The sequence below is a fragment of the Acidobacteriota bacterium genome (assembly GCA_018001935.1).
GTDB lineage: Bacteria > Acidobacteriota > JAAYUB01 > JAAYUB01 > JAAYUB01 > JAGNHB01.
Genome location: JAGNHB010000006.1, coordinates 57672 through 147265 on the forward strand (window position 1 = coordinate 57672; position 89594 = coordinate 147265).

The following is an 89594-nucleotide window of genomic DNA, read 5'->3' on the forward strand; positions in this document are numbered from 1 at the left end:
CTTGCGGAGTTTTTCCTCCAGGTCGTCGGCCAGCGCCTGGACGTGGCGCTGGTTGGCCCCGGTGCAGATGATGAAGTGGTCGGTGAAGGTGGCGACCCTGGAAACGTCGAGCACCCGGGTGAGGATGCCCTTCTTCTCGTCCAGGAGGTCGAAGGCGGCGTGCAGGATTTCGTTCATCGGTTCGTGTATACCCTCGTCTTTTGGATGTAGCGCATCACGGCCCCGGGAAGTCCCGGCGGGGCTGCGACACCGCATTGTAGCATGTTCCGGAGCGCCGTGGAAGAGACCTCCGGCAGGTCGGCGTCCAGCAGGCAGGCCCCGCTCCGGGGGAGATCGGCGCTCGAGGCGCCGCGAAGGTCCAGGACCGCGCGGCCGCCCGGCAGCGTGAGGCCTTCGGGGGGGACCTCGACGCCCTTGCGGACGAAGAACGCGAACCGTTCCCGTTCGGCCAGGGTCTGCCCGTCCTTCCAGAGGTGAAAATCCCGGAGGGAGTCGCCCCCCGCCAGGAAGACCGCCCCGTCCGGGGGAAGCTTGTGGGCCGAGCGGAAACGGGGGAGGGAGTCCACGGTGTAGCAGGGGCCGGCCACCTCCAGGTCCAGGGGGTCGGGGACGAACTCCGGCCGGTCCGCCGTGGCCAGGGCCACCATGGCGAACCGGTGGGCGGGGGACGTCCGGACCCGGCCTTCCTTGTGGGGCGGCAGGGGGGCGACGAGGAAGTGGACCCGCTCGAGGCCCAGCCGGTTCATGGCTGCGGACGCCAAGGCCAGGTGCCCCGCGTGGACGGGGTCGAAGGTCCCGCCCAGGACGCCGACGAGGCCGCTCACGGCGCCATCCCCAGCATCCCGCCCAGGCGGCGCACCAGTTCCTCGAGCCCTTCGCCCGAAACGGCGGAGATGGCAATGAACGGCAGGTGATGGCGACGGCAGAACCGCCGGAGGGCGTCGAGTTGGGAGCGGTCCGTCAGGGCGTCCAGCTTGGTGGCGGCCACGAGCATGGGCTTGTCGAGCAGGGTGGGGTTGAACAGCCCGAGTTCGCGGTGGATGGCCCGCACGCGCTCCCCGGGCTTACGCGGCTCCATGCCGGAGACGTCCACCAGGTGGACGAGGACCCGGGTCCGTTCGATGTGGCGCAGGAAGCGGTCGCCCAGCCCCGCCCCCGCGTGGGCGCCCTCGATGAGCCCGGGAATGTCGGCCACCACGAACCCCCGGAAATCGTCGAATCGCACCACCCCGAGGTGCGGCGCCAGGGTGGTGAAGGGGTAGTCGGCGATCTTCGGGCGTGCGGCGGAGATACGGGAGATCAGCGTCGACTTCCCGGCGTTGGGGTAACCCACCAGGCCCACGTCGGAGAGGACCTTGAGTTCCAGCACCAGTTCCCGCGTCTCCCCCGGGAAACCGTACTCGAAGCGGCGGGGCGCCTGGTTGGTTGAGGTGGCGAAGCAGGCGTTGCCCCGGCCCCCGCGGCCTCCCCGGGCGGCGACGAAGCGCTCGCCGGCCCGGGTGAAGTCGTACAGGACCGCGTCAGTGTCCTTCTCCCGGACCACGGTCCCGACCGGGACGGGGATCACCGCGTCCTCCCCCTTCCGTCCGTGCCGGTCGCTTCCCTGGCCGTGGGTCCCTCGCGGGGCCCGGAACTCGCGCTTGTACCGGAAGTCCAACAGGGTGTTGAGATGGGGGTCCGCCTCCAGGACGACGCTGCCGCCGTGGCCGCCGTTGCCGCCGCTGGGCCCGCCGCGGGGCACGTACTTCTCCCGCCGGAAGGCCAGGCAGCCGTCGCCCCCGTTCCCCCCGGACACGATGATGGTGGCGTAGTCGATGAACACTGTTGGCTCCACACCGGCGTCGACAGCCGATCCCCTGCTTTCGGAAAACGGTGAGGGTTCGACTTTCTCTGCCTCACGCAAAGTCACCAGGGCGCCCGGTTCCGCAGCGGGAAATCAGAACCTGCTCATCCCGATCCCCTTGCGAGGTTTGACGCCTTTGCGGCCTTGCGTGAGGTCTTCCCGCATAAAAAAACGCAGGAACGGCGGCGTTCCTGCATTCTGGTTTCCAAAGGGAATCGGAGCGTCAAATCTGCTGCGGGACGATGTGGACGTAACGGCCCATGCGGCCGCGGTCGTGGAACTTCACCACGCCGTCCACGAGGGCGAAGAGGGTGTCGTCCTTGCCGCGGCCCACGTTGAGCCCGGGCTTGATGGGTGTCCCGCGCTGGCGGACGATGATGGTGCCGCCATTCACGAGCTGGCCGCCGAAGCGCTTGATGCCCAGTCGCTGGGAATGGGAGTCCCGGCCGTTGCGGGAACTGCCGACGCCTTTCTTGTGTGCCATGTTCCTCTCTCCTTATTCCGGGAGGGTGATGCTCTCGACCTTCACTTCCGTGAAGACCTGGCGGTGCCCCTTGGTGCGGCGGTACTGTTTGCGCTTCTTCTTCTTGAAGACCAGCACCTTGTCGCCCTTCCCGTGACGGGTCACGACGCCCTTGACCGCGGCGTTGTCGATGACCGGCCGCCCGATGACGGTCTTCTCGGGGGTTTCCACCAGGAGAACGTCCTGGAAGACCACGCCTTCGCCCTCGGGGGTCGGCAGGGACTCCACGCGGAACGTCTGCCCTTCCGTAACCTTGTACTGTTTTCCACCTGTCTTGATCACCGCGATCACGAGTGTGTACCTCCATTCAAAGCTCAAGCCGGTGAATTTTAGTGAAGGGAACCCGCGATGTCAAATGAAAAATGCGGGGCGGATACAATTTGTCCGCAAGTGCAAGCCTTACGAAACCCTCAGAAAAGGAGGGCGGCCTTGAGGTCCTTCTTGCGGGCCTCCAGCCAGCGGCCGAATTCGTCGTTCACGCGGATCTCCTCGAGGATCTGACGGATCCGCTCCCGGTTCTGTTCGAGTTCCTCCCGCCGGTCCTCGTTGACCGGGCCGTTGAGGACCTCCTTCTCGAAGTAGTTCCGGATGTCGTCCTGGGAGACGTAGACGAAGGGGCGGAACCGGTTCCGGACGAACTCGTCGAGGAGGGCCGTCCGCAGCACGAAGGTGTTCCACTCATCGTCCTCGATGGCGAGGCTGGCCCGGATGAAACGGAGGGAGGCCTCCCCCCCGGCCTGGAGGGTGAGGGTCTGCCGGAGGTTCTCCAGGGGCAGGGAAATCGACAGCCCCTCGGTCCCGGCGGCCATCTCCTTGAGGATGATCTCCTGCTCGACGAGTCGCAGGGCCGTCTCGCGGAGCAGTTCGTCCTCGCCCGGGCCGACGACCCGGCCCCGGGTGAGCGAGGCCGTCACCACCACTTGTCGCAGGGTCACGGGGGTCCCCCCCACCACGGCCGCCACCCGGTCCGCCAGCGTCCAGCCACCCTCCGGGCCCACCCCGGCCAAGCCGGCGGCGCCGGGGTTGCCCGCCCGCGGCAGGACAGGGGGCAGGGCCGCCAGGAGGAGCAGGGTCGCGACGCACCGGCGCAGGGCACGCGGCGGCCGGGAACCGCCGGGGGGCGTGGGCCGGCCCAACGGGGTGGAGACGATCGACGAGTGGCGGGGCGTCATCATGCCGGCTCCTCAGAAGGGGTTCCCGAAGGTGATGAACCAGTGGACGCGGTCGGTGTGGGGCATCTCCCTCAGGTTGTACCCGACGTCGAAGCGGATGGGGCCGAGCGGCGTCCGGACGCGGACCCCGATCCCCACGGTGTGGGAGAAGTCGGCCAGGGACATCCCGGACAGGTCCCTGAACACGTTGCCCGTGTCGTAGAAGGCGGCCCCGTCGAAGATGGAGCGGATGGGGAATCGGAGTTCCACGTTTCCGATCAGCAGGGCGCTCCCTCCCACGGGGTCGAGGGTGACCGGGTCGAGGGGGCCCGCCTCGTCCTGGCTGAACCCCCGGAGGGAGTAAGAGCCGCCGGCGAAGAAACGTTCGCTGATGGGGACGTCCCCGGTGTTGAGCTTCCGGATCCCGCCGAAGCGGAAGGACGCCGCCAGGACCACCGGCTTGACCAGGGTCCGGAAGTACTGTTCCTGGAAGAAGAACTTCAGGTAGCCCGCATCGTCCCCGCCCACGCGGGGGGCGGCGGTGAACTCGGCGGTCAGGAGGCTGCCGCGGGTCGGGTCCATGTAGTTGTCCCGCGTGTCGCGAAGCCAGGTGGTCGTGAGCGTGGCGAGGGTGACGGGAACCTCGTCCCGGGGCAGGGGATCCAGGTTGCCCGTGATGTCGTAGTTGGTGATCTTCTCGAAGGCGGCCCGGAAGAAGAGGCTGGTCTTCGGGCTGAGCCGGCGGATGGTCTTGGCGGCCACGCTGACCCGCTGGGACTTGTAGGAAATCCGGTCCTGCCGGTCGAAGTAGGCGGATAGGTCCAGGGGGTACTTCCCGAAGAGGAGGCGGTCGTCGTGGAAGGAGAACTGCACGAGGATTTTCTTCGCGCTCCCCCGGAGCAGGACCCCCACCGTTTCCGCCCGCCCCAGGAAGTTGGTGTTCTCGAACTGGACCATGCCGCGGGGCCCCTCCCACTCCTGGTAGCCGAACCCGTAGTGCAGGGTGTAGCGCGGAGCCTCGCGGAGCCGGAAGACCAGGTTGGAGCCCTTGGGGTCGCCGTACACGGGGAGGGTGGAGACGTTGACGGAGTCCATGATCCCCGAGGAGAGCAGGTTCCCCTCGGCCTGGTAGACCGCGGCAGCGTCCAGGGGGGTGTTCGGGCGCAGGCCCAGCAGGCGGGAGAGGACCTTGGGTTTGGTCCGGAACTCGCCGAGGAGCACGAGGTTGCGCAGGCGCTGGGGCCCCGAGATCACGGCCTCGAACACGCAGTCCACGGTGGCTTCCCCCACGGTTTCCACGGGTTTGAGCGCGTCGATCGTCCAGCCCCGGGCCGTCAGGAAGTCGCTGATTTCCGCCCGGACGTCCCGCACCAGTTCGGCGGTGAAGACCTGACCCTTCCGAACCTCGAGCCGCGGCCGGAGGGGCGAGAGGTCCACGGGGCGGTCGGTCTCGACGGAGAACTCCCCCGCCGTGAAACAGGGTCCCTCGGTGACCTTGAGATCGAGAACGTAGGTCCACGCCTTGCGGCCGTCTTCAGGGGGGGCGACGGTTGCGGCGCAGTCGGCCCGCAGGTAGCCGCGCTCGCGGTAGAAAGCTCTCAACGCCTCGGCGACGGCGGCGGGTTGCCGGGCCGCCAGGGTCCGCCGCTCCTCCAGCCCGAGCGCGGCCAGGATCTCCGGGCGCTGGAAGGCGACATTCCCCTCCAGGCGGATCCGGAACCCGGTGTAGGGCCCCCGGACGTCCGCCCGGAAGACGATTTCCACCTCGCGCCCGTCCCGGGACTCCTGCCGTCCCGATTCGACGTTGCGAACATCGAATCCTTTGGAAATCAGGAGGTCCCGGAGGTCGTCCCGGCTCAGTTCCTCCGCGAAGGGGGAGAGGGTCGAGAGGCGGTAGATCCCCAGGTTACGTTCCAGTTCCTCGGCGGAGACGGCGGCCCCCTCGACCCGGATCATGAGCCTGGGTCCGGTCCGGACAAGGAAGACGGGCGTCAGGCGGTCCCGGGCCGAAGCCGGTTCGGTGGCGGCCCTCACTTCCACCTCGGGGAACCCGGCCCGGCGGTACGCGGCCTGGAGGTCGCGGCCCGCCTTCTCGAGACGGTCCCGGTTGCAGAAATGCCCCTGGAGCCCCTGGACGACTTTCCCGACCGCGGGGGGCGGGGGCGTCCCCTCCGCCACCCGGATGTCCGGGCCGAGATACCGGGACCGGGGCCCTTCCCGAACCTTGAGGAGAAGGTCCAGGTCCCCGTCGTGGTCCTTTTCCCCGAGGGAGCAGTCGGCGGAGAAATAGCCGCGGTCCTCGTAGAGGTCTCGGACCTTTCCGAGCCACTCGGACAGGCGGTCCCGGTCGGCCGGGTCCCCTCTCCGGAGGGTGAGGAGCTTCAGGATGTCCTTGCGCTTGAGCGTTCGGTTTCCCTCCACCCCGACCATTCCGATTTTCGGGAAGGGTTCCAGGCGGAATTCGAAGGCCGTTCCGCCGGGGACCGGCCGGCGCCAGACTTCCACCTGCCGGAACACCCCCAGGGCGTACAGGTTCCGGATGGCGTTCTGGATCGCCAGCGGGGTCGCGGGGGTCCCTTCCCCCACGCCGGCGACGTCGCGGACGGCCTTCTCGGTGATGTAACCGGGGTTTGACGGCACGAAGCGGAAAATTACGCTCCGGACGAGGGCCTCGTCGGCCCGGGCGGGGGCCAGGCCGAGCCCCGCGAGCAAAAGGAGGGAGAGGACGGCGCGGCCCATCAGCGGAACCTCTTCTTGAAACGGAAGTCCACCCCCACGTAACCGTCCTCGTCCCGGGTCCCGATGATCATGAGGTTCGGGGAGATCCGGTACTCCATGTAGATCAGGTCCTCGTTCTCGCTGTTCATGCTGCGGGTGTAGGTGACGAAGAGGTCGCGGGAAACCTGCTTCCCGAGGGTGACCTGAGCCTTGGCGGCGGTGCTGGGGTCGGCCGAATAGGCGCTGAGGGCGAAGGTGTCGATCCCCACCACGCGCTTGAGGCGGCGCCCGACGGTCTCCGACAGCACCTGACCCAGGAGTCCCGCCGTCTCGTCGGGGCGGTAGGTTTCCGAGGCCGAGCGCTCCGTGACCGACGGGAGCATGCCGGTGCTGATCAGGCGGACCACGTCCAGCGAGGAGAGGCTGGGGACGGAGACGAAGCGGGCCCGGACTTTCGATAAGGAGCCTTCCAGGATGATGGAGACGCGGTAGTCCTTGATCTCCGACGTGAGTTGGAAGGAGATTTCGGGGTCGAGCCCGTTGGCCCGGTTGAAGAGGAGGAGCCCCCGCTCCACGGTGAAGCGGTTGGACCCGAACTTGAGGTCCCCGCTGTTCACCGAGATGTTCCCCCGGACCGCGGGGGACCCGACGTCACCCTTCACCTGGAGGTCGGCGCTGGCGGTGAAGGTCAGGGATGGGGAACTCACGGCGAGGGTGCGGTCGCCGTGGATGTTGATGTTGAGCTTGACCCGCTTCACCATCTCGCCCGTCTCGCCGGTGCCGACCCCTGCGGAGGCGGCCGCCGACAGCGCCCGGACCAGTTCGATGACGTCCGTGTCCCGGGTCGGGGCGAACCGCTCGATCCGGACGTCCCCGCCCACCAGCGAATTCTCGGGGGTGCCCAGGATCTTCAGGTCCACGGACAGGTCGGAAACGAAACCCTCCACCAGGCGGAGGAACAGGTGTTCGGAACGAACCTGGAAATTCCAACGGACGGGCTTGAACCGTTCGAGGACGCATTCCCCGTCGATGACGCCCCTCCCGCCGGGAGTGCTGAACTCCAGGCCCTGCAGCCGGATGGACCTCCGGGTCAGCTCCAGGTGGCCCCGGATCCTGTCCAGCACGATCGGCGTGGTGCGGAAGCGGACCGAGGCGTCGCTGATGTCCGCCTGGCCGGAGAAGGTAGGGTCGAGGGGGTCCCCCTGCAGGGTGAAGGCGAACCGGACCTGTCCGTTGGCCCGGATCTCCGGGAAGAGCGCCTTGAAGACCTGGAGGCGGGTGTCGCCCTCCACGTGCAGGATCATGGCGTCCTTCCGGAAGACGGGGTAGTCGCCCTCGAGGGACAGCGGGGCGTCGTTGAGGAGGAACCGCGCCTTCGCCAGGCGGAGGACCCCCTTGTCCAGGCCCAGTTCCACGGGTTCCGCGTTCCGGAAAGCGTATTCGTCCTTCCTCAGCGAAAAATCCGATACCTTGGCCTTGAGCGACAGTTTCGTCAGGTCGTTCAGTGGAACGGCGAAGTGGACATCCCCCGAGATTTCGCCGGTGATCCCCTGCCCGGGCAGCAGGCCGGCCTGGTGGAGGAAGGGGGAGATCCGCGTGCGGTCCAGGCGGACCTGGCAGTCCAGCAGGTACTCGGGGCCGAGGCGGAGCGTTCCCCCCGCCTGGTAGGCGTTGTCCTGGTAACGGGTCCGCAGGTCGAAGCGGACGCGGTCGCCATCGGACTCGCCCTTCAGCTGGAGGTTCCCGAAGGGCTCGCCGTGAAAGCTCACCTCGCGGGCGTTCAGGTCGAACGAGACCTTCGGCCGGGGGAGTTGTCCCCTCAGCCGGGCCTCGCCCCGGAGGACCCCGCCGAGCTTGAACCCGGCGATGACGGGGATCTCGCCGAGGGGTAAGCCGTCGGTGTCGCACCGGAGGTCCACCGTGCCGGAGGCCGCGTCGAGCGTCCCCTTCCCGCTGAGACGGTACCGGGTGCTCCGGAGGGCGAGGCGGTCGAAACTGAGGCTGGAGCCGGCCAGGGAGCCGGCCAGGGAGAGCGTCCCGAACGAGTGCCCCGGGTTCCTCAGCCCGTCCACGGTCAGGTCGAACCCGCCCTGCCAGGGCTTGTCCTCGGGGAGGGACAGGGACAGTCTCCCGCGGAGGGTGCCGTCCCACCCCCGGGCTTCCTCGATCTTCGGGGGGGAGAGGTCGAAGTGCTCCATGAGCTTCTCGAGCCATCGGAATTCCCCCCCCGCGAGGTCCAGGTCGATGGACGCCAGCCGGGTCCGGGGTTCGAGGAGCAGGAGGAGGTCGATCTCGAGGGCCCGGGGGCCGTCGAGGATATGCCCCCCGGTGACGCGGACCTTCCCGCGGTCCAACAGGACGGCGCCGGTGAAACGCCCCATGTCCGTCCCGTCGATGGCGACCCCGCCGGCGTCAAACGTGCCCTCCACGTCGGGGAAGGTGCCCAGGAGGTGAAGCTTCCCCGAGAACCCCAGCGGCCCCCGGAAGGCCGTGTGGTCGATCCGGTCCCTCAGTTTCGGGCTGAATTTCACGATTCGGACGAGGAGGCGGCGGGCGTCGTCACCTTGGGGCGCCGAGACGGAGAGGGTGTCCAGCCAGAGTTCGTCGCCCTGGTAACGTCCCCGGGATGCGGCGGTGACGCCTTCTCCCCGGATGCTCTCCACGTCGAAGCGGAAGGTGCCGGCGGTGTACTCCACTTTCGCCCGGAGCGATTCACCCCGGAAAGGGGCGGTGTCGTTGGGGAGGGGGATCACCGGCCTCGCGGCCGTCCCCTCGAAGCGAAACGCCGGTGAGCCGGTGAAGGGGACGTCCATCTCGACCCGCCCGGCCACGAGCCCGCCCAGGAACGTTTCCCGGCCGTTGCTCTTCAGGAGGGGGCCCAGGTCGAGGCTCTCGACAGTGGCCCCGACCCGGATTTTCCCCTCGTCCGGGAGGAGCAGGATGTCCCCGCCGAGCGTCCCGCCCGGGGAGAGGTCCAGGCGGACCCCGGAGAGGGCCACCCGGCCGTTCTCGGTGGTGACGATCCGGCAGTCGAAGTCCCGGACCCCGACCCGGTTCACCCGGACATTGGCCGCGTGCAGGGTGCCGTCGGCGGTGGGAAAGCCCTCGCGGTCGCCGTGAAAATGGACGTCGAGGGAGAGGGTTCCCTCCGGTTCCAGCGGGAGGGCCGGAACCAGGGCGCGGGCGTGGGCGAGGTCCACCGTGCCCCGCCCTTCCATCCGGAACGGCAGGGTCCCGGTGGTGCCCACGCGGCCGGTCCCTTCCCACCGGAGGACCGGGGAGTCCAGGCGGCACTCCCGGAGGTCGAGGGTTCCGTCCGGGCCCAGGACCGCCCGCACGGCAATGGAGCGGAAGTCGAGCGAACGCGGGCCCATGCGCGTGCGACCGTCGACGATGCGCAGCGCGAGGGTCGGGGTCTTGCCCGGGAGGTCGGACCAGTCGAGGTCGAAACTCCCGGCGTCGAGGCCCAGGGGGATTTCCAGGGATCGCAGACGAACGCGGCTGTCGGACAGCTTCAGGTTTCGGATGCGAATCCCGACCTTGCCCTCCCGGGCCTGCTCGGGCTGGAGTAGGGGGCTTGGCAGGCCGAGGCTGACGTCGGCGCCGGCCACCTCCACGGCGTCGAACTCCGGCTCCCCCCGCAGGACCGACAGGAGCGACCCGTGAACCTTCAGTGCGGCGACACGGGTGAAGACCGTCCGACCGCCGCCGAGCAGGTAGAGGTTCCTCGCCCGGATCGAGCCGTCGAGAAGGGAGAAATCCCACTCCTCCACGCTCAGGGTGACCCCGTGCCGGTCGTGGAGCCAGGCCGAGACCCGGCTGAACAGGAAGCGCTTGAAGGGGTGAGAGTGCACGAGGAGAACCAGGGACAGGCCGAGGAGCGTCAGCAAGGCGAGAAGGCGGAGGACGCGCGGAAGTCGCCCCCGGTTGGCGGTCCCCGGCGTCGTGCCCGGGCGGGGGTTGCCGGTTTCCGGGCTCTCCGGGGCCCCGGCCGGTACGACCGGTCCGGGGGAGACGTTGGGGTCCTCGGGGTGGTGAGTCACGGCCAGCGGTCCGCGGTCAGTAGCTTTCGGGCGTCAGGACGACCTTGCCCCGGAACGCGCGGTGGATGAAGATGGTGTAGGCGATGACCAGGGGCATCCCGATCAGCGCGATGACCAGCATTACCCCCAGGGTGTAGGGGGACGAGCAGGCGTTGTAGACCGTCAGGCTCGTCTCCGGGGCGAAGGGGCGCGAAGGGACCAGGTAGGGATACATCCCGGCCGCGGCCAGGCCGACCATCAGCCCGATGGTGGCCGACGAGGCGGCGAAGGCGGCTCCGAAGCGCCCGGCGGCCGACAGGTAGGGGATGGCGAAGAGGCACACGCCGAGGAGGGCCGTGAAGGCCCACATGAGCGGCGAAGCGGCCAGCCGTTCGAAGAGGTGCGGCGACACGGCCGCGGCCGCGACGGACGTTCCCACGTAGAGCAGGGCGAAGGCCAGCCAGGCGTGGCGGAGAAGGGTCGCCATGGACCGGCGGTGCTCCCCTTCCGTCTTGAGGGTCAGGTAGGCGGCGCCGTGCATCACGCACAGGGTGAGGGAGAGGACCCCCACGAGGAGGGAGAAGGGGTTGAGCAGGCCGAGGAACCCGCCCGTGTAGTCGCGGTCGGCGTTCAGGGTCAACCCGCGGACGATGTTGCCCGTGGCCACCCCGAAGAGTACGGCGGGAAGGAGGCTTCCCAGGGCAAAGGTCACGTCCCACGCGCGTTTCCACCGGGGGTGGTCCACCTTGCCCCGGAACTCCAGGCTGACCGCCCGGGCGATCAGGGCCGCCAGCAGCAGGAACAGTGCAAGGTAGAAACCGCTGAAGACCGTGGCGTACACCGCGGGGAACGCGGCGAACAGGGCGCCGCCGCCCGTGAGCAACCAGACTTCGTTCCCGTCCCAGACGGGGCCGATGGCGTTGAGGTTGACGCGCCGGCGGGCCTCGTCGCGGGTGAAGAGGTGGATGACGCCGACCCCGAGGTCGTAGCCGTCCAGCATGGCGTACCCGGCGATGAGGACGGCGAAGAGGGCGTACCAGATGGTGTTCAGGTCCATGTTCCAGGTCCTCCGGGGGAAGGGTCAGGGGGCGTCCGGCGTCGGGGTTTCCTCGAGACCCCCGCGGACCTTTCGAACCAGCAGGAAGACGTACAGGGAGCCGAGGAGCAGGTAGATCACCGACAGCAGGGCGAGCGAGAAGAGCAGTTCCCCGGCCGTCACCGTCACCGACACCGCGTCGGCCGTCTTCATCATGCGGTAGACGATCCAGGGCTGGCGCCCGACTTCCGCCGTGACCCACCCGATCTGGCAGGCCAGGAGGGGAAGGGGAGCGCACCAGACCAGGACCTTCAGGAGACGGGGGCTGCTCTCCAGCCGCTTTTTCCAGCATTTCCACGCGGCGACGGCCATCAGGAGGATGAAGAGCATGCCCAGCCCCACCATGGTGTGGAAGGAGATGAACGTCAGCGCCAGGGGCGGGATCTCGTCGGGCGGGAACTCATTGATTCCCTGGATTTTCGCGTTGAAGTCCCCGAAGGCCATCCAGCTCAGGAGCCCCTTGATCTCCAGCACCGCGTGCAGTTTCGGGGGTCTCTCCCGCGGCACGGCGAACATCACCAGGGGCGCCTGGGCCTGCGTCTCGTAGAGCCCCTCGATGGCGGCGAACTTCTCGGGTTGGGTCCGGGCCACCTGCCGGGCGTGTTCGTGGCCGGTGGGGAACAGGACCACGAGGGCGGACACCAGACCCACCCCGACCCCCAGCTTCAGGGCTTTCAGGGAGGCGGCCCCCCCCCGCTTGCGCAGGACCATCCAGGCGGTGATCCCCACCCAGAAGAAGGCGCCGGACAGGATGGCCGCGAAGATCGTGTGGGTGAAGCGGACCAGGGTGGAGGGGTTGAACACCGCCGCCCAGAAGTCGACCAGTTCCGCCCGGCCGTTCCGGAGCACGTATCCCGCCGGGGTCTGCTGCCAGGAGTTGGCGACCAGGATCCAGAAGGCGGAGAGCGTGGACCCCGCCGCCACCATCAGGCAGCTGAACCAGTGGGCCCCTTTCGAGATCCTCCGGCGCCCGAACAGGTACAGCCCGAGGAATCCCGACTCCAGGAAAAAGGCGAAGACCCCTTCAGCCGCCAGGGGCGCGCCGAAGATGTCCCCGACGAAGCGGGAGTAGCGGGACCAGTTGGTGCCGAACTGGAATTCCATGACGATCCCCGTGGCGACGCCCACGGCGAAGGTCAGGCCGAGGACCTTGGCGAAGAACTTGCCGATGCGGGCCCAGTCCTCGTCACCGCGCCTCCACCCCTTCCACTCCGCGATCACCAGCAGCCACGCCAGACCGATGGTGATGGGGGGGAAGAGGAAGTGGAAACCGATGGTGACGGCGAACTGGATGCGGGCCAGGAGGATCGGGTCCATCGAACGCACTCCTTTCGGTCGAAGAACATCGGGGGCCCTGCCCCGTCGTGAATCCCCATGATACCCGAACCGCCGGGGTATTGCACCAGAAAACCGGGGCCGCGTCGAATCGGGCGCCCCGTGGCGGTCCGGTTCATCCCGGAACCGGGATCGAGAAATATGTTCCATCCCATCTCGAATCCCGCTATAATGAAAATCAGCGGGTTCGTTGAAGATCGCGCAACCCGTGAACGACGCAAAAAACGTGAATCGGAGATCACCCATATATTGAAAGACTGTTACCTGCGTTTTCGCGTCACGGGCGTGATTCGCAGGAGCGGGTTCTTTCGCAAGGTACGCGGGACCCTCAAACCGAAGAAAACACCTGAAGAGGAGTTGGGCATGGATATCGAAAATGCGTTGAAGCTGTCTGTCGAGTACGAGACCCGGGTTCGCGACGTGTACGTCGAGGCTCTCAAGCGTGTCGGGGACGCCAAGGGGAAGGCGATTTTCCAGGTGCTCGCCGACGAGGAGCAGGGCCACGTGGATTTCCTCGAGGCCCTCCTGAAGGAGTGGCGCGAAACGGGCGCCATCCACCCCGCGGACATCGAAACCCGCATCCCGCCCCGGGACCGGATCGAGGCGGGCGTCCGGAAAATCGAGGCGGGCATGGCCGACCTTGACCCCGACAACGACCTCCAGATGCTGAGCAAGGCCCTCGACCTGGAGATCGAGACCAGCCGCTTCTACAAGAAAATGGTCCACGAGGTCCCCGCCGAGGGGCGGGCCATGTTCACCCGTTTCATCACGGTGGAGGAGGGTCACGTGGCCATCGTCAAGGCCGAGATGGACCACCTCATCCGCACCGGCTACTGGTTCGACTTCATGGAGATCGACCTCAACGGCGTCTGAGGCCGCCCCGGGGGAGGCCGCGGCGCCGGAGGGTGAAGGGGGGCGGGAGGCCTTCCGTTCGAAAACAGCCGGGGCGGGGCCCGGCGGGAGGAAGGGAGAAGGATGAGCACGACACCGACGTGCCCGGAACGGGTGGAAAGCGACGTCCCGAAGATGGAGGCCGTGGTCCTGGTGGTTTCGCCGGACGACCGCCTCCTGAAGTGGCTCGACATCTGCTGGGCCGATTTCACCCTCCACCTGCTGCACGCGGCTTCCTGCGAGGAGGCCGAGAAACTGGTCCAGGTCGGGGACCCCGACCTGGTCTTCGTCCACGGCGACCCCTGCCCCAACGTCGCGGTCTCGGCCTGTGAGTCCCTGCGGAAACTCTCGCCGCAGTGCTCGGTTTTCCTGGTCCGCTCGGCCCACGAGATCACGGAACAGCTCCGTTTCATCCGGTTGGGGTGCGACGGCATCCTCCCGTTCCCCCCCGACCCGTCCCAGATCGCCCAGGTGATCTCCGCGGCGGCCGTTCGCCGGAAGAGCCGGGAACCGGCCCTCCTGTGGGTCGACGACGACGCCGACCTCCTCGACATGATGGCGCCGGCCATCCAGACCGCCGGCTTCCGGCTGCTGACCTCCGCCCGTCCCTTGGAGATCTTCGAACTGCTGACCGCCCACGCGCCGGACATCCTGATGCTGGACTACCGGATGCCGGGCGTCAACGGGGCCGAGCTGTGCCGGATGGTGCGGCTCCGGAGCGAGTACCGGGCCCTGCCCATCCTCATCCTGTCGGCCTCCTCCGAGGCGGAGATCCGCCGGAAGTGTCTCGAGGCCGGCGCCGACGACTACGTTCTCAAACCCATCAACGTCCCCGACCTCCTGGCGCGGCTGCAGGCGAAGGTCATCCGCGGTCAGATGCTGCGCACCCTGGCCACCCAGGACCCGCTGACCCAGCTGAACAACCACCAGGCCTTCCTGGAGATCCTTTCCCGGGAGTGCAACCGGGCCGTCCGTTACAATGCCGGTTTCAGCCTGGCGGTCCTGGACGTGGACCGATTCTCGGAGGTCAACCGGAAGTACTCCTTCACCGCCGGGGACGAAGTGCTTCGACGGCTCGCCTCCGCGCTGCGCGAGCGCTTCCGGCGTTCCGACGCGTCCGGGCGCATCGGGGTCGACCGCTTTGCCCTGGTCCTGCCGGAGATCGACAAGGACACGGCCGTGGAAGTGATCAAGGATTTCGTCGAAACGGCCGGCGGGATGAGCTTCCCGGCCCTTGCCCCCGGGACGGAGTTCTCCGTCTCCCTCCGCGCGGCGGTCGCCCGGTTCCCCGCCGACGGCAGCTCGCCCCGCGCCCTCCTGTCGAACGCCCTGACCGCCCTCCAGACGGCCCGGGACATCCCCGCGCCCAGGGTCCTGGCTTACCGGCCGAAGAAATAGGACGGCGACGTTCAAACCCCATCGGCCGCTGACCAATGGCTCGAACCGGATATTTCCGAACCCCTCCCCCGACTTTTTCCGGGCGGCCATCCTTGACGGGTTCGTAAAAAGTCCTGGTTGTGATCTCACAGAGGCACAGAGGCACGGAGAAGAATCGTAAGGATTGTTGATTCCGATTCGCGTTCATTCGCGTGATTCGCGGGCAAAACAGGACTTATTGCGGGGTCTTCATCGACGGCCTGGCATCTTGCTTCTTTGCCTTGCGCTGCGCCCGGGCCGGTACTATCATGGGGCATCTTCCTCGACAGGAGCCTTCCATGATCAGACCGATCCTTCGCGTCGCCGTCCTGGCCGCCCTCCTCACCGCTTTCGCCCTCGCCCAGGAGACTCCGCCCCCGACGGGCATCGAGGCCCTGGCGAAGGACTTCCCGCGGGACTTCACCGGCGTGTTCTGCCTGGAGAACCCCGGGAAACTCCTGGCCGACATCGCCGCTTTCGTGGACGGGGTGGGGATGCCCGTTGTGACGGAGGCCTGGCGCCGGGCGGGAGCCCAGTCCGCCGGGTTGCTGGGGTTCGACGCGACCCATCCGGACGGCTGGCGGAAAGGCGGTTTCGACCTCTCCCGACCCGCGGGCCTGGCCGTGCGGCAGACCTCGCAGAACCCCGCCTTCCTGATCAGCCTCGGGGTCCTCGACGAAGCGGCCGCCCTGGAGAGCCTGAACAAGGTGCTGGCGCCCCTGGGTGTCGTGTTGGAGAAGGAACCGGCGACCGAATGCACGATCTACCGCGCCAGGGGCGCCGCGGCGCAGGCCCTGATCGCTCTGGGTGTCCGGGGGGACCGGATGATCGTCTACGTCTGCGGCGCCGCCGGGGGGGAAGCGCCTGCCGCGGCGCTGAAGGCGATCCTCACCCGGCCCGGGCCCGAGAACATCGCGGCGGAGCCGGCCTTCCGCAGGCTCGCGGGGGAACTGCCCCGGGACGCCTGGTTCTCGGTGTATTCCAGCGCCGACCCCATGCAGATGGACCCGGGGATGCAGATGCTCCTGGCGGACAAATCACTGCAGCCGATGGTGAAGTACTTCCGGGCCCTCAAGGGCGCGGCGTATGCCGTCGGGGAGCGGGACAGCGCCTGGATCCTGTCCCTCGACCCCCAGGCGGGGCTTCTCGCGGCCTTCCCTCCGGGGCTGGACTGCGCTGCCGGCCTCGGCCGACTGGATCGCCCGGTTTTTGCCGCCAGTCTCAGCCTGGACTGGTCCGGGGACCTGCCCAGGCTAGCCCGGGAGATGCTCGGCGAGGACTGGGGGCTCAGCCGCCTCACGGGCGGTGGCCCTGCCTTGAAGAACTCCCCCTTCGCCCTTCTGGGGCAGCCGAAGGGGAAAAGCGCCCTCGGGGTGGCGTTCTACCTGCGGAAGGGGACCGTGGAGTCGTACGAATACGTGCTGGTGGCCCGCTTCGAGGATGCCGCTTCCCGGGAGGACATCCTGCGGAAGGCCACCGGTCAGGCCGACCCCGCCTCGACGGCCTGCGGGGACGGGGAGTACTACGCCCCGACGGACGCGAACCCTTCCCTTGCGCTCGGCCAGGTTGGGGACACCCTTTTCATGGGGCCACCCGCCCGGGTCCGGGCGGCCCTGGAGGCGAGGGAACCGCGGTGGAAGCCCCGCTGCGGGGGCGCGGAACCGTTCATGGCGGAGGTGTGGCCCGGGGACCTGATCACCGCTTTCGGCGACATGGGCTCGGAAGAGGCGTCCCGGTTCGTCGCCGACCTCTACCCGCCGGGATCGACCATGACGCTGGTGCACAGCCTCCGGGAGGACTCCGCCCTCATCCGCGTGCGCACCGAGGGGGGGCGGTTCATGCTCCCGGGTGTGGTGGCCGTGATCGCTATCCCGGCCCTTCTTCAATCGAAGCAGGAGGCGCAGTGCGTGGCCACCATGGCCATGCTGCGGAACCTGGCGAGCGCGGAGGTGGCCTTTTCCTCGAAGATCGGCAACGACGGCCGATACGGGACGTTCCAGGAGATGGTCGACCAGGGGTTCCTCGACTCCCGTTTCGCGGCCCCCGAGACCGTTATCGACGGGTTCGCCTATTCCATGAGTGTCGGCAAGGATATCGGCAAGGATACGTTCAAGATCGTGGCCCGGGGACAGGGGGCCCACGCGGGAAAGTTGTTCGCCGTCAACGAGTCCTTGCTGGTTTACACCGACGAGGCCTGCACGAAGCCGGTGGAGGAGTCACCCCGGAGGAGGGGAGGGCAGCACACCCCGACCGTGGCCATGCTGCGGAACCTGGCGAGCGCGGAGGTGGCCTTCTCTTCGAAGATCGGCAACGACGGCAAGTACGGGACGCTCGCGGAACTGTGCGCTCAGCGTTTCATCGACACCCGTTTCAAGGAGGACAAGCCCCTGATCGACGGTTTCCGCTACGCCGCCGTGGTCGGGAAGGACAAGTTCAAGATCGTGGCTAAAGGGGAGGGGGAGTTCGCCGGCCAGGTCTACGCCATAAACGAGTGCCTGGTGGTGCACACGGACGAGGGGTGCACTCGACCGCTCAGCATCGAAAGACCCGCGGGGGAGGCCGATCGGTTTTCCGGGTGGGAACCCGGGGCGGAGCCGCCCGACGAGAACCTTTTTGAGGAATTGGCCCGGGAGAAAGGCCCAAACCCCGTGCAGATGCTCCGGAATGTGGCCTCGGCGGAAATCGCCTTCTCGTCGAAGATCGGGAACAAGGGGCGTTACGGCACGCTCACGGAAATGGCGGCCCAGGGCTTCCTGGACCAGCGGTTCAAAGCGGCCCGGGTCGTCATCGACGACTATGTCTACACGTCCACGGTGAAAGGGGCCGGGTTCAGGATCGTGGCCCGCGGGATCGGCCCCAACAAGGGTAAACTGTTCGCGGTCGATGAAAACCTGGTCGTTTGCACCGACGAGGCCTGCAAACAACCCATGGTCGACGTCGAGCGGGGCCCGATGCCGGTGGACCCGGACTGACCTCCCCAACCCGGATAAACCGGGAGCAAACCACGGATGAACACGGACAGGCACGGATAAAACGGAAAGCAATTGACCGCGGAAGGATGGGTGAACCACCGAATACGCACAAAAGAGGCAACACGAACGCGGCGTGTTGGGTTGCGGCCCGGCATCCCCGGGTGCGGCCTTCCGGTCCGGTGAGTACAGGCCGGGAACAACCCGCCTTCCCCGCACCCTTTCAGGGTGCGTCTGCTCCCCTCGCCGCCGCGTTCCGGGGGCGGCGACGCGGGCGCCCGGAACGAACGGCCCGTTGCACGTTCGCGGCCGGCGCCCGCGTCTGGCCCCCGGCTGGGACGCCCCCTTCCCTTCGGGGAGGAGAAGGCCCCTCGAAGCCCCACCCGAGGTGAGAACCGATCGACCCGACCCCGAAGGGGTCGAATGTGGATAGGATGAGGTGAGAACCGATCACCCCGACCCCGAAGGGGTCGAACGTGAATAGAACGAGGTGAGGAACGATCGACCCGACACCGAAGGGGTCGAATGTGAATAGACGAGGTGAGGAACGATCACCCCGACCCGAAGGGGTCGAACGTGAATTGAACGAGGTGAGGAACGATCACCCCGACCCCGAAGGGGTCGAACGTGCGGAGATGTGATTCACGTTCGACCCCTCCGGGGTCGGGGGGGGTGGGCGCGTTTATTCTATTCACGTTCGACCCCTTCGGGGTCGGGGGGCGTGGGCGCATTTATTTTGACGGGAGACCGGCACCTGCTGAAGCTGGGGTATTTTGAAGGAATCCGGATTCGGGGTTTGTCCGATTTACCGGGGATGTCCGGGGAAACGGATTGAATCGATACCCTCGAGCACTCGGGGCGGAGTTGATCCGGGTTGCGGTGGCTTGCCGGCATGGAGTGCGGCGACACGCTTCGTGGTCCCGTAGTATTTTCCTCCGCTTCCGGAGCGCCCCGCCCAATCCGATCACCACGTCGTCATCGCAGGCTTCCTTTGACACGTTGAGGCTCCCGAAGCGCGTCCGTTCAATCCGGTTCTTCACGGCCTTCACGCCTTCCGGCATTCGGCGGCCGCCGCCGCCCTCAGCAGAAACGAGAAGGTGCTTCCCCGGCCGGGCTCGCTGGTCGCCCAGATGCGGCCGCCGTGACCCTCCACGATCTGGCGGCAGATGGGAAGCCCCAGTCCGGTCCCTTTCGGCGCCCCCGGCGGGGTGCCGTTCACCTGTCGGAACTTCTCGAACACCCGGTCCAGGTTCTCCGGCAGGATGCCCGGTCCCGTGTCGGTGACGGAAATCAGGACGAACTCCCCGTCCGTTGCAGGACCTGCCGGTGGCTCGACCCCGTGGGGAAGGGCACCCTCGCCGGTGCCGGCCCGTTCCGCGCTTATGGAGACGAGCCCTCCCTCGGGAGTGAACTTGAATGCATTCGACAGCAGGTTGATGAGGACCTGGACCAGGCGGTCCCGGTCGCCTTCGACCTCGGGCAGGTCGGGAGGCAGGCGTTTCTCCAGGCGGAGCTGCTTGGTCTCCAGCAGAGAGCGGACCGCGGCGGCGGCCTGCTCAGAGACGTCTTCGAACCGAAGTGGGACCAGGTTCCACTCGATCTTTCCCGCCTCCATCTTGGCGATGTCCAGAAAGTCGTTGATCAGGGCGGTCAGCCGTTCTCCCTCGGAGACGATGATCTCCATGTTGCCGTCCACCTGCCCGACGGTCTTGTCGATTTTCCGGTCACTGCGGTCGATGACCGGGAAAAGGTTCTCCTCCAGCTTTCTCCGGACCACCTTGGCGAAGCCCACGACCGAGGTCAGAGGGGTCCGGAGTTCGTGAGAGACCACGTTGAGGAGTTCGGTTTTCATCTGGTCCATGTCCTGAAGCTTCCGGACGGATTCCTGAAGTTTCAGGTTCGACTCCTCCAGCGCCCGCTCGAAGCGCTCCCGCTCAAGGATCTGGTTCTGCAGGTCGAGGTTGGCGTTTTCCAATTCCGCGTTGCTGTGGGCGAGTTGGAGGGTCCGGCCGGCCACCAGCGCTTCCAGTTCCGCTTTCCGGCGTTTCAGGCGGCGTACCCGGACCACGTAGCCGACGACGAGGACGGCGGCGAGCAACGCCCCCACCACGAGACGGAACCACGCGGCCATCCAGAACGGCGGGACCACGTGGAGCCGCAAGGTGATCCCTTCCTCGTTCCAAACCCCGTCGTCGTTGGACCCCTTGACCCGCAAGGTGTAGGTCCCGGGGCTCAGGCCGGCGAACGTGAGTTCCCGGCGTCCGCCCAGGGGGACCCAGTCCGCAACCGCCCCCTCCAGCCGGTAGGCGTACTGGTTTTTCCCCGGGTTCGTGAAATCCAGGGCCGCGAATTCCACGGAAAAGGATTCCCGGTAAGAGAGTGCGATGGTCCCGGTCTCGAGGAAAGCGCGCTCCAGGGTCGGCGCCTCGCCGCCGAACCGCCGGAACCGGGTGAAGGCCAGGGGCGGGACGCGGGTGTTTTGCCGGAGGGCGGTCGGCTTGAAGGCGTTGATCCCGCCGGGTCCCCCGAAGAAGAGGGTGCCGTCGCCGGACTTGAAGCAGGACCGCAGGTTGAACTCGTTGCTCTGCAAACCGTCCGCCTGGACGTAATTGATGAATTTGCCGGTTTTCGGGGCGAACCGCGACAATCCCCCGTAGGTGCTGATCCAGAGTTCGCCGTCCGCGCCCTCCAGAATCCCGGCGATCACGTTGCTCGCCAGGCCTTCCCGGACCGTGTAGGCGGTGAAGGTCTTCGTGCCCCGCTCGTACCGGTGCAACCCGTAACCGTAGGTCCCGATCCAGAGGGTCCTGGAACTGTCCTCGAAGATCTGCGTCACCACATTGCCGCTGAGGGCCCCGGGAGGGGAGGCGCCGGACCCGAGAGGATGAAAGGTCCCGGTCCCGGGGTGAAACACCTCGATCCCGCCTCCCCAGGTCCCCACCCAGATCGTCCCGTCGCCCGGGTCATGAATCGCCATGACGAAATCGCTGCGGAGGGCGTTGGGGTTTCGGGGATCGCTCCGGAACCGGGTGAAGCTCCCCGCCTGTCGGTCGAAGCGGTTCAGCCCCCGCCCGTCGGTCCCCACCCACAGGTTCCCGGCCCGGTCCTCGTACAGAGTCAGAATTTCGTCGCTGCTGAGGGAGTGCGGGTCGGCCGGGTCGTGCCGGTACCAGGAACCCTGGCGGCTGTCCCGATCCAGGCGGTAGAGACCTCTTCGGTAGGTGGCGATCCAGAACGCCCCCGTGTGGTCCTCGAGGAGACCGGAGATGACCGGTTCCGCCCCGCCGGCCGGCGTTTCCGCGAAGAAGGGAGCGAACTCCCGGCGAAGCGCTTCGGAAGCGAGAATCTCGTTCCCGTCGAACTGTTTCAGGCCGGCGTGCATACCGACGAGCACCATTCCCGAACGGGTCTGCCCGAAACACCGTGTCGAGGCATCGACCGGGTTTTCGCCTCGGTACCGGAAAGGGACGAATTTGTGCCGCTCCTTCTTGAACGAGTTGATCCCCTGGTTCTCGGTGCCGACCCAGAGGATCCCCGACCGGTCTTCGGCCAGGGACAGGATGGCATTGTCGCTGAGGCTCCCGGGGTCGCCGGGGACGTTCCGGAGAAGCTCGGGCGGCTTCCCGGGGCGGATCCACCGGTAAAGACCCGCCGTCGTGCCCACCCACAGGGTCCCGGATGTGTCTTCCAGGATCGCGTTCACCGCGGCACGGCCCAGGTCCCCTTCGGGTCCGGCCCCGGTCCCGACCCGGACGAACGTCGACGACGCCCGGTCGAAACGGCACAACCCGCCCGCCGTCCCGACCCACAGGTTTCCCGAGCGGTCCTCGTGTACCGCCCGGACCTTGCCCGGACACAGGCTCGCGGGGTCGCCGGGGGAGTGGGTGAACCGTGTGACCCGGCCGGTCGGGATGTTCAGACGGCTCAGGCCGCCCTCCGTTCCCGCCCAGATGGCGCCGAGGTGGTCCTGGCATATGGTATGGACCCGTCCCGGGGTCAGGCCGGCGGGGTCCCCCGCCCGGGTGCTGTAGCGGGTGACGGCGCCGGTGTCCGGGTCGAAGCGGTTCAACCCGGTTTCGGTGCCGACCCACAGGGCGCCGGCGGCGTCGGGGAAGAGGGCGTTCACTCCGTTGTCGCTCAGGGAACGGGGATTTCGGGGGTCGGCCGCGACGGTGGTGAATCGTCCCGTGTCGCGGTCGAGACGGCTCAGGCCGCCGCCCCAGACGCCGGCCCACAGGCGGCCCCGCCGGTCCTCGCACAACCCGAAGATACAGTTGCCGCCGATGCTGCGCGGGTTGTCCACTTCCACCCGGTACACGACGAACGAGTACCCGTCGAAACGATTGAGCCCCTCGTCGGTGGCGATCCACAGAAAGCCGTGGCTGTCCTGGAAAATGCGGTGCACGGTCCCTTGCGAGAGCCCGTTCTCGATGCCGAGGCGCTGGAAGCGCACGCCGGGCTCCGCGGTGGGCAGGCAGGCGGCACTTCCCAACAACATCAGGACAGTCCAGAACCTGGAACGAATGGCCAACCTCCGGAATCCCATGGGTGGCATCCTCTTTTATCGTCCTGCGGTTTTGAGTTCAGCGGGACGGTCCCTGTGGAAAGTCAAACGATCCGCTTGGCGAGCTTTTCCTCCGCGCCGTCAGGCCGCCGAACTCCAAGGGCTTCTCCGGCGAGGGGACCTGCTACTTTTCGTCGTCCTGGGTGCAGAAGTACTCGATGGTTTTCTGGGCGCAGGTGCGGCAGTAGCCCAGCTTGTTCAGCATGGTGACGATCATGCGGTCGTAGAGCTTCTGGTTCTCCTCGTTGGTCCGGTTGGCCAGGGCGCCGATGAGGCTGCCGGCCCCCGCGATGTCCGACTTGAGGCGCACGTCGGTGACCGCCTTCACCAGTTCCAGGTTGTCCATGAAGTCGTACTCGGGCTCCACGGAGATTTTCTGGCCGTAGATCTTGCGGATGGTGGTGCGGAAGTTCTCCCGCTGTTCGTGGGTCTTGAGGCCCAGGCGCTCCTCCACGCTTTGGATGTAGCGCTCGTCGATCTTCAGCGCCCGCAGTTCCTTGGTCTGGGGGTCGATGTACTTCCACATCTTGTCGGGGCCCAGGTTCTCGGCGTCGATGCCGATGATCATGTTGACGTAGTTCATGACGTCCTTGCGGATGGCGAAGGGCTCGTCCATGTAGGCGTTGAAGATCTCCGTCATGACCCGCTCCCGGTAGAGCCCGCGGGCGGTCTTGAGGTCCTCCAGGTACTTGGCCCGGTCGGTGTTCTCGGTGACGTAGTCGAGGACGACGCGTTCCAGGGCCTTGTAGACGTCCAGGGCGAACATGCAGCGCCCCTCGTTGGTCTCGGAACTCTCCACCATCAACTGGATGGCCCGGCCCAGGTTGCGCTGTCCCAGGCCCTTCTGCCCGAAGCGCTTGGTGATGTCGGGGTCCTGGTTGAGGTTGTCGATGACCTCCGCCAGGGTCTTGATGCTCTTCTCGCCCGCCACCTCGCCGGCGGCCAGCTTCATGGTCTCCACGGGGGTGAGCTTCTCGGAGCGGGGGAGCCGGGTGAGCACCACGGCCACCGAGGCGGCGTAGTTGAGGTTCGGGTCCTGGTGGAGGGGTTCCTTGCTGAAGGTGGTCTTGGTCTCGCTCCCGATGGCGTAGGAGGTGAGGTTGAACTGCATCTTGTAGTGGGTGTTGTGGGCCACGTGGCAGATGCGGCACCGGTCCACGATGGGCGCCTCCTCTTTCTCGGCCAGGAAGCGGTTGAACTCGGAGTTGTTGGAGGTGGCCACGATCAGGGTGTCGATGGGCCACTTGTACCCGTCGATCTCGATGGTCCGGTTCTGGATGACCCCCAGGTACACCTGGACCAGGTCCTTCTTGTTCTTGAACATCTCGTCGCAGAAGTGAATCCCCCCGCCGGCCACGCGGGCGAGGGCGCCGCGGCGCAGGTCGAAGCGGTAGGGGTTGTTGGTGTCGCTGATGTGGAGCAGGCGCTGGATGGACTCCTCCCCGAGGAGGTCCACGGCCGAGGAGGTGATCTTGTCCTTGGCGGGGTACTTGCCCGTGACGGTGCCCAGGCTTTCCAGGAGCGGCACCGGGATGATCTCCACGTACTTGAGCATCTCGTCGACCTTCCCCCCGGTGAGGCGTCGGAGGTCGTTCCAGATGTAGGCGGAGCACGCGCCCAGGGGGCGGTAGTTCTCCCCGACGGCGGCCAGGTCCTTGTCCTTGAAACCGGCTTCCCTGGCCCAGAAGGCCTTCGTCTCGCCAGGGTCGTCGAAGAGGTTCAGGGCGAGGATGGCCGGGTCCTCGTAGGTCTGGGACTCCACCGTGGAGATCCGCCCGTAGGTGCCCAGCTTGTCCAGCCCCACGAAGCGGAAGGTGTACTTGCGGTTCTCGGGCCTGGAGAGGAACTGCCGGTACCGGTTGCAGACGAACTCCACGAAGAAGGTCTTGCCGTTGCCCGGCTCGCCCACGAGGACGTAGGCCATCTCCTTCGAGGACCCCCCCTCCGAGGCGTCCTTGACGTAGGAGACGAAGCTGTTGATCTCGTCGTACATCCCGATGACGTGCTTGGCGCCGCCCCGGAAGATGGGGAAGTCGTAGGTGGACCGGCCGTTGACCACCACCTTTTCCACGCCCTCGCTCAGGATCATGCGGGCGACCCCCTGGAAGGCGTTCTCGAAGCGGCGGTGCCCCTGCCGGACCGCTTTCATGTACTCCCGAAGGCTGGCGGTGGTGTTGTCGGCCATGCGTCCTCCTGACAGTCGGTTTCGATACGGCCTCATCATGCCCCCGGAGCGTCGAATTGTCAACGGGTAAAGCCTCCCTCCCCCCCTGCTGCCGGGGGGGAGGCCGTGGGCTGAAGTCATTGGAAAGTAAAATCGTTGCCAAATCGCGCAGGAAATTGGGATCGATCTTTCGAAACGCAGGCCGAGTGCGGAAATTGCGGCCGATGCGGTCTTCCTTTGCGAGCCTGGCGTCCTGGCGAGGATCGATCCGGATCTTGATCTCGCCAAGGCGCCAAGATCGCAAAGAAAACCGGTGAACCAGGGGTACAGCCATGGAGTGCGAAAATCGCTTTCGCCAGGTCGCCCCGCCTCCGGGAGGGTCTCTCACGAAGGCACGGAGGCACGGAGAAGAGGCGTCTCCGATCAAGCTCAACAGGCCGAAAACCAGCCCCTCTCTCCTGCCTCCCGACCAAGGCCTCCCGAGGGCTGCCCCCCCTCCTGACTCCTGCCTTCTGAATTCTTCGTTCGTGTGGTTCGTGTCAGTTCGCGCCCCCGACCACCCGGTGGATGGCGGAGGCCAGTTCCTGGAGGGTGTAGGGTTTGTGGATGAACCCGTTCACGCCGAGCCGCATCACCGTGGTCACCCGCTCGTCCTGGGCGTAGCCCGAGGAAAGCAGGACCTTCACGTCCGGCGCGAACTCCCGGAGCCGACGGAAGGTCTCCTCCCCCGACATGACCGGCATCTGGAGGTCGAGGATCACCGCCTTGATCTCGGCGGCATGGTCCTGGTATTTCTGGAGGCCGTCCCGGCCGTTCTCCGCCAGCATGACGGTGTAGCCGCACTCCTCGAGGATCATCCGGGCGATGTCGCGAATGTGGGGCTCGTCGTCCACCACGAGGACGGTGCCCGTGCCCGGGGGGACCCAGTCCTCCGCTTCGGGCCGCTCCAGGGCCGACGCGCCGTGGAGCATGGGCAGGTAGACGTAAAAGGTGGACCCGAGCCCGACCTCGGAGTAGACGGTGATGAAGCCGCCGTGCCGGCTGACGATGTTGTAGACCATGGCCAGGCCGAGGCCCGTGCCGGTTCCCTTCTCCTTGGTGGTGAAGAAGGGGTCGAAGATCTTCCCCACGGTCCGGGCGTCCATGCCGACCCCCGTGTCGCTGATGGAGAGGACCCAGTAGTCGATTTCCTTTGCTTCCGGGTGAGCGCTGCAGAAGAAGCGGTCGGGGAGGACACGGTCGATGGAGAGCAGGATGCTCCCGCCCTGGGTCTCGCCCTCCTTCCGCATGATGGTCATGGCGTGGGAGGCGTTCACGCACAGGTTCAGGATCACCTGCTCCATCTGGGTCCCGTCGGCGTGAACCATCGCCGCTTCCTTCGGGAGGTTGGTGGAGACGTCGATGCACTTGTCGAAGGTGTTCCGGCAGATCCGGACCACGTTCTCCACCGCGGTCCGCAGGTCCACCTCTTCCGGGGTCAACTCCTGCTTGTGGGAGAGGGCGAGGAGCTGCTGGACCATGTCCATGGCGCTGCCGCCGGCTTCCTTGATGACCTTGAGGTCCTGGTCCAGCTCCTGGGGCGAGACGGCGTGCTTCCGGAGCTTGTACTGGAGGATGGACACGGTCCCCACGATGCCGCTGAGGACGTTGTTGAAGTCGTGGGCCAGGCCCCCCGCCAGGGTGCCGACCAGTTCCATCTTCTGGGCCTGGATCAGCTGCTGTTCGCGTTTCTCGGCGGTGGTCACGTCGTCCATCCGGAGGACGGCCCCGCGGATGGCCCCAGCGGACAGGGGAAAGACGGAGACGTCCAGGAAGGTGGGGGCCTCCGCGTTGCCGAAAACCTCCCGCCGGAGTTCGTGGGGCGTGCGCCTCCCGATGACCTCCTGGACGGCGGGCGCGTACTTCTCCAGGAGCGGGGAAGCCTCCCCGAGGGGTTTCCCCATCGCGTCCGGCGCCTTGACCCCCGTGAAGGTCTCCGCGGCGGGGTTCCACTGGGTGACGCGGTTGTCCTGGTCGACGGAGACCATGACGGAAGGCATGGACTCGAGGATGTTCCGGGTGAGTGCCAGGCTTTCCCGGAGCCGTTCGGTCATGGTGTTGAAGTCGGCGGAGAGTTCGCCGATCTCGTCACGGGAGGAGACCTTCACCTCCCGGTCGAGGTTGCCCCGGGTGACCTCCCGGACGGACGCCAGCAGCGACCGGATGGGGCGGGTGACCACGAGCCGGATCAGGCCCGCCAGGCTGGCCACGGTCCCGAAGATCACGAACAGCATGATGACGGAGAGGAAGAGGTGGGCGCGGGCGATCCCCGAGTGGATCCGCTCCAGGGAGAAGACCACCTGGACGTTTCCCAGCCTCTTCCCTTCCGGGCTGAGGGCCTCGCGTTCCACCACCCGGAGGTCCTCCGCGGGGGGCGGCGTCTCGCGGCCCGAGAGGGTCAGTTCCACGCCGTTGACGTCGAAGACCTTGGCCTGGACGATGTCCTCGCTCTTGAGCAGTTCGCGGGTGTTGTACTCGAGGGTGAAGTAGTCCATCCGCTCGAGGGGGAGTCGGTTGATCTCGGCGAAGAGCCGGGTGACCACCTCGCAGCGCCGGAGGGCGTCGTCTTCGAGGACCCGGGCGATGATGCGGCTAAGGACCAGGTTGGCCAGCAGGAGAAACACCGACAGGATCCCGATGATGATCAGGTTGACCTTGATGGCGACGCTCGGGGAGAAACGGTTTCTCAGGTTCATGGCGGAAGTACCTGGGGGGTGTCGGTGAGGGTGGAGGGGACCTGGATGGCGCCCGACACGATCCCGGCGCGGAATTCCTGCATCTGCCGGAGCACGTCGGGGGGAACCTTGCCGCGGGTGTAGGTCATGGGGGAGACGTCCACGCCGCCGTCCGAGAGGCCCATGGTGATGTTCCCGCTCTCGAAGCGGCCGCGGAGGACCCGCTCCACCTGGAGGAGGATCGCCTGGTCCATGCGTTTCATCATGCTGCAGAGGATGACGCGCGGGACGAGGTAGTCCTGGTCGGAGTCGACCCCGATGGCCCAGACTTTCTTCTCCTTGCATGCCTGGAAGATGCCGAGGTTGGATGCGCCGGCGATGCCGAAAACCACGTCGGCGCCCTGGGCGGAGACGAGGTCGAGGGCGGCCTGCTTGGCTTCGACGGGGCTGGACCAGGGGTTTTTGCCGGGAAAGAGCTCCTGCAGGTAGAGGGCCTTCACCCGGATGTCGGGGCGGGCCAGCCGTGCACCCGCCTCGAAGCCCAGGGTGAAGTCGTCGATCACCGGTTCCTTTCGTCCGCAGACGGCGGCGATGGTCCCGCTGCGGCTCATCCTCGCCGCCAGCGCCCCGACGAGGAAGCAGCCCTCGCTCTGCCGCATCAGAACGCCCACCGTGTTGGGATTCTTCGCGATGACCGGGGCGTCGAGGAGCACGAAGCGAACCTGGGGGTGGTGCGGCGCCAGTTGCTCGACGGCGGGCTGCATGTCCACGGAACTACAGAAGATCAGGTTGCAGCCTCGGTGGATGAGCTTCTCCATCTTGTCGGCGTAGTCCTCGCTCTGCCGGACCTCCTCGTAGGCGATGTCGATGCCGAACTGCGTCCGGCTCCGGACAAGGCCGTTGTACTGGAGGTCCGCGTAGGACTTGTCTCCGAAGCCCCCGATGTTGGAGACCAGGCCCGCCTTGATCCGGTGACCGGGGCCGGCCGCCCCCTTGAGGGAGACTTTCCCGGCGTCCGTCGAGCAGGCGGTGAGGGCCGCCACGGCCAGGGCGAGGAGGGCCCCGGCCCCCGGGGGCGCGATCGGGCGCTTCGCCCCGGGGGGAGCGGAGGGCCCGCGATTGGCAAGAAGCCGGTGGATCAAGACCTGAGCCTTCCCGTCGAGAGATCTGCGAACAGAACGTGTACAGTATAACCTATTTCCAGTGCGTCGGAGAAAAAATGAACTGTCTCGCCCGGACTCGGTTAAGAAACGGTGAATTTCCCCCCCCCACTCTTCCCGTCGTTGACACTTCGCGGCGCTCTGTGCTAAAAATCGCTTTTCTGAGCCTGTTTGTCAGCCTGTTGCAAGAGGTACGACCGTGAAAGGAAAAACACCGTTTGGGTCCCTCGTCCTCGCCCTGGGCCTGCTGCTGACCTGTGCCTGTTCCTCCGGGGCGCAGCTGGTGGTCATCTCCCCCCACACCAACGACATCAAGGCGACCATCAAGCCGCTGTTCGAGGAGTGGTACCGCAAGAAGACGGGGAAAAGCATCTCGGTGAAGTGGATCAACATGGGGGGGTCCAACGACGCGCTCAAGTACGTGCGCTCGGAGTTCGCCAAGCGCCCCGGCGGGATCGACATCGACCTCTTCTGGGGGGGCGGCATCTCGCCTTACTTCACCCTGAAAAAGGAAGGCCTCCTGCAGCGGACGGAACTGGCGCCGGAGACCCTGGCGGCCATCCCGCCCGTCCTGGGCGGGGTCCCGCTCTTCGACGTCGACCGCCAGTGGTACGGGTCATGCCTCTCCTGCTTCGGCATCATGGCCAACCGCTCCGTCTGCGCCGCCCGCGGCCTCCCCGTCGTCAAGACCTGGCAGGAGCTGACGTCCCCGCAGTACGCCGACCTCCTGGGCTCCGCCGACCCCCGCCACAGCGGGTCGAACCACGTGGCCTTCGACATGATCCTCCAGAAGCTGGGGTGGGAGAAAGGCTGGGAAGTCCTGACCCTGCTTGCCGCCAACATGAAGCGGTTCAACATCTCCTCCAAGGACGTGGTCAAGGACCTCACCTCGGGGGACACGGCCTTCTGCCTCTCGGTGGACTACTACGCCTGGAAGGAGATCGAGCAGCAGGGCGCCGACAAGGTGGCCTTCATCGTCCCCGAGGACATCTCCATGGTCAACCCCGACTGCTTCGGGGTGCTCAAGGGCGCCCCCCATTCCGCGGAGGCGAAGCTCTTCATCGAGTTCGTGCTCTCCCCCGAGTGCCAGCGCGTCTGGATGGCCCGGGCGGGGAGCCCCGGGGGCCCCCCGTCCAGCAGCCTCTACCGGCTCAGCATCGTCAAGTCCGTCTACGACGACATCCGCAAGGACACCCTCATCGACTTCAACCCCTTCACCTCTCCCTCCGGCGCCGCCGGCTACAGCGTGGAGAAAAGCGAGCAGCTCTGGGACATCACGGGGGACCTCTTCGGGAGCCTCCTGGTCGACCGCCACGACGAGCTGAAACAGGCCTGGGCCCGGATCGCCGCGGGGGGAAACCCGCCCGACGCCATCGCCGAGCTGTGCCGGATGCCCGTCACCGAGGCCGAGGCCCTTCAACTGGCCGCCCAGTGGAAGGACCCGAAGCGGCGCAATGACACCATCTCGCAGTGGCAGGAGTTCGCCCGGGCCAAGTACGCGGCCGCGGCGGCGAAAGTGAAATGAAGATCGACGTCCGGAACCTCACCAAGCGCTTCGGGACCAACACGGTCCTGAGGGACCTTTCCCTCACGGTGTCCGAAGGGGAGTTCTTCTTCATCCTGGGGCCCTCCGGCTGCGGAAAGACCACCCTCCTGCGCATCCTTGCCGGCTTCGAGAGCCCGACCGCCGGGGAAGTGGACTTCGAGGGGGAGTCGATTCTCCAGGTCCCGCCCCACAAGCGGAACATCGGCATGGTCTTCCAGAACTACGCCCTCTGGCCCCACATGGACGTGTCCACGAATGTCCGCTTCGGCCTCGACATGCGCAGCATCTCCTCGGCGGAAGCGAAGGAGCGGGTGACGGAAGCCCTGGAGATGGTCCACCTCGAGGACCTGGGGAAACGGATGCCCAACCAGCTCTCCGGCGGGCAGCAGCAGCGGGTGGCCCTGGCCCGGGCCCTGGTGACGCGCCCGGGGCTGCTGCTGCTGGACGAACCGCTTTCCAACCTCGACGCCAAGCTCCGGATGGAGATGCGCGACGAACTCAACCGCGTGCAGAAGTCCACGGGCATCACCGCCATCTACGTGACCCACGACCAGAAGGAGGCCCTCTCCATGGCCGACCGCATGATCATCCTGCGGGACGGGGTCATCATGCAGGAGGGGAACCCCTTCAGCGTCTACCGCCGCCCCCGTTCCGTCTTCGTGGCGGGATTCATGGGGGAGACCAACTTCATCGAGGGGACCCTGTCGGCCCAGGACGAGACCCACCTGGTCGTGCGCTCGCCCCTGGGGGACATCCGGTCGAAGCGCCGAACCCTCAGCTTCGCCGACGGGGAGGACGTCGTCGTCTCGGTCCGGCCGGAGTCCATCCGGCTGGCCTACGACGGGATGAACAACGTCGGCGCCCGGTTCGACGGCCTCGTGGACGCCCACGTCTTCATGGGGGAATTCGAGCACTTCTGGCTGAGGGCGGGGGCGTGCCGGGTGAAGATGCTCCTGACCAACCCGCCCCCGGGCCTTCACAAGGAGGGGACCGAGCTGCGCCTCGCGGTCAAGGACGAGGACATCGTGGTCCTCAAGCGGGAAGGGGACACCCCATGAGGTCGGGCGTCGCCGGCCGGATGCGCCTGCCCCACTGGATCGCCGTGGGGCTCATCGGCGCCTTCCTCTTCGTCTTCATGATCTGGCCGGTGCTCTACGTCTTCTTCCGCTCCTTCTTCATCGGGGGCAAGGTTGACTTTTACTACTTCACCCTGATCTTCACCAACGACATCTACCGCGCGTCCCTCGTCAACAGCCTCACCATCGGCGCCGCGGTGACGGTCCTGACCGTGCTGATCTCGCTGCCCCTCGCCTACATCTTCAACAACTACCGGTTCCCGGGCAGCCGGTTCCTCCAGAGCCTGATCCTGGTCCCGCTCATCATGCCGCCTTTCGTGGGCGCCATGGGGCTCAAGAACCTCTTCGCCGAGCACGGGGCCATCAACCTCTTCCTCCAGCAGGTCGGCATCCTGGGCGCGAAGGACACCATCTACTGGTACGGGCTCGGGGGCGGGCTCTTCGGGGCCGTGCTCATGCAGGCCCTCTGCCTCTACCCCATCATGTACCTCAACCTGACCGCCGCCATGGCCAACATCGACCCCTCCCTGGAGGAGTCGGCCATGAGCTGCGGCGCGTCCCGGTGGACCGTCCTGCGGCGGGTGACGCTGCCCCTCATGGTCCCCGGCTTCTTCGCCGGCGCCACCATCGTCTTCATCTGGGCCTTCACCGACCTGGGCACCCCCCTGATGTTCAACCTCCAGCAGACGGTGCCAGTCCAGATCTTCAACAACGTCAAGAATGTCAGCGAGAACGACCTCGGTTACGCCATGGTGGTCATCATGGTGCTCGTCTCGGTGGCCTTCTTCGTCCTCTCCAAGCGGATGGTGGGGCGGAAGCGCTACGAGATGCTGGCCCGGGGCCACGTGACGGGCCGGGAGCGGAAGGCCCGCCCCGTCCAGACCGTGGTCTTCCTCGGGGTCATCCTGATCCTTCTCTTCATCGCCCTGCTGCCCCACATCAGCGTGTTCTTCCTGTCGGCCTCGCAAAGCTGGTCCAACACGGTACTGCCCCAGGGCTTCACCGCGGAGAACTACAAGGAGGTCTTCACCAACCCCCAGACCTCCGTCTCCATCAAGAACAGCCTCTTCTACAGCCTCCTCAGCACGGTCCTGGACATTGTCCTGGGCATCTTCATCGCCTGGCTCCTCACCCGGAAACGCTTCAAGGGTTCGGGCCTCCTGGACGCCCTCGTGATGGTCCCCCTGACCCTGCCGGGGATCGTCCTCGCCTTCGGCTACCTCACCACCTTCAGCGGGACCTTCCTGGACCCGCGCTTCGACCCCACCCTGCTCCTGGTGCTCAGTTACGGCATCCGGCGGCTTCCCTACATGGTGCGTTCCGCCTACGCCGGCTTCCAGCAGACCAGCGTGACCCTCGAGGAGGCCGCCCAGAGCCTGGGGGCCAAATCCTCCGTGGTCATGCGGCGCATCACGCTCCCCCTCATCGGGGGCAACCTGATCGCCGGGATGCTCCTGTGCTTCTCCTATGCCATGGTGGAGGTGAGCGACAGTCTCATCCTGGCCTGGGACCCCGACTACTACCCCATCACCAAGGCCATCTACGACCTGACCGAGTCCTCGTCGTCGGGCCTGGCGTGCGCCCTGGGCATGGTGGGGATGGGGGTCCTGACCCTGGCCATCCTGGTCGCCGGCTGCATCCTCGGCAAGAAGATGGGCGAACTCTTCCGGACGGGCTGAGGTGCACCGATCGGCCCCGCGAAACGTCGCGAAGCGGCCGTTTTCCGCGAATCCCACGGATCAACGCGAATCAATTGCACGAATGTCCGCCAGCCCGCCGGGGACGGCGTTTACCCCGCGGCGTTGAGTTCGACGACGAGGTCGGGCGGGGGGAACCCGCCGGCGCCGAGGGTGTCGCGGATCAGTTGCTGCGTGTCGAAGTAGACCTGCCAGTAATGGTCGTTGTGACAGTAGGGGCGGACCGCGATGACGCACCCCGTCGGGGTGTGCGCCAGGATCTTCAGGTCCGGCCCGGGCTTTCCCAGGACGTTCGGGATCCGGGCCAGCGCGCCGGCGAGACGTTCCATGACCGGGCGGGGGTCCACGGCGTGGGAGACTTGTGCCGTGATGTCCACGCGGCGGTAGGGGTTTGCCGTGAAGTTCTGGATATTGTCGGAGAGGACCTTGCTGTTCCCGATGTAGGTTCGCAGGTTGTCCGGCGTGTTGATGGTGGTGACGAAGAGGCCGATCTCCTCAACGGTTCCGAGGGTCCCCCCGGCGCTGATGAAATCCCCCACCTTGAACGGACGCAGGATCACCAGGAAGGCGCCGCCGGCGAAGTTGGAGAGCAACCCGCTCCAGGCAGCCCCCACGGCCAGGCCCGCACCGGCAAGCAGCGCGGCGAAGGTGGTGGTCTGCACCCCGAAGACCTCGAGGATGGCGATCACCAGGATGAGGGTGAGGAGGATGTTGGTGGCGCTCTGGATATAGCGGATGAGGGTGGCCTCCACGCCGTGGGCGCGCATCCCCCCGCCCAGCAGGCGCATGGCGAATTTGATGAGCATCCGGCCGGCGATCCACAGGACAAATGCACCCAGGAGCTTCCAGCCGATACTGATGGCGGTGGCGTTGAGACTGGCGAGCAGAGCGTTGACGTCCATTCCGACCTCCCGGTTTCAGGCTGTGTTGACGTCTCCGCGGCCCATCACGCGGCGCCGGGCCCACAGGGAGCCGGTTTGCCGTCGAAGGGCACACGGAAGCGGAACATGCCCCCACGGTAGTCGGAAAAGCAGTAAATGTCAAGAAGTCTATTCTGGTTGGCCCCGGAGAGGCCCCGGTTTCGCTGCCGTCGCGGAAGGCCCCGACAGGGCCGTCCGGCGGGCTGCCCCCGCTCAGGGCAGCGTGCGGACGAGGCGAAAGCCGATTCGGTTGCTCGAACCGTAGTCGGCGAGGCTGGAGCGCTGGGCCGACCGCATTGCCCGGGCAGACTGGTCCCAGTTGCCGCCCCGGGTGATGTGGAAGGTGTTGAAGGCCGGGCCGCGGTAGTCCACCTGGCTGCCGGAAGGGTAGGCGCCGTGAGCGTCCCAGCAGAATTCCTGGACGTTCCCGTGAACGTCGAAGAGGCCCCAGGGGTTGGCGGCCTTGTAGCCGCAGAGGTGCGTCCGGTCCGACGAATTGGCGCTGAACCAGCCCGCCGTCTCCAGTTGGTCGTAACCTTCCATGAGGGGGTCTTCGCAGTTCGAGGCCGCGTAGGCGGGCTCGGCGATCCAGAACGGCGTGGAGGTCCCCGCACGGCACATGTACTCCCACTCCCCCTCGGTGGGGAGCCGGTAGCCGTTGGCGTCGGTCCGCCAGTAGATGGTCCCCTCCGCGTAGTTGGAGGCGTCCACGGGGATGAGCATCAGCCAGTCCTTGTAGTAGCACCGCTGAAGGCCGTTCTGAAGCGAGAGGAGGTTGGCGAAAAGGACGGCGGCGTGCCACTTGAGCTGCTGGACGGGGTAGTTCAGGGTCTGCATGAGCCAGACGGCGCTGGGGTCGGCCGGCAAACCGGGTTGCACGGCCCGGAGATCGGCCCACATCTGCCGGGTCACCTCCGTCTCCATGGCGGCGAGATTCGTGTTGAGAAGGTGGACGAACTGGTTCTCGTTGTCCTCCCGGCAGGGTTCCCCCGCCGGGGAACCCTGGACGAACAGACCCCTGGGGATGAAACGCAGGGCCCCGACGATGGGATCGGGCCCCACCGGGTCGGCGGCCTGGCCGTTGACCGGTTCGGCCTGGGCGGCAAAGAAGAGGTGCCGGTCGCCGGCGCTGTTCCCGGTGATGCTGATGGGGGCGGGGATGGATGCGGACGTTCGGACCACCAGGGTGTCCGCGTCGTCGTAGCCGATCCCGGTCCAGAGCTGTTCCGACAGGCGGACAAACTTGGCGTGGGCCGCCAGGTTGTGCCGGGAGGGAAGCGCCACCATCCGGCCGTTCTTCCAGGCCTCGACGGACACCTGGACCGTCGAGGCGGTGGGGTTCACGAAGGCCAGCCCCGTGTAGTTCATCCACGAGCGGACCGAGTTGGGGATCACCCAGTTCCCGGCCGTGTTCGGGGAGACGTAGAACTCGCAGACACTGGGGGAGTCACCGAACTGGTAGGTGGACTTCACCACCACGTTGTCGCTCCCGGTGACCTGGAGGGAACCCTCGTAGTTCAGGGTGGTGTGGGGGATCTCCGCCCAGGACATGGCGGGGATGGAACCCATGAGAAAACTGCCGGTTTCGTTGCCCTGGGCGTCGTAGGTGGTGTAGGTGTAGTTTCCGGTTGCGCCGCTGGCGTTGAACAGGGAGACCGTGGTCTTCCACCCCCCGGCGGCCGTGACGTGGCTGCACCAGGCGTTGATCATCGCCGGTGCGCGTGGGTCGCCGAGGGAGGCCGTCGGTGGGGGGGAGGCGTCGGTGGGTTTCCCCTTGTGCGGTTCCACCTGGCCGGCAAAGAAGAGGTGGCGATCGCCCGCGAAGTTGCCGGTGATGCTGACAGGTGCGGGGAGATAGGTACTGCAACGGACGACCAGGGTGTCCAGGTCGTCATAGCCGACGCCGGTCCAGAGCTGGTCGGTCAGGGCGACGAACTTCTCCCCGGGGCCCAGGGACCGGCTGAAGTCCGGGGCCACCTTGGCGCCGTTCTTCCACCCCTGGACGGTGAGCGTGGCGGGCGAGGCGCTGGTGTTGACCACCGCGAGACCGGTGTAGTTCATCCAGCTTCGGGAGGAGTTGGGGAGGACCCACCCCGTGGACGTCGCCCCGTCCAGGAAGAACTCGCAGACGCTGGGCGTGTCCGCGTAGCGGTACTCCACCTTGACGAGGAGGTTCCAGGCGGAAGTGACCCTCAGGAAGCCCTCGTAGGCGAGGGCGCTTCCCCCGATCGAGCCCCAGGAGCGCTCCGGCAGCGTCCCCGACAGCTCGACCCCCACGGGGTCGCCGGCCGCGTTGTACCGCTGCGCGGTGTACTGTGCCGTGGTATAGCCCGGGTTGTACAGCTTCACTACCGTGGTCCAGCCGCCGGCGACAGTGACGTGGGGGATGCAGACTTCCGTGGCGGCGAAGGCGGCAGCTGCGGTCAAGCACCCAAGGGTGAAAAGGAGTGCGGCTTTTTTCATTGAAGTCCTCCGGGCACGATCTCGATGGTATTGGACGGTCACCCGTCGATTTGTCCCCCCCCGCCCCGGGTGATTTGAAATGGGTCCCTCTCTCCCAGGGTGGACACCGAAAGCGATCCCGGGGAGGGGATCGTCTCATGGAAGCGTGCGGACCAGGCGGAACCCGAGCAGGTTGCTGGACGCGGCAGGGTTGATGGAACCCCGGTAGGCCGACCGTGCGTTCTGCGCCGCCTGGTCCCACGAGCCGCCCCGGAGGACCCGGTAGTCGCCGAACTCGCCGCTCGACGGCCCATGGTAGTCCACCTGGCCGCCCGTGGGGTAGGTGCCGAACCAGTCCCAGCACCACTCGTGGACATTTCCGTGGACGTCGCAGAGCCCCCAGGGGTTGGCGGCCTTGAACCCGCAGAGGTTGGTCTTGCCGGCTCCGTTGGCCTTGAACCAGGCCGCCGTCTCCAGTTGATCGTACCCGGTTTCCCCGGTGTTCCCGCAGTTGGCGGCGGAGTAGGCCGGCTCGACGATCCAGAAGGGCGTGGAGGTGCCCGCCCGGCACAGGTATTCCCACTCCCCTTCGGTGGGGAGGCGGTAGCCCGTGGCGGCGGACCTCCAGTAGGTCGCCCCGGTCTGATAATTGGAGGCGCTCACCGGGACCAGCATCATGAAATCCTTGAAATAGCAGGGTTGAAAACCGTTCTGGACGGAGAGCAGGTTGGCGAAGAGGACCGCGTGGTTCCAGGAGACGTTCTGGACGGGGTAGTCGAGGGACTGCATCAGCCACACCTCGCTGGGGTCGTCCGGGAGGGTCGGCTGGACCGTTTTCAGGTCGGCCCACATCCGCCGGGACACCTCGGTCTCCATGGCGGCGAATTTCGTGTTGATGAGGTGCGTGAACTGGGTTTCGTTGCTCTGCCGGCAGGGTTCAGAGGTCGGGGAGCCCTGGACGTAAAGTCCCCGGGGGATGAATCGCAGGGGGCCGATGAGGGGGTCGGGGCCGACCGGGTCGCCGGCATTGCCGTTGTCGGGCTCGGCCTGGCCGGCGAAGAAGAGGTGGCGGTCCCCGGCGTTGTTCCCGGTGATGCTGATGGGGGCCGTGATGGCGGAGGAGGAGCGGGCGATCAGGGTGTCCACCTCGTTGTAATCGATTCCGCTCCAGATCTGGTTGGACAGGTTGACGTACTTCGACCGCGCCGCGAGGTTGCAGCGAACGGGCCAGGCGACCATCTTCCCGTTCTTCCAGGCCTCGAGGTTCACCTCGATGGGGGCGTCGGTGGAATTGACCAGGGCCAGCCCGGTGTAGTTCATCCACGAGCGAACCGAGTTGGGGATCACCCAGTTCGTCTCGTTTTTCGTCGAAAGGTAGAATTCGCAGACGCTGGGCGAGTCCCCGAACTGGTAGGTAGATTTCGCCAATACCATGTCGCTTCCGGAGATCTGGACCGTCCCCTCGTAATTCAGGACGGTGTGGGGGATCTCGGCCCAGGCACGGGCCGGGATCAGGCCCAGCGGGAAGTTCCCCAGTTCGTGGCCCTCGGTGTCGTACTTCGCGTAGGAATAAGTGGCGGTCGACGAGGTGGCGTTGTAGAGCTGGACGCTGGTTTTCCAGCCCCCAACCGCCGTCACGTGGGCGCACCAGAAGGTGACCGACTCCGGGGCGGAATCGGCGTCCGGCGGCTGCCCGGAGAGCGGAACGTCGCCGGGTTTCCCGTAGATGGGCTCGTACTGCCCGGCGAAGAACAGGTGGCGGTCGCCGGCGAAGTTCCCCGTGATGCTCATGGGCGCCTGGATGGCGGTGGAACGGACAACCAGCGTGTCCAGGTCGGAGTAGCCGATCCCGGTCCAGAGCTGGTCGCTCAGCGCGACGAATTTCTCGCGGGACGCCAGATCGCGGTGAAAGTCCGGCGCCACCTTCACTCCGTCTTTCCACCCCTCGACGGTGAGGCCGGTGGTCAGGCTGTCGGTGTTAAGGACCGCCAGGCCGGTGTAGTCCAGCCAGGACCGGGCGGAGGTGGGAAGGATCCACCCCGGGATGGCGTAATCGCTCAGAAAGAACTCGCAGACGCTGGGAGTGCTGCCGTAACGGTATTCCACCTTGACGAGGTAGTTCCACGACGAGTGGATGTTCACCGACCCCTCGTGGTCGAGGTAGCTGCTGCCGATCTCCCCCCAGGCGCGTTCCGGCCAGGAGCCCGTCATCGGGGCGCCGACGGGGTTGCCGGCGACGTCGTACTTCTGCGCGGTGAACTCGGCGGCGGTGTAACCCGGGTTGTACATCTTTATGACCGTCGTCCACCCCCCCACGTTGGTGACATGGGGGACCCAGACATTGATGGCGGCCATTGCCGACGTGGTCACGAGGAACAGTGAAACGATCAACAGCCCTGTTTTCATCTTCCCCTCCAGGATAGCCATGCCTTCAGAAGAACCATCGGAAAACCCCCGCCGTCCGGGCGGGGAGGGCAGCCGGTTATCTTGATTTTACCTTGGAAAGAGATTATCATCAACACAGCATCGTGATGATTCGCGGCCGGGAGATTCCCTCGCCTGCCAGGGCTATCCGGGCCGCACGAGCGGCGTTACCGCCCCGGGGCCTTCCCGGGGGGGGGCGAATCCGGACGGGCGAGGAGCGGGCTTGGGTACCTGCCGCGTTCACAGAGTCGGCCTTGTCGTCGCCCTGGTGCTCGCCGTGGGGGTGATGGGACACGCGGGCGCGGTGGACTCCGACGTCCGGTTCGACCACCTCTCGCTGCGGGAAGGGCTCTCGCACAACACGGTCCGGGGGATCCACCAGGACCGGACGGGCTTCCTCTGGTTCGCCACCGAGGCGGGGCTGAACCGGTGGGACGGCACCCGGATGAGTGTCTACCGCCACGAGCCGGGGGACCCCGGTTCCCTCTCCGACAACTTCATCTGGCGAATTCTGGAGGACCGGGACGGCTTCCTCTGGGTGGCGACCAACGAGGGGGGGCTCGACCGCTTCGACCGCCGAACCACCCGATTCGAGCATTTCAGCTTTCGGAACGATGATCCCTCGTCCATCAGCGACAACAACGTCCAGGTCCTCTCGGAGGACCCCCGGGGCAACATCTGGGCCGGGACCCTGCGCGGCGGGGTCAACGTTCTGGACCGGACGACGGGCCGGTTCCGCCGGTACCTTCACCGGGACGGCGACCTCCGTACGATCCGCTCCAACCAGGTCATCGCTCTCCTGGCGGACCGGCGGGGGCTGGTCTGGGTGGGGACCGACCGGGGGCTCGACTGCCTCGACCCGCGCAGCGGCGTCGCCCGGCCCGTGGACTTGGGGGAACTGGCGCCGGCGCCCGGGGTCCCGGCGAGCGTGCAGAATCTCTTCGAGGACAGCCGGGGCCGGGTCTGGGTGTCGACCACCGTGGGGATGGGGCGCCTGGACGGGCCCGACAGCCGCATGACCCGCATCCGGGCCATCGACGACCCCCGCCTGGAGGGACGCCAGGTCATGTCGATGACCGAGGAGCCCGCGGACGTCTTCTGGATGGGCGGGGGCTTCGGCCTCATCCGCCTGGCTTCCGGGGAGGAGGCTCCCCGCTTCTTCACGCCCGACCCTTACGACAAGTTCAGCCTGTCCCCGGGCGTGATCCTGTCCGTTCACGCCGACCGGGCCGGGAACATCTGGGTCGGCAGCAACAGCTCCGGAGTCTGCAAGTACAGCCCCCTGAAGTGGAAGTTTCCCCACGTCCGCTACAACCCCGAGCCGGGCAGGGGGCTCAGCCACGCCACGGTGCGGTGCCTCTTCGAGGACAGCCGGGGGGTGCTCTGGGTCGGGACCCTGGGCGGCGGGCTGAACGTTCAGGCCCCGGACGGGACGTGGCGTTGCCTCCGCAACCGGCCCGGGGACCCCGCGAGCCTGGCCTGGGACCACGTCTCGTGCATTGCCGAGGACGCCCGGGGGCGCCTCTGGGTCGGCACCTGGGGCCGCGGGCTCGACCGCTGGGACCCGGGGCGCAAGCGCTTCGAGCACTTCCGGAACCGCCCCGGCGACCCGTCGAGCCTGGGGGGCGACATCGTGCAGGCCGTCCTGGTGGACCGGGCCGGCAGGGCCTGGATCGGGACCGAGGAGGGGCTTGACCGGTACGACGAGGCCACCGGGTCTTTCGTCCACTTTCGGAACGAGCCCCGGGACCCTCTATCCCTCAGCGACAACCGCGTCCAGTCCCGGGCCCTGCTGGAAGCCCCGGACGGGTCCCTCTGGGTGGGGACCTGGAACGGGCTCAACCGGATGGATCCCGTCACGGGACGCTGCCGCCGGTTCTTCAGCGACCCGAACGACCCCGCCACCCTGAGCAGCAACCGGGTGATCTCCCTGCACCTCGACCGGGCCGGCATGCTCTGGATCGGTTCCTACGGGGGCGGGGTGTGCCGGATGGACCCGCGGACCGGCCGCTGCCGGTCCTTCGGTATCCGGGAAGGCCTCCCGGACGACGTGGTCTACGCCCTGCTGGAGGACGACCGTCACGACATCTGGATGAGCACCAACCGGGGGCTGTCACGCTTCATCGCGTTGCAGGGGACTTTCCGGAACTATGACGAGGAGGACGGGCTGCAGAGCAACCAGTTCTTCTGGGGCGCGGCCTTCCGCTCGAGGCGCGGCGAACTCTTCTTCGGGGGCGTCAACGGGTTCAACCGCTTCTTCCCCGGCCGGATCCGGGAGAATCCCGTCCCGCCGCCCATCGTTCTGACCGGCTTCCGGATCTTCAATTCCCCCGCCGCCCTCCCCCTGGATATCTCGGTCACCCCCGAGATCGTGCTGTCCCACCGGGAGAATTTCTTCGCCCTCGAGTTCGCCGCCCTGGACTTCGTGAACCCCGGGAAATCGCGGATGGAGTACATGATGGAGGGCTTCGACAGCCGCTGGCTCCCTTGCGGAGCGGAACGGCGTGCCGCCTACACCAACCTGGAGGGGGGCGAGTACGTCTTCCGGGTTCGCGGCGCCAACAGCGACGGGGTGTGGAACCCCGAGGGCGCCCAGATCCGGGTGCGGATCGTGCCGCCCTGGTGGAAGCGGCCCTGGCTGCGGGTTTCCACCGCCCTCCTCGTCGCCCTGGCCCTCCTCGTGGCGTACCGGCAGCGCATCCGCCGGATCCGGGTCCAGCAGCGCCGGCTGGAGGAACTGGTGGTGCAGCGGACCCAGGAACTGCGGAAGAAGCACGAGGAATTGGAAAAGGCCTACACGCTGGTGCGGTCAGCCAACGAGGAACTGCGGGGGCTCAACGCCAAGAAGACCGAGTTCCTGGGAATGGCGGCTCACGACCTGCGGAACCCGCTCACGGCGGTGCTGGGCTACGCGGACATGGTTCTGAAAATGATCGCCGACAACCGGTTCCAGCCGACGCAGGGCATGAAGTACCTCCAGAAGATCTCCGAGGCCTGCGAGAAGATGAACGCTCTCCTCACCAGCTTCCTCGACATCGCCGCCATCGAAACGGGCAGCCTCGCGGTGGTCATGCACCCGGAGAACCCCGTCCGGCTCCTGCTCGAGAGCGCCGATTTCCACCGGAGGCAGGCCGAACGCAAGGAGATCCGCTTCTCGGCGGACATCCCGGATCACCTCCCCGACCTGGTCACGGATCGGCTCCGGTTCAGCCAGGTCCTGGACAACCTGCTCAGCAATGCCGTCAAGTACACCCCGCCCGGGGGGGAGATCCTCCTCCGGGCGAACCTGGAGGGCCATTTCCTGGAGGTGTCGGTCCGGGACAGCGGCCCGGGCCTGACGGAAGACGACCTCTCGAAGATGTTCCAGCCTTACGTCAGGCTGAGCGCGATGCCTACGGGGGGCGAGTCCAGCACCGGCCTGGGGCTCTCCATCGTCAAGCGCATCGTGGAGCGCCACGGCGGCGAGGTGTTCGTGACCAGCCGCCCGGGCGAGGGCTCCACCTTCGGCTTCCGCCTGCCGCTGGAGACGGCCCCGGAGAACACGACCCGGCAAGATCCGCCGCGCAGCGCTGACCCCCCCGAATAGCGCGCCGGGCCCCTCTGCCCTGGCGGTTATGTCCGTCCCTTTGGTCCTTTAGGTCCTTTGGGTCCCTTCATCCCTTCGCACTCCTGGTCTTGAAAGGACGAAAGGACCTAAAGGACCAAAGGGACCCAAAGGACGGCGGGGTGCAAAGAAGAAAGGGACGGCCACGGTGGTGGCGAAGGCGAGGGGTTATTGCAGCCCCGATTGCGAGGCCGATACCGATTGCGATACCGATACCGATACCGATTGCGATACCGATACCGATGTCGATGGAGATCCCTCCGGAGTTGCGGCCTACTCACCCTTTTGGTCGAGGACCCTGGCGTCGGCCCAGTAGATGTCCCCGCCGCGGGTGAAGAACAGGTACTTGCCGTCCGGCGACAGGGCGGGGCAGTTCTCGTTGGCCGCGCTGTTGACCCGGTCCCCGAGGTTCACGGGCGCGGACCAGGAGCCGCTCCGGTCCCGGCGGCTCAGGTACAGGTCCCCCTGGCCGCGGCCGCCCGGCCGGTTGACGGAGAAGACGATCCATTCCCCGCCGGGGGAGACGAGGGCGTCCGACTCCATCTCCCGGCTGTTGACGGCGTCGCCGAGGTTCTCCGGCTCGAGGAAGGCGCCATCGACGAAGCGGGCGCAATAGAGGTCCCGGACGCCCCGCGAGTCCGCCCGGGTGGTCTGGAAGTAGAGGGTGCCGTCCCGGGAGACGGTGGGGTAGAACTCATCCTCTCTCGAGTTCACGGGGGGGCCGAGGTTGACGGGTTGGGACCAGCCGTCCCCCGCCCGTTCCGCCGCCCAGATGTCGTAGTCCTTCTCCGCGTCGCCCTGGCCGGTCCGGGGACGGTTCGAGCAGAACCAGAGTTTTCGGCCGTCGGGGGAGAAGAAGAGATCCGCATCGCTGTAAACGCCGGAGAAAGAGGCGGTCTCCGGCAGGGTCCACCGGCCGCCCCGGCGTTTCATGACCATGATTCGCCACTGCCCCTTCGGCGTCCGGATGGTGAAGTAGAATTCCCTCCCGTCCGGCGTGAAGACCGAGTTGAGTTCCCGCCGCTCCGTGGAGACGATCCCGGGGGCGAACAGCACCGGCGTGGTCCCCGGTCGCTTCTGGCCCAGGTACGGCCGTCCGGGGGGCGGGGGCGCCGCGGGGCCTTCTTTGGCTCCGGCCGCAGAAAGCGCTTGTGCGACCGCGGTTTGACCTTCCCGGACGGCCACCTGGAACGGGGTGTTCCCGTAGGCGTTCTTCGGGTCCACCGCGGCGCCGCCGGCGAGCAGCCGGTCGACGCAGTCCCGGCACCCGGCCAGGGCGGCGAGATGGAGGGGCGTGCTGCCCGCCAGGTCCTCGTCGCGAGGGGAGGCACCGCTTGAAAGCAGGAGCCCGACCATTTCCCCGCGCCCGTAAGTGGCGGCCAGGGCCAGCGGGGTGTTCCCCTCGGCATCCCGCAGGTTGAGGCGGACCCCCTTCGCCAGGAGGCGTTCGGCGCACTTGAGGTGCCCCCCTCGGGCCGCGGCATGCAGGGGCGCGTAGCCGAAGACGTTGGTTTGCGTGTCCATAACCGCACCCCGGTCCAGGAGTGCCCCCACCCAGCCGTCCTGGCCGAGGAAGGCGGCCAGATGGAGGGGGGTGAAGCCTTCCCGGTCGGGGAGGTTGACGTCGGCACCCGCCGAGAGCAGGAGATCGAAGACCGCCGGCTGCCGTGACAGGGCCGCCTGGAACAGCGGGGTCCGGTCATAGGCGTCCCGCTGGTTCAGCCGGTCCGGTTTGGCCTGGAGCATCCCTTCAACGGCCTTCACATCCCCCTGCTTCACGGCCTCGTGAAGGTCCGAAGCGCGGAGCGGGGCCCAGATCAGCGCCAGGGACGCCAGGAGAAGGGCCACAGGGGAGAGGGCCCGCTTCGTCTTTGTCATGATGACCTCCTGTTCGGGGAGAGGTTCCCGGTTCCGGGAGCCGTTATCCTCAAAGCATACGCGAAACCGGTGAAAATGATTTCCCTTGTTGTCTGCACGATTACCGGACACCCCCCGAAATCGCCCTTGATTCCGAGCCCGTGGCCGACTATCCTGTGAGTGCAGCATTCTGAAGTCCTGGAGGACGACCATGCCGGGAATCTCCGAGCGCAACCTGCACGACCTGTTTGCCATCGCCATCGAGGAAGAACGGAAAGCCCAGGCGCTGTACCGCCAGGCCGCGGTGCTGGCAGGGGCGGACACCCCGCTCGGCCGGATGTTCACCCAGTTGGCCAATGACGAGGCGGCGCACGAGCGGACCCTGCTGGCCGATTACGCCGACTTCAAGGCCACGTGGATCGAACAGACCCACATCTGACCCCAACGTTCCGGCAGGCGGTGTGCGGCGCCATGCGAAAGCGCTTGCCATGGTCGCGCCCGGGGCTTTACAATCCCCCGGTCCCCACGGGGACGAAGGAGGCGAGCCATGCCGAGTGTGACGGAAAACCAGGCGCTGTGGGGCGGGACCTACGACTGGAGCGGGGCGGGGGACGAGTGGTCCGCCCGATGGGGGAGCACGGAGATGCAGTGGTACGGGGCGATCTATCCCCGGATCCAGGCTTTCCTGCCGGTGGACACCCTCCTGGAGGTCGCCCCGGGCTTCGGCCGATGGACGCAGTACCTCAAGGCCCACTGCCGGCGACTGGTCCTGGTGGACCTGTCGGAGAAGTGCATCGCGGCGTGCCGGGAGCGTTTCCGGGGCGACGCCCGCCTCGAATACCACGTCAACGACGGGAAGTCCCTGGCCGGGGTCGATGACGACAGCGTGGACTTCGTCTTCAGCTTCGACTCCCTGGTCCACGTGGACCTGGGCGTCCTGCGGGCCTACCTGGGGGAAACCGCCCGCACGCTGCGGAAGGACGGGGCCGGGTTCATCCACCACTCCAACCTGGGCGAGCACGCGGGTTACCACGCTTTTCTCCGGCGGATCCCGCGGGGGAAGCGCACCCTGGACCGTCTCGGCCTCATCGACGACGTCACCCCCCACTGGCGCGACCCCGGCGTCACCGCCGCGGGTTTCGCGGCCGCCGCCCGGGAGGCGGGGCTGTCCTGCGTCGGCCAGGAGAAGGTGAACTGGCTCTGCCGGCGCCTCATCGACTGCTTCAGTGTCATCGCCCGTCCGGGTTCCCGGTGGGACCGCCCCAACCGCGTGAGGGAAAACCCCGGCTTCATGCGCGAGGCCACCGCCCTCGCCCGCCTGGCCGGGCTCTACGGGACGTCTTCCTTCCAGCCTTGATGCGGTCGAAAAAGTACCATCGCCCTCTGGGCGATGGCTCAGACAAAGGGGTTACGACACTGTGGGGTTCGTTTCCCGACTTTTTGCAAACCCGTCAGGCTTGACGCTCCCGTAAAAAGTCGCGAAAGGGGGATTTCCCGCGAATAACACGAATAGACGTGAATTTATAACACGAATAATCTCCATTGATTGTTGATTTCTGATTCGCGTTCATTCGCGTGATTCGCGGGTAAAATGCGACTTATGGCGGGGGTGTCAGGCTTGACTCCCCTCTTTTCGGCGGGCGGCCTTCTTGCGCTTCCGCAAGCGGGCGGAAGCCTGGAGGACCAGGGTCGAGAGGGTGAAGGTGTTGCGTCCGAGGAGGCGCACCCACGACCAGAGGCTCTTCTGCGGGAAATAGATCCCCCGGAAGATCAACCGGAAGACGAAGAGCGTGGCCTGCTGCTCGAAGGGGCGGCCGTTCCTCCGCAACCAGCGCTGCGTCCGGGCGAAGGCGGCGGCCCGGTAACTCCTTTTCCACGAGTGCAGAAGTTCCTTCTCCACCTGGTCCTGGGTGAGGTGGCGGGGTGTGAAGGCCGCCTTGTTGGCCTGGAAATCCAGCCAGTGCTTGGGGCGGGTCAGTCGTCCCTCTTCCGCCAGGCGCCGGTAGAGGGGGGTCCCCGGGAGCGGGGTCAGGAGGCAGAAAACCGGCATCACGGGCGGCCAGCTCTCGATGGCGTTCAGGACCCGCCGGGAACACCCCGGACGGTCCGCATCCAGGCCGTAGATGAACGAAGTGATGGCGGTCAGCCCCTTCCGGGCCATTTTCTCCAGGACCGCGGCGTACTCCGAAGGCCGGTTGAAGGACTTGCGCGCGCTGCCCAGGCTCTCGGCCTCCACGGATTCCAGGCCGATAAAGATCAGGCGGCCGCCCGCCTTCACGATGAGGTCCACCATCTCCTCGTCCTTGAGCAGGTTGACACTGATCTGCGCGCACCACGGCAGGTCAATGCCCCGCTGGATCATCTCCCGCAGGAGCGATTTGGCCCGTTCCCGGTCGATGGCGAAGTTGTCGTCCACCAGGAAGACCACCGCCTGGGCCCCGTCGCGCTTGGCGACCGACTGGATGAGAAGCAGTTCCTCCACGACGTTCTCAGCCGTCCGGAAGCGGGGCCGCCCGCCGAAGAACCCGGTCACGGAGCAGAACTCGCACCCGTAGGGGCACCCGCGCCCCGACTCCACCGGGAAGATGTAGAGCCGTTCAATGGGGATCTTCAGTCGCTGGAGCAGCCGTTTCACCGTCGACGGGACAAAGCGCATGAGGTCGAAGGGGGAAAGGTCCATCCGGTCCCAGTGGATGACGGGATAGGTGTCGAGGCTTGGATGATCGGCCGGGCCCTCCGGGAGGGTGTCCCCGTAGCGCGGCTGCAGCCGGCCGGCGGCGGCGTCCTCCACCACCCGGGGCCAGACCTGATCCGCCTCGCCCAGGACCACGGCGTCGGCGTGCCGGGGCCCGCCGCCCTCGCCCAGGGGTTCGTCCGGCTCCGCCGTGACGTGCGGCCCCCCCATGACGATGGGGACGGTCGAAACCTCCCGGATGGCGTCGGCGACCCGGTAGGCTTTCTGGGCCATCCGGGTCATGAACCCGATGCCCACGAGCCCGACCTGCTCCTTCACCACGAAATCGGCCACCTGGCCCGGCGTATGACGCGTGACGTTGCCGTCCATGATGGTCACCCGGTGTTCCTCGGGCGTCCGCCGCTGCAGGATGAAAGGCCAGAGCTGCGGCATGAAGTTCTCGGTGACCTGGTTGTCCGGGACGTAGAGCAGGATATGCACGGATCGGCTCCCGTTTGCTGCGGGGATGCTTCCGCAGACTGAAATGCACCCCGAGATCTGCGGGATGAAGAGGAGTATGGTACGCTCGAAAGCCGTAAGGGTTGCGGAAAAAGGGCTGCCGGCAGCCCTTGTCAATAATAAGTTATCCTATCACACAGGGAGAGGAAATTGAAGGAGAAAGATCGTCGCCGTCGCCGAAAAGACGCCCGGCTTGAATCATTTCATTTGCCGGTTTGGCTGCCCGGGGATATACTGGATCTGACATTGCCCATCCGATCAGACAGTAATGCGAAGAGAGGCCAACATGATGAATCGCGCAGTTTGTTTTGTTCTTGTGATTGGATTGGCCGCCTGGCGGGTGCCGGCCGCGCACCTGAACCTGGTCAAGCAGGGGGAGTGGGGGACGGGAAACTATCTCCACGTGCTGAAATCGGGGAACGTGGCCTACTGCGCCGCCGTTGCGGCGGGCGTGGACGTCCTCGACGTCTCGAACCCCGCGGCCATCAGCCGGATCGGCCAGTGCGACACGCCTCAAAGCGTTTATCGACTGGCCCTTCAGGGGAATTACCTCTACGTCGCCGACGGTTACGGCGGACTGAAGATCATGGATGTGTCCGATCCCACCGCCCCCTTCATTGTCGGAAGCTATGTCCCCAGCGCAACCAACACGTACGATGTCCAGGTGGCAGGGAACACGGCCTACCTGGCCGCCGCCGGCAAGGGACTGGTGATCGTGGACGTCACGGACCCGGCGAACCCCATGAAGATCGGCCAGTATGACACCCCTGGCGAGACCCGGGGAGTCAAGGTTTCAGGGAACAATGCCTACCTGGCGGATTACGCCAATGGCCTGGTGATCGTGGACATTTCGAACCCGGCCGCGCCAGTCCTCAGGGGCGGTCTCGATACGGACGGCAGCACGGCCCAGGTTGACGTTGCAGGGAACACTGCTTTCCTCGCCGACAGGGGCAAGGGGGTCCGGATCGTCTCCGTGGCCGACCCGGCGGCACCCACCCTCGTCTCCACCTGGAGCACCGCGGTCAACACGAGGGATGTGGAAGTCGTGGGGAACTTCGTCGTGACCGCGGTGGAGTCCAGCGGGGTGTACGTCATCGACGTGTCGTCCCCGGGCGCCCCGGTGACGGCCGGCCATCTCGGCCTTCCCGGGAACGCTTTCGGAGTGCACCTGGCCGGGGAAACGGCCTTCGTCGCCTGCCTTGCGGACGGTCTGCAGGTCGTCTCGATCTCCGATCCCTCCGCCCCGGTTCTCCTGGGGGCGTTCAATCAATCCGGTTCCGCCAACGGCGTTCGGGTCGCCGGGAGTTATACCTACCTGGCCCATGGAACCAAGGGCTTGACCGTCTTTGACATGACCAATCCCGCAACCCCTGTGCCGGTGGCGAACCTGGGATCGATCGGGGACGTTCAGACGGTGGAGGTCCAGGGGGATTACGCCTACCTTGCGGCCGCCAGCATGGGGCTGATCATCGTCTCCATCGCCGACCCTGTCCATCCCGTCGTGTCAGGGTCCGTGAACACCCCCGGTTCGGCGCGCGACGTGGAGATCCTGAACAACTACGCCTACGTCGCGGATGAATCCAGCGGGTTGCAGATCGTCGATATCACGAACCCGGCGGCCCCCGTGATCGTGGGCGCGAGCGACACCCCGGGGTCCGGGCACAACTGTGCCGTGGCCTTCCCCCGTGTTTACGTGGCGGACGGGAACCCCGGCCTGGTCGTTTTCGATGTCAACAATCCGGCCAGCCCTTTGATCCTGGGCACCCTGGATGTTCCCCCGGGGATCCGGGATGTCGGCCTTTACGGCAGCGAGGTCTACCTTACGGCGTCGAATCTCTTGCAGAAGTACGACCTTCAGGACCCCACGTCCCCGGTCCTGCTGTTCAGCTTTGCTGCACGGAGCTACATGTACTCGCTGTTGATCCGGTTCCCCTACGCTTTTGTCGGGACGGATGTGAACGGCATCCAGGTCCTGGACATCAGCGACGATTTGCACATCTACGAGGCGGCCCATGCGGCGACCCCGTCGGCCCCCATGCGGACGGACTACCACTATCCTTACCTGTACGCCGCCTGCTGGGACAGCGGCAAGCTGATCGTCTACCGGGTGGACAACCGGGCGGACGTGGACCTGGACGGGGCAGTGACCGACAACGACGTATCACTCCTGTCGCAGTTCCTGGCGGGAAGCCGGACCGTGCTCCCCTGCGGAGCGGAGTGCGCCGACGTGAACCTGGACGGCAAGGTGGACACGCTCGACCTCATGGAGGTCGTCCTCAACACGATCACGCGCTAGTTTTTGTAGAAATTTGATGCTCCCGCAACAGTCGCCAATTGGCTCTTTCCCGCGGATAACGCCGATTGACGCAGATAGCGAATCCAAAGAAATAAATGATTTGTGTCATTCCGATTCGCGTATATTCGTGTTATTCGCGGGAAATCCCCCTTTCGCGACTTTTTGCGGGCTCATCAGATTTGGGCCTCAGTGAGCGGGGGTTCGCAGGGGCCGGTCGAGTTCCGCGCGGACAGCGAGACCGAGTTTCTTCTGGATGTAAGGCTTTCGGATGTAGGGGCCCGCGCCTAGCTTCTGGGCCTCGCGGACCCGGTCCGTCTCGGCGAAACCGCTGACGATGACGGCCCGCTGGCCTGGGCGGACGTCCAGGATCCGCTGGTAGGTCTCGAGCCCGTCGATCCCCGGGTCCATGATCATGTCCAGGACGACCAGGTCCACCGGTTGCTGCTTGAGGTATTTGACGGCCTCTTCCCCGCTGGAGACGGTCGCCACCCGGTAATCCAGGCGGCTGAGCAGGTCGGAGGCCAGTTCCCGTTGCTGCCGGATGTCGTCCACCACCAGGATGGATTCCCCGCGACCGGCATAGCTCTCGGTGGAGGGCTTCGCATCCGTGCCCCCGTGCTGCCGGGTCACGGGGAAGTACAGGGAGAACGTCGTCCCTTCGCCGGGGCTGCTGACCACGTCGATGTAGCCGTCATGGTCCTTGACCGTTCCCCAGACCACGGAGAGACCGAGGCCCGTCCCGCTCCGCCCCATGATCTTTTTGGTGTAGAAGGGCTCGAAGATCCGTTTGAGGTTCTCGGGGGTTATCCCCTCGCCGGTGTCGGAAACCGACAGCACCACGTAGTCGCCGGGGACCACGTGGTCGTAGCCGGAGAGCGGACGGTCCAGGTACCGATTCCGGGTCCGGATGACGAGGCGCCCGCCCAGGGGCATGGCTTCCGCACCGTTGGACACGAGGTTCATCAGCGTCTTCCCCAGGTGGACCGGTGAGCCCAGGACCCGGAGCAGGTCGCCGTCGAGATCGGTGGAGACGTCGACCCGCGGGTGGAACGAGCAGAGTTTGGAGAACTCGGGGGTCTTCAGGAATGCCGTGACGGTTTCGTTGAGGTTGACCACGTAGCGCGTCCCGACCCCCCGGCGTGCCAGGGTGAGCAGGTCCGTGACGATGGCCGCCGCCCGTTCGCCGGCGCCCATGATGTTGCTCACGTGCTCGCGGAGGGGGCTGTCGGGGGGGATGTCCATCAGGAGCAGTTCGGAGTAGCCGACCAGGACGCCCAGGACATTGTTCAGGTCGTGGGCGACCCCACCGGCGAGCAGCCCCAAAGACTCCATCTTCTCGACCCGCAGGAGCCTTTCCTCGAGGTCCTTCCGGGCCTCTTCCGACCGGAGCCTCGCCGCGTTGGCGATGGCGATGGCGACCTGGTCCGCCAGTTGGCAGGCGAAGGCGACCTCGTCGGGCTCCCAGTGGTGGGGACAGTCGACGTGCTCGAGGCAGAGGGCCCCCAGGTTGCGCCCGGCGGAGCGGATCACCACGTCCAGCATGGAGGTGATCCGGTTCGGTTTCAGGTAGCCCTCGACGTAACCTGCTGTCCGGGGGTCGCTGAGCGGGTCGTTCGCATCCACGTAACTGGTGGTTTTGAGGGCGGCGAACTCGGCCCGGAACTCGTGCTCCGACAGGGTCCTGCCCGAGGTGTGGCGGCAGGGGGAGGCTTCGAAGAGGTCGAGGCAGACCAGGCGGGTCTCCGTCTCGTCGAACAGCCAGATGCTCACCCGTTCGACGCCGCAGGTGACGGACGCTTTCTCGGTGATTTCCCGGGCCAGGGGGCTCAGTTGGCCCGTGGGGATGAAGGGAGACACGGCGATGGCGGCTACGGCCTTTTGCTGGTTTTCCTGGCGGGTGGTGATCTCCCGGTACCGTTGCTCGCTCGCCAGGAGATCGCGGGTTCGGGCCCGTATCTGGGCCTCCGCCCGGCGCCGTTGCGAAAGGAGGGCCTGGAGGTAGAGGAGCACGAGGGCGGTGAGGGGGAGCCCCACGGCCAGCGCCCACCAGTGCATACCCCGGTCGTTCCGCTCGATGAAGGCGGCTTCCGGCAGGATCACCAGTCGCCAGAGACGGCCGGCGTACGGCAGGTCGGTGGAGGAGACCAGGCGGGAGGACTCGGCGCCTTCGGGGGGCTGTTGCCGGTAGCGGTCCCGGAAGAGGACGCGCGGTCGTCCTTCCGCCGACAGGTCGAGGAGGCACGCGTTCAGCTCGGGGGGTGGGGCGGGCTCGTTGTCGTTCCTGAACAGGTTCTGCAGTTCGAGCGCCCCCACCACCAGGCCCTTCAGGTTCCGCCGACGGTCCGCCGGGACCATGCGCCGGGGGTCGGATCCGTAGACGGGGACGAGGATCATCAGGTCGGCGGAAGCCGTTTCGGGAAGCCAGGCAACGTGTCCCGTGACGGCGGCAAGGCCGGTGCCGGCGCACCGTTCCACGGCAGCCCGGATGTCGGGGTCGGAGACGAGGTCGAAGCCCGTCAGGAGATCGAAGCCGGAAACCGGGTTGATGAAGCGGAGGGGGAAGTGCTCGTCCCGAGGGGGGGCGGGCCCGAAGCCGGAGCCGGGTTGGCGGGCCGTGACAGCCGGCTGGGGCGCCCCTTCGGTGAGGGCCCGGGCCTCGTAGCCTTCGCGCTCGGCACGGCTCACCCGGGGTGCCCAGGCAATGAAACGGAAGCCGCGTTCGAACAGGAGGGGCGTGTTGAACTGGGTGAAAGCGTGTTCGTCGATCTCGCCGAGGATGTTCACGGCACGACGCACGGACATCAGGGAGTGAAGTGCGCCGACGAAACGCTGGGAGATGCCGCGGGCCCTCTCCGTCGCACGGTTCCGGAAAAGGTCTTCCAGCGTGGCGCGGGAGTGCCGCCTCATTTCGAGGAAGGCGCCGGTGCTGAGCGTGACGCCGATGAGCGCGGCGAGCACGAGGGTCCCCCAACCCGCCGCGCCGAGGTGGGCGGCGGGTTCGCCCCGGGCCCGGCTGAAGACGTACGCGCCGGCCAGGAGGAGAATGACGGCCGCCAACCCCAGCACCCCCATCAGCATCCGGCTGGTGCTCCGGGCGGTGGCGGCGATGTCCCCGCGGACGGCGACCCGGAGCGCGGCCACGGGGTGGCCGTTGAGGTCGAGGAGGACGTCGTACAGGAAGGCGGTCCCGTCCTGCCCGGTGCCGATCCGGGGGTTGCCCGGGACGACCCGGGCCAGGAGTGCCTGCTCTTCCCGCGACAGGCGCCGGTCGCCCGAGGGGAAGAGTTCGAACGACAGGTGGGCCTGTTGAGCGAGGGAGCGCACCAGCGCGGCATCCAGGAAACGCCCGAAGACCACCACGCCGCGGGGGGGGCCCTGGCCCCCGGTGGAGAGAATCGGGCGGGCGATCATCAGCAGGGGGCCGAAATCGGTCCGGAGGATGCCCTCCACGGGTTGGTGGTTCCGGAACACCGGCCTGAGAGTCGGGAGGATGAAGGGGGACGTGCCCGAGAAGGCGGGGAGGTCGAGGGCCCCGCCGAGATCGGAGTCGAAGGTGCCGCCGTAGAGGAGCGTCCCGGCGTTGTCGTAGAAGTAGATGAGGTTGAGGTGGCTGTCCCGCTCCAGTTGGTCCCGGTCGGCGAGATTGGAGCGGATGTACTCCGGGTTGCGGGTTTCCGCGAAGGCGCAGGTGTCGTCCCAGTTGGCCCAGTCGCCGATCAGGTTGCCCAGTTGGTGGAGTTCTCTTTCGACCGCCCCCCGGGCGCGGGCACAGTCTTCCTCGGCCTGGGCCCGCTCGAGCCTCTGGAAAGCGGGCTGAACGATGAAGTGGTCTACGCTCCAGATCAGGAGCAGCGCGGCGGCGAAGCCGACGACGACAACGAGGAGAATCCGGATCGTTCGGTTCATCCCGGAAGCCTCGACCCGCGGAGCCCGAAGCCTCAGGCGGGGCCCAGGCTTTCGCCGAGGACCCTTCGGAGGGTCTCGAGAAGGTTGTTGAACGTGTAAGGTTTCTGGATGAAGCCCGCGAAGCGTTCGCCCTCGGGCTGCCGCCTTGCGTCCTGCTCGTCGAAGTCGCTGGAGAGAATCAGGGGCACGGAGGGGGCGACCCGCAGGATGTCCCGGAGGAACGCTTCACTGTCCGTCCGGGCCATGGTCAGGTCCAGGACCACGCAGCGGATCCTGCTCCCGTGGGTGGCGCACAGTTCCAGTGCCGCGCCGACCTCGCCGGCGGAGAGGGCCTCGAACCCGATCCGCTCGAGCATGCGCCTCCCGATGGCCCGGACGCTCTCCTCCTCGTCGACCAGCAGGACGGCGCCCCGCCCGTGCCGATCTTCCGCCGACGGCACCCGGTGGTCCGGCTGCGCGGCCGGGGCGGCGGCAGCGGGCAGGAGGACGCGGAACACGCTGCCCTTCCCGGGCGCACTCCGGACCTTGACGGCGCCCTGGTGCCCCCGCACGATCCCCAGGACGGCGGCGAGCCCGAGCCCGCGGCCGGTGAACTTCGTGGTGAAGAAGGGGTCGAAGATCCGGGACAGGTGCTCCGCGGAGATGCCGCACCCCGTGTCTTCCACTTCCACGTAAGCGAAGAGCCCGCCCGCGACGGGGTTCGGCTGCCAGGGCTCGGCCAGGTCCGCCGGGGTGCACTCCGCCGTGCCGGTGGAGATGGCGACGACGCCGTTGCGGTCGCCGATGGCGTCGGACGCGTTGATGACCAGGTTCAGGACGACCTGGCGCAACTGGGCGGCATCGGCCTCCACGGGGGGCACGCCGTAACCGAATTTGTACTGGAGCTGGACTTTTCGGGAAACGGACACCTGCAGCATCTGGGCCATCCCCTCGACGACTTCCCGCAGGTCCAGGCGCTGGACCAGGAAGCGGCCCCGCCCCGAGTACGCCAGCATCTGCCGGGCGAGGTCCGCCGCACGGCGGCTGGCTTTTTCGGCTTCCTGGAGGTCGATGAGGGCGGGGGATGCGGGGGAGACGTCTTCCATTGCCAGGTTGACGTACCCCAGGATGGCGGTCAGGAGATTGTTGAAGTCGTGGGCGATCCCGCCGGCGAGGACCCCCAGGCTCTCCAGCTTCTGGGCCTGCTGGACCTGGCGCTCGAGGTTGAGACGCTCCTCCTCCGCCCGTTTCTTGTCGGTGATGTCAATGGCGGTGAGGGCGTATCCCAGCGATGGGTTCTCCGGGTCGATGATGGACGAGTTGAGCAGCACGTCGATCATCGCCCCGTCCTTGCGCCGCCACTTCGCCTCCACGCTGCCGCGCACGGAGGCCGTCTGGCAGGCGTACAGCTCGCGGCCGACCCGGTCGTACTCCTCGGGGCCCGCGTAGAGCATGCGGGTGGGGCTGCCCTCCAGTTCCTCCCGGGTGTAGCCGACCATCTGGCAGAGCCACGAATTCACCCGGCTCATGACCCGGTCCCGCCCCACGGCGAAGGCGACGGGGGCGGCGGTCAGGAGACCCCGGAGGGTCGCCTCGTTCCGGCGGATGGCTTCCTGGGCCCGGGTCTGCTTGAGGATCTTCCACATGCCGTCCATGAGGAGGGTGGCCTGCCGGATGTCCTTTTCGTCATACGGGGTGCTCTTGTTGCCGACACCGGCCACCAGGACGATCCGTTTCCCGTCGAACAGGGGGATGTCCATGTGCCGGGTGAGCCGGAACCGGCTTTCGGTCGCCCGTTTCCGGCGGGTGGGCGGTTCCGGGCAGTCGTTGGTGATGATGGGCCGGCGCCGGCGCACGGTCTCGCTCCAGAGTTCGGTGGTCTCGAGAGGGTAGTTGGAGGGCTTGTCCGTGATGGGGCTGAGCCCGGGCGCGTTGCGCGACCACGTGTACATGTTGAGCGTCTTCTCGTCCTCTTCCAGGAAGGCGAGATAGCCGATGCGGCTGCAGGTGAGCTGGATCACCTTGTCGAGGGCGAAGTCGGTCAGGGTCATCTCCGACTCCCCCGAGAGGCGGGAGAGTTCGAGGAGGCCGGCCAGACGCTGCTCGTTGAGGCGCAGTTCCTTTCGGTCCTCGATCTGCTCGACCACGCGCTGCACCGCCATCGCCAGGATGTCGAGGAAGTTCTCGTCCTTGACCAGGTAGTCGAGGGCGCCGCGCTTCATCATGTCCACGGCGATCCGCTCGTCGCCCTGGCCGGTGGCGATGATGAAGGGGGGCATCACGGTCACCTGCTCGATGAAGCGGGCGGCAGTGGTGTCAGGGAGGGAGTAGTCCAGGAGGACCAGGTCGGGGGTGTTCCGGGACAGCCACTCCAGAGCGTCCTTCCCCGTCCCGACCTTCTCCGCCTTCCATCCCTCGTCCTGCAGGATGCCGGTGATCAACTCCGCCAGGGCGGCGTCATCCTCCACCACGAGGATGACTTCCCGGCGTTCCCGATGCGTCTGGGGCGCTTCCATGCCGTTCTCCTCTCCCCCGGTTGCGGGGTCCCATCACGCAGGCTCGACGTCCGCCGCCCGGGTTTTTTCGGCCCGGCGAACCTCCTTCACGACGATCGGTGCGATCGAAGGGTTCGACATGTAAAAATGATACCACCAACGCGCGTCCTGAAAAAGCAGGAATTTCACTCAGGCCAGGCCCAGTGCCCGGAGAACGACGGGGCCCAGCCGCTCCCACCCCAGGAACCGGCGGACATGATCGCTCCCCTGGCGGGTCCTCTCGTCGAGGTCGCCCGCCAGGGCCCTCTCCAGGGCGGGGAGATAAGCGGCCGTGTCCGCGGCGATCTCGACGAACGCCGCGAAATCGGCCGCGTCACCCGAGGGGTTGGCCACCACCGGGAGGCCCGCGGCGAGGTACTCCCGCAGCTTCATGATGGAGCGGTACCGGTTGGCGCCGCCGGGGCGGAGGTAGTGGACCCCTGCCCGGCAGGCCGCCAGGACGGCGGGGACCGTGGCGTGGGGGACGTGGCCGGCGAAGAGGACGCGGTCGAGCGCGCCCGAAGCGGCGACCCGCTCGCGGAAGGCGTCCAGTTTCACACCGTGGCCCAGCAGCAAAAACCCCCAGTCGGGGTGGAGTCGAAGGGCCTGGCTGAAGAGGGGGAGCAGGTCCTCGGCGTCGGAGGTGATGCCCAGGGACGCCATGTGGACGATCGTCCGCCAGCGGCCGGTGAAGGCTTCGATTGCCGGGGGAAGGGGGGCGCGGGGGGCGTCGAAGACGTCCAGGTCGATGCCCTGGGGAACCTGCAGGAGACGGTCTTCCGGGACCCGGGCGTCCCCGGCCAGGTAGGCGCGCAGGGGTTCGACGTGGTAGGACACGGTGTCGAAACGGCGGGGCCAGGCCTCGAAACCCCGCCGCACCAGCGTCCGGGCGAGGCCGGGGGGATAGTACTCGAAGTCCAGGTCGTCGACGTCCAGAGAAGCCCGGGTGCCGCGGCGCCGGGCCCGGAGGGCGGGGATCGCCGCGTTGGGCAGCGGCTTGAGGGCGTAGACGGCGTCCCATTGCCTCCCGCGTGCCAGTCGCAGCCCGTCGCGCAGGGAGCGGAGGATCGCCCGGGCCAGGGGCCCCCGTTCCGTCGTGAAACGGTAGTCGATGCCCCTTTCGGCGCGGGGCGGCTGCCCCGGCCGCAGCCGCTCCGAAAACGTCACCGCCGCGCCCGCGCGGGCGGCACAGCGGGCCATGTTCCAGAACCGGACCCCCGACCCGCTGTCGGAGGTGAGCGACGAAAGGAACAGCAACTGTGGACGATCCCGGGTTTCCATGACGAGTTCAGGGTACACGAAATCGCGCGAAGGCACAATTCCCATCATTCCCGTCACTCCCCAAATGGATCAACCGGGGAAAAACCACGAAATACACGGAATACACGAACGAAGAACACAGAATTCAGAATTCGGGAGGGTGAAGTCAGGAGGGTGAGACAGCCGCCAGAAAACCAGGAGACAGGAGATGGCGTTGGGTCTGCTGACCGGAATCGGAGACGCTGCTTCTCCGTGCCTCTATGCCTCCGTGAGAGCGATATTCCGGGAGGTCTCTGCCGGCGGCGCGGCGACCGGGTGAAGGCGAGCTTTCGTTTTCCTCGGCCACTCCTCCCGGTCGATGTCCCGGGAAAAGCGTGGAGACTATCCCCCCCGTTTCCTCACTTTTCTGCTGGCGGCGCCCGCGGGCCCGCCGGTATAATGGCCCGGCCCGGCGGGGCAAATCCGGATTTCGGAGGCAGCTTGAGCGACACCCGGTTTCACCTTCCGATGTGGGTTTTAACGGCTCTCGCCGTCGTCGCGGCGAGCGGCTTTCCCATGGCGGGGGCCCCCGATGCGCCACCCCCGCCTGCGACTGCGATCACCTACCCCGACGGCGACGTCAACGGCGACGGGCGCACCGACGTCGTTGACCTGGTCATCGTCCGGCAGGTCCTGGCCGGGGGCATCCCCCTGAACCAGGCGCCCTGTACCCGCCCCGGCGGGGGCGACTTCAACGCCGACCTTCGCCTTGACGGGGCCGACGCGGACGGCCTGGACAAACTCCTGGCCGACCGGGCCGGCCCCCCCCCGGCCCGCCTCCGCTTCCTGGACGATTTCGAGGCCGGCAACTACAGCGAGAACATCTGGGTCCCCCGGCCCTGGTTCAATTTTGACGTCGGGCGGGACGGGGGGGTGTCGCTGCGGGTGGAGAACCTCGTCGCCGGGGAATCCGTCCTGGTCGGCACCTCCATCGTCATCAAGCCGGTGCGCACGTGGCTCCTGGGGCTGACGGCGGACATCCGCGCTGAAAATGTCTCCGCCCCGCCCAATCCCTGGAACGGCATCAAGCTCATGCTGCGGATCGTGTCGGCCGACGGCCGCGTGGAGTGGCCCCAGGTCACGGTGGGGACGGGGACCTTCGGGTGGGCCACCCTCGGCGCGCTGGTCGCCGTCCCCGCGGACGCTGCCCAGGCGACCCTCTACCTCGGCCTGGAGTCGAGCACCGGCCGGGTCTGGTTCGACAACGTCCGTCTCGAGGGGGTGCGCACCCCGGAGGACTACCCCCCGGCCCGCGACCCCGCGATCCCCATCCCCGCTCTTCACCCCGAGCCCCGGTTGCGCGGGGCCATGGTGAGCACCCTGGCCGGCCCCGACGACCTCGCCGTCCTCGGGCGGGACTGGAAGGCCAACGTGATCCGGTGGCAGCTCGGCGGCACCGCCTTCCCCGAGGGGCTGCTGACGCCCGGCTACGACGTCGTGCTGGGGCAGGAACTCGACCGGCTGGACGCGGCGCTCCCCTTCTGCCGGGAGCACGGCCTGCGGGTCGTGGTGGACCTGCACTCCCTCTCCGGCGGCGCCTGCGCCTCCCCGGCGGCCCAGGAAAAGCTGGTCGCCGTGTGGCGCGTCATCGCGGCACGGTACCGGGATTGCGAGGCGGTCTGGGCCTATGACCTGGCCAACGAACCGGCCCTGGGGGAGACCTGGTCCGGGGAAACGGCCCCCTGGGACCGCCTGGCGGAGCGCGTCGCCCGGGCGGTGCGGGAGATCGACCCCGCAAAGCCCGTCATCGTGGAGTCGGTTTTCGGGACGCCCGCCGCCTTCCGCTACCTAGTCCCGCTCGATTTCAGCATCCCGGGCGTGATCTACAGCGCCCACATGTACGAGCCGGGCGCCTTCACCCACCAGGGCGTCTTCGGCGGCACCGACAGCTTTGTCTACCCCGGCCTGATCGCCGGGGAGACGTGGGACGCGGAGCGCCTGCGCACCGCCCTCCAGCCGGTGAGGGATTTCCAGGAGAAGTACCGCGTCCCCGTCTTCATCGGGGAGTTCAGCGCCATCCGATGGGCCCCCGACCACAGCGCGCACCGCTACCTGAGCGACTGCATCGACCTCTTCGAGGAAAACGGCTGGGACTGGTGCTACCACGCCTTCCGCGAGTGGCACGGCTGGAGCGTGGAGCACGGCGAGGACCCGTTCGTCACCGAGCCGTCCCCCACCCCCACCGACCGCCAGCTCCTCCTGAGAAGCTGGTTCGACCTCAACGAAAAACCCTGGGCCCGCCGATAATCGCCACCGCCCCTCGCCCGCACCCCGTCATCAACGCCCAGGGAAACCGTTCAGCCCGCCATGACCCCCTCAGAGCCGCGCGCGTAAGCAAGCGGCAAAGCAAACAACAACCAGAGCCGCGCGCGTAAGCAAGCGGTCAAGCAACCCTCAACCAGCGCCTCGCGCGCAATCAAGCGGCTAAGAAGACAGATGCTCCTTTCCCACCGCCCATGCTTCCGGATCGGTAACCTGAGACATATTCCCCGACCATGGCGATCTCCGATCACCCAAGACGAACAGGAAATAGCTCCAGCCGTGTGATCTCCTGATCCCGATTCATCCATGCCGTCGCAGGGCTTCCTCTTCCCCCTTTATTCGAGGATTCCCCAGTCGGCGAGGCGGTAGCGGGCCCCGTGGAGCGTGCCTTCGCCCGTGGCCAGGGTGGCCTTGCGTCGCTGCACGTCCTCGACATATTCCGGGCGGCTGGCCTCGGCCACGACCTCGGCGATGCACACGCGTATCTCCCCTTCCTGCGCGGCCGGGTTGGTGTCGAGCCACTGCTGGATGCGCTTCCCTTCATTGTCGAAGTTGATCCCGCCGTTCTGCACGGCGATGTCGAAGCACAGCGCCATTCCCGGCTCCGCGGTCAGGCCGAAGCGTCCCGCGTCCCGCCGAGCGATCTCCCAATATCGCTCGACCCGCCTCAATTGAACTTCCTGGACTTCAGGGAAGGTTCCGAGCGTCTGAAAAGCCGCCTCCCAAGCCGGTTCCAGGCGTGTTTTTCGCTTCCCGCGAGAAAGCCCGCCGGCCCATCGAATTTGGGCAACCCTGCCCATGGCCAGAATGTCGAGGAGGGAGTCCCGTAGCGGACCGAAGGCCTCATCGATCAGGTTCGGATGCCGATCCCGTATTTCCTCCAGGATCGCTTGCACCTCGCCGGATTTCAATGTGAAGCCGATGATGCCCCAGGTGAGCCCCGTCCCGTCGTAGTTGCCGGCCGCTTTGCCGAAGCCGTGGCCCTCGAAGTCCGCCGTGATCTGGAGACAACGGTCCAGCAGGCCCGGCTTGCACTCGCCCGTAAGGGCTTCCCAAGTGGGGCCGTCCACCTGCCCGGCCCTCCAACTCGCCGTCTTCGCCGGCAACGTTACTCCCTGCCGCTGCTGGAACGCGGCCACAGCTTTGGCGGTATCGGTGCCGAAGATGCCGTCTGAGTCGGCTGGTCCGACCCCGGCCACTTGTAGGGCGCGTTGCATCCTCCGCACCAGTTCCCCGCGCACGGCGCGGTAGCCTTTCATCGGTTTCTGAAAATAGATCCGCGTCATGAGGACTCCCGGGGAATTCTGCTTGCAAACCAATTTCCGCTTAGTGCGTCTTCAATCGTCGATTCCGGTAGATAAACAGAGACTGAGCTGGTCGATCATCTGCCAATCCCCGGTTGTCCAGGGAGCTGCTGTTCCGATAGTGCTCCACCCTTCCCAGGTTCACCTGAAGGTTCCCGCTGCTCTTTTCTGATTTTTTTCAGATGGCTCTGATAGGTCTTTGAGGATCGTTGGGCGCCGACGACGCTCCGGCTGAGCACGAAACCGGAAATCCCGCCCAACAGGGTACCCAGGACTTCTTTGTCCAGTTTCCCGCTCATCCCCAGCATGGTGATGGCGATGGTCAGAAGGAATACGGTGATCAACTCCAGCAGCAAACCGGACGAAAAGATGATCTGCTTCAGATCCTTGTTGATGAAAAGAGGGACCAGGTACATCGTCAGGAGGGTGACGGCCAGGATCGGGAACACCCAATTGATGATGGTTGAGTCGATCTGGGCTTGACCCTGTTCCATGGCGCTTATTTCGTCTTCCTTTCGTATTATTTCCGTCTTCAGTCTCAAGAGTTCCTTTTGGTTCGACTCCTTTTCTTTGTTGATTTTGTTGATGTTCGTGGTCGTGAAGTTCTTCGACAACCGGCCGATCACCGTCTCGAACCCTTCGTCTTCGAACAGGTCGCAACACGCGCTGAACTTCTCTCTGGCCACCGGTCTGAAATCCGAGAGGGCAGTGACGACCTCCTGATAGGTTTTATCCTGGTAGGTCGACTGCTTGAAATCGTCCGCCAAGCCGTTCAACAGGAGATTGCGAAACAGGTTCAGGTCTTCGGCGGGCCAAAGCAAGGAAGCATTCCGGTCGAAATACTGGAGCCGCCACTTGTAGATCGGCGCGTAGAATTCCTCCAACAGGTCCTTGAGCAGGACGGAAAGACCGGAAACCTCCTGAGGGCTCAAGGACGGCTTCCATCGCTTTCGGATTTCAGTGATAACTTCCCGAATCTCCTTCGGATAAGGAATCTTTAAAAGATCGGCTGCCAGAACTCCACAAAGATCTTCTTTTTTCCGAATTTCCTTCTCTGTCTTCCTGGTGGACTCCAGGTCCCGATAAAGCTCCGTCACTTCGAATTTCAACTGAGCACCGGAGGTTTTTTCTCCCTGAAGGACGCCGGGCGAGGGTCCTGGGTTCCTTGCCCCTTGGGATTCCGCGGGAAGTGAACTCAGGAGGGCATAAAGGACGGTCAGTCCGGTAATAATACGGAATGGAATACCTGAAGCGTAACTCAATTTTCCTCCTCTTTAAATCACTTACGCCCCTGTGGCGAACTGCACGTGCATGGGGTCGGGGGTGGGGAAGTCGCAGCCGTGGCTCCAGCCGTGGATCTCCCAGAGTTCGTACCACCAGTCAGGGAGCGTCCGGGTGAGGGGGGCGCCGCGGGGGTTGTGGAGCGGGTCCCAGTCAATGGCGATCCCCCAGGCGTGGAGGGAGAGCGCCGTCCCGCCGGTAATCGGGCGGAAGTTGAATCCCCCGCCGTGGAGGTCCAGTCGGCGCTCGTGAAGCCATGACCGGATTTCGGTGTCCCCGGCGCCCACCCCGCATCGCGCGCGGGCGTAAACCCAGATCCCGCTCAGGACGGCCGAGAAACTGTCGGCCAGCAGGCGGTGCAGCCGGATACCGGACGACCTGACGAGGACTTCCCCGTCCTGATAATAAAGCTGCCAGCCTGGCGGTGGCGCCACCCGTAAAATGTTCTCTTCCTCCCAGGACTTTTTCAGCGTCCCATCCGGGTTGGCCGGGTTGCCGAACCTCGTTCCGATAGCCTTTCGACCATGTGGTGGATGCATGGTGACCTCCGGGAAAGCTGGTTGTTCGCCGCACGCTTCGCTGGAAGGATGGGCGTCGTCGGGTCCGCCCTGCCCTGGTGTCGTCCTTGTCCGACAGCGTTTTCCCGTTCCCGGAAACATGGCCTGTCGCGGCTGGAGGATTCCTGGCGGCATCGGGTCACCTTGTCATTGAGACTCCAGTGTCCCTTTGGAGACTAACGTCGCAAACATCTTTCTCTCTTCGCCTTGTCTGGTGTCCGTGGGGTTCGTGACTTCTTCTCCGGGTCATCCGTGGGTTTTCTCCAGTCGAATCGAGTTAGGGGACATTGGGCGGCGCATAGTTTCCTGCACTCCTGTTCATTTTGGCGATGACACTGCCATCAAGATTGGGACCCAATCCCTTCTTCGGTTTTTGCGGAGCATGGATCGGTCGGTGATAATCTCCGCTCCATTGCAGGCAGCGAAGAACGGTCCGGGTGGACTTCGTGGCCAGACCAAAGGTTCCGGGAAGCTTCACCAGGAGAATGCTGGCCAGGCGATATGCGAAGTTCTGGGACTTCGCCGGAGGTTCCAGCACTCCAAGGTTTCTGCATGTGGGATTCAATCCATGCCAGTCGAAGCTCAGACCGCAACCGCTTGGATTGACACAGGAACTAGCCTTATCCACCATCCAATCCAGCGTCAGGTCGGACAACCCCGTCTGTGCATACCCCCCCCCGATATTGGCATGAGCCCCGGCAAACCATCTCTCATCAAAGTTCTTCCCGACAATGTGATTGATGTTCGGCGTCAGGGGTGTGGGCCGGAAGGGCCATCGGTGCTCGTCGATCGCCAGTGCGTGACAGGCATTCTGGACGATGGAGCTGAGCTGCGTGTCATGAAAATCACAGCGGGAGAGTTTGACCAGCAGCCAGCCCAACGGAGTGAGGAAAGGGGCCCCGAGGGCGCCCACCGTGTCGAACACGCCGAGAAAATTGATGTACAACGTCTCCCTGGAGCCGGGCTCCGCCGTCCGTTCCTCGCCGTTCACGGGCATGGACCACGAATTTTCCTTGCGGAAGTTCACCGCTTGAACGCTGTCAGGATGCCATTCGGCCGAACGGCTTTTGTATCGCCTGTAAGCTTCGTTGATCATGTGGATTCGGTCCCGGCGAAGGACGCCCAAGTTTCGGATCATGCCGGACAGGCTGCGGGCCGAGTAGGCCCCCCGGCTGAATCCGAAGATAAAGATTTCGTCCCCCGGTTGGAAATTGCTGGCCAGAAACCGATAACCCTCCTTGATGTTTTCGGAGAGGCCATAGCCGAGAATCCCTCCGCGTAGCCTCTCGCCACGCCGCGTCCCCACTCCGCCAATGTAATTAGCGAGTTGGGGATTGCCACGGGCATCCGAAGGGCAAAGCAATTCGAAGAGCTTAAGGATGTTGGTCGGGCAGGGGATGCCGTCCCGGGTTTTCTGATCCGCCCGGTTCCAGGTCCCGTCGAAGAAAACGGCCAACTTCTTCATGTTTACCTCCAGGGAACTTTTTCCTGGGAACCGGGTGCCTGGTTGAAAACTGGCGGTTTGGAAGGCCTTTCCCACTCGGAAGGCTACTTCACTTCAAAGGGTTCGGAGTCTGTTGATTCAACTCCCCTGGATACACGAACCTTCCACGTGCCGGCTCCAAACCCTTCCAGATTTCTGGTATCAATGGCCATCGTGTCGTTCCCTTTCTTGGTCACTCTTCTCGTTTCAACAACACAGGACCCGGTTTTCGCTTCAGGTCCGATCTTCAGCAGTTCCACCTTCAGCGGGTGATTGTCGGAGTTTAAGAATCCCGCCCCCTCGAGGATTATCGTGCCTCCCTCGTGCGTCGGGCGCTTGCTGATTCCCAACGGAGTGAGGGTATAGTCAGCTTGCCAGTGGTATTCCATGCTCTCTATCGCCGGTTTATCCTTTCTCTCCTTGACCACCTGCACCCGGATCACTTGGAGAGGATCTATCCTCCTGCTCAGGTGGTACTTTATCCGCATGCTCCGGTCAGTCAGGCTGCCCGCCTCGATGTCGAGGCCGCTGATGCCGAATTTTTCCGCCTCCAGGACCAATGGTTTGCCGCCTGAAAAGCAACGGCCGTAAAGGGTGGCCGCCTTGTTTCCCGCCTCGGCCCAGTTGGAAGTGACGTCATTCCCGCCGTCAGCGATGACGCCGGAGATGGATGCCGGCACTTCACCCGCGTCCAGAGTCATGGCACCACCCACCACGATGCTTATGGAATCCAAGCTCAATCGGTCCAGGAATATTTTCAGCAGTTTGTCATCAGGGCCCAGTTTCGTCTCATCCGCTGCAAACAGGAGGCAGTTCTTCTGCAGATGCTCCAATTTCTCTTTGAAACCTTTATCTTCTGAAAACAGCAACCCGAGGGATTTCTTCAGTTCCTTGTCGACAAGGAAGGACATGGGAGAGAAAAAAACGGCGGGGGATTTCAGGAAGATCTTTTTCATCCCTGGGGAGATAAACCGGTCCATGGGAAAGAAGGCCAGCAGGATGGCGGAGGTTTCTTTCGGGACGACGGTGTTCGTGTGAAACCCCAGGTCCGCTAACCGACTGATCCGATCGACTGTGGAATCCGGCCAGAAGGCCTCAACACCAGGGATCAGGTTGCCGTTGAAGGCTGCAATGCCCTTGATCCAGTCCTGATCGTGGATCTTGAACTGGTAGGCGGCGGCCAGCGAACCGAGAAGGCGCAGCGCTCGAATCGTGACATTCCGGATCGTCCAGGGCTGGGCCTGCAGCATCTGCCCACGCACAATCCGGGATTCGACGCAGGAGACGTGAAATTTTTCGGAGTAGGCTCGCCAGCCGGCTTTGCCGTCCACGCGGTCGTCCTTCCCCGCTTTCACGGTACTGCATCCGACGTCGGTCCCACCACCGGCCAGCAGCCATTGACTGAAATCGATGAAGATGCTGTGAACGATCAGGGCCGCGTCAGGACTCCGGTTGGAAACCGTCAGATGAATGACGGCATAGGTTTTCGAAACTTCCTTGCCAAAAAGCGACTGCACGATCTTGGGAGACAACAGGACGGCATCGACGGACACGTTGTCGTTGACGGTAAGGACGGTTCTCAGAGGGAAGCCTTCGTTGACGCGGAGTTCTCCCTCGACGGTGGGGGGCGGTGTTTTCTCCCCCATGGCCAAGCTCATTGGGATGACAGCCAACACCAGCAGCAAACGTACAAACATGAAAATCCCTCCTGCGGCGGTGAGGATCGGGTCTTGCCCGGCATCGCCGTTCGATGAAATCCCAGGACTGGAAAGCACGTTCCTCCTGGAAGCTCATATCGGCATTACCCTACCAGAAGGGGAGATTGGTTGAAGCTCGGCATGGTGTTCCTGCGAGATTCGGAACAGGCGTGATGTCGTTGGCAAGGGTTCAAATCGTTTAATGGTAGTTCCGCGATGGATTTTCACATTATCCGGGAATACCGGGAGTAGAACTGGGGCAACAAGCAACACAGAGAGTGCATTTCCTCCTCGACCTTGCTAAAATGAACCTCGCCGTCCGTTCCAAAAATCGAACAACAGGAGGGGTGCAGGTTGATAAAAGCCGAGGAGGGGAACCGGGCGACGGGCCTGCGGTTGAAGAACCTGAGGCATCGGTTGGGGTTGTCCATCCGGGACGTGGCGGCGGCGAGCCGTTGCGTGGCGGAGAAGGCCGGCGACGACCGGTACCTCCTGTCCCCGAGCCAGGTGGCCGACATGGAGAATCACGGGCGCGTGCCCGGGATTCACAAACTCTGCGCCCTGGCCATCGTCTACGAGCGGCCGCTCCTGGAGGTCCTCTCCCTGCTGGGGGTGGACGTCCACAAGGAGACGGCCGGGAGAACCGGGCCCGTCGGCGACGGCGTTCCCGACCGGACCCGCCCTGTCGACCTGGTGAACTCCCGGCGGGAGATGGACGTTCCCCTCCGCTTCGACCCGATGTTCTCCCGGCAGGCAACCGTGCTCCTGAACCGGGTGATCGTGGAGTGGCGGACGCTTCCCTTCGAATTCCTCAACCGCCTGGATTTCGAGCGGTACCTTTACGTCCGGATCGGGCGGAAGGACAACCTGATGCACCCCCTCCTCCGTGCCGGGTCCGTGGTGAAAGTGGACACCCGGCGGCGGGACACATCGTCGGCGGACCGCCCCGGGACACCCGCCAGAGGGGGGCGGGCGCGGAAGGCGCGGAATACGGCAGGGGCGGCCGCCCCTCCACCGGCCGGGAGGGAGGGCCCCGGCCCCGGCGGCGCCAGGGAAGGCGTCGGCTGGCGCAACGAGCACGAGCGGCCGTTGTTCCTGGTGGAGACCCCGCGGGGGTGGCGTTGCGCCTGGTGCCTGCTGGACGGCCCCTGGGTCTGCCTGGTCCCGCACCCCCTCTCCCTGAAGCCCCAAGAGCGTTACCGGTTGCGTTCGGAAGCGGAGATCGTCGGAACGGTGGTTGGCGGGTGGGTGTCCTTCAGCCCAGAGGACGATTCGTGAGCACTGTGTCGAGGGTGAGACGGAAGCGGTCGGCTTCGGCCCCGTCCGCGCGGTCCGGAACGAGGCGGTCCACCGGGGCGCCCGGGGTGTGGGCGGAGAAGAGATCGGCCCCCCATGCGGGCCCCCCGGAAAGGAACCGGCCGATCTCGGCTTCGAGGGCTTCCGGCGGAAGGGACGCCACCCGGGAGAAAACGGACCGGTGAACCCGGTGGAAAGCCTCCTGCGCGGCCTCCGCCCCGTAGAGGTTCTCCATCCCCCAGTGGACGTATCGCCGCGTCGAAGGGTCCCGCAGGGAAGCCAGGTAGACGAGTTGGTGGAAAACGCCGGACAGCGCCGCCAGAAACGATCGCTCGAGGTCCCGGCAGGCCGCCTCGACCGATTTCTCGCCGCCCCCGAAGATGCCTCCGTCCCCCATCCGTCCTCCTGCCTCCATCCTGGACCGTCCCGGAACGTCAGGGTTGCCCCTTGACGATCATGTCACACTTTCCGGGCCGGCATTGTGACGTGTGATCCCTGAATGCGTTCTCACGATCGTCCTCGAACGTTTCCGGACCGCCCGCCGGCGAGAGGACCGGGACGGCCGGTTCGCAACGGGGGGCACCGGAATCCGCCCGGTTTTCCGTTGCTTTTCACGGCCCGGTGTGGCAAGCTGAAAGCCCCTTCGCGCAGTGGCCGGGTCCGGGCGGGAAAGCCCGGAGGGCGCCGCGGGCGGCGGGGAATTCCCGAAAGGAGCGACACCATGAGCCAGGCGTTCGAGTTCGAGACCGCGACGGTGCTGGACCGGTTCCTGCGATACGTCCAGGTGCACACCACGTCCCGGGACGACGCGGAGAGCTACCCTTCCACCAAGTGCCAGAAAGACCTCGGGAAGATGCTGGTGAAGGAGCTCAAGGCCCTCGGGCTCGAGGACGCGGCCATGGACCGGCACGGCTACGTGACGGCCACCCTCCCGTCCAACCTCCCCGAGGAGGCGGCGGCGAACGTGCCGGTGATCGGCCTCATCGCTCACCTGGACACCTACCCCATGGTCTCGGGCGAGGACGTCAACCCGGTGCTGCACGAGAACTACGACGGCTCCGACCTGGTGCTGCCGGGCGACCCCGCCCAGGTGATACGGGTCGATGAGAACAAGGAACTCCAGGACTTCGTGGGCGACACGATCGTGACCTCTGACGGGACCACCCTCCTGGGGGCGGACGACAAGGCCGGCATCGCGGAGATCATGGCGGCCGTGGAGTACATGGTGAAGAACCCCGACTTCAAGCACGGCGCCATCCGGATCGGCTTCACGCCCGACGAGGAGGTGGGGGCGGGGACGCGCTACTTCGACGTGGAGAAGTTCGGCGCCCGCTACGCCTACACCCTGGACGGCGACTATCCCGGCGTGGTGGAGAACGAGACCTTCTGCGCCGACGGGGCGGTGGTGAAGATCACCGGCAAGGACGTGCACCCCGGCTACGCCAGGGGGAAGATGGTGAACGCCGTCCGGGCGGCCGCCTACTTCATCCAGCTCTTCCGCGAGGCGGCCCTCCCCGAGACCACGGAAAAGCGCGAGGGCTATCTGCACCCCCACGTGATCGAGGGGAACGTCAGCGAGGTCAAGGTCCACATCCTCCTGCGGGATTTCGAGGTGGAGGGGCTCGCGGATCACCGGGAGTGGCTCGAGCGCGCCTGCGACAGCGTCCGGGGCCGGTTCCCCGGGGCGGTGGTGGAACTGGAGGTCAAGGAGAGCTACCGGAACATGGTCTACAAGCTCCAGGAACACCCCCAGGTCCTCGAGTACGCCGTGGAGGCCATCGAGCGCGCAGGGCTCAAGCCCATCCGGAAGGCGATCCGCGGCGGCACCGACGGGGCCCGCCTGAGCTTCATGGGCCTGCCGACCCCCAACCTCTTCGCCGGGGGGATGAACTTCCACTCCAAGCAGGAGTGGGTGGCGGTGAGCGCCCTCCGCAAGGCCGTCGAGACCATCCTCCACCTGATGGCCATCTGGCGGGAAAAATCCCTGGGGGCCTGAGAGGCGGCGTGACGAAGATCTACACCCGAACCGGCGACGCGGGGGAGACCGGGCTCTTCTCCGGCGAGCGGGTGCCCAAGGACCACCTCCGGCTCGAGGTTTACGGCACCCTGGACGAGGTGAACGTGTTGATCGGGGCCGCCCGGGCGAAGAACGGGAACCTCTTCCTCGAGCAGTTCTGCAGCCGTTTACAGACGCTCGTCTTCATTCTCTGCTGCGACCTGGCCACCACCGGGGGAGGAGCGGTGGACCGGGTCGACGGGCGCCACGTCCGCTACGTGGAGTCCTGCATCGACCAGATCACCGCCGAACTTCCCCCGTTGCGAAGCTTCATCCTCCCGTCCGGTTGCGAAGCCGCCCTTCAGCTCCACCTGGCCCGGACGGTCTGCCGCCGCGCCGAGCGACGGCTGGCGGCCCTCTCCCGGGTGGAACCCGTCAACCCGGATACGGTGGTCCTCGTCAACCGGATGTCCGACTACCTCTTCGTCCTGGCCCGCTACGCGAACCACAAGGCCGGCCGGGCGGATGAACCCCTGAACCGGGACTTCCCCGAACTCAAGGCGTTCTGTGCGGGACAACCAAGAGATGAAACCACTAATCGCACTAATGAACACTAATAACGCCTCACGTTTAGGGAAGTGAGAGCGTTGCGCATTTTTGTTTTATGTATGGCGAAATGGCAAAGAATGTCTTTCTTCTCACTCTGCCTCATCAGGTAGTCAGACGCTGAACAGTTAACACTGGGCAGCCCATCATCCCCAAGACAGGGTTGTAATTGCATCTATTAGTGAAGATTAGTGCTATTAGTGGTTCGGTCAAATCGGTCTCGAGGAAGAAGTGGCGTTAGACCAAAGGGAATACAATGATACTCAGTAGTGAAGAGAGAATGAACGGTGCGGACGATCCCTTCGTGGTCGGGGGGAAGACGTTGTCGAGCCGGCTGCTGCTGGGGACGGGGAAATACGCCTCCAAGCAGGCGATGGAGGACGCCATCCGGGCCTCGGGGACGGCCCTCGTCACCGTGGCCATGCGCCGGATCGACGTGGAACGTCACGAGGACAACCTCCTCGAGCACATCCCGCCGCACGTGGTGCTGATGGTCAACACCTCGGGCGCCCGCAACGCCGGGGAGGCAGTGGAGATCGCCCGGCTCTTCCGGGAGGCGGGCGGCGGCGACTGGGTGAAGATCGAGATCATGACCGACTCCCGCTGGCTCCTTCCCGACAACCAGGAGACCGTGAAAGCCACCCGAACCCTGGCGGCCGAAGGCTTCGTGGTGCTGCCGTACATGTACCCGGACCTGTATGCCGTCCGGGCGCTGGAGGACGCCGGCGCCGCGGCCGTGATGCCCCTGGGTTCCCCGATCGGCAGCTGCAAGGGCGTGGTCACCCGGGACTTCGTCCGGATCACCGTGGAGGAGACCTCGCTCCCCGTCATCGTGGACGCCGGCATCGGCGCCCCCTCCCACGCCGTGGAGGCCATGGAACTGGGCTGTGCGGCCGTCCTGGTCAACACCGCCGTGGCCTGCGCCAGTGAGCCCGCCGCCATGGCCGAGGCCTTCGCCCTGGCCGTCCGGGCGGGGCGCCTGGCCTACCGGGCCGGCCTGGCCTCCGGTGCGTCCGAATCCTCCGCTTCCTCCCCGTTGACGGGGTTCCTCTTCGAAGACCCGTCATGATGTCCGCCGGCGAAATCCGACGCATCCTGGAGGATCCGTCTCGGGCCCTGCTGGAAGACCTCGCGGGCCGGGCCGCCCGTCTGACCCGGCAGTACTTCGGCCGGGCCGTGTCGTTGTACGCCCCGCTGTACCTCTCCAACTACTGCGAGAATCGATGCCTCTACTGCGGCTTCCACCAGGGGCGGGGCATCCGGCGGCAAAAGCTGGACCGCGACGGGATGCGTCGCGAAATGGGGGCCGTGGCCGCCATGGGGATCCGGAGCATACTCCTCCTCACGGGGGAGTCGCGCGTTCACACACCGCCCGAGTACATCCGCGGGGCCGTGGAGGAGGCCCGGGCGTTCTTTCCCGCCATCGCCGTGGAGATCTACCCCCTGGAGGAGGACGAGTACCGCGACCTGGTCGCGGCCGGCGTGGACGGCGTGACCCTTTACCAGGAGACTTTCGCCCGGGACCGCTATGCCCGGGTGCACCCGGAAGGGAGGAAGGCCGACTATGACTGGCGACTGGACGCCCCCCGCCGCATGGCGAAAGCAGGGATCCGGACCATCCAGCTGGGGGCCCTGATGGGGCTCTGGGACCCCGCGGAGGACGCCGCCGCGCTTTTCTCCTACCTTCACGACATGGAGAAGCACTTCCCGGGTGTCGAGTACAGCCTCTCCTTCCCCCGGATCGTCCCGGTCAATGCATCCCTGGACTATTTCCCCGTTTCGGACGAGGGCCTCGTGAAGCTTCTGGCCCTCGCCCGCCTGGAGTTTCCCCGGGTGGGGATTTCCCTGTCCACCCGGGAGCGGGCCCGCATGCGGGATCACGCCCTGGAGATCGCGGTCACCCGGCTCTCCGCTGCCTCCCGAACCACGGTGGGCGGTTACGGGGATGCCGTCGCGGCCGCAGAGGAGGACGCCGGGGACGCCGGACAGTTCGAGGTGCGGGACAGCCGGAGCGTGGCGGAGATCGTCGCCATGCTCCGCGAACGCGGCTTCGACCCCGTCTTCACCGACTGGCGGCGGTTCTGATCCAGATCACAAACCACGAACCGTGCCGGCGATCCGGAGTGCGGCGGTCAGTCGTCCGGGAGGCGGCGTGCGCGGGCGGCGATCAGGAGGAGGGTGGGGACGATGAGCAGGATCGGGCCGAGGTTGTAAGCGATGGACCACGGGTCCGCAGGCGGCGGCTCCAAGTCCCGGGTCAAGTAGCCGAACCCGGCGAGGAGCAGGCCGTAGACCGCCAGGACCTGCCCTCCGTAAGCATTGATCTCGTACCAGTTCCGCTCGGACTTGAAAGCCTTGGGGATCCGGACGCCGTAGAACCGGTTCATGGGCACCCTGCGGAGCGCGAGGGGGATGGAAAATGCAGCCAGGACGCAACCCGCGAGGCAGTGCATGGTGCTGGCGGGGATCATTGCCATACCTTGTCAGGAGAGCCTTTGTGAGCGCAGCTTTGCCAGTTGCTCCCCGTCAAGCCCGGTGAGTTCGCTGACACGGTCGTCGTCGAACCCGTCGCGGATCAGGCGCAGGGCAACCTCCGCCAGACCTTCCGCCATGCCTTCAACCCGGCCCTTGGCCCGGCCTTCGGCCAAGCCCTCGGCCCGGCCTTCCTTCCGGCCGTCCAGGCGGCCGGCGTCAAAGTTGGATTTTGCCAGGCTGGCCTGGTAGCTCACCTCGTCCATGTACCGCTCGTACTCCTCCCGCTCCTCGGGCGTCATCTTCAGGATGTCCAGAACCTCCTTCGCCTTCGCCAGCCCACGGGCCTTGAACTCTCCCCGGATCTCCTCGTTCTTCAGGAAGTAGATCCACTCGTCCAGCGAATCCCGCGCCACGTCATCGAAGCGGTTGATCTTCAGGAGGTAGTACTCCGGGTAAATCTGGTGCACCGCGTCCTTGCCGTACAGTTCCTTCTGCTTCGGGCTCAGTTCGAGCACGTCGCCCTCGTGGATCCCCACGAACTCCGTCTTCCCCCGGTAGACATAGTCCTTCCCGTGCCCCAGTTCGAAGTAGAGGATGTCCACCGAGATGACCTTCTTCACCTCGCTGTATGCCGAGCCCTTGTCCATGTGCTCCGTCACGGCCCTGGACACCCCGAAGAGCATCCGGTGAAAGTAGTCGTACTGGGTGGTGTACTGGATCTCGATGATGACGATCTCCCCCTGCCCGGTGGACACCTTCAGGTCGACCCGCCCCGCTTTCCCGGAGCCTCTCTCCCGGTCCGTCTCGGACTCCAGGACTTCCAATATGGTGATGTCCTGCATGAGCAACTCGCTCAGGAACCCCTCCAGGACCTCGAAATTGGCCTTGCTCCGAAGCAGTCGTTTCATGGCCCAGTCGAAGCTGACGAATTGACGTTTTCTCATCGATGACCTCTGTAAAACCCATCGGGTGAAGCCGAAGAAGTCACCCCAAAACATCATATCACGAGGCCTGACAAATGCGGCATGGAACAAATCGGGCGCAAAAAACGTTTTATCTCTGACTCTGTGCAGGAGGTTCGACCATGTCGCGCAAGAAAGGTTCCGCCGTCGTCCGCACCGTGACGACGCTGCTCATCCTGGTCATGGCGGGGGGGCTCTACTGGGTCTTCAGCGCCATGTTCAACCAGAAGCGGGAGATCCCGCCCGAGAAGATCACCCCCGTCAAGCGGGAGGACATCCTCCGCTCCGTGGTGGCGGTGGGGAAGATCGAACCGGTCACGAAGGTGGAGGTCAAGTCCAAGGCCAGCGGGATCATCCAGACCATCGCCGTGAACGAGGGGGACATGGTCGCCCGGGGACAGGTCCTGCTGGAGCTGGACCGTGAGCAGCTGACCGCCCTCTGCCGGGAGGCCGAGGCCAACGCCCTGGCGAAGAAGGCCCTGCTGGAGAAGGCGCGCGTCGAGCTGCGGGTGGCGCAGAACTCCCTGGAGAAGTCCCGGGAGGAGAGCGCCAGCCGTAACGCCGAGTTCGCGGGGCGGGATTTCGACCGCATGAAGAAGCTCTACGACCAGAAGCTGGTCGCCCAGTCGCAGCTGGACGAAGCCGAGCAGCGCTTCCGCGACGAGCAGGTGCGCCTCAATGTCCTGAAGAAGGACGTCCTGGTCAAGGAAAGCGCCATCTTCGGCGCCCAGAAGGCGATCCACCAGGCCGAGGCCGACTGGAACGCCGCGGAGGCCATCTGCCGGCGGGCGGCCGAGGACCTGGCCAACGCCACCATCCGCAGCCCCATCGACGGGAAGGTCCTCAAGCGCTACCTCGAGCCCGGCGACGCCGTCAGCTCCATCCTGCAGCTGGGGTCCAACGCCACCCTCATCATGGTGGTGGGGGACACCCGGGAGCTCTACTTCAAGGGCGACGTGGACGAGAGCGACGTGGGGAAGGTCCGCGAGGGGCTCCCCGTCAACCTGCGGGTGGAGACCTTCCGTGACAAGGTCTTCCCGGGCGAGGTGTTCCGGATTTCCCCCATGGGGCAGGAGAAGGAGAACGTGACCCGCTTCGAGGTCCGGGTGCGGATCGCCTCCGACGCCGAGGGGCTGCGGACCGCCATGACGGCCAACGCCGAGATCGTGCTGGAGAAGAAGGCGAAGGTGCTCACCGTCCCCGAGACCGCCGTGATCTACGACGAGCAGAAGAAGACATTCGCCGACCTCCTCACGGGGTCCGGGGAGCGGCAGCAGGTGAAGCGCGTGCCCATCAAGACCGGCATCGGCAACGGGGCCCGGGTCGAGATTCTCGAGGGGCTCGCCGAGAATGACCGCGTGGTGATGAATTGAGTGTTCGGGCAGAAGACGGGAAGCAGAGGCCGGGAGAGAGGAGAGACGGTGATGATCGGGCGGAAGCGGGGGCGGTTTGAAGGTTTTTTAAGAGTGTCCGACGTGTCCGACAAGTCTGACAAGTCCGACCGGTCTGACCGGACCGAGCGGGCGGGGTGGCCTGCTTCGCGGTCGGAGGTTTCCGGCCCGCTTGCAGCCAACAGCCCTCAATGCTCAGACTGCAGACTTCCCCTTGCGGTGGAGGAAAAGTGAAGCGCCGGCGGGCGGGGTTTTCATTTTCGGACCTGTGCCGGGAGACGGCGGCGGACCTGCGGCGCAACAAGCTCCGGTCGGCCCTGACCATGCTGGGGATCGCGTGGGGCGTGGCGTCCCTCATCATCCTCGTGGGGGTGGGGGAGGGGATGCGCCGGGGGCAGATGGAGAAGAGCCGGCTGCTCGGCAAGGACATCCTCATCGTCTGGGGCGGGTCCACCAGCATCCCGGGGCCGGGGATGGCCTCGGGGCGGCGGGTCCACCTCACCGTGGACGACTACGAGGCCGTCAAGGCCAACGCCTACCTGGTCGGCAAGGTCAGCCCCGAGCTGGAGCAGTCCCTCGTGTGTGTCACCCCCGTCAACCGGGGGACGTTCGACGTCTCCGGCGTTCTTCCGGACTACCAGGAGATCCGGAGCCTCGAGGTGGACAAGGGGCGGCTGATGACGGACCGGGACATGGAGGACGCCGCCCGGGTCTGTCTCATCGGCGACGAAGTCAACAAGCAGATCTTCAGCGGGTCGGCCGTCCCCGGGGACGAGGTGGCCATGGGGGGGGTCAAGTACCGGGTGGTGGGCGTCCTGGCGCGCAAGGATCAGAACTCCAACTACAGCGGTCCCGACAACTTCAAGCTCTTCGCACCCTACCCGGCCATCCGCCGGGACTTCCCCTACGCCGACAACCCCATGGGCGACCGGGCCCTCGCCGACATCATCGCCCAGGCCATTTCCCTGGACAAGTGCGAGGCCGCGGAGCAGCAGATCCGCGAGGTCCTGGGCCGCAAGCACGGCTTCGATCCCCTGGACCGCGATGCCATGCCCTGCTGGAACTCCGCCACCCAGGGGAAGATGATGAATGCCATGTTCGACTCCATGAAGCTCTTCATGAGCTTCGTGGCGGTGGTCACCCTGGTCCTGGGGGGGATCGGCGTCATGAACATCATGCTGGTCTCGGTCCGCTCGCGCACCCGGGAGATCGGCCTCCGAAAGGCCCTGGGCGCCACCCGGCGGAACATCCTGGCCCACTATTTCTTCCAGGCGCTCCTGATCTCGCTGGGCAGCGGCCTGGCCGGCTACCTCGGCGCCACCGCCCTGTGCGGGGCCGTCAACAGCCTGCAGCTCCCCGACTTCTTCGCGGGGATGATCGTGCCGCCGTGGATGGGCCCGGCGGCCTTCGGCTTCCTGACCGCCATTTCCCTGGCCGCGGCGTTCTACCCGTCGTTTTCCGCCGCCAACCTGGATCCCGTGGAAGCCCTCCGCTTCGAGGAGTGAGCCATGCGACTGTCCTCTCTCGTCAACCTCTCCTGGCAGGCCGTGAAGGCCCAACCCGTCCGGACCGTCCTGACCATGCTGGGGATCACCTGGGGGGTGGCCTCCTTCGTCATCCTCATCGCCTACGGCACCGGGATGCAGAAGGCGCTCTACGTGGGGCTCTCCTACTTCGGCGACAACGTGGTGGTGGTCCAGAACGGCCAGACCAGCCTTCAGGCGGGGGGGCAGCGGGCCGGGCGACCCGTCCGGATGGAGAAGAGTGACGTGGAGGCGGTGCGCGCCGAGGTGCCGCTCATCAAACGCATCAGCGGGGAGGTCTTCCGCCGTTACAAAGTGGAGTACCTGCAGCGGCGCACCACCGCCGGCATCCGGGGCGTGGAGGGTTGCTACGGTGAGGTCCGGGGAATGTTCATGGCCACCGGGCGCTTCCTCTCCGACGAGGAGAACCTCCAGATGGCCCGCGTGGCGGTCCTCGGCGACGAGATCCGGGAGCGGCTCTTCAGCAGCATCCCGGCGGTGGGTCGGGAAATCAAGGTCAACGGGATCCGCTTCACGGTGATCGGGGTCTTGCGCAAGAAGATCGCCATCTCCAACTACTACTCCCCCGACGACATGTGCATCATGGTGCCGCTGAACACCATGGCGCTCTTCACCGACACCCGCTACCTGAGCAACCTCGTCTACCAGCCGGTCAGCCCCGCCATGGAAGAGCAGGCCAGGCGCCAGTTCCGGGCGGTGATGGGGCGGCTGCACGGCTTCGATCCAGCCGACGACAAGGCGCTGACCGGCTGGAGCTACTCGCAGGTCAAGGAGATCATCGACGGGATCACGGGCGCCACGAAGGCCACCATGGTCTTCGTGGGGTTCATTACCCTCTGCATCGGCGGCATCGGCGTGATGAACATCATGCTGGCATCGGTGAAGAGCCGGATCCGGGAGATCGGGACCGTGATGGCCATCGGGGCCAAGCGTCGGCACGTGCTGCTCCAGTTTCTCTTCGAGACCCTGATCCTGACGTCGGCGGGGGGCATCCTCGGCTACCTGGCCGCTTTGGGGGCGGCGCACCTCATCGGCGGGATTCCCTTCCTCGGCGTCATTTTCGAGGACACCTCGGGGCAGGGGGACATCACCCTTGTCGTGGGTGGCGGGGCCTTCGTCACCGCCTTCGTGGTGCTGGCGGGGGTGAGCCTCTTCTTCGGCCTCTGGCCTGCCCGGCAGGCGGCGAGGCAGGAGCCGGTGGAGGCGCTGCGGTACGAGTAGCGGCAGGGGAGGGAAATTGGGGGACATGGGAGTAGTGGGAGTAATGGGAGTAATGGGAGTAATGGGAGTAATGGGAGTTATGGGAGTTATGGGAGTAATGGGAATGTTGGGGGGAATGGGAATCGGGCTGGCGGCTGAAAAGCGGGCATAGAGATTTATCTGCTCGCAACCCTCATCGCGCTAATCACTTCCAGTAATCCCATAACGCCAATCATTCCTAACACTCCCATAATTCCCATCGCTCCCATAATTCCCATAATTCCAATAGTTTCCGTAGCTCCCATAGCTCCCATAGCTCCCATAGCTCCCATAGCTCCCATGGCTCCCAAGGTTCCCGCAACTCCCAACACCCCCGTTACCCCGGCCAGTTTGCTCACTCTTCCCTGAGCTTCTGCTGTTCCGGGGCCGGCAGGCGCCCCTCCTGGCGAAGCGCCTGCCGGAGCACGTACTCGATCTGGCCGTTGAGACTGCGGAGTTCGTCCTCGGCCCACCGTTTCATGGCTTCGAGGACCCGGTTGTCGATCCGGATCACGAAGGCTTTCGGCTCCGCCATGATACCCTCGCGATCAGTGGTACAGGGTGCCCGCGTTCACCACCGGCTGGGTGGGTCGGTCGGAGCAGAGAACCACCATCAGGTTGCTGACCATGGCGGCCTTGCGCTCTTCGTCGAGTTGGACGATGTTGTTCTTCGACAGGTGCTCCAGGGCCATCTCCACCATGGTCACCGCGCCCTCGACGATTTTCGCCCGGGCGGCGATGATGGCGGCCGCCTGCTGACGGCGCAGCATGTCCGCCGCGATCTCCGGGGCGTAGGCCAGGATGCTGATCCGGGCCTCGACGGTCAGGACGCCGGCCTTGGCGAGGCGGTCCTGGATTTCCGCCTGCAGGTGCGTGGCCACAGCGGCCGTGTGGCCGCGGAGCGACATCACCGCCTCCTCGTGGGAGTCGTAGGGGTAGGCCGTGGCCAGGTTGCGCAGGGCGGCCTCGCTCTGCACGCTGACGTAGTGTTCGTAGTTGTCCACCTCGAAGACGGCCTCGGCGGTGTCCACCACCTTCCAGACCACCACCGCGCCGATCTCGATGGGGTTGCCGTCCTTGTCGTTGACCTTGAGCCGCGAGGTCTCGAAGTTCCGCACGCGCAGGGAGATTTTCTTTTTGGTGTAGAACGGGTTGGCCCAGCGGAGCCCCTCGTGCTTCTCGGTGCCGCGGTAAGCCCCGAAGAGCATCAGGACCACGCCCTGGTTCGGCTGGACCATGAAGAGCCCGGCCAGGCAGAGCAGGTCGAGGAACCAGACCACGATGCACAGGGCGAGCTGCAAACCGCCGCCCTGGCGGGCCTCGAGCTGCATGCCCGCGTTGATGATGCCGAGGACGCAGACCACCAGCAGGGGGAGCAGGAACAACAGAACCGGCAAACCGGACACCGTGCGGGTTACTTTTTCCTGGATCATGATTGACCTCCTTCAAACTGATATCAAATTAATATCACCCTGCAAATCCGGAGTCAAGTAAAATCCGACCGCCTCGGAAAAAAACTGCTCCGCCCGGCAATCACACGGGCGAGTGCGAGCCGGAATTCCATAAAACATGGTATTTATTGTATTAATCTGTTCGCGTGGAGGGAGCCGGGCCGGAAACACGTGCAACAAAGGCTTGTCCACGGCTACCGCGATGCGATATAAGCGACCGTTGCGGTACCGGGGACCGCCGGGCCAAGGCGAAGCCCCGAAACCGGACCCGGGGCTCCGTCGCGCCGCCAAGGCGACCGGCGGCAGACGCTGGCCCCGCTCCTACCGGTCACGGGGAGGATGAGAATTCCCGCAGGGAGCAGAGCGCATGGGGGCGAACCTTCCGGAACCGGCCGCTGTCGCGGGCACCCGACGGGCGTTCGCGGCGCTGTGCCTGCTCACGGCGGCCCTGGTGGTCGCCGGCGTTTACAGGCGGGCGCTGGGCTACCCCTTCATCCAGGACGACTGGAGCTACCTGAGCGCCCTCACCCACCTGGACGACGCCACCAACCTGGCCCGGGACTTCGACCCGGTGGGACGGCTGCACTACCGTCCCCTGGGGACCGTCGCCTTCATCCCGCTCTACCGGGCCTTCGGGCTGGACCCGGTCCCGGCCCACCTCCTCAACCTCCTCCTCCTCGCCGGGGCCGCGCTTCTGGTGGCGGCCCTGGCCCGCCGGCTCGGCGCCGACCGCTTCACGGCGTGGGCGGTGATGACGGTCTACGCCGCCGCCGTCTCCATCCACCTGGATCCCGTGCTGTGGCTGGTGGGCTTTTTCGACCTGGCGGGGGCGGTCTGCTTCTGCGGGTGTGTACTCCTCTTCCTCCGGGGAAACACCGGGCTCTCGCTGGGGGTCTTCGGCGCGGGGCTCCTCTGCAAGGAGTTCCTCGTCGTCTTGCCCACGCTGCTGGCCCTGACGGCCCTCCTTTCGGACGGCCCGCTCCCGGGGGCGCTGAGAGCCGCGCTGCGCCGCCTCTGGCCCCACGTCGTGCTGATGGCGGCCTTCCTGGCGATGCGGGCCCTGACGGGCCTTTCCCCCTTCGGACTGCCGGACGACCACCCTTACCGAATGAAGGTCCTCGGCCTTCATCTCCTCGAGAACGCGGGACGCTACGCCTGGTGGGGCGCCGAGGCCCTGACGCCTTTCCGGGACCTGCGCCCGGCGGTCGGCATCCTCCTGGCGGCGTTCCTGGCGGCCGCTTTCCTGTGGCTGAAACGGGTCGAGGCCCGGTCCGCCCCGGCGGCCTGGCGGCGGCCGGCGTTCCTGGCGGGCTGGGTGGCGCTCGCGCTGGCCCCCGTGATGCTCCTCCCCAACCACTGTTACCGCTACTACCTCGTCTACGGTCTCCCGGCGGCGGCACTGCTTCTCGTGGAGTGCCTGCGGGGGCTCCTCCGGGCCGCCGGGGCGGGGCCGCGATTCCAGAAGGCCGCCCTGGCCGCCTACCTTTTCCTGCTGGCGGCGACGGGGGCCCTCTGGTTCGCCCGCAAGGACGCGGCGGGGCTCCGCGACCCCTACCTGCCCGGCACCAACCACCTCGTCCACCGGGCGGCCGCCGTGCGCGCGGTGCAGGGGTACCTCGCCGCCGCCCGGCCCCGGGTGGCGCCCGGGACGGTCTTCGTGATCGGCGGGGCGGACCTCGAGTCCTTTGACCGGGACTGGATGTTCCGGGTTCTCTGCCGGGATATCACCGTCCGGGCCGTCGGCGCGGACCAGGTCCGGTTCGATGCGGAAGGGGCTTTCGTGCCGGGCGGGGAAGCCGGTCACGTTCGACTGGACCCGGCCCGGTCCATCCGGCTGGAGGTCCTCGATGACCACCGGGCCCGGCGGCTCCCGTTCCCGCCGTGACCGCAGCCGGATTTACGGCCGTCTCCCCCAATAAAATTTCCCCATCATACTTTCACCCTCCGGGCGAGGGCTCGGCCCAAAGGATTGCCATCACGTTCCCGTACGATTTCCGGGCTCTTGCGGGGCCTACCACCAGCCGATGGCGGTGTAACCCACGAAGTGGTGGAAATTCGCCGGGGCCGTGACGCCCATGCCCGGGATGTCCGACACGTCGATGCCCGCCTCGCTGACACTGGTCCCGCAGTCCAGGATGGCCCCGGAGAGGGGTGGCAGGCCGAGGGACTCGCGGACGCGGGCGGCGGTGACCATCCCGAACGGGACGGAAAAGCGTCCGCACCACGTGACCCGGTAACGGGTGACGTCTGCCGGGTCCACGCAGCGCTGCATGAAGCGACGGGCCTTCTCCGGGTCGAGCGGGCCCGCGAGGGTCATGGCGATCTCCCGGTCCTGGGCGGCGGCCCGGCGATAGCCCTCCAGGTCCGCGCCGAAGGGGCAGTAGTGGCTGGGGCCCCAGTGGGCGTCGCCATAGTGGACGCCGTCCACGGAACAGACGAGGGCCACGTCCCGCCCCATAACCCACCCCTTTGCCTTCATCACCGCCGAGAGCGCGTCGCTGAAACGCCCGGCGAGCCCGTCGAGGGTTTCCCACCCCATATGGGGCACAAGCACCGGCACGATTTCCACGTCCCTGCGGAACGCCTGCAGGAAGTAAACGATGGCTTCCACCGAATGCTCCACGGCATGCATGTCGTTGCTCACCACCCGGTCGGTCTGCGGCAGCCGTTGCAGCAGTTCGGCGCGCAGGGGCGACACGGGGATCGGCCCGTAGGGCCCCCGCCAGGCCGGGAAGGCGTCGAAAACCAGCTTGTCGCGGCAATCGAAGACGCGGGCCTTGTGGAACACCCCGAAAACGATGACCCGCGGGGCCCGGATGTGTTTCAGGACCAGGGCATAGAGGCGGCCGGCGTAGGCGTAATCGTCGTGCGGGCAGGCGGCGAGGGCGAAGGCGGTGCCGCCGTCCAGGACCTTCTCCTCGCGGAGTTGGCTCTCCCGCGACCGTGCGGCTTCCAGGGAGCGGTCCCGGACCGCGTCCATGGCGGCGGCCGTGGGGGCGAAACCCGTGGTGTCCATCTGTCCGCGGAGTTGGGGCGTGGAAGCGATTCCCGCTTTCTTCAGGAGGTCTGCGGGCGTCGGCTCAGCGGCCCGGGCCCGGGCGGGCGTCATCCCGGCGATCACGGGAAGCACGAACGGAGTCAGGAAAAGCAGGATCTTCCGAGGATTCACTTGCATGCTCCACCTCCGGGACCAGTATACGACATTCTCCGGGGTTGATGCACGACGCGGATTGTGTTACCTTGCCAGTTATCGATCGAGTCTGTCTCTTTACGGCCGGGGAGGGGTGATATGCTGCAGGACGTGCTGTTGGGCCTCCTGGGATTCGGCTTGGCCGTCTATTTTCTTCTGGCCACTTATGTCATCTTCAAACACGGATTTTTCCGGGGGGCGCTTTCCCTGCTGATCCCCATCGTTTTCTTCTATCATCTGATCGTTCTGCGCAGAGAACTGCGGGGAGGGCCTGTCCTGTTGGGGGTGGTCATGGGGGCGGCCGTCGTCTTTGCGGCGCTTGCGTCGGAACGGAACCCCGGGAGTGAGCCCACCCCGCTTCCCCCGGAGCCTTCCGCTCCCGACCGGTACAGCAAGGCGAACCCGGGGGAGTCCGTGGAACGCGACCGCGGGAACGCGAGGGGCAATCAGACGGAGAAGACGAAACCCGTGCGCCGACAGCCGACCCGTGCCCCTGGCCGGTGAAGAACGATGCACCCGTAAAAAGACATAAAAAAGGAGGAAGCATGATCCGCAGAGTAAGCGATTTTCTCGAAGACTGGGCCTACGAGAGGGAGGCCACGCTGAAAATCCTGCATCGCCTCACCGATGCATCCCTCGGGCGGAAGGTCTGCGACGAGGGAAGAACCATGGGGTACCTGGCCTGGCATCTCGTTCTGTCCATGGGCGAGATGATGCGGCGCACGGGCCTTTCCCTCGGGGGGCCGCCCGAGGACTCCCCGGCCCCGGCGTCCGCCCTGGCCATCGCCGAAGCCTACGAGGCCGTGTCCGAAGCCCTGGAGCACGGCGTCCAGTCGACCTGGACCGACGAGATCCTGGAGAAGGAGGACGAGATGTACGGCGAACGGTGGAAGCGCGGGAAGACCCTGGGCGTCCTCATCCTTCACCAGGCCCACCACCGGGCCCAGCTCACCGTCCTCATGCGCCAGGCGGGGCTCAAGGTCCCGGGCGTGTACGGCCCCTCCCGGGAGGAGTGGCAGTCCTTCGGCCTCCAGCCGCTGCCGTGAAGAATTGATGCCTTGACATCATTTGCGTTGGTGTTATGATGGTCGTATGAGAACAACGCTGAATCTCGACGAGGATGTTCTGGATGCCGCCCGAAAGGTGGCCAAGGATTCGAACGCTCCCTTCCGCCAGGTCTTGAACGAAGCCTTGCGGGCGGGCCTGCGGGTCGTCCGGGAAGGGTCCTCCTCCCGCCCGTACCGCACGAAACCGAACCGGATGGGCCTCCGGGAAGGGATGAACCTGGACAACATCCGGGAACTCCTCTCCCGGGTCGAAGGAGAGGACAGCCGTTGATCCTGGTCGATGCCAACATTCTTCTCTACGCGGAAGACGAGACCAGCCCCCGAAACACGGTCGCACGGGAGTGGTGGGACGCCCGGTTGTCCGGCCCCGGGCCGGTCTGCCTGAGTTGGGACGTTCTGGGGGCCTTCATCCGGATCGGCACCAACCCCCGCGTCTTCACGAGCCCCCTGTCGGTGGAACAGGCTGTGGCCCGCGTCCAGAGTTGGCTCGATCAACCCTGCGTGCGCCTGGTGAACCCGACGGAGCGGCACTGGACCGTGTTTCGTCGGCTGATGGAGGAGGGCCAGGCCGGGGGAAACCTCGTGCCCGACGCTCACTTGGCCGCCCTGGCCATCGAGCACGGCTGCACCCTCATGTCCACCGACGCCGATTTCTCACGATTCCCGGGCGTCCACTGGAAGAACCCTATCAAAAGCTGAGTTTTCGCTGCATGGTCCGGAAAACGGCCTTCCCCTCTCCGGCTCACCGGACCAATTGCTATTACAGGCCGAGGAAGGCGCTCAATGAGGGCGCCGCTGACCGTCAGCTTGCCTTCAGAGGTCCGTGACGAACTGGAGCAAACCGCCTTCCGCCGCTACGCGATCATTCGAAAAGCGCTCGAGACCTGCCTGTCCCGGTTTCGTTTCCGTCAGCGGCGGCTTTCCATCAGCACGGACAGGAGAGAAGCATGAAGGCGGCCGTTCGTGGCCAGGATGCCGAAGTTGGCGTCCAGGGTCGGGCCGCGGGAGAAGTCGAGGGGCTCGCCCCGGAGGTCGGTGACGGTCCCTCCCGCCTCGGTGATCACCACCCAGCCGGCGGCGTGGTCCCAGGCGTTTTCCCGGAAGCCGTCCCGCGGCGGGATGCGAAGGTAGATGTCGGCCTGACCGCCGGCCACCGCGGCGTACTTGCACTGGCTGTCCATCCGGAGCGGGGGCGCGGCCAGCCCGAGACGGTGCGCGATCCGCCCCGTGCGTTCACCATCCATGTGCGACGGTTCGAAGGATTCGCAGAGGACGGCCCGGTGAAGGTCCGAACGGTCCGAAACGCGGACGGGGGTCTCGTGGGAGCCTTCCAGGGACAGAACGGAGGCTCCCTGGCCCCGGACGGCGGCAAAGAGGCAACCGGTTTGGGGCATGTCCCCCGGAAGACCCTCCGGGACCGGGAAGTTGGGGCAGCCGAGGACCCCCAGAACCGGCTCGCCGTGGACAAGCAGGGCCAGGGCCACCGCGTACTGCCCGCCGCGAAGGAAGCCCTTGGTGCCGTCCACGGGGTCGAGGACCCACTGCCGGCCGCCGTTTCCGCTCCGCCCGCGGTCGATCAGGGCGGGGATCTCCGGTTCCGCCAGGCCCGGAAGAAAGGGGCGCAGCACGTCCGCGAGGCGCCGGACCAGGGGCGGTCCGCCGGCGGCGGCCAGGCCGGCGGCGCTCTCTTCCGCCAGGAGCGCGTCCCCGGGGAAATCGAGACCCAGGCCGTGGGACACGAGGGCCTGGACGGCGTAGTCCGCCACGGTGACCGGCGAGCGGTCCTCCTTGGCGGCGGTGTCCGACGTCTCGAGCCCCGCCTGGACCACCCGGCAAACACGGCAGGCCGTCCGGACAACCCGCAGGGCGAATTCCCTTTCCGCTTCCAGCATGAAAACCTCCCGGTGAAAAAACAGAAGCACAGTATAGACGAATCTGCGGGGAAGTGAAAGACGACGCCCCCGTAAAAAGTCGCCCATCGGAGATTTCCCGCGAATAACGCCGATTGACGCGAATACAGAAGACAAAGAAATAAAATGACGTTTGACATTCCGATTCGCGACGATTCGCGTGATCCGCGGGCTGCAAGGGACTTTTTACGGGGGCGTCATATGCATGATTCGATCTGAATCCGGAGTACCGGCTCCTGGCTCCTTTTTCCGACCCATTCCCCTGGAATTCCCGTATACTCCCCGTTTCGACGGTTGACCCGTCCATCTTTTCCAAGGAGACCCCGCATGTCCCGAACCCTCGTCACCCTCCTGGCGGTTCTCTGCACGGCGTTCGCCCTCTTCGCCGAGGAGGCCGCCCCCGCCTACCGAACGGACTACAAGGCCCTCAACGACGGCTTCATGCAGAAGATGCAGACCGTGAAGAGCCGGGAGGAGTACAAGAGCGCCCTGGAGCAGTACCGGAAGGACCTCGAGGCCCTGGTGGCCAAGTACCAGGGCGAGAAAGCCTCCGACGACCTCGACCTGTGGCGCTGTGAAGCCTACCAGCGCCTGGACCGGCCCGCCGACGCCCTGGTCCTGGCCGACGCCCTCGTCGAGCGGAAGTCCCCGCTGGCGGACCAGGCGTCCTTCCAGAAAGTGCTGATCCTCCTGGAGAAGGACGAGGCCGACAAGGCCGCGGCCCTCTTTCGCACCCTCGAAGACAAGCTGCCCAGGGACGAGGCGTACTACGGGGTCTTCGTCGGCCTCGCCACCGGCGGGGCGGCGCCTTCCATCCGGAAGGAGTACGCGCAGAAACTGATCGCCGCGGACCTGCCCGCCTCCATGACCCGTGTGAAGTTTCAGGCCCAGTCGGTCCTCAAGCAGATCGAGCTGGTCGGGAAGCCGGCCCCCGCCGTCAGCGCCGGGAAGTGGATCAACACCGAGGCCCTCTCCCTCGAGTCCCTGAAGGGGAAGGTGGTCCTCCTCGACTTCTGGGCCCCCTGGTGCGGGCCGTGCCGCCAGACGATGCCCCACCTGGTGAAGTGGTACACCGAGATGAAGGACCGGGGTTTGGTGGTGGTGGGGTTCACCCGCTACTACGGCCGGTACCGCGATGACATCCAGGACAAGGGCAAGGTGGAGCCCACCCAGGAGTTCAACCTCATCGGGGAGTTCGTCACCCGCCACAAGCTGCCGTATCCCATCGCGGTGGCGGACGGGGGGGACGCGTTCGATGCCTACGGCGTGCTCGGGATCCCGACCCTGGTGGTCATCGGGAAGGACGGCAACGTCGTGGACCTCCACGTGGGCTCCGGAAACGAGGACGCCCTGCGCGGCAAGGTCGAGGAGTTGCTGGGCAAGAGCTGACCCGACCGCGGGCGAAAGCGACCCCGGGACCGTGGCAGGGCCGGAGGGACCTCGCAGGGACGGGGGAGAAAAACACTTTGGGGCGGGGGGGCGATCGGGTATAATACCCGATTGCCCCGGGCCCGGCTCCCCATCGCCGTCCCGGGAGCACAAACTCCGAACGGGCGGCCGCATGCATTTCCCGGGCTTCGAAGAAGGGCCGAACTGGTACGCCGTCTACACCCGGCGCCAGAAGGAGCACGTCACCGACGTCAAGCTCCTCCAGATCGGCCTGGAGACCTTCCTCCCCCAGTCGTGCCGCCGGTTCCGCGGGAAGACCCTCATCCGGCCCCTCTTCCCCTGCTACTTCTTCGTGCGTTTCGACCCTGCCCGCTGGCTCTACACCGTCAACCACACGCCGGGGGTCAACCGCGTGGTGTCATTCGACGACCGCCCCATCCCCGTGGACCCGGCCATCATCACGTCGATCCGCGAGCAGCTCAACGACCAGGGTTTCCTGGTGGAGGAGCGGGCCTTCAAGCCCGGTGACCCCGTCCGGATCACCATGGGGGCCTTCGAGGGGCAGACGGGCGTCATCACGGCGCTGAGGCCCCGGGACCGCGTCGTGGTGCTCCTCAACGCCATCTTCAGCCGGGCCAGCCTGGTGGTCGGGGCCGACGTCCTCGAACTGATCCGGGAATACACTCCCACGAGGTGAACACATGAACCGTAATGTATACGACATCCTGCTCGAGCGGGGATTCATCTACCAGTGCACCGACGAAACCGCCGCCCGCGAGCACCTCGCCGAGCCCGGAAAGGCCTTCTACATCGGATACGACCCCACGGCGGACAGCTTCCACGTGGGGAGCATGGTGCCCATCCTGGCCATGGTCCATCTCCAGCGCGCCGGCCACCGGCCCATTGCCCTCCTGGGCAGCGGGACCTGCATGGTGGGCGACCCCAGCGGCCGCACCGAGATGCGCCAGCTCCTCAGCTGCGAGAAGATCGGGGAGAACGCCGTCGGACTGCGCGCTCAACTGGAGCGTTTCCTCGACTTTGCCGACGGGCGGGCGCTCCTCCTCAACAACGCCGAGTGGCTGATGCCCATCAACTACATCGAGTTCCTCCGGGAGATCGGGCGGCACTTCAGCATCAACCGGATGCTCACGGCGGAGTCGGTCAAGCAGCGCCTCGAGACGGGGCTCTCTTTCCTGGAGTTCAACTACCCGCTCCTGCAGGCCTACGATTTCTACGTCCTGGCCCGCGACCGGCAGTGCCTGGTGCAGATGGGCGGCCAGGACCAGTGGGGGAACATCGTGGCGGGCGTGGAACTGGTGCGGAAGAAGCTGAACGCCGCGGCCCTCGGCCTCACCTTCCCCCTGCTGATGAACAGCTCCGGGCAGAAGTTCGGCAAGTCCGCGGCGGGGAACGTGTGGCTTGACGCCGCGCGGACGCCCGTCTTCGACTTCTACCAGTTCTGGCGCAACGTCGAGGACGCGGACGTGCGCAAACTCCTCGGCCTCTTCACCTTCCTCCCCATGGACGAGGTGGGGCGCCTGTCGGCCCTCCAGCCGCCGCTCCTCAACCGTGCCAAGGAGATCCTCGCCTGGGAGGTCACCCGCCAGGTGCACGGGAAGGAAAACGCCGACGCCTCCTATCACTCGGCGGTCCGGCAGTTCGGCTGTTCGGACCCGGACGGGGCCGTCGAGACCTCCTCGGGAATCCCGCGGACGGGCGACGCGGGGTCGGACACCCTTCCCTCGACCCCGGTGGAACGGGCCCGCCTGGCGGCCGGCCTCGACCTCTGCGCGGTCCTGGTGGAGTCGGGACTGGTGCCCTCCAAGGCGGAGGTCCGCCGACTGGTGCAACAGGGGGGGCTCACCGTGGGCGGGCGCCGCATCGAGGCGCTCCCCTGCGTGCTGGGCGCGGCGGATTTCACCGAAGGGTCGGCGCTGGTCAAGATCGGGAAGAAACGCTTTCACCGGCTGACGCTGGCCTGAACCTGGTTCGGAAAAGGACCCAGGGACCAAAAGGACATAAAGGACATAAAGGACGGCGAAAGGCAGCGAAGGAATGCAAGGCCGTCTTTTGGCCCTTTATGTCCTTTATGTCCTTTATGTCCTTTATGTCCTTTTGGTCCTTTCGTCCTCTCCCGTCTCGCAGGCCGGGGCGGGATAGGCTCGAACCGGCCCGCTCAGCGCATGGCGAAGATCTTCACGGTGAAACGGGTTTCGCCGTCCTGTTCCGCCTCGTAGCGAAACATGCCGTCCGACGACAGCTTGACGGCCTCGTCCGGCTTGAAGTTCTCCACCGCTTCGGCGGTCCCCGTTCCGGGATCGACCCGGTAGACCACCCACTCCTCGTGCCCGTCGGCTTTTTTGGGGTCGAGGCGGGAGTCCTTGGCCCGGGCGTCCCGGGTCAGGCCGTACTCGAGCCACGCGGTGGACTGGCAGAAGAGTTTCCCCTCCCGCCAGTGGACCAGGCCGATGCCCCCGGGGTAGACGTCGGTCTGGTGGAGGAGTTTGCCGTCGTCGAAGATGGCCGCGTCCGGGTGCCCCTCGCCCACGCAGGCCACGGCCCAGCGCGCCGAGCTGCCGTCGCAGACGATCTCGAAAATCTGGATGTAGGGGGTGACGATGTCCGGATACACTTTCCGGCAAACCCGCTCCCGGGGGGACACCCGGTAGAGGGGATACTCGTCCTCCGCCTTGCGGAAGGCCACGAGCAGCGCGGCGTCTCCCTTCAACCAGTCCCCGCAGACGGGCAGGACCCCCACGGGCAGGGGCATGTCGGCGGTGACCCGCTTGGCCGCGGGGTCGATGACCACCAGCCGCCCGGGTTTTTCCCCCCGCCGGATCAGCAGGGCCAGGCGGGCGCCCTGGTGGGTCCACTGCAGGTCGATGACCTGCCCGTCGCCCGACCAGGTGTACGCCACCCTGGAGGGGTCGGACTTCTCCTTCTCGGGGACGTCCTGGGGGCCGGTCCCGGCACCCCCGAACGCACACAGGCAGGACCCGACGGTGAAGGCGATCACCGGGAAGACGCGACGCGCTGCAAGCCTCATAAATCCTCCACATGCCATCTGGTTGGTCGAAATCGCCCGCTCGCAAACCCGGAGTACGTGCCTATTGTAACCGTTTCATCGACAAGTGACAAGAGGAACCCTGCGGGCG

General features: G+C 66.1%; 63 protein-coding genes (1 of these 63 only partly in view). 27 read left to right on the forward strand and 36 right to left on the reverse strand.

All coding sequences use genetic code 11. The annotated features are described in order from the left end of the window. The 10 genes from rsfS to KA419_03995 form a co-directional block, all read right to left on the reverse strand. Positions 1–177 carry the 5' end (the start) of a ribosome silencing factor gene (rsfS, locus tag KA419_03950; protein ID MBP7865079.1) on the reverse strand. Its footprint begins 183 nt before the window's first position, so 177 of the gene's 360 nt are visible here — the first part of the coding sequence; it begins with the start codon at positions 175–177; the stop codon falls past the left edge of the window. Continuing rightward, positions 174–824: a nicotinate (nicotinamide) nucleotide adenylyltransferase gene (gene nadD, locus KA419_03955; GenBank protein MBP7865080.1), complete on the reverse strand. Its 651-nt coding sequence runs from the start codon at positions 822–824 to the stop codon at positions 174–176. Before nadD ends, rsfS begins: the two co-directional genes overlap by 4 nt. Next, a complete protein-coding gene (obgE, locus tag KA419_03960; protein ID MBP7865081.1) occupies positions 821–1822 on the reverse strand; it encodes a GTPase ObgE in 1002 nt (333 codons plus the stop codon). The genes nadD and obgE overlap by 4 nt, the downstream gene beginning before the upstream one ends. A gap of 244 nt (positions 1823–2066) precedes the next feature. Beyond that, positions 2067–2327 (reverse strand): 50S ribosomal protein L27, encoded by a 261-nt coding sequence (gene rpmA, locus KA419_03965; GenBank protein ID MBP7865082.1) that lies wholly within the window; start codon positions 2325–2327, stop codon positions 2067–2069. A 12-nt stretch (positions 2328–2339) separates the two neighbouring features. Further along, entirely contained in the window at positions 2340–2657 is a 318-nt protein-coding gene (rplU, locus tag KA419_03970; GenBank protein ID MBP7865083.1) for a 50S ribosomal protein L21, read from the reverse strand. 119 nt (positions 2658–2776) lie between these two features. After that, positions 2777–3541: a hypothetical protein gene (locus tag KA419_03975; protein MBP7865084.1), complete on the reverse strand. Its 765-nt coding sequence runs from the start codon at positions 3539–3541 to the stop codon at positions 2777–2779. Positions 3542–3550: 9 nt separating this feature from the next. Continuing rightward, positions 3551–6256, reverse strand: coding sequence for a BamA/TamA family outer membrane protein (locus KA419_03980; GenBank protein ID MBP7865085.1), 2706 nt, complete (start codon positions 6254–6256; stop codon positions 3551–3553). Continuing rightward, entirely contained in the window at positions 6256–10278 is a 4023-nt protein-coding gene (locus KA419_03985) for a translocation/assembly module TamB domain-containing protein (GenBank protein MBP7865086.1), read from the reverse strand. The genes KA419_03980 and KA419_03985 overlap by 1 nt, the downstream gene beginning before the upstream one ends. A gap of 16 nt (positions 10279–10294) precedes the next feature. After that, on the reverse strand, positions 10295–11314 hold the full coding sequence (gene cydB / locus KA419_03990; protein MBP7865087.1) for a cytochrome d ubiquinol oxidase subunit II: 1020 nt from the start codon (positions 11312–11314) through the stop codon (positions 10295–10297). A 24-nt stretch (positions 11315–11338) separates the two neighbouring features. Beyond that, the gene (locus KA419_03995; protein MBP7865088.1) at positions 11339–12670 is read right to left on the reverse strand and encodes a cytochrome ubiquinol oxidase subunit I; all 1332 of its coding nucleotides are present in this window, start codon (positions 12668–12670) and stop codon (positions 11339–11341) included. Positions 12671–13051: 381 nt separating this feature from the next. Between KA419_03995 and KA419_04000 the strand changes: the two genes are divergently transcribed. From KA419_04000 to KA419_04010, 3 genes are all read left to right on the forward strand, one after another. Beyond that, the gene (locus tag KA419_04000; protein ID MBP7865089.1) at positions 13052–13561 is read left to right on the forward strand and encodes a ferritin family protein; all 510 of its coding nucleotides are present in this window, start codon (positions 13052–13054) and stop codon (positions 13559–13561) included. A gap of 102 nt (positions 13562–13663) precedes the next feature. Beyond that, positions 13664–14977 (forward strand): diguanylate cyclase, encoded by a 1314-nt coding sequence (locus KA419_04005; GenBank protein ID MBP7865090.1) that lies wholly within the window; start codon positions 13664–13666, stop codon positions 14975–14977. Between the two features lie 317 nt (positions 14978–15294). Next, positions 15295–17967: a hypothetical protein gene (locus KA419_04010; GenBank protein ID MBP7865091.1), complete on the forward strand. Its 2673-nt coding sequence runs from the start codon at positions 15295–15297 to the stop codon at positions 17965–17967. Between the two features lie 1042 nt (positions 17968–19009). Here the strand turns inward: KA419_04010 and KA419_04015 are convergent. From KA419_04015 to KA419_04030, 4 genes are all read right to left on the reverse strand, one after another. Beyond that, positions 19010–22462 (reverse strand): hypothetical protein, encoded by a 3453-nt coding sequence (locus KA419_04015; GenBank protein ID MBP7865092.1) that lies wholly within the window; start codon positions 22460–22462, stop codon positions 19010–19012. A gap of 190 nt (positions 22463–22652) precedes the next feature. After that, complete coding sequence (locus tag KA419_04020) at positions 22653–24713, reverse strand: serine protein kinase PrkA (protein MBP7865093.1); 2061 nt, start codon at positions 24711–24713, stop codon at positions 22653–22655. Between the two features lie 518 nt (positions 24714–25231). Continuing rightward, a complete protein-coding gene (locus KA419_04025; protein MBP7865094.1) occupies positions 25232–27427 on the reverse strand; it encodes a response regulator in 2196 nt (731 codons plus the stop codon). Next, a complete protein-coding gene (locus KA419_04030) occupies positions 27424–28548 on the reverse strand; it encodes a BMP family ABC transporter substrate-binding protein (protein ID MBP7865095.1) in 1125 nt (374 codons plus the stop codon). Before KA419_04030 ends, KA419_04025 begins: the two co-directional genes overlap by 4 nt. A 217-nt stretch (positions 28549–28765) precedes the next feature. Between KA419_04030 and KA419_04035 the strand changes: the two genes are divergently transcribed. The 3 genes from KA419_04035 to KA419_04045 are packed head-to-tail and all read left to right on the forward strand — an operon-like array spanning position 28766 to position 32867. Continuing rightward, positions 28766–30091 carry an extracellular solute-binding protein gene (locus tag KA419_04035; protein MBP7865096.1) on the forward strand — a complete coding sequence of 442 codons (1326 nt, stop codon included), beginning with the start codon at positions 28766–28768 and terminating at the stop codon, positions 30089–30091. Further along, positions 30088–31170: an ABC transporter ATP-binding protein gene (locus KA419_04040; protein ID MBP7865097.1), complete on the forward strand. Its 1083-nt coding sequence runs from the start codon at positions 30088–30090 to the stop codon at positions 31168–31170. Before KA419_04035 ends, KA419_04040 begins: the two co-directional genes overlap by 4 nt. Positions 31171–31190: 20 nt before the next feature. Then, positions 31191–32867, forward strand: coding sequence for an iron ABC transporter permease (locus tag KA419_04045; protein MBP7865098.1), 1677 nt, complete (start codon positions 31191–31193; stop codon positions 32865–32867). A 110-nt stretch (positions 32868–32977) separates the two neighbouring features. Here the strand turns inward: KA419_04045 and KA419_04050 are convergent, their stop codons facing one another. The 3 genes from KA419_04050 to KA419_04060 all read right to left on the reverse strand — a co-directional run bounded on the left by KA419_04050 (position 32978) and on the right by KA419_04060 (position 38653). Further along, positions 32978–33787: a mechanosensitive ion channel family protein gene (locus KA419_04050; GenBank protein ID MBP7865099.1), complete on the reverse strand. Its 810-nt coding sequence runs from the start codon at positions 33785–33787 to the stop codon at positions 32978–32980. A 231-nt stretch (positions 33788–34018) separates the two neighbouring features. After that, positions 34019–36268 (reverse strand): formylglycine-generating enzyme family protein, encoded by a 2250-nt coding sequence (locus KA419_04055; GenBank protein ID MBP7865100.1) that lies wholly within the window; start codon positions 36266–36268, stop codon positions 34019–34021. 135 nt (positions 36269–36403) lie between these two features. Then, the gene (locus KA419_04060; GenBank protein ID MBP7865101.1) at positions 36404–38653 is read right to left on the reverse strand and encodes an SUMF1/EgtB/PvdO family nonheme iron enzyme; all 2250 of its coding nucleotides are present in this window, start codon (positions 38651–38653) and stop codon (positions 36404–36406) included. Between the two features lie 241 nt (positions 38654–38894). Here KA419_04060 and KA419_04065 point away from each other — a divergent pair, with 241 nt between their 5' ends. After that, positions 38895–42257, forward strand: a complete 3363-nt coding sequence (locus KA419_04065) for a hypothetical protein (protein MBP7865102.1) — start codon at positions 38895–38897, stop codon at positions 42255–42257. Between the two features lie 291 nt (positions 42258–42548). On the opposite strand, the gene KA419_04070 is transcribed toward KA419_04065, so the two are convergent. After that, positions 42549–44153 carry an ankyrin repeat domain-containing protein gene (locus KA419_04070; protein MBP7865103.1) on the reverse strand — a complete coding sequence of 535 codons (1605 nt, stop codon included), beginning with the start codon at positions 44151–44153 and terminating at the stop codon, positions 42549–42551. Between the two features lie 190 nt (positions 44154–44343). Here KA419_04070 and KA419_04075 point away from each other — a divergent pair, with 190 nt between their 5' ends. Both KA419_04075 and KA419_04080 read left to right on the forward strand, forming a co-directional pair. Then, positions 44344–44571, forward strand: coding sequence for a hypothetical protein (locus KA419_04075; protein ID MBP7865104.1), 228 nt, complete (start codon positions 44344–44346; stop codon positions 44569–44571). 108 nt (positions 44572–44679) lie between these two features. Beyond that, complete coding sequence (locus tag KA419_04080; GenBank protein MBP7865105.1) at positions 44680–45489, forward strand: class I SAM-dependent methyltransferase; 810 nt, start codon at positions 44680–44682, stop codon at positions 45487–45489. Positions 45490–45744: 255 nt separating this feature from the next. Here KA419_04080 and KA419_04085 read toward each other — a convergent pair whose 3' ends face one another. Further along, on the reverse strand, positions 45745–47307 hold the full coding sequence (locus KA419_04085; protein ID MBP7865106.1) for a B12-binding domain-containing radical SAM protein: 1563 nt from the start codon (positions 47305–47307) through the stop codon (positions 45745–45747). 304 nt (positions 47308–47611) lie between these two features. On the opposite strand from KA419_04085, the gene KA419_04090 reads away from it, so the two are divergent. Further along, the gene (locus tag KA419_04090; protein ID MBP7865107.1) at positions 47612–49621 is read left to right on the forward strand and encodes a hypothetical protein; all 2010 of its coding nucleotides are present in this window, start codon (positions 47612–47614) and stop codon (positions 49619–49621) included. A gap of 186 nt (positions 49622–49807) precedes the next feature. Here the strand turns inward: KA419_04090 and KA419_04095 are convergent, their stop codons facing one another. The 3 genes from KA419_04095 to KA419_04105 all read right to left on the reverse strand — a co-directional run bounded on the left by KA419_04095 (position 49808) and on the right by KA419_04105 (position 57369). Next, positions 49808–53527, reverse strand: coding sequence for a CHASE domain-containing protein (locus KA419_04095; protein MBP7865108.1), 3720 nt, complete (start codon positions 53525–53527; stop codon positions 49808–49810). 32 nt (positions 53528–53559) lie between these two features. Further along, a complete protein-coding gene (locus KA419_04100) occupies positions 53560–56022 on the reverse strand; it encodes a response regulator (GenBank protein ID MBP7865109.1) in 2463 nt (820 codons plus the stop codon). Between the two features lie 168 nt (positions 56023–56190). Continuing rightward, positions 56191–57369 (reverse strand): glycosyltransferase, encoded by a 1179-nt coding sequence (locus tag KA419_04105; protein MBP7865110.1) that lies wholly within the window; start codon positions 57367–57369, stop codon positions 56191–56193. A 411-nt stretch (positions 57370–57780) separates the two neighbouring features. Here KA419_04105 and KA419_04110 point away from each other — a divergent pair, with 411 nt between their 5' ends. After that, complete coding sequence (locus KA419_04110) at positions 57781–59586, forward strand: cellulase family glycosylhydrolase (GenBank protein ID MBP7865111.1); 1806 nt, start codon at positions 57781–57783, stop codon at positions 59584–59586. Positions 59587–59936: 350 nt separating this feature from the next. On the opposite strand, the gene KA419_04115 is transcribed toward KA419_04110, so the two are convergent. From KA419_04115 to KA419_04135, 5 genes are all read right to left on the reverse strand, one after another. Beyond that, on the reverse strand, positions 59937–60887 hold the full coding sequence (locus tag KA419_04115) for a peptidoglycan-binding protein (protein MBP7865112.1): 951 nt from the start codon (positions 60885–60887) through the stop codon (positions 59937–59939). A 95-nt stretch (positions 60888–60982) separates the two neighbouring features. Then, positions 60983–62167: a hypothetical protein gene (locus KA419_04120; GenBank protein ID MBP7865113.1), complete on the reverse strand. Its 1185-nt coding sequence runs from the start codon at positions 62165–62167 to the stop codon at positions 60983–60985. A 21-nt stretch (positions 62168–62188) separates the two neighbouring features. After that, positions 62189–62725 (reverse strand): M15 family metallopeptidase, encoded by a 537-nt coding sequence (locus KA419_04125; protein MBP7865114.1) that lies wholly within the window; start codon positions 62723–62725, stop codon positions 62189–62191. Between the two features lie 295 nt (positions 62726–63020). Then, a complete protein-coding gene (locus KA419_04130) occupies positions 63021–64208 on the reverse strand; it encodes a DUF2235 domain-containing protein (GenBank protein ID MBP7865115.1) in 1188 nt (395 codons plus the stop codon). 83 nt (positions 64209–64291) lie between these two features. After that, complete coding sequence (locus KA419_04135) at positions 64292–66001, reverse strand: hypothetical protein (GenBank protein ID MBP7865116.1); 1710 nt, start codon at positions 65999–66001, stop codon at positions 64292–64294. 276 nt (positions 66002–66277) lie between these two features. On the opposite strand from KA419_04135, the gene KA419_04140 reads away from it, so the two are divergent. Beyond that, on the forward strand, positions 66278–67201 hold the full coding sequence (locus tag KA419_04140) for a helix-turn-helix transcriptional regulator (protein MBP7865117.1): 924 nt from the start codon (positions 66278–66280) through the stop codon (positions 67199–67201). On the opposite strand, the gene KA419_04145 is transcribed toward KA419_04140, so the two are convergent. Continuing rightward, complete coding sequence (locus KA419_04145) at positions 67179–67616, reverse strand: hypothetical protein (GenBank protein MBP7865118.1); 438 nt, start codon at positions 67614–67616, stop codon at positions 67179–67181. The two genes, KA419_04140 and KA419_04145, sit on opposite strands and share 23 nt — an antisense overlap. A 324-nt stretch (positions 67617–67940) precedes the next feature. On the opposite strand from KA419_04145, the gene pepT reads away from it, so the two are divergent. The 4 genes from pepT to thiH all read left to right on the forward strand — a co-directional run bounded on the left by pepT (position 67941) and on the right by thiH (position 71906). After that, positions 67941–69215 (forward strand): peptidase T, encoded by a 1275-nt coding sequence (gene pepT / locus KA419_04150; protein MBP7865119.1) that lies wholly within the window; start codon positions 67941–67943, stop codon positions 69213–69215. 8 nt (positions 69216–69223) lie between these two features. Beyond that, a complete protein-coding gene (locus tag KA419_04155) occupies positions 69224–69832 on the forward strand; it encodes a cob(I)yrinic acid a,c-diamide adenosyltransferase (GenBank protein MBP7865120.1) in 609 nt (202 codons plus the stop codon). Positions 69833–70101: 269 nt separating this feature from the next. Further along, the gene (locus tag KA419_04160; protein ID MBP7865121.1) at positions 70102–70890 is read left to right on the forward strand and encodes a thiazole synthase; all 789 of its coding nucleotides are present in this window, start codon (positions 70102–70104) and stop codon (positions 70888–70890) included. Then, a complete protein-coding gene (gene thiH / locus KA419_04165) occupies positions 70887–71906 on the forward strand; it encodes a 2-iminoacetate synthase ThiH (GenBank protein MBP7865122.1) in 1020 nt (339 codons plus the stop codon). The genes KA419_04160 and thiH overlap by 4 nt, the downstream gene beginning before the upstream one ends. Before the next feature lie 47 nt (positions 71907–71953). Here the strand turns inward: thiH and KA419_04170 are convergent, their stop codons facing one another. Next, the gene (locus tag KA419_04170; GenBank protein ID MBP7865123.1) at positions 71954–72292 is read right to left on the reverse strand and encodes an SdpI family protein; all 339 of its coding nucleotides are present in this window, start codon (positions 72290–72292) and stop codon (positions 71954–71956) included. Between the two features lie 12 nt (positions 72293–72304). Beyond that, entirely contained in the window at positions 72305–73240 is a 936-nt protein-coding gene (locus KA419_04175) for an Rpn family recombination-promoting nuclease/putative transposase (GenBank protein MBP7865124.1), read from the reverse strand. Positions 73241–73380: 140 nt separating this feature from the next. On the opposite strand from KA419_04175, the gene KA419_04180 reads away from it, so the two are divergent. The 3 genes from KA419_04180 to KA419_04190 all read left to right on the forward strand — a co-directional run bounded on the left by KA419_04180 (position 73381) and on the right by KA419_04190 (position 77414). Continuing rightward, positions 73381–74631, forward strand: a complete 1251-nt coding sequence (locus KA419_04180; GenBank protein ID MBP7865125.1) for an efflux RND transporter periplasmic adaptor subunit — start codon at positions 73381–73383, stop codon at positions 74629–74631. Between the two features lie 248 nt (positions 74632–74879). Continuing rightward, a complete protein-coding gene (locus KA419_04185; protein MBP7865126.1) occupies positions 74880–76154 on the forward strand; it encodes an ABC transporter permease in 1275 nt (424 codons plus the stop codon). A 3-nt stretch (positions 76155–76157) separates the two neighbouring features. After that, complete coding sequence (locus tag KA419_04190) at positions 76158–77414, forward strand: ABC transporter permease (GenBank protein ID MBP7865127.1); 1257 nt, start codon at positions 76158–76160, stop codon at positions 77412–77414. Positions 77415–77569: 155 nt separating this feature from the next. Here KA419_04190 and KA419_04195 read toward each other — a convergent pair whose 3' ends face one another. Genes KA419_04195 through KA419_04205 form a run of 3 tightly spaced genes read right to left on the reverse strand, consistent with a single transcriptional unit; the run spans position 77570 to position 78865 of the window. After that, entirely contained in the window at positions 77570–77734 is a 165-nt protein-coding gene (locus KA419_04195; GenBank protein MBP7865128.1) for a hypothetical protein, read from the reverse strand. A 53-nt stretch (positions 77735–77787) separates the two neighbouring features. Then, complete coding sequence (locus tag KA419_04200; GenBank protein MBP7865129.1) at positions 77788–77967, reverse strand: Arc family DNA-binding protein; 180 nt, start codon at positions 77965–77967, stop codon at positions 77788–77790. Positions 77968–77980: 13 nt separating this feature from the next. Next, entirely contained in the window at positions 77981–78865 is an 885-nt protein-coding gene (locus tag KA419_04205; GenBank protein MBP7865130.1) for an SPFH domain-containing protein, read from the reverse strand. Between the two features lie 385 nt (positions 78866–79250). Here KA419_04205 and KA419_04210 point away from each other — a divergent pair, with 385 nt between their 5' ends. Beyond that, on the forward strand, positions 79251–80768 hold the full coding sequence (locus KA419_04210) for a hypothetical protein (protein ID MBP7865131.1): 1518 nt from the start codon (positions 79251–79253) through the stop codon (positions 80766–80768). A gap of 126 nt (positions 80769–80894) precedes the next feature. Here the strand turns inward: KA419_04210 and amrB are convergent, their stop codons facing one another. Beyond that, positions 80895–82058: an AmmeMemoRadiSam system protein B gene (amrB, locus tag KA419_04215; protein ID MBP7865132.1), complete on the reverse strand. Its 1164-nt coding sequence runs from the start codon at positions 82056–82058 to the stop codon at positions 80895–80897. 114 nt (positions 82059–82172) lie between these two features. Here amrB and KA419_04220 point away from each other — a divergent pair, with 114 nt between their 5' ends. The 4 genes from KA419_04220 to KA419_04235 are packed head-to-tail and all read left to right on the forward strand — an operon-like array spanning position 82173 to position 83839. Beyond that, the gene (locus KA419_04220; protein MBP7865133.1) at positions 82173–82577 is read left to right on the forward strand and encodes a hypothetical protein; all 405 of its coding nucleotides are present in this window, start codon (positions 82173–82175) and stop codon (positions 82575–82577) included. A 41-nt stretch (positions 82578–82618) separates the two neighbouring features. Further along, complete coding sequence (locus tag KA419_04225; GenBank protein MBP7865134.1) at positions 82619–83119, forward strand: DinB family protein; 501 nt, start codon at positions 82619–82621, stop codon at positions 83117–83119. 46 nt (positions 83120–83165) lie between these two features. Continuing rightward, entirely contained in the window at positions 83166–83411 is a 246-nt protein-coding gene (locus tag KA419_04230; protein ID MBP7865135.1) for a DUF2191 domain-containing protein, read from the forward strand. Continuing rightward, positions 83408–83839, forward strand: coding sequence for a type II toxin-antitoxin system VapC family toxin (locus KA419_04235; protein ID MBP7865136.1), 432 nt, complete (start codon positions 83408–83410; stop codon positions 83837–83839). The genes KA419_04230 and KA419_04235 overlap by 4 nt, the downstream gene beginning before the upstream one ends. A 209-nt stretch (positions 83840–84048) precedes the next feature. On the opposite strand, the gene KA419_04240 is transcribed toward KA419_04235, so the two are convergent. After that, the gene (locus KA419_04240) at positions 84049–85032 is read right to left on the reverse strand and encodes a 3'(2'),5'-bisphosphate nucleotidase (protein MBP7865137.1); all 984 of its coding nucleotides are present in this window, start codon (positions 85030–85032) and stop codon (positions 84049–84051) included. Positions 85033–85377: 345 nt separating this feature from the next. Between KA419_04240 and KA419_04245 the strand changes: the two genes are divergently transcribed. From KA419_04245 to KA419_04255, 3 genes are all read left to right on the forward strand, one after another. Then, positions 85378–86439, forward strand: coding sequence for a TlpA family protein disulfide reductase (locus KA419_04245; protein ID MBP7865138.1), 1062 nt, complete (start codon positions 85378–85380; stop codon positions 86437–86439). Positions 86440–86611: 172 nt separating this feature from the next. Further along, on the forward strand, positions 86612–87136 hold the full coding sequence (locus KA419_04250) for a hypothetical protein (protein MBP7865139.1): 525 nt from the start codon (positions 86612–86614) through the stop codon (positions 87134–87136). Between the two features lie 4 nt (positions 87137–87140). Continuing rightward, positions 87141–88421 (forward strand): tyrosine--tRNA ligase, encoded by a 1281-nt coding sequence (locus KA419_04255; protein ID MBP7865140.1) that lies wholly within the window; start codon positions 87141–87143, stop codon positions 88419–88421. Positions 88422–88615: 194 nt separating this feature from the next. On the opposite strand, the gene KA419_04260 is transcribed toward KA419_04255, so the two are convergent. Next, positions 88616–89485 (reverse strand): hypothetical protein, encoded by an 870-nt coding sequence (locus KA419_04260; protein MBP7865141.1) that lies wholly within the window; start codon positions 89483–89485, stop codon positions 88616–88618. Between the last annotated feature and the right edge of the window lie 109 nt (positions 89486–89594).

Excerpts from the sequence above, each read along its gene's own strand:
- KA419_04040 (MBP7865097.1), top strand. The coding sequence starts at position 30,088 with ATGAAGATCGACGTCCGGAACCTCACCAAGCGCTTCGGGACCAACACG.
- rpmA (MBP7865082.1), bottom strand. The coding sequence starts at position 2,327 with ATGGCACACAAGAAAGGCGTCGGCAGTTCCCGCAACGGCCGGGACTCC.
- KA419_04255 (MBP7865140.1), top strand. The coding sequence starts at position 87,141 with ATGAACCGTAATGTATACGACATCCTGCTCGAGCGGGGATTCATCTAC.
- KA419_04210 (MBP7865131.1), top strand. The coding sequence starts at position 79,251 with ATGGGGGCGAACCTTCCGGAACCGGCCGCTGTCGCGGGCACCCGACGG.
- KA419_04080 (MBP7865105.1), top strand. The coding sequence starts at position 44,680 with ATGCCGAGTGTGACGGAAAACCAGGCGCTGTGGGGCGGGACCTACGAC.
- KA419_04125 (MBP7865114.1), bottom strand. The coding sequence starts at position 62,725 with ATGCATCCACCACATGGTCGAAAGGCTATCGGAACGAGGTTCGGCAAC.
- KA419_03995 (MBP7865088.1), bottom strand. The coding sequence starts at position 12,670 with ATGGACCCGATCCTCCTGGCCCGCATCCAGTTCGCCGTCACCATCGGT.
- KA419_04090 (MBP7865107.1), top strand. The coding sequence starts at position 47,612 with ATGATGAATCGCGCAGTTTGTTTTGTTCTTGTGATTGGATTGGCCGCC.
- KA419_04055 (MBP7865100.1), bottom strand. The coding sequence starts at position 36,268 with ATGAAAAAAGCCGCACTCCTTTTCACCCTTGGGTGCTTGACCGCAGCT.
- thiH (MBP7865122.1), top strand. The coding sequence starts at position 70,887 with ATGATGTCCGCCGGCGAAATCCGACGCATCCTGGAGGATCCGTCTCGG.
- KA419_04130 (MBP7865115.1), bottom strand. The coding sequence starts at position 64,208 with ATGAAGAAGTTGGCCGTTTTCTTCGACGGGACCTGGAACCGGGCGGAT.
- KA419_04100 (MBP7865109.1), bottom strand. The coding sequence starts at position 56,022 with ATGGAAGCGCCCCAGACGCATCGGGAACGCCGGGAAGTCATCCTCGTG.
- KA419_04020 (MBP7865093.1), bottom strand. The coding sequence starts at position 24,713 with ATGGCCGACAACACCACCGCCAGCCTTCGGGAGTACATGAAAGCGGTC.
- KA419_04115 (MBP7865112.1), bottom strand. The coding sequence starts at position 60,887 with ATGACGCGGATCTATTTTCAGAAACCGATGAAAGGCTACCGCGCCGTG.
- KA419_04245 (MBP7865138.1), top strand. The coding sequence starts at position 85,378 with ATGTCCCGAACCCTCGTCACCCTCCTGGCGGTTCTCTGCACGGCGTTC.
- KA419_04070 (MBP7865103.1), bottom strand. The coding sequence starts at position 44,153 with ATGACAAAGACGAAGCGGGCCCTCTCCCCTGTGGCCCTTCTCCTGGCG.
- KA419_04000 (MBP7865089.1), top strand. The coding sequence starts at position 13,052 with ATGGATATCGAAAATGCGTTGAAGCTGTCTGTCGAGTACGAGACCCGG.
- KA419_04060 (MBP7865101.1), bottom strand. The coding sequence starts at position 38,653 with ATGAAAACAGGGCTGTTGATCGTTTCACTGTTCCTCGTGACCACGTCG.
- KA419_04170 (MBP7865123.1), bottom strand. The coding sequence starts at position 72,292 with ATGATCCCCGCCAGCACCATGCACTGCCTCGCGGGTTGCGTCCTGGCT.
- KA419_03980 (MBP7865085.1), bottom strand. The coding sequence starts at position 6,256 with ATGGGCCGCGCCGTCCTCTCCCTCCTTTTGCTCGCGGGGCTCGGCCTG.
- KA419_04015 (MBP7865092.1), bottom strand. The coding sequence starts at position 22,462 with ATGTTGTTGGGAAGTGCCGCCTGCCTGCCCACCGCGGAGCCCGGCGTG.
- KA419_04190 (MBP7865127.1), top strand. The coding sequence starts at position 76,158 with ATGCGACTGTCCTCTCTCGTCAACCTCTCCTGGCAGGCCGTGAAGGCC.
- KA419_04200 (MBP7865129.1), bottom strand. The coding sequence starts at position 77,967 with ATGGCGGAGCCGAAAGCCTTCGTGATCCGGATCGACAACCGGGTCCTC.
- KA419_04195 (MBP7865128.1), bottom strand. The coding sequence starts at position 77,734 with ATGGGAGCTATGGGAGCTATGGGAGCTATGGGAGCTATGGGAGCTACG.
- KA419_04005 (MBP7865090.1), top strand. The coding sequence starts at position 13,664 with ATGAGCACGACACCGACGTGCCCGGAACGGGTGGAAAGCGACGTCCCG.
- amrB (MBP7865132.1), bottom strand. The coding sequence starts at position 82,058 with ATGCAAGTGAATCCTCGGAAGATCCTGCTTTTCCTGACTCCGTTCGTG.
- KA419_04050 (MBP7865099.1), bottom strand. The coding sequence starts at position 33,787 with ATGGACGTCAACGCTCTGCTCGCCAGTCTCAACGCCACCGCCATCAGT.
- KA419_04075 (MBP7865104.1), top strand. The coding sequence starts at position 44,344 with ATGCCGGGAATCTCCGAGCGCAACCTGCACGACCTGTTTGCCATCGCC.
- KA419_04180 (MBP7865125.1), top strand. The coding sequence starts at position 73,381 with ATGTCGCGCAAGAAAGGTTCCGCCGTCGTCCGCACCGTGACGACGCTG.
- KA419_04240 (MBP7865137.1), bottom strand. The coding sequence starts at position 85,032 with ATGCTGGAAGCGGAAAGGGAATTCGCCCTGCGGGTTGTCCGGACGGCC.
- KA419_04220 (MBP7865133.1), top strand. The coding sequence starts at position 82,173 with ATGCTGCAGGACGTGCTGTTGGGCCTCCTGGGATTCGGCTTGGCCGTC.
- KA419_04160 (MBP7865121.1), top strand. The coding sequence starts at position 70,102 with ATGAACGGTGCGGACGATCCCTTCGTGGTCGGGGGGAAGACGTTGTCG.
- pepT (MBP7865119.1), top strand. The coding sequence starts at position 67,941 with ATGAGCCAGGCGTTCGAGTTCGAGACCGCGACGGTGCTGGACCGGTTC.
- KA419_04205 (MBP7865130.1), bottom strand. The coding sequence starts at position 78,865 with ATGATCCAGGAAAAAGTAACCCGCACGGTGTCCGGTTTGCCGGTTCTG.
- KA419_04095 (MBP7865108.1), bottom strand. The coding sequence starts at position 53,527 with ATGAACCGAACGATCCGGATTCTCCTCGTTGTCGTCGTCGGCTTCGCC.
- KA419_04250 (MBP7865139.1), top strand. The coding sequence starts at position 86,612 with ATGCATTTCCCGGGCTTCGAAGAAGGGCCGAACTGGTACGCCGTCTAC.
- KA419_04045 (MBP7865098.1), top strand. The coding sequence starts at position 31,191 with ATGCGCCTGCCCCACTGGATCGCCGTGGGGCTCATCGGCGCCTTCCTC.
- KA419_04225 (MBP7865134.1), top strand. The coding sequence starts at position 82,619 with ATGATCCGCAGAGTAAGCGATTTTCTCGAAGACTGGGCCTACGAGAGG.
- KA419_04260 (MBP7865141.1), bottom strand. The coding sequence starts at position 89,485 with ATGAGGCTTGCAGCGCGTCGCGTCTTCCCGGTGATCGCCTTCACCGTC.
- KA419_04145 (MBP7865118.1), bottom strand. The coding sequence starts at position 67,616 with ATGGGGGACGGAGGCATCTTCGGGGGCGGCGAGAAATCGGTCGAGGCG.
- KA419_04230 (MBP7865135.1), top strand. The coding sequence starts at position 83,166 with ATGAGAACAACGCTGAATCTCGACGAGGATGTTCTGGATGCCGCCCGA.
- cydB (MBP7865087.1), bottom strand. The coding sequence starts at position 11,314 with ATGGACCTGAACACCATCTGGTACGCCCTCTTCGCCGTCCTCATCGCC.
- KA419_04010 (MBP7865091.1), top strand. The coding sequence starts at position 15,295 with ATGATCAGACCGATCCTTCGCGTCGCCGTCCTGGCCGCCCTCCTCACC.
- KA419_04025 (MBP7865094.1), bottom strand. The coding sequence starts at position 27,427 with ATGAACCTGAGAAACCGTTTCTCCCCGAGCGTCGCCATCAAGGTCAAC.
- KA419_03975 (MBP7865084.1), bottom strand. The coding sequence starts at position 3,541 with ATGATGACGCCCCGCCACTCGTCGATCGTCTCCACCCCGTTGGGCCGG.
- KA419_04105 (MBP7865110.1), bottom strand. The coding sequence starts at position 57,369 with ATGATGGGAATTGTGCCTTCGCGCGATTTCGTGTACCCTGAACTCGTC.
- KA419_04175 (MBP7865124.1), bottom strand. The coding sequence starts at position 73,240 with ATGAGAAAACGTCAATTCGTCAGCTTCGACTGGGCCATGAAACGACTG.